Origin of the sequence: Pseudomonas sp. G2-4 (assembly GCF_030064125.1) — a bacterium.
In the GTDB taxonomy this organism is placed as follows: Bacteria; Pseudomonadota; Gammaproteobacteria; order Pseudomonadales; family Pseudomonadaceae; genus Aquipseudomonas.
On record NZ_CP125957.1, the window covers coordinates 4,806,832 to 4,922,174 of the forward strand.

General features: G+C 59.5%; 91 protein-coding genes, 4 tRNA genes and 1 riboswitch (2 of these 96 only partly in view). Of the genes, 43 read left to right on the top strand and 52 right to left on the bottom strand.

Annotated elements, in window-relative coordinates:
- The 3 genes from QNH97_RS20965 to QNH97_RS20975 form a co-directional block, all read left to right on the top strand.
- On the top strand, window positions 1–490 hold the 3' portion of the coding sequence (locus QNH97_RS20965; protein ID WP_283553726.1) for a LysE family translocator. It extends 140 nt beyond the left edge of the window; the window shows 490 of its 630 coding nt (coding positions 141–630); its start codon lies off the left edge, out of view; the stop codon is at window positions 488–490.
- Between the two features lie 119 nt (window positions 491–609).
- Window positions 610–4,326, top strand: a complete 3,717-nt coding sequence (locus QNH97_RS20970) for a calcium-binding protein (protein ID WP_283553727.1) — start codon at window positions 610–612, stop codon at window positions 4,324–4,326.
- 364 nt (window positions 4,327–4,690) lie between these two features.
- Window positions 4,691–5,947, top strand: a complete 1,257-nt coding sequence (locus tag QNH97_RS20975; RefSeq protein ID WP_283553728.1) for a hypothetical protein — start codon at window positions 4,691–4,693, stop codon at window positions 5,945–5,947.
- Between the two features lie 95 nt (window positions 5,948–6,042).
- Here the strand turns inward: QNH97_RS20975 and uraH are convergent, their stop codons facing one another.
- Complete coding sequence (gene uraH / locus QNH97_RS20980; protein WP_283557523.1) at window positions 6,043–6,396, bottom strand: hydroxyisourate hydrolase; 354 nt, start codon at window positions 6,394–6,396, stop codon at window positions 6,043–6,045.
- Window positions 6,397–6,780: 384 nt separating this feature from the next.
- On the opposite strand from uraH, the gene puuE reads away from it, so the two are divergent.
- The 6 genes from puuE to QNH97_RS21010 all read left to right on the top strand — a co-directional run bounded on the left by puuE (window position 6,781) and on the right by QNH97_RS21010 (window position 12,409).
- Window positions 6,781–7,722: an allantoinase PuuE gene (puuE, locus tag QNH97_RS20985; RefSeq protein WP_283553729.1), complete on the top strand. Its 942-nt coding sequence runs from the start codon at window positions 6,781–6,783 to the stop codon at window positions 7,720–7,722.
- Window positions 7,719–8,234, top strand: a complete 516-nt coding sequence (gene uraD / locus QNH97_RS20990) for a 2-oxo-4-hydroxy-4-carboxy-5-ureidoimidazoline decarboxylase (protein WP_283553730.1) — start codon at window positions 7,719–7,721, stop codon at window positions 8,232–8,234. Before puuE ends, uraD begins: the two co-directional genes overlap by 4 nt.
- A gap of 55 nt (window positions 8,235–8,289) precedes the next feature.
- Window positions 8,290–9,285: an allantoicase gene (gene alc, locus QNH97_RS20995; RefSeq protein ID WP_283553731.1), complete on the top strand. Its 996-nt coding sequence runs from the start codon at window positions 8,290–8,292 to the stop codon at window positions 9,283–9,285.
- 120 nt (window positions 9,286–9,405) lie between these two features.
- The gene (locus QNH97_RS21000) at window positions 9,406–9,909 is read left to right on the top strand and encodes an ureidoglycolate lyase (RefSeq protein ID WP_283553732.1); all 504 of its coding nucleotides are present in this window, start codon (window positions 9,406–9,408) and stop codon (window positions 9,907–9,909) included.
- A 52-nt stretch (window positions 9,910–9,961) separates the two neighbouring features.
- On the top strand, window positions 9,962–11,263 hold the full coding sequence (locus QNH97_RS21005; protein WP_283553733.1) for a urate hydroxylase PuuD: 1,302 nt from the start codon (window positions 9,962–9,964) through the stop codon (window positions 11,261–11,263).
- A gap of 360 nt (window positions 11,264–11,623) precedes the next feature.
- On the top strand, window positions 11,624–12,409 hold the full coding sequence (locus QNH97_RS21010; protein WP_283553734.1) for an outer membrane protein OmpK: 786 nt from the start codon (window positions 11,624–11,626) through the stop codon (window positions 12,407–12,409).
- Between the two features lie 52 nt (window positions 12,410–12,461).
- Here QNH97_RS21010 and QNH97_RS21015 read toward each other — a convergent pair whose 3' ends face one another.
- Both QNH97_RS21015 and QNH97_RS21020 read right to left on the bottom strand, forming a co-directional pair.
- Entirely contained in the window at window positions 12,462–13,622 is a 1,161-nt protein-coding gene (locus tag QNH97_RS21015) for a patatin-like phospholipase family protein (RefSeq protein WP_283553735.1), read from the bottom strand.
- Window positions 13,623–13,669: 47 nt separating this feature from the next.
- Window positions 13,670–14,602 carry a lipid A biosynthesis lauroyl acyltransferase gene (locus QNH97_RS21020; protein WP_283553736.1) on the bottom strand — a complete coding sequence of 311 codons (933 nt, stop codon included), beginning with the start codon at window positions 14,600–14,602 and terminating at the stop codon, window positions 13,670–13,672.
- A 118-nt stretch (window positions 14,603–14,720) separates the two neighbouring features.
- Between QNH97_RS21020 and minC the strand changes: the two genes are divergently transcribed.
- The 6 genes from minC to QNH97_RS21050 all read left to right on the top strand — a co-directional run bounded on the left by minC (window position 14,721) and on the right by QNH97_RS21050 (window position 19,430).
- The gene (minC, locus tag QNH97_RS21025; RefSeq protein ID WP_283553737.1) at window positions 14,721–15,458 is read left to right on the top strand and encodes a septum site-determining protein MinC; all 738 of its coding nucleotides are present in this window, start codon (window positions 14,721–14,723) and stop codon (window positions 15,456–15,458) included.
- A gap of 201 nt (window positions 15,459–15,659) precedes the next feature.
- Window positions 15,660–16,472 (top strand): septum site-determining protein MinD, encoded by an 813-nt coding sequence (gene minD / locus QNH97_RS21030; RefSeq protein WP_003179114.1) that lies wholly within the window; start codon window positions 15,660–15,662, stop codon window positions 16,470–16,472.
- Window positions 16,472–16,726 (top strand): cell division topological specificity factor MinE, encoded by a 255-nt coding sequence (minE, locus tag QNH97_RS21035; protein WP_003179111.1) that lies wholly within the window; start codon window positions 16,472–16,474, stop codon window positions 16,724–16,726. Before minD ends, minE begins: the two co-directional genes overlap by 1 nt.
- A 105-nt stretch (window positions 16,727–16,831) precedes the next feature.
- A complete protein-coding gene (locus tag QNH97_RS21040) occupies window positions 16,832–17,467 on the top strand; it encodes an RluA family pseudouridine synthase (RefSeq protein ID WP_003179109.1) in 636 nt (211 codons plus the stop codon).
- 243 nt (window positions 17,468–17,710) lie between these two features.
- Window positions 17,711–19,000, top strand: a complete 1,290-nt coding sequence (locus QNH97_RS21045; protein ID WP_283553738.1) for a M18 family aminopeptidase — start codon at window positions 17,711–17,713, stop codon at window positions 18,998–19,000.
- A gap of 253 nt (window positions 19,001–19,253) precedes the next feature.
- The gene (locus tag QNH97_RS21050) at window positions 19,254–19,430 is read left to right on the top strand and encodes a hypothetical protein (protein ID WP_283553739.1); all 177 of its coding nucleotides are present in this window, start codon (window positions 19,254–19,256) and stop codon (window positions 19,428–19,430) included.
- 13 nt (window positions 19,431–19,443) lie between these two features.
- On the opposite strand, the gene QNH97_RS21055 is transcribed toward QNH97_RS21050, so the two are convergent.
- Complete coding sequence (locus QNH97_RS21055) at window positions 19,444–20,175, bottom strand: UTRA domain-containing protein (RefSeq protein WP_283553740.1); 732 nt, start codon at window positions 20,173–20,175, stop codon at window positions 19,444–19,446.
- Between the two features lie 349 nt (window positions 20,176–20,524).
- On the opposite strand from QNH97_RS21055, the gene QNH97_RS21060 reads away from it, so the two are divergent.
- The 6 genes from QNH97_RS21060 (at window position 20,525) to QNH97_RS21085 (ending at window position 25,914) form a co-directional block, all read left to right on the top strand.
- Window positions 20,525–21,592 (top strand): ABC transporter substrate-binding protein, encoded by a 1,068-nt coding sequence (locus QNH97_RS21060; protein ID WP_283553741.1) that lies wholly within the window; start codon window positions 20,525–20,527, stop codon window positions 21,590–21,592.
- A 212-nt stretch (window positions 21,593–21,804) separates the two neighbouring features.
- Entirely contained in the window at window positions 21,805–22,611 is an 807-nt protein-coding gene (locus tag QNH97_RS21065) for an alkaline phosphatase family protein (protein WP_283553742.1), read from the top strand.
- Window positions 22,612–22,616: 5 nt separating this feature from the next.
- The gene (locus tag QNH97_RS21070; protein ID WP_162178169.1) at window positions 22,617–23,453 is read left to right on the top strand and encodes an ABC transporter permease; all 837 of its coding nucleotides are present in this window, start codon (window positions 22,617–22,619) and stop codon (window positions 23,451–23,453) included.
- Window positions 23,440–24,240: an ABC transporter permease gene (locus tag QNH97_RS21075; protein WP_283553743.1), complete on the top strand. Its 801-nt coding sequence runs from the start codon at window positions 23,440–23,442 to the stop codon at window positions 24,238–24,240. The genes QNH97_RS21070 and QNH97_RS21075 overlap by 14 nt, the downstream gene beginning before the upstream one ends.
- On the top strand, window positions 24,237–25,226 hold the full coding sequence (locus tag QNH97_RS21080) for an ABC transporter ATP-binding protein (protein WP_283553744.1): 990 nt from the start codon (window positions 24,237–24,239) through the stop codon (window positions 25,224–25,226). Before QNH97_RS21075 ends, QNH97_RS21080 begins: the two co-directional genes overlap by 4 nt.
- A 34-nt stretch (window positions 25,227–25,260) precedes the next feature.
- A complete protein-coding gene (locus QNH97_RS21085) occupies window positions 25,261–25,914 on the top strand; it encodes an HAD family hydrolase (protein WP_283553745.1) in 654 nt (217 codons plus the stop codon).
- Window positions 25,915–26,162: 248 nt separating this feature from the next.
- Here the strand turns inward: QNH97_RS21085 and QNH97_RS21090 are convergent, their stop codons facing one another.
- Window positions 26,163–27,125: a zinc-binding dehydrogenase gene (locus QNH97_RS21090; RefSeq protein WP_283553746.1), complete on the bottom strand. Its 963-nt coding sequence runs from the start codon at window positions 27,123–27,125 to the stop codon at window positions 26,163–26,165.
- Between the two features lie 140 nt (window positions 27,126–27,265).
- Here QNH97_RS21090 and QNH97_RS21095 point away from each other — a divergent pair, with 140 nt between their 5' ends.
- On the top strand, window positions 27,266–29,344 hold the full coding sequence (locus tag QNH97_RS21095) for a carboxy terminal-processing peptidase (RefSeq protein ID WP_283557524.1): 2,079 nt from the start codon (window positions 27,266–27,268) through the stop codon (window positions 29,342–29,344).
- A gap of 130 nt (window positions 29,345–29,474) precedes the next feature.
- Entirely contained in the window at window positions 29,475–31,262 is a 1,788-nt protein-coding gene (locus tag QNH97_RS21100) for a bifunctional diguanylate cyclase/phosphodiesterase (protein ID WP_283553747.1), read from the top strand.
- Window positions 31,263–31,495: 233 nt separating this feature from the next.
- Here the strand turns inward: QNH97_RS21100 and QNH97_RS21105 are convergent, their stop codons facing one another.
- From QNH97_RS21105 to bamJ, 7 genes are all read right to left on the bottom strand, one after another.
- A complete protein-coding gene (locus QNH97_RS21105; RefSeq protein WP_283553748.1) occupies window positions 31,496–31,858 on the bottom strand; it encodes a hypothetical protein in 363 nt (120 codons plus the stop codon).
- A complete protein-coding gene (locus tag QNH97_RS21110) occupies window positions 31,855–36,645 on the bottom strand; it encodes an RHS repeat-associated core domain-containing protein (protein WP_283553749.1) in 4,791 nt (1,596 codons plus the stop codon). The genes QNH97_RS21105 and QNH97_RS21110 overlap by 4 nt, the downstream gene beginning before the upstream one ends.
- Before the next feature lie 223 nt (window positions 36,646–36,868).
- On the bottom strand, window positions 36,869–37,270 hold the full coding sequence (locus QNH97_RS21115) for an SEL1-like repeat protein (RefSeq protein ID WP_283553750.1): 402 nt from the start codon (window positions 37,268–37,270) through the stop codon (window positions 36,869–36,871).
- Window positions 37,271–37,642, bottom strand: a complete 372-nt coding sequence (locus tag QNH97_RS21120) for a hypothetical protein (protein WP_003179080.1) — start codon at window positions 37,640–37,642, stop codon at window positions 37,271–37,273.
- Complete coding sequence (locus QNH97_RS21125) at window positions 37,639–37,980, bottom strand: helix-turn-helix domain-containing protein (protein ID WP_283553751.1); 342 nt, start codon at window positions 37,978–37,980, stop codon at window positions 37,639–37,641. The genes QNH97_RS21120 and QNH97_RS21125 overlap by 4 nt, the downstream gene beginning before the upstream one ends.
- 114 nt (window positions 37,981–38,094) lie before the next feature.
- Window positions 38,095–38,550, bottom strand: coding sequence for a YkvA family protein (locus tag QNH97_RS21130; protein WP_283553752.1), 456 nt, complete (start codon window positions 38,548–38,550; stop codon window positions 38,095–38,097).
- Window positions 38,551–38,843: 293 nt separating this feature from the next.
- The gene (gene bamJ / locus QNH97_RS21135) at window positions 38,844–39,557 is read right to left on the bottom strand and encodes a BamJ family beta-barrel-assembly machinery protein (protein ID WP_283553753.1); all 714 of its coding nucleotides are present in this window, start codon (window positions 39,555–39,557) and stop codon (window positions 38,844–38,846) included.
- Window positions 39,558–39,826: 269 nt separating this feature from the next.
- Between bamJ and QNH97_RS21140 the strand changes: the two genes are divergently transcribed.
- Entirely contained in the window at window positions 39,827–41,632 is a 1,806-nt protein-coding gene (locus tag QNH97_RS21140) for a di-heme-cytochrome C peroxidase (RefSeq protein WP_283553754.1), read from the top strand.
- 31 nt (window positions 41,633–41,663) lie between these two features.
- A complete protein-coding gene (locus QNH97_RS21145; RefSeq protein ID WP_283553755.1) occupies window positions 41,664–42,800 on the top strand; it encodes a catalase family protein in 1,137 nt (378 codons plus the stop codon).
- 93 nt (window positions 42,801–42,893) lie between these two features.
- Here the strand turns inward: QNH97_RS21145 and QNH97_RS21150 are convergent.
- The 4 genes from QNH97_RS21150 to QNH97_RS21165 all read right to left on the bottom strand — a co-directional run bounded on the left by QNH97_RS21150 (window position 42,894) and on the right by QNH97_RS21165 (window position 43,410).
- Window positions 42,894–42,970: transfer RNA gene (locus QNH97_RS21150), tRNA-Asp, on the bottom strand.
- A gap of 17 nt (window positions 42,971–42,987) precedes the next feature.
- A tRNA-Val gene (locus QNH97_RS21155) sits at window positions 42,988–43,063 on the bottom strand.
- Between the two features lie 175 nt (window positions 43,064–43,238).
- Window positions 43,239–43,315: transfer RNA gene (locus QNH97_RS21160), tRNA-Asp, on the bottom strand.
- A 19-nt stretch (window positions 43,316–43,334) separates the two neighbouring features.
- Window positions 43,335–43,410, bottom strand: a tRNA-Val gene (locus QNH97_RS21165).
- Between the two features lie 160 nt (window positions 43,411–43,570).
- On the opposite strand from QNH97_RS21165, the gene rdgC reads away from it, so the two are divergent.
- The 3 genes from rdgC (at window position 43,571) to sugE (ending at window position 46,050) form a co-directional block, all read left to right on the top strand.
- Entirely contained in the window at window positions 43,571–44,491 is a 921-nt protein-coding gene (gene rdgC, locus QNH97_RS21170; protein ID WP_265029358.1) for a recombination-associated protein RdgC, read from the top strand.
- Between the two features lie 145 nt (window positions 44,492–44,636).
- Entirely contained in the window at window positions 44,637–45,605 is a 969-nt protein-coding gene (locus QNH97_RS21175; protein WP_283553756.1) for a bile acid:sodium symporter family protein, read from the top strand.
- A 130-nt stretch (window positions 45,606–45,735) separates the two neighbouring features.
- Window positions 45,736–46,050, top strand: a complete 315-nt coding sequence (gene sugE, locus QNH97_RS21180; RefSeq protein WP_003204587.1) for a quaternary ammonium compound efflux SMR transporter SugE — start codon at window positions 45,736–45,738, stop codon at window positions 46,048–46,050.
- Between the two features lie 105 nt (window positions 46,051–46,155).
- On the opposite strand, the gene QNH97_RS21185 is transcribed toward sugE, so the two are convergent.
- The 4 genes from QNH97_RS21185 to QNH97_RS21200 all read right to left on the bottom strand — a co-directional run bounded on the left by QNH97_RS21185 (window position 46,156) and on the right by QNH97_RS21200 (window position 50,944).
- Window positions 46,156–48,030 carry an MFS transporter gene (locus QNH97_RS21185; protein WP_283553757.1) on the bottom strand — a complete coding sequence of 625 codons (1,875 nt, stop codon included), beginning with the start codon at window positions 48,028–48,030 and terminating at the stop codon, window positions 46,156–46,158.
- Window positions 48,031–48,110: 80 nt separating this feature from the next.
- Window positions 48,111–49,259 carry a TDT family transporter gene (locus tag QNH97_RS21190; protein ID WP_283553758.1) on the bottom strand — a complete coding sequence of 383 codons (1,149 nt, stop codon included), beginning with the start codon at window positions 49,257–49,259 and terminating at the stop codon, window positions 48,111–48,113.
- A 103-nt stretch (window positions 49,260–49,362) separates the two neighbouring features.
- Complete coding sequence (locus tag QNH97_RS21195) at window positions 49,363–49,674, bottom strand: cupin domain-containing protein (protein ID WP_283553759.1); 312 nt, start codon at window positions 49,672–49,674, stop codon at window positions 49,363–49,365.
- 76 nt (window positions 49,675–49,750) lie between these two features.
- Window positions 49,751–50,944 carry an MFS transporter gene (locus tag QNH97_RS21200; RefSeq protein WP_283553760.1) on the bottom strand — a complete coding sequence of 398 codons (1,194 nt, stop codon included), beginning with the start codon at window positions 50,942–50,944 and terminating at the stop codon, window positions 49,751–49,753.
- A gap of 117 nt (window positions 50,945–51,061) precedes the next feature.
- On the opposite strand from QNH97_RS21200, the gene QNH97_RS21205 reads away from it, so the two are divergent.
- Both QNH97_RS21205 and QNH97_RS21210 read left to right on the top strand, forming a co-directional pair.
- A complete protein-coding gene (locus QNH97_RS21205; protein WP_283553761.1) occupies window positions 51,062–51,601 on the top strand; it encodes a TetR/AcrR family transcriptional regulator in 540 nt (179 codons plus the stop codon).
- Window positions 51,602–51,851: 250 nt separating this feature from the next.
- Window positions 51,852–55,322 carry a hybrid sensor histidine kinase/response regulator gene (locus QNH97_RS21210; RefSeq protein WP_283553762.1) on the top strand — a complete coding sequence of 1,157 codons (3,471 nt, stop codon included), beginning with the start codon at window positions 51,852–51,854 and terminating at the stop codon, window positions 55,320–55,322.
- A 152-nt stretch (window positions 55,323–55,474) separates the two neighbouring features.
- Here the strand turns inward: QNH97_RS21210 and QNH97_RS21215 are convergent, their stop codons facing one another.
- Window positions 55,475–56,866: a DNA recombination protein RmuC gene (locus QNH97_RS21215; protein ID WP_283557525.1), complete on the bottom strand. Its 1,392-nt coding sequence runs from the start codon at window positions 56,864–56,866 to the stop codon at window positions 55,475–55,477.
- 175 nt (window positions 56,867–57,041) lie between these two features.
- Window positions 57,042–57,365 carry an SEL1-like repeat protein gene (locus QNH97_RS21220; protein WP_283553763.1) on the bottom strand — a complete coding sequence of 108 codons (324 nt, stop codon included), beginning with the start codon at window positions 57,363–57,365 and terminating at the stop codon, window positions 57,042–57,044.
- 1,054 nt (window positions 57,366–58,419) lie between these two features.
- Between QNH97_RS21220 and QNH97_RS21225 the strand changes: the two genes are divergently transcribed.
- The 3 genes from QNH97_RS21225 to QNH97_RS21235 all read left to right on the top strand — a co-directional run bounded on the left by QNH97_RS21225 (window position 58,420) and on the right by QNH97_RS21235 (window position 60,821).
- The gene (locus QNH97_RS21225) at window positions 58,420–58,644 is read left to right on the top strand and encodes a hypothetical protein (RefSeq protein ID WP_007898912.1); all 225 of its coding nucleotides are present in this window, start codon (window positions 58,420–58,422) and stop codon (window positions 58,642–58,644) included.
- A gap of 274 nt (window positions 58,645–58,918) precedes the next feature.
- On the top strand, window positions 58,919–59,401 hold the full coding sequence (locus QNH97_RS21230; protein ID WP_283553764.1) for a hypothetical protein: 483 nt from the start codon (window positions 58,919–58,921) through the stop codon (window positions 59,399–59,401).
- Between the two features lie 145 nt (window positions 59,402–59,546).
- On the top strand, window positions 59,547–60,821 hold the full coding sequence (locus QNH97_RS21235) for an OmpP1/FadL family transporter (protein WP_283553765.1): 1,275 nt from the start codon (window positions 59,547–59,549) through the stop codon (window positions 60,819–60,821).
- Between the two features lie 89 nt (window positions 60,822–60,910).
- On the opposite strand, the gene QNH97_RS21240 is transcribed toward QNH97_RS21235, so the two are convergent.
- From QNH97_RS21240 to QNH97_RS21250, 3 genes are all read right to left on the bottom strand, one after another.
- Entirely contained in the window at window positions 60,911–61,462 is a 552-nt protein-coding gene (locus QNH97_RS21240) for a glutathione peroxidase (RefSeq protein WP_283553766.1), read from the bottom strand.
- A gap of 183 nt (window positions 61,463–61,645) precedes the next feature.
- Complete coding sequence (locus QNH97_RS21245) at window positions 61,646–62,845, bottom strand: MFS transporter (RefSeq protein WP_502944551.1); 1,200 nt, start codon at window positions 62,843–62,845, stop codon at window positions 61,646–61,648.
- A 61-nt stretch (window positions 62,846–62,906) separates the two neighbouring features.
- Window positions 62,907–63,311 (bottom strand): MarR family winged helix-turn-helix transcriptional regulator, encoded by a 405-nt coding sequence (locus QNH97_RS21250; RefSeq protein WP_283553768.1) that lies wholly within the window; start codon window positions 63,309–63,311, stop codon window positions 62,907–62,909.
- Between the two features lie 450 nt (window positions 63,312–63,761).
- Between QNH97_RS21250 and QNH97_RS21255 the strand changes: the two genes are divergently transcribed.
- Window positions 63,762–64,037: a response regulator transcription factor gene (locus QNH97_RS21255; RefSeq protein WP_283553769.1), complete on the top strand. Its 276-nt coding sequence runs from the start codon at window positions 63,762–63,764 to the stop codon at window positions 64,035–64,037.
- Between the two features lie 177 nt (window positions 64,038–64,214).
- Here the strand turns inward: QNH97_RS21255 and QNH97_RS21260 are convergent, their stop codons facing one another.
- The 5 genes from QNH97_RS21260 to QNH97_RS21280 form a co-directional block, all read right to left on the bottom strand.
- Entirely contained in the window at window positions 64,215–67,871 is a 3,657-nt protein-coding gene (locus QNH97_RS21260) for an RHS repeat domain-containing protein (RefSeq protein WP_283553770.1), read from the bottom strand.
- 66 nt (window positions 67,872–67,937) lie between these two features.
- Window positions 67,938–70,832, bottom strand: coding sequence for a hypothetical protein (locus QNH97_RS21265; RefSeq protein WP_283553771.1), 2,895 nt, complete (start codon window positions 70,830–70,832; stop codon window positions 67,938–67,940).
- On the bottom strand, window positions 70,819–73,248 hold the full coding sequence (locus tag QNH97_RS21270; protein WP_283553772.1) for a hypothetical protein: 2,430 nt from the start codon (window positions 73,246–73,248) through the stop codon (window positions 70,819–70,821). The genes QNH97_RS21265 and QNH97_RS21270 overlap by 14 nt, the downstream gene beginning before the upstream one ends.
- 97 nt (window positions 73,249–73,345) lie before the next feature.
- Window positions 73,346–74,806 (bottom strand): hypothetical protein, encoded by a 1,461-nt coding sequence (locus tag QNH97_RS21275; protein ID WP_283553773.1) that lies wholly within the window; start codon window positions 74,804–74,806, stop codon window positions 73,346–73,348.
- Window positions 74,807–74,928: 122 nt separating this feature from the next.
- Complete coding sequence (locus QNH97_RS21280; RefSeq protein WP_283553774.1) at window positions 74,929–77,370, bottom strand: hypothetical protein; 2,442 nt, start codon at window positions 77,368–77,370, stop codon at window positions 74,929–74,931.
- 234 nt (window positions 77,371–77,604) lie between these two features.
- On the opposite strand from QNH97_RS21280, the gene QNH97_RS21285 reads away from it, so the two are divergent.
- The 3 genes from QNH97_RS21285 (at window position 77,605) to QNH97_RS21295 (ending at window position 84,391) form a co-directional block, all read left to right on the top strand.
- On the top strand, window positions 77,605–78,231 hold the full coding sequence (locus tag QNH97_RS21285) for a hypothetical protein (RefSeq protein ID WP_283553775.1): 627 nt from the start codon (window positions 77,605–77,607) through the stop codon (window positions 78,229–78,231).
- Between the two features lie 61 nt (window positions 78,232–78,292).
- Window positions 78,293–79,285, top strand: coding sequence for a hypothetical protein (locus tag QNH97_RS21290; protein ID WP_283553776.1), 993 nt, complete (start codon window positions 78,293–78,295; stop codon window positions 79,283–79,285).
- Window positions 79,286–79,345: 60 nt separating this feature from the next.
- Window positions 79,346–84,391 carry an RHS repeat domain-containing protein gene (locus QNH97_RS21295; RefSeq protein WP_283553777.1) on the top strand — a complete coding sequence of 1,682 codons (5,046 nt, stop codon included), beginning with the start codon at window positions 79,346–79,348 and terminating at the stop codon, window positions 84,389–84,391.
- A 137-nt stretch (window positions 84,392–84,528) separates the two neighbouring features.
- Here QNH97_RS21295 and QNH97_RS21300 read toward each other — a convergent pair whose 3' ends face one another.
- The 13 genes from QNH97_RS21300 to cobO form a co-directional block, all read right to left on the bottom strand.
- A complete protein-coding gene (locus QNH97_RS21300; RefSeq protein WP_283553778.1) occupies window positions 84,529–86,019 on the bottom strand; it encodes a hypothetical protein in 1,491 nt (496 codons plus the stop codon).
- A gap of 170 nt (window positions 86,020–86,189) precedes the next feature.
- Window positions 86,190–88,394, bottom strand: coding sequence for an autotransporter outer membrane beta-barrel domain-containing protein (locus QNH97_RS21305; protein WP_283553779.1), 2,205 nt, complete (start codon window positions 88,392–88,394; stop codon window positions 86,190–86,192).
- Between the two features lie 199 nt (window positions 88,395–88,593).
- The gene (locus QNH97_RS21310; protein ID WP_283553780.1) at window positions 88,594–90,558 is read right to left on the bottom strand and encodes a hypothetical protein; all 1,965 of its coding nucleotides are present in this window, start codon (window positions 90,556–90,558) and stop codon (window positions 88,594–88,596) included.
- A gap of 200 nt (window positions 90,559–90,758) precedes the next feature.
- Complete coding sequence (locus QNH97_RS21315; protein WP_283553781.1) at window positions 90,759–91,490, bottom strand: adenosylcobinamide-GDP ribazoletransferase; 732 nt, start codon at window positions 91,488–91,490, stop codon at window positions 90,759–90,761.
- 2 nt (window positions 91,491–91,492) lie between these two features.
- Entirely contained in the window at window positions 91,493–92,068 is a 576-nt protein-coding gene (gene cobC / locus QNH97_RS21320) for an alpha-ribazole phosphatase family protein (protein WP_283553782.1), read from the bottom strand.
- Complete coding sequence (gene cobT / locus QNH97_RS21325) at window positions 92,065–93,120, bottom strand: nicotinate-nucleotide--dimethylbenzimidazole phosphoribosyltransferase (protein WP_283553783.1); 1,056 nt, start codon at window positions 93,118–93,120, stop codon at window positions 92,065–92,067. The genes cobC and cobT overlap by 4 nt, the downstream gene beginning before the upstream one ends.
- Window positions 93,117–93,638, bottom strand: a complete 522-nt coding sequence (gene cobU / locus QNH97_RS21330) for a bifunctional adenosylcobinamide kinase/adenosylcobinamide-phosphate guanylyltransferase (RefSeq protein ID WP_283553784.1) — start codon at window positions 93,636–93,638, stop codon at window positions 93,117–93,119. The genes cobT and cobU overlap by 4 nt, the downstream gene beginning before the upstream one ends.
- Window positions 93,639–93,788: 150 nt before the next feature.
- Window positions 93,789–95,240: a cobyric acid synthase gene (locus QNH97_RS21335; protein ID WP_283553785.1), complete on the bottom strand. Its 1,452-nt coding sequence runs from the start codon at window positions 95,238–95,240 to the stop codon at window positions 93,789–93,791.
- A complete protein-coding gene (cobD, locus tag QNH97_RS21340) occupies window positions 95,237–96,229 on the bottom strand; it encodes a threonine-phosphate decarboxylase CobD (RefSeq protein WP_283553786.1) in 993 nt (330 codons plus the stop codon). The genes QNH97_RS21335 and cobD overlap by 4 nt, the downstream gene beginning before the upstream one ends.
- Window positions 96,222–97,130 (bottom strand): adenosylcobinamide-phosphate synthase CbiB, encoded by a 909-nt coding sequence (cbiB, locus tag QNH97_RS21345; RefSeq protein WP_283553787.1) that lies wholly within the window; start codon window positions 97,128–97,130, stop codon window positions 96,222–96,224. Before cbiB ends, cobD begins: the two co-directional genes overlap by 8 nt.
- A complete protein-coding gene (gene bluB, locus QNH97_RS21350) occupies window positions 97,127–97,777 on the bottom strand; it encodes a 5,6-dimethylbenzimidazole synthase (RefSeq protein WP_283553788.1) in 651 nt (216 codons plus the stop codon). Before bluB ends, cbiB begins: the two co-directional genes overlap by 4 nt.
- A complete protein-coding gene (locus QNH97_RS21355) occupies window positions 97,774–99,168 on the bottom strand; it encodes a cobyrinic acid a,c-diamide synthase CobB (protein ID WP_283553789.1) in 1,395 nt (464 codons plus the stop codon). Before QNH97_RS21355 ends, bluB begins: the two co-directional genes overlap by 4 nt.
- Entirely contained in the window at window positions 99,165–99,776 is a 612-nt protein-coding gene (gene cobO, locus QNH97_RS21360) for a cob(I)yrinic acid a,c-diamide adenosyltransferase (RefSeq protein ID WP_283553790.1), read from the bottom strand. The genes QNH97_RS21355 and cobO overlap by 4 nt, the downstream gene beginning before the upstream one ends.
- A gap of 81 nt (window positions 99,777–99,857) precedes the next feature.
- Window positions 99,858–100,067, bottom strand: a riboswitch (cobalamin riboswitch).
- Window positions 100,068–100,224: 157 nt separating this feature from the next.
- On the opposite strand from cobO, the gene QNH97_RS21365 reads away from it, so the two are divergent.
- Together QNH97_RS21365 and QNH97_RS21370 are read left to right on the top strand one after the other, a co-directional pair.
- Window positions 100,225–100,809, top strand: a complete 585-nt coding sequence (locus QNH97_RS21365; protein WP_283553791.1) for a hypothetical protein — start codon at window positions 100,225–100,227, stop codon at window positions 100,807–100,809.
- Window positions 100,810–101,006: 197 nt separating this feature from the next.
- Complete coding sequence (locus QNH97_RS21370) at window positions 101,007–102,317, top strand: PQQ-dependent sugar dehydrogenase (protein ID WP_283553792.1); 1,311 nt, start codon at window positions 101,007–101,009, stop codon at window positions 102,315–102,317.
- A gap of 183 nt (window positions 102,318–102,500) precedes the next feature.
- Here QNH97_RS21370 and QNH97_RS21375 read toward each other — a convergent pair whose 3' ends face one another.
- From QNH97_RS21375 to QNH97_RS21395, 5 genes are all read right to left on the bottom strand, one after another.
- Window positions 102,501–103,034, bottom strand: coding sequence for a C40 family peptidase (locus QNH97_RS21375; protein WP_283553793.1), 534 nt, complete (start codon window positions 103,032–103,034; stop codon window positions 102,501–102,503).
- 165 nt (window positions 103,035–103,199) lie between these two features.
- Window positions 103,200–103,826 (bottom strand): C40 family peptidase, encoded by a 627-nt coding sequence (locus QNH97_RS21380; RefSeq protein ID WP_283553794.1) that lies wholly within the window; start codon window positions 103,824–103,826, stop codon window positions 103,200–103,202.
- 214 nt (window positions 103,827–104,040) lie between these two features.
- Window positions 104,041–104,745, bottom strand: a complete 705-nt coding sequence (gene hda, locus QNH97_RS21385; RefSeq protein WP_003178999.1) for a DnaA regulatory inactivator Hda — start codon at window positions 104,743–104,745, stop codon at window positions 104,041–104,043.
- Between the two features lie 169 nt (window positions 104,746–104,914).
- A complete protein-coding gene (locus tag QNH97_RS21390) occupies window positions 104,915–105,988 on the bottom strand; it encodes an AI-2E family transporter (protein ID WP_283553795.1) in 1,074 nt (357 codons plus the stop codon).
- A 33-nt stretch (window positions 105,989–106,021) separates the two neighbouring features.
- A complete protein-coding gene (locus QNH97_RS21395) occupies window positions 106,022–107,080 on the bottom strand; it encodes a DUF2066 domain-containing protein (protein WP_283553796.1) in 1,059 nt (352 codons plus the stop codon).
- A gap of 364 nt (window positions 107,081–107,444) precedes the next feature.
- On the opposite strand from QNH97_RS21395, the gene purM reads away from it, so the two are divergent.
- The 4 genes from purM to QNH97_RS21415 all read left to right on the top strand — a co-directional run bounded on the left by purM (window position 107,445) and on the right by QNH97_RS21415 (window position 110,466).
- The gene (gene purM, locus QNH97_RS21400) at window positions 107,445–108,503 is read left to right on the top strand and encodes a phosphoribosylformylglycinamidine cyclo-ligase (protein ID WP_092170007.1); all 1,059 of its coding nucleotides are present in this window, start codon (window positions 107,445–107,447) and stop codon (window positions 108,501–108,503) included.
- Entirely contained in the window at window positions 108,503–109,153 is a 651-nt protein-coding gene (gene purN / locus QNH97_RS21405) for a phosphoribosylglycinamide formyltransferase (RefSeq protein WP_123346222.1), read from the top strand. Before purM ends, purN begins: the two co-directional genes overlap by 1 nt.
- 8 nt (window positions 109,154–109,161) lie before the next feature.
- Window positions 109,162–109,875 (top strand): DUF3108 domain-containing protein, encoded by a 714-nt coding sequence (locus tag QNH97_RS21410; protein ID WP_283553797.1) that lies wholly within the window; start codon window positions 109,162–109,164, stop codon window positions 109,873–109,875.
- A gap of 396 nt (window positions 109,876–110,271) precedes the next feature.
- Complete coding sequence (locus tag QNH97_RS21415) at window positions 110,272–110,466, top strand: hypothetical protein (RefSeq protein WP_025215049.1); 195 nt, start codon at window positions 110,272–110,274, stop codon at window positions 110,464–110,466.
- A gap of 144 nt (window positions 110,467–110,610) precedes the next feature.
- On the opposite strand, the gene QNH97_RS21420 is transcribed toward QNH97_RS21415, so the two are convergent.
- The 4 genes from QNH97_RS21420 to rlmD all read right to left on the bottom strand — a co-directional run.
- Window positions 110,611–111,150 (bottom strand): DUF2058 domain-containing protein, encoded by a 540-nt coding sequence (locus tag QNH97_RS21420; RefSeq protein WP_215007852.1) that lies wholly within the window; start codon window positions 111,148–111,150, stop codon window positions 110,611–110,613.
- Between the two features lie 26 nt (window positions 111,151–111,176).
- Complete coding sequence (mazG, locus tag QNH97_RS21425) at window positions 111,177–112,010, bottom strand: nucleoside triphosphate pyrophosphohydrolase (protein WP_283557526.1); 834 nt, start codon at window positions 112,008–112,010, stop codon at window positions 111,177–111,179.
- 135 nt (window positions 112,011–112,145) lie between these two features.
- Entirely contained in the window at window positions 112,146–114,392 is a 2,247-nt protein-coding gene (relA, locus tag QNH97_RS21430) for a GTP diphosphokinase (RefSeq protein ID WP_283553798.1), read from the bottom strand.
- A 101-nt stretch (window positions 114,393–114,493) separates the two neighbouring features.
- Window positions 114,494–115,343: the 3' portion of a 23S rRNA (uracil(1939)-C(5))-methyltransferase RlmD gene (gene rlmD / locus QNH97_RS21435; protein WP_283553799.1), read on the bottom strand. Its footprint extends 521 nt past the window's final position; only the last 850 of its 1,371 coding nucleotides appear in the window; its start codon lies off the right edge, out of view; the stop codon is at window positions 114,494–114,496.

The window sequence follows — 115,343 nt, forward strand, 5'->3', positions numbered from 1 at the left end:
GATCGCCTCGATCTGCCTGTTGAGCGCTTCGGCGTTGGGGCTCGGTGCGTTGTTGATGGCATCGGAACAGCTGTTCAGCGCCCTGAAAATTGTCGGTGCGCTGTACCTGTTCTACCTGGCCTGGCAGAGCTGGCAGCAATCGCGCCAACCGGCCCAAGGCGCCGAGGTACCCCAGGCCGCCGCGATCCCACGTTTTCGCGCGTTGTTCGGCCGAGCTTTCGTGCTGGGCGCCAGCAACCCGAAGGACATCCTGTTCTTTGCCGCTTTCCTGCCGCAGTTCCTGAGCGCCGAGCAGCCGTTCCTGCCGCAACTGTTGATCATGATCGCCACCTGGACCGTTCTCGACCTGCTGTGCAAGCTGGCCTATGGCTTCGGCGCCCATGGCGCTGCGCGGTATTTGCGTACGGGGAAAGGCCAAAGCTGGTTCAACCGTATCAGTGCAGGATTGTTTGGCGGCGCGGGCGCAGCCTCTTTACTGTCCAGTCACTGAGCCTTCGTTATTGACGTCAGGGTTTGCAAAACACGGCAACAACCAATCGATATACACCCTTCAGGAAAACACCTTAGATAGAGGGCCATCCACATCATCGTTGAACAAGGACGTTCACAATGGCCAAGATTTTTTATCCCGACCCTGTTTCTGACGACCAGGCCGTGGTCATTACGGACCTGGGCTTTCGTAGCACTGAACACACGGTCGAAACACTCGACTTCCGGGCAGCCAATGAAACGCTGCTCAGCGCGGAACACAAACAGAGGCAGGCCCAACTCGAAGTCGTCGATAAACTTTATGGACCGCTTCCCATTGGCGCCGTGAAGGTGACCCGTTCAGCCCTGGATGCGTTGGGCGCCACGACCGATGGACTACCGCTGACAGGGGACAATACCTTTTTCCGCATCCCCAATCGGTTCTTTTTGAACTCGTTACAGTTCTGCGCCGCTGACATCGAAACACGTATAACGCTCAGCCCCGACGTGGACGACTATCGGTTACTCACATTACTTTTCGAAATAGCGAGTCAACGTCCGCCCACGGCGCGCCCATTGTTGAGGGGAAGTCCTGATACACAGGCTGAACCAACCGGTTATCGAAGCTCGCTTGAAAAGCTTTTAAACGCCGCCCAGAGACTCAACCTCCATGCGGTCTCGCAAACCATGAGTTGGGTGAGCCAAGCGAAGAGTACCCTCCTCATCCCAACGGGCCTTGGCCTCCAGGCCTTCGGCATCTACAGCGGTCTGCGAGGCCTGCAGGACGCCATCCAGAACAGGGACGCTTACCAGACGGTCTTCAACGGGGCCGGCGTGGCGGCCGAGATGGCCTCGATCGGTGTCGAGGCAGCGGTGACCCGACAAGCCACTCAGATGATCAAGGCCGGGCAGAGCGCCCTAGGGGATTTCGCCAAAACAGGCTTCGCCATAAGGCTCGCCCGTGGAAGCGGCCTGATTGCCAGCGTACTGACACTGCCTTTCGACATCATCGCCGCTGTCGACTCTTTCAAGGCCGCCGCCCGCGCCACCGGCAAAGAAGCCACCGATCACTACGTCAGCGCCTCTTTGAGCGTCACCAGCGCGGCCATGAGCTTGACCCTCGGTATAGCGGCACTGGCAGGTTTCAGTTCGGCCGGTCCTGTGGGCCTTGCCGCGGGGCTTATCCTGGTGGTTGGATCACAAATCTGGGGCGCGATTCGTCAAGTCGATGAAATCGACGACTATATAGAGCTCACCGTACACGAGCGCCTGCGCACCGGTTGGCTCGCGTTCTGGGCAATCAGCCCGGATAAAGACATCCAGGATCGCTACACCCTCGCCAAAGCGACCGCCGAACATACCAAACTGCTGCGGGCCAATGCCTTGTACTTGCTCAAAGGCCCATTGAAAGACAGCACTGAGGCGATCGTAAACGGTGCATTCACCGTAGAACTCGAACCGGTGACTTACACCACTTGGAATTGGTGGACGGGAGAAAAATACCAGGCCACGACAGTACGTCCCAGGATCAAGGACAGCGACGACTGGATCGATGCGAGGAGTGGCGTTACAGCTCAGACGCCCGGCGCAGTGATTGAAACGTCGGCGGAAGATAAAGGCATCCATTGGTATGTCGGCGGAGGCAACGACACTGTACTAGGCACTGAAAACCAGCCAAATGTCTTCCATTACGGGGCGGGCGTTAAAAAACTGACCGGTGGCGTGAAAGATGACGTTTTCATCTTCGAGGGCTCGGCAGAGCCTCTCAGTGGAGGACAAGCAACAAATACCCTGGTGGGTGGCTTGGGCAATGACACGCTCATTTTATCGGGCCGTACCCGCAATAGTCAGGAACCGCGCCTGGGTTATCAGGTGGACTTGGAAGCCGGACAAGTATCCATCATCACTCAAGCCAGCCATGACACAGAGGGCGGACACTATCGCCACGCGGTCCTTGAAGGCATTGAAAATGTAGAAATCCCTGAGGGCGGTACCAACGTCATCAAGGGTACCGCCGGCTCGAACATCATCAAATCCCGTGGCAATGATTCAATCGAGGCAGGCGCCGGAAATGACCGGATTTTTATTCTGACTGGAAACAACCGCAACGCCGACGGAGGACCTGGCGATGATGCCTATGCCATCGCCCATAAACCCGGCGGTGTATCCATCAGCGAAGACGGCGTAGACAGCAGCGTCATCGCACTGGACTGGAGAGCGGACCTGATTGAAAGCTGGCAAATTGAAGAAAGCCACTTGGTTATTACTTCATGTTTTGATGCAAGCGACGGGGAGTTTCGCAAAGTCACCATCAGGAACGTCTATGACAACACGGATAACCCAAGGACCTTGCAAAACAACAGGCTGACGTTCATCACCCGGGATGGCTACCATTTGGTACCCGACTTGCCTGACACGATCGAGCACAGCGGCCCGCTGGATATTGAAACAATGGTGGTGCAGCAAGGAATACCGCGAAACCCGGCCATCCTGAAGGATCGAAGCGAACAGCAAGTCGCCCATGACAAAGACACGAGTTATTATGTTTCCCGTATTAATGAACTCACCACACTCAAGGTCAAACAAAAAAGCAAGTTCTCCACCACGCTCCATCTGGACTATCTCCACTGCGAACTGACACGTATCGAGGCCCATTACAGCGTCCACGTCACTCAGGAAGATGAAAGGGACACCCTGAAATATGGCGAATGTGGCCTGACGTTACACTTCGGCGCTCGCCGGGTCGTCTTGAAGAACCTGGCAAGTTCCGATGAACGCTATAGCGCGCAAAACAAGAAGACAGGACGGCGTGCATTTTCCGCCTTGGGTTCACACCATACTTTTATCTTGATCATGAATGATGGCTCGTCCTATCGGCTGGTCCAACCCTCGTCCGACTATGGCCTGTTGCTGGATGAAACATTCATCGGTAAAGATCCGGTGCAGTGGAAAACAGATGCATCACTGTCACTCATGCCGACGAAAAAGAATTATCCCTTTCTACAACCCTCGGACAAACCTCCCCACTCCATGGGCAGTTGGGCAACCTGCGCCATGCTGACATCACCCACGGAACAGACGGGCATCGAAGTCCTGATTGGCGAAGGCGCCACCTACCTGGTTCACCTGAGCCCGGACATGACGATACGCCTGTCCACGCCGGGCGCACTGGCCGGCGCCAATCCCCGGTTACCCCACGCCTCTACATGGGAGCTCGACGCCAGGCACCTCGGTCAAGTTGAGATAAAACTGTCCTCCAACCTGCTGCAGATCGGCGCAGCGATCATTCATCTTCCCGTCTATGGAGCTGAAGACCTTGTCGACCAGGTGCGAGTCATCACTGCACAAGGCGTCGTTTATGCTGTCGACAGCCTGTTTGAGCGAGTTTATGTAGAAGCGCTTGATGGCCGGTATTTTGCCCCTCTCACCGATCCCAGCGCAGGATGGCCCAGCGCGCTGTCGAGCCTGACATCCGCCGAACTGAAGGTGCTTCACATTGCCGTCAAAGATGGGTCTCCTGGTACCTTGAGCTACAACCTCAAAACCCGCAAATGGACCCTTGATACAGATAAGTCCCGAGTCATAGAGGTGGCGAATCTGAGAAAAACAAACCTGTGTGAACACGCGCTCAAGATCTATCAGGATCTGGCCCGCGAAGGCCTCAACCAGAATCCACCCATGAGTGATGACGCCCTTCGTTTGTTGCGCGAAAAGTGCACAGAACTGATGGAGAGCTTCACATTCGGACACTCGGTGATGTTTGCCCGAGCGCTCGCACTGAGCGCGGCCTTCGGCATAAGGCTTTCTCAACTGAGTTGGCTCCTATCATTGGGTGAAGCCTCTCCCAAACATACATAGCCTTCACGAATCTTTTTCGAAGGTTTTTTCAGACGCCATATATATGTAGTGCATCTGCCTGTTGGTTTTCCACGAACATTCTTAAGCCCGAGGCCTGCCAGCTATACGACAGGCCATTCGCTTCATGGCCACATGAAGCATCAATACTTAAGAACAGGCATTTTCAATGAGTCCAAGACGAAACACCCGGCCCAATATTCCAAAGTCGTCCCCTGATACGCCTCACTCCAGTCGCGAGACGCCACTGGAAACAACGCTCGGAAATCCCATGAGAGGAGAAGGGACCGATCAGGCAGCCGTCTCACCCACCGGACACCCAATTGAAGCCCCTGATTTTCAGCGCCCGACCATTCAGATATCCGAAATGGCATCACAGACCTCCATCAGTGACGCGCCCCTCTCGGTAGCGCTGGACAATTATTACCTTTCGCCCGAGCTGGTGCCGATGTTGTCGGAGCCAGACGCAATCTCTGGAATCCGAACGTTCAGGACACGCACCTACGTCGAGCTTTCAGAGGGTGGGACCGTGCTGCTTGGACGCGATTCCGAGCAGAACTACAGAGCCCGATCAGGCATCGAACTCGTCGCCTCCGGGCCCCGCCTGGAGCAAGTGGAAGGCAGCCACCTATGGCGTCGGACTGCGCACCGAGAGGTATTCAATAAAAACTGGGGGATTGACCCAAGATTCACAGTGTCCGAATTCATCACCCTGGACAATGTTCACTACAAGGTGGTGACACGCAGCGACGCGCGAGAACACCCGATCGCCTACATTCAGCCACCCACGCATCCCACCTATGACTTTGACCTGTTGGAAGCCACCCTCAGGCATACGCCTGACGAGCAGCCCCGAGGCGCAATGCCAATCCCACCGGACAACCATTGGGAAATTGACGCCCGGCTTCCCTTTGAAAAACCACTGACGGCTTACGTCAGGGATTGTTTTCCAGAAGTCACGACAACCACCCTGGAAAACATCGCAAGAAAGCAATTTGAACTCGCCAATAACGCGCCGTTCGCCGACGCTGCGGGTTTCACCGCCCTGCGGCAAATTTTCCACAGCTGGAAAAACGCGACGCCCACGCCGCATCCGCACTGGTCCGATCCGCTCTTGATGCTTACGATTCTTCCGACCGCTTCCTCGTCCAGAGGGGCTGCCCGCTCGATAGCCCTGCCCATCCCATCCTCAACGGGGACGTTGGAGCGGCTGGATTTTGATCCCTTGCGGTTCCAGCGACAGTGGCTTTCTTTCCAGACGACATACACACCCGTGGAGTTCAAACGCTTTATGGCCGCCCTTCTGACCCGCAATGGCTACACGGTCATGGAGCCAAGCTCTTACAACAGTTTTCCAGCGTTGGTATTCCAACGAGCAGAGCATGACCATGTATTTTTCATGGGCCTGCATCGCACCAGGATCCCAAAGATTTCCTTGCCAACGTACCTGGATCCCAATACAGCCGGCGTCCTCTTGGAGAACCAGATCGGCGAAGCCGCGGCGAAAGTCGTCAGGGACGCCCACGTTGCCAACAAAATCATCTGGCTCAAAGGCGGTACTGAAATCCGCCCAGGCGTTGCAGACACGATCTTTATCATCCGGGATGACAATTCCAGGCTGTAAATACACCGCCCAAAAAAAGCCCGCAGTGTGAGCGGGCGAAAAACCAAAGAAGCGCCATGCGCAGTCGCTTCCAGGACGAGGCAGTTGCTTGGAGATCAACTGCCTCGATAGGTCGAATAGGCGTAAGGCGAAATCAGCAGGGGCACGTGGTAGTGATCCTCCTCGGCCGACAAGCCGAAACGCAGTACAACTACATCCAGGAACGCCGGTTCGGATAACTGGACGCCACGGGCGCGGTAGTAATCGCCAGCGTGGAATTGAATCTGGTAGACCCCGGTACGGTAGTCATCCCCTTGCAACAGCGGCGCATCGCAACGGCCGTCGCTATTGGTCAACGCACTGGCGACCAGCTGCAACTGTGAACCTTCAACGCGGTACAACTCGACCTTGATCGAGCTGCCCGGGCAGCCGTGTGCGGCATCCAACACGTGAGTAGTCAAACGTCCCATTGATTGCATGCGCCTCCTGATTGGTTGAAAGAAAGGCCGCACCGTTTCGGGGCGCGAAACGCTACGGCAATGTGCGAATTAAGACACTTTAAAATAAAATTGTACACAATAAAAATTACGCCTTGCCCCTGCCCTCCTTCAGGCCGACGCTACGGCTAAATCTCCGGCCATTTCAATGGATACAATGACTTTGTCGCGACTAACTGACCAGATGGGCAGGTTTATTGCAGCATAGACCAGCCTGAGTCCAGCGTGAAAAATGCGAAAAATCAGGCTTACAAAGCGCGCACAAAGTTGTATACAATCAATCCATCGTCGTGACGCCAGCCTATGTTCCATCGCCAGGGCGCCACCTACATGGTTCGAACAAGAAGGAAGACTGCAGTGAGCGCTGACTACCCACGCGACCTGATCGGTTACGGCAGTAACCCTCCCCATCCCCAGTGGCCGGGCAACGCCCGTATCGCCCTGTCCTTCGTGCTCAATTACGAGGAAGGCGGCGAGCGCAACATCCTGCATGGCGACAAAGAGTCCGAAGCGTTTCTCTCGGAGATGGTCGCGGCGCAATCGCTGCAGGGCGAACGCAACATGAGCATGGAATCGCTGTACGAGTATGGCAGCCGTGCCGGTGTCTGGCGGGTCCTGAAGTTGTTCAAGGAATTCGATATCCCGCTGACCATTTTCGCCGTGGCCATGGCCGCCCAGCGGCATCCGGACGTGATCCGCGCCATGGTCGCCGCCGGCCATGAAATCTGCAGCCACGGCTATCGCTGGATCGACTACCAGTACATGGATGAGGCCCAGGAGCGCGAGCACATGCTCGAAGCGATCCGCATCCTGACCGAGATCACCGGCGAACGTCCGCTGGGTTGGTACACCGGCCGCACCGGCCCCAACACCCGTCGGCTGGTGATGGAAGAAGGTGGGTTCCTCTATGACAGCGACACCTACGACGACGACCTGCCCTACTGGGAACCGAACACGCCCAACGGCAAGCCGCACCTGGTGATCCCGTATACCCTCGACACCAACGACATGCGCTTCACCCAGGTGCAGGGTTTCAACAAGGGCGATGACTTCTTCCAATACCTCAAGGACGCCTTCGACGTGCTGTATGCCGAAGGTGCCGAGGCGCCGAAGATGCTCTCCATCGGCCTGCACTGCCGGCTGATCGGCCGCCCGGCCCGCCTCGCTTCCCTCAAGCGTTTCCTCGAATACGCCAAGGGCCATGAACAGGTCTGGTTCAGCCGCCGTGTTGACATCGCCCGCCATTGGCAGCAGACCCACCCTTGCCCGCAAGCTTCGAAACCGGGAGCTTCGAAATGACAGCGTTCCAGACCCTCAAGCCCTCCACCTTGAGCCGCGAAGCGTTCGTCAACGCCTTCGCCGATATCTACGAACACTCGCCATGGGTCGCCGAAAAGGCTTTCGACCTGGGCCAGGATCCGTCGATCGACCTGATCGAAAACCTGCACCAGCGCATGAGCGACATCCTGTTGAGCGCCGATCACGCCAGCCAGCTGGCCCTGATCAACGCTCACCCGGACCTGGCCGGCAAAGCCGCCGTCCAGGGCCAACTGACCGAAGCCAGCACGAACGAACAGGCCGGCGCCGGTATTCACCAATGCACGGCCGAAGAGTTTCAACGCTTCACCGAGCTGAACGACGCCTACAAGGCCAAGTTCAAGTTTCCCTTCATCATGGCGGTAAAAGGCAGCAACCGGCATCAGATCCTTGCGGCGTTCGAAACGCGCATTCATCACTCGGTAGACACCGAATTCAAATGCGCGCTGGCAGAGATCAACAAGATCGCGTTGTTCCGACTACTGACCCTTTAGCGAGCAGCCTCCTGCAAGCATCCCCAGCCAACTTATTTAAAGGCAGACAAGAAGAATGAAAGCTTACGCCGTACCTTTCGAGAAGTTCGTCAACCTGGCCGACGCCCGCCTGGGCACCCGGATCATCTCGGTCACCGATGACTGGTTCGCCGACGCCAATCGTCTGTTCCAGCCGACCCCGGCCGTGTGGAAGGAGGGTGTGTTCGATGACAACGGCAAGTGGATGGACGGCTGGGAATCGCGTCGCAAGCGCTTCGAAGGCTACGACAGCGCAGTGATCCGCCTGGGCGTGGCGGGTTCGATCAAAGGCGTGGACATCGACACCTCATTCTTTACCGGCAACTACCCGCCATCGGCCTCTTTGGAAGCCTGCTTCCTGAGCGAAGGCGAGCCGGACGAAAACACCCAGTGGACGGAAGTGCTGTCGGCCGTCGAGTTGCAAGGCAACAGCCACCATTACCATGAAATCAGCAACGACCAGGCCTTCAGCCACTTGCGCTTCAACATCTACCCCGATGGCGGCGTGGCCCGGTTGCGGGTCTACGGCATTCCGTACCGCGACTGGTCGGCCGTGGGCGACAACGAACAGATCGACCTGGCTGCGGCCCTCAATGGTGGCCGTGCCCTGGCCTGCTCCGACGAACACTTCGGCCGCATGAGCAACATCCTCAACCCGGGCCGTGGCGTCAACATGGGCGACGGCTGGGAAACCGCCCGTCGGCGCACCCCGGGCAATGACTGGGTGATCGTCGCCCTGGGCCATGCCGGTACCGTTGAGCAAGTCGTCGTCGACACCCTGCACTTCAAGGGCAACTACCCGGACAGCTGCTCGATCCAGGGCGCCTTCGTCAAGGGCGGCACCGACAGCCAGATCGAAACCCAATCGCTGTTCTGGCGCGAACTGCTGCCGAGCCAGAAACTGGAGATGCACGCCGAACACACCTTCGCCGAGCAGATCAAGGCCCTGGGGCCGATCACCCACATCCGCCTGAATGTGTTCCCGGATGGTGGCGTGAGTCGTCTGCGGGTGTTGGGCAAGGTATCGAAATAAGGGTGAACCCAAATCGCGAGCAAGCTCGCTCCCACATTTGAAATGCATTCCCCTGTGGGAGCGAGCTTGCTCGCGATGGCGGCACAACAAACAACATAGAATTCAAGGTAAGAAGACAGCATGCGCACACTCAAGATCGAACCGTTGACCAAAGAAGCCTTCGCCCCGTTCGGTGACGTAATCGAAACCGACGGCAGCGATCACTTCATGATCAACAACGGTTCGACCATGCGCTTCCATCGCCTGGCGACGGTGGAAACCGCCACGCCGGACGATCAGGCGATCATCAGCATCTTCCGCGCCGACGCGCTGGACATGCCGTTGACCGTGCGCATGCTGGAGCGCCATCCGCTGGGCAGTCAGGCGTTCATTCCGCTGCTCGGCAACCCCTTTCTGATCGTGGTCGCGCCACTTGGCGATGCACCTGTATCAGGCTTGGTCCGCGCCTTCGTCACCAACGGCAGGCAGGGCATCAATTACCATCGCGGCGTCTGGCACCACCCGGTGCTGACGATCGAAAAGCGGGATGACTTCCTGGTGGTTGATCGCAGTGGCACAGGCAATAACTGCGATGAGCATTTTTTCCAAGAGGATGAATTACTGATCCTCGCCCCCCACCAATAAGAGAAGCGTCCGATCACGCGAAAACAAGCGTGACGGGCGAGAGGTAAAGACTGTGGAAGCACATATGCTGGAATGGCTGAACCTCAGCGTGCGCTGGGTTCATATGATCACTGGCGTGGCTTGGATCGGCGCGTCGTTCTACTTCGTCTGGCTGGAAAACAACCTCAATCGCGTCAATCCAAAAAGTGGTCTGGCTGGTGACTTGTGGGCCATCCACGGTGGTGGCATCTACCACCTGGAAAAATACAAACTCGCGCCACCGTCCATGCCGGACAACCTGCACTGGTTCAAGTGGGAAGCGTATTTCACCTGGATGTCGGGTGTCGCGCTGCTGTGCGTGGTGTTCTATTGGAACCCGACCCTATACCTGCTGGCCCCCGGCAGCAGCCTCAGCGGCCCCGAAGGCGTGGCACTGGGTATCGGCTCGTTGTTCGTCGGCTGGTTCGTCTATTCCTTTCTCTGCGACTCAGCCCTGGGCAAGCGCCCTGCCCTGCTCGGCTTGATCCTGTTCGTGCTGTTGATCGCCGCGGCCTACGGGTTCAGCAAGGTGTTCAGTGGCCGCGGTGCCTACCTGCACGTGGGTGCCGTCATCGGCACGATCATGGTCGGCAACGTGTTCCGCATCATCATGCCAGCCCAACGTGCGCTGGTGGCGGCCATCGCCGAGAACCGCACGCCCGATCCGGCGTTGCCGGCCAAGGGTCTGCTGCGCTCGCGTCACAACAACTACTTCACCTTGCCGGTGCTGTTCATCATGATCAGCAACCACTTCCCGAGCACCTACGGCAGCCAATACAACTGGTTGATCCTGGCCGGTATCGCCGTGGCGGCGGTGTTGGTGCGGCATTACTTCAATACGCGCCATGACAGCAACCGGTTTGCCTGGACACTGCCAGTCGGTGCTTTGGCGATGATCTGCCTGGCTTATGTCACGGGGCCCAAGCCCATGCCCACCACACCGGAAGTAGCCAAGGTACCTGGCGTGATCGAGTACCAACCGTTGCCGGAAACGGCAGTGGGCGGTGGCGCAAAACCGGCAACAGCCCCGGCCGCACCGGCATCGACACCCACTCAGGCCGCCAACGCCCAGGGCCCATCGTTCGAGAAGGTCCACAGCGTGATCCAGGAGCGCTGCTCGGTCTGCCATTCGGCCAAACCCACCAGCCCGTTGTTCAGCGCCGCGCCGGGCGGGGTGATGTTCGATACGCCGCAGCAGATCCAGCAACAGGCCGCGCGCATCCAGGCCCAGGCCGTGACCACCCAGATCATGCCCTTGGGTAACATCACCCAGATGACCCAACAGGAACGCGACCTGATCGGTGCGTGGATCAACCAGGGCGCGCGGACCAACTGAGCCGCGCCCCAAATTCGCCGCGAATGCGCCGTTGCAGGGCACTTGATCCCACCAGGGCAAGCCCGTACCCTGCGCGGCCGTTCGCACCCGGGCAGCGTTAAAAAACCATCAAATCCTGACCGAAACGCCAGCTTATCCCGGCATCACGGGGGATATCGGGCGCCCCTGGAAAACACCTTTTTCGACTGTTTCAAATAGCTGGACGAGCTTTTTTCGGGCTTGGCTCAGCTCTTGCTATCAGCATCTGCCACGAGCAAAAAGCTGACCGAACGGATGTTTTTCTCCGTAGAAAAAAGCGCCACACCAAGAGCGCTGATCTGAAAAAAATGGCGGTACCACTTACCTTTGGGAGCAAACCGAATGAAACATACATGCACCAGCCTGATACTCGCAGGAACCTTGCTGGCCGCAGGCCAGGCGATGGCCGATGACCTGTTTCAATGGCAGAACAACAGCCTGACCTATCTGTATGGCAAGGACTTCCAGGTCAACCCGCGCATCCAGCAGACCGTGACCTTCGAACACGCCGACGCCTGGAAATACGGGGACAATTTCTTCTTCCTCGATCGGATCTTCTACAACGGCAAGGACGACAGCAACGCCGGCCCGAACACCTACTACGGTGAGTTCAGCCCGCGCCTGTCGTTCGGCAAGATTTTCGACCAGAAGCTGGAACTGGGGCCGATCAAGGATGTGCTGCTGGCCATGACCTATGAGTTCGGCGAAGGCGACAACGAGTCCTACCTGATCGGCCCGGGCTTCGACCTGGCGATCCCCGGCTTCGATTACTTCCAACTGAATTTCTACAACCGCCAGACCGAAGGCCCACGCGCCGGCGACAATGTCTGGCAGATCACCCCGGCCTGGGCCTACACCATCCCAATGGGCTCATCCGACCTCCTGATCGACGGTTTCATCGACTGGGTGGTGGACAACGACAGCAACTCCAAGGGTACCTACCACGCCAACCTGCACATCAACCCACAGATCAAATATGACTTGGGCAAAGCTTTGAAGCTGGGCACCAAGCAACTCTATGTGGGGGTGGAATATGACTACTGGAAGAACAAATACGGGATTGAAGACAGCGCAGGGTTCAAGACCAACCAGAGCACCACCAGCTTTTTGCTGAAGTATCACTTCTGATCTGATTGAATTTCAGGTTTAGAGCCCGCTCCCACAGGGGCTCGGGTTGGACTCAACCCTGAGCCAACCCCAAGAACCGACTCAACTCCTCGCGCTGCGCCAACGCATCCTGACGCCCCAGTTCGATCAGCTCGCTGCAATATCCCGCCTCGAAAAGCAAGTAACTGAGCACCCCCGCGCCGCTGGTCTTGGTGGCGCCCGGCCCACGCAGGAACAACCGCAGCGCGCGGGGCAGTTCCTGGCGATGGCGAGCGGCAATTTCATCAATGGGTTGGCTCGGCGAAATCACCAGCACTTCCACCGGCGCCGCGCCCAGGGCATGGGCCGGCACATCATCGGGCAACAGGCGACTGAACCCGTTCAAGCGCTGAAGCAACTCAATGTCGCTTTCCAGGCTGTCAATGAACGTGCTGTTGAGCATATGGCCGCCAATCTGCGCCAGGGTCGGTTGCAGTCCGGTGTAGCTACGTTCCAAAGGATCCTGTCCCCCCGCACCACGCGGGTTGCCGCTGACGCCGATGACCAGCACCCGGTTGGCCCCCAGGTGCAAGGCTGGGCTGATGGGCGCCGATTGACGCACGGCGCCGTCACCGAAGTATTGCGGGCCGATCTTGACCGGTGCAAACAACAAGGGGATCGCCGAGCTGGCCAGCAAATGCTCCACCGACAACAGCGTCGGCACACCAATACGCCGATGTCGCAGCCAGGCATCGATGGTGCCGCGTCCCTGGTAGAAGGTCACGGCCTGGCCGGACTCATAACCGAACGCCGTCACCGCCACTGCCCGCAGCTGCTGCTCGACGATGGCCTGCTCGATACCCGATCCGTGGAATTGTGCCTGGAGCAGTTCACGCAACGGCGAACTGTCAATCAGTGCCACCGGCAATTTGGCGCCTAGGCCCAGCAGGCTGTGGGTAATGAAGCGCGTCGCCTGCGCTATCACACCGCGCCAGTCGCTGCGCATCACCTGATGGCTGCGCACCGTTTGCCAAAAGGCGGTCAGGCGCTCGATGGCGGTCTTGAAGTCCATCGCCCCGCTCGCCAGGCTGACCGCGTTGATCGCCCCGGCCGAAGTGCCGACGATCACCGGGAACGGATTGTGCCCCCCGTCAGGCAGCAATTCGGCAATCGCTGCCAGTACCCCCACTTGATACGCCGCCCGAGCCCCGCCGCCGGAAAGAATCAAACCTGTAACCGGTTCAGCTGGGGTCATCGCAACACTCCGTGCTCAAGATGAAGTTCAAAAAGCGGACTACCGATTCACCCGCGCTTGTCGTACAGCTTCGGCTCACCCGGCGGACGGCTCTTGAAGCGCCGATGGGCCCAGAGGTATTGCTCGGGACAATTGCTCACCGATTGCTCCACCCACTGATTGATGCGAATGCAATCGGCTTCCTCGGTCTCGCCCGGAAAATCTTCCAGGGGCGCCTGGATCACCAGGCGATAGCCGCTGCCATCGGCCAGGCGCTCCTGGACGAATGGCACTACCCGCGCCTTGCCCAGACGAGCGAACTTGCTGGTAGCGGTGACCGTCGCCGCCTGGATTCCGAACAATGGCACAAAGACGCTTTGCTTGGCGCCGTAATCCTGATCCGGTGCATACCAGATCGCCCGACCGGCGCGCAGCAACTTGAGCATGCCTCGCACGTCGTCACGCTCCACCGCCAGGGAATCGAGGTTGTGCCGCTCACGGCCCCGGCGCTGGATGAAGTCGAACAGCGGGTTCTTGTGTTCGCGGTACATGCCATCGATGGTGTGCTGCTGGCCGAGCAGTGCCGCGCCGATTTCCAGCGTGGTGAAATGCAACGCCATCAGGATCACGCCCTTGCCTTCGCGCTGGGCCTGCTTGAGATGTTCCAGTCCTTCGACATGGGCCAGCTTCGCCAGGCGCGAACGCGACCACCACCAGCTCATGGCCATTTCGAAAAAGGCGATGCCGGTGGAGGCAAAGTTTTCCTTGAGCAAACGCTTGCGCTCGGCCGCGGTTTTTTCCGGAAAACACAGCTCCAGGTTGCGCCGGGCGATGCGCCGTCGGTCGCCTGCCACCCGATACATCAGCGCACCCAGTGCACGCCCGACCCGCAGCAGCAATGGGTAAGGCAACTGGACGATCAGCCACAACAGCCCCAGGCCGCACCACAGCAGCCAGAAACGCGGATGAAAAAAAGCAGCTCGAAAACGCGGGCGATCCATTAAAGCTTCCACAAAGACATGGGCCGCGCATTCTACATTGTTCGACCCGGGTTGCGGCTGGCGGACGTTCTCGTTATAAGTCTCGGCACTTTTAGTGACAAGCCGTTGTACGCCGACCATGAGCCAAACCGAACCGCTAGACCAAGATCCCGTGTTCCAGCTGAAGGGCAGCATGCTCGCCATTACGGTGCTGGAACTGGCCCGCAACGACCTGGAGAGCCTTGACCGGCAGTTGGCGGCCAAAGTCGCCCAGGCCCCGAATTTCTTCAGCAATGCCCCACTGGTGCTGGCCCTGGACAAGCTGCCGGCCAGCGAAGGCGCGGTGGATCTGCCCGGCCTGATGCGCGTTTGCCGCCAGCACGGCCTGCGCACCCTGGCGATCCGCGCCAGCCGCATCGAAGACATCGCCGCCGCCATCGCCGTGGACATTCCGGTGCTGCCGCCGTCCGGGGCCCGGGAGCGTCTGCTGGAGCTCAACCCGGTCGAAGCGAAGAAAGCCCCGGAAAAACCACCGGAGCCCACCATCAAGCCCACCCGCGTCATCACCTCGCCCGTACGCGGCGGGCAGCAGATTTATGCCCAGGGTGGCGATTTGGTCATCGTGTCCTCGGTCAGCCCGGGCGCGGAACTTCTGGCCGATGGCAACATCCATGTATACGGCCCGATGCGCGGCCGCGCGCTGGCCGGCGTCAAGGGGGATACGAAAGCCAGGATCTTCTGTCAGCAATTGAGCGCTGAACTGGTCTCCATCGCCGGGCAGTACAAGGTTTCCGAGGATTTGCGCCGCGACCCGCTGTGGGGGGCCGGCGTCCAGGTCAGCCTGTCGGGCGACGTGTTGAACATCATTCGGCTTTAACGGATACTGCCGCATTTTCCAAGCATCTCTAAAACGTAGCGAAAACGGCTTAAACGACGCAGGAAAAAGGATCAGGCAGTGTTTACCGGAGGTAGACCCCGCCCAGCATCCGATTCCAGCCAAGCCTGTCCAATTGCAGCCGTTTTCCAGAGATGTTTTTCAGGGGCTGACAAAGTCCTTTTTCCTTAGGGGTGAAACACCTTGGCCAAGATTCTCGTGGTTACATCCGGCAAGGGTGGTGTGGGTAAGACCACCACCAGCGCCGCTATCGGTACCGGCCTCGCTCTGCGCGGCCACAAAACAGTCATCGTCGACTTCGACGTCGGCTTGCGTAACCTCGACCTGATCATGGGTTGCGAGCGTCGCGTGGTCTATGACTTCGTCAACGTGGTCAACGGTGAAGCGAACCTGCAGCAAGCCCTGATCAAGGACAAGCGCCTTGAGAACCTCTACGTGCTGGCCGCCAGCCAGACCCGCGACAAAGACGCGCTGACCCAGGAAGGCGTGGAAAAAGTCCTGATGCAGCTCAAGGAAGACTTCGAGTTCGTGGTCTGCGACTCCCCGGCCGGTATCGAAAAAGGTGCCCACCTGGCCATGTACTTCGCCGATGAAGCGATTGTCGTGACCAACCCGGAAGTCTCCTCGGTACGTGACTCCGACCGTATGCTGGGCCTGCTGGCCAGCAAATCCCGCCGTGCCGAGAAGGGCGAAGAGCCGATCAAGGAACACCTGCTGCTGACCCGCTACAACCCACAACGGGTCAGCGACGGTGAAATGCTCGGCGTCGAAGACGTCAAGGAAATCCTCGCGGTCACCCTGCTGGGTGTGATTCCAGAATCCCAAGCGGTACTCAAGGCTTCCAACTCCGGCGTGCCGGTGATTCTCGACGACCAGAGCGATGCCGGCCAGGCGTACAGCGATGCGGTCGATCGCCTGCTGGGCAAAACCGTGGAGCATCGTTTCCTCGATGTAACGAAGAAAGGTTTCTTCGAGCGCCTGTTTGGAGGTAGGTAATGAACCTTTTTGACTTCTTTCGTGCCAACAAGAAGCCCAGTACCGCCTCGGTCGCGAAAGAGCGTCTACAGATCATCGTGGCGCACGAACGCGGCCAACGCAGTACCCCTGACTACCTGCCAGCCTTGCAGAAGGAACTGGTGGAAGTGATCCGCAAGTACGTCAACATCGGTAGCGATGACGTGCATGTGGCACTGGAAAGCCAGGGCAGTTGCTCGATTCTGGAACTCAATATCACCCTGCCGGATCGCTGATAGATCCTGCGGGAGCCACGGCGGCTCGGGTGCTTCTCCCTCCTCCCATGAGGACCAGGGGAAAGTGCCCGAGTCGCCGTTGGCGTTTGTTACGAGACTGTTTCAATGCCCCTCTCCAACATCCGCATCATCCATCAGGACGCTGCCGTCCTGGTGGTCGACAAACCGACCCTGCTGCTGTCCGTGCCCGGGCGGGCCGACGACAACAAAGACTGCCTGATCACCCGCCTGCAGGAAAACGGCTATCCGGAAGCACGAATCGTGCACCGACTGGACTGGGAAACCTCCGGCATCATCCTGCTGGCCCGTGACCCGGACACGCATCGCGAACTGTCTCGGCAGTTTCATGACCGAGAAACCGAAAAAGCCTACACCGCGTTGTGCTGGGGCCAGCCGACGCTGGACAGCGGCAGCATCGACTTGCCGCTGCGCTACGACCCGCCGACCAAACCCCGGCACGTGGTGGACCATGAACACGGCAAACATGCCCTGACCTTCTGGCGAGTGCTGGAACGTTGCGGCGATTGGTGCCGGGTTGAATTGACACCGATCACCGGGCGCTCCCATCAATTGCGCGTGCACATGTTGTCCATCGGTCACCCGCTGCTGGGCGACGGGCTCTACGCCCATCCGCAAGCCCTCGCTGCCTGGCCACGCCTGTGCCTGCACGCCAGCATGCTCAGCTTCACCCATCCGCAAAGCGGCGAACGCCTGCGTTTCGAGTGCCCGGCACCGTTCTGAAAAACACCACAGCCCCCAGTGGCGAGGGAGCTTGCTCCCGCTGGGGCGCGAAGCGGCCCTAAAGACTGACACCTCGGAAAGTCTGCTTGATTGGGGTTGCTGCTGTTGGGGCTGCTGCGCAGCCCAGCGGGAGCAAGCTCCCTCGCCACAGGCCCACCCCGAGTCACTCACATATCCACGCCTCACCCTCCCCATCGACCACCAATACGGTAAACTCCCGCCCATTGCTGTCTGGAGCTATTTATGCGCGCAGAGTTGAACCAGGGCCTGATCGATTTCCTCAAGGCCTCCCCCACCCCCTTCCATGCCACCGCCAGCCTTGCCCAGCGCCTGGAAGCGGCGGGTTATCAGCGTCTTGACGAACGCGAGACCTGGGCCACCGAGGCCAACGGCCGGTATTACGTCACGCGCAACGACTCCTCGATCATCGCCTTCAAGCTGGGCCGCAACGCACCGCTGCACGATGGCATCCGTCTGGTCGGCGCCCACACCGACAGCCCCTGCCTGCGGGTCAAGCCCCAGCCGGAACTGCAACGCCACGGATTCTGGCAACTGGGCGTGGAAGTCTACGGCGGCGCATTGCTGGCGCCGTGGTTCGACCGCGACCTGTCCCTCGCCGGGCGCGTGACCTTCCGCCGCGATGGCAAGGTCGAAAGCCAGTTGATCGACTTCAAGGCGCCGATCGCCACGATTCCGAACCTGGCCATCCACCTCAATCGCGAGGCCAACCAGGGCTGGGCCATCAACCCGCAGAATGAACTGCCGCCGATCCTTGCCCAGTTCGCCGGTGACGAACGCGTCGACTTCCGTGCCGTACTCACCGATCAACTGGCCCGCGAACACGGCCTGAACGCTGACGTGGTGCTCGACTACGAGTTGAGCTTCTACGACACCCAAAGCGCCGCGATCATTGGTTTGCATGGCGACTTCATTGCCGGCGCGCGCCTGGACAACCTGCTGTCGTGCTACGCCGGCCTGCAAGCCTTGCTGAATGCCGACACTGAAGAAACCTGCGTGCTGGTGTGCAACGATCACGAGGAAGTCGGTTCTTGCTCAGCCTGCGGCGCCGACGGCCCGATGCTGGAGCAGACCTTGCGGCGTCTGCTGCCGGAAGGTGAAGAGTTCGTACGGACCATTCAGAAATCCCTGCTGGTCTCTGCCGATAACGCCCACGGCGTGCACCCCAACTATGCCGACAAACACGACGCCAACCACGGCCCTAAACTCAACGCCGGGCCAGTGATCAAGGTCAACAGCAACCAGCGCTACGCCACCAACAGCGAAACCGCCGGGTTCTTCCGCCACCTGTGCATGGCCGAAGAAGTGCCGGTGCAAAGCTTCGTGGTCCGCAGCGACATGGGCTGCGGCTCGACCATCGGCCCGATCACCGCCAGCCAGCTGGGCGTGCGCACCGTGGACATCGGCCTGCCGACCTTCGCCATGCACTCGATCCGTGAGTTGTGTGGCAGCCATGACCTGGCGCATTTGGTGAAGGTGTTGAGTGCGTTTTATGCCTGTCGTGAGTTGCCGTAACCGCCGTTAACCCTTTGGACCGGGGACGTGGTGGATACATGTGGCGAGGGAGCTTGCTCCCGCTGGGCTGCGTAGCAGCCCCAAAATCTGCAATTGAATGCTTATTTTTGCCAGTGCTGCGCACTGGAGCGGGAACAAGCTCCCTCACCACAAGAGTGTTCGCCTCAGGATTGGGGGTGATGTGACCCACATCATCACAACCCGGCAAAACCCCAACTAGACTGCCCTTATCCCCCCGACAAGGCTGTCTCACATGATTTCCATGTCTTCGTTCAACGCCATGCTGGTGCCCATCATCGCCGGCATGGTCCTGCTGGCCATCGGCTTCAACTTCCGTGACAAGAACGTCGGGGTCTTTGCCATGTGGATCGGTATGTTGCTGATCCTCGCCACGGTGTTGTTCAGGATCCTGGCCAAGCTCAACGACTGAGCCTGAGTTCACCTCAAGCAGCAGGCTGTTGCTCGGGCACGTCCACCCCGACATGGATCGCATCGTGTCGCCAGAACTCCAGGTCGCAGTCGATCAGCCGCTGGTGCTGGTCATAGTTGACCCGTGCAATCCGCAGCCCCGGGCTGCCCACCGAGACCTTCAGTGCCGCCGCCGCTTCCGGCTGGAGAGACGTGGGCACGATCTCGAATTTCACCCGGCCGTAGTGCAAGTCATAGTGGCGGGCGTACAGCTCGGTCATGGATTGGTTGAGGTCGAACTCGAGGATGTCCGGAAAGTACTGTGGGTTCAGGTAGTGCTCGACGTACAGCACCAGGCGCTCATCGATGCGCCGCGCGCGGCAGATCTGAATCACGCTGGACAGCGCCGGCAGTTGCAGCCAGGCACACACCGCTGCCGAGGCCGGTTGCAGGCGCGCCGAGATCACTTGGGTAGAAGGCACCCGCCCCTGGGCCGCGACCATCGCGTGGAAATGGCTGCGCTGCATCAGGTTATAGGCCAGGCGTGGTGGCGAGACAAACCAGCCCCGGCGTTCCTCGCGATAGATCTGCCCCTGGGCTTCGAGCTGCAACAAGGCTTCTCGCACGGTAATCCGGGTGGTGCCGAACAACTCACTGAGCTTGCGCTCAGCCGGCAACTTGCTGCCCGGCGCCAGCAGCCCGTGGTCGAGCTGCTCTTGCAGGACTTGTCCGATGGTTGTCACCGCTTTGGTTGTCTCGATGCGCATCAACGTTACCTATCTGGACTAGACCAGCACTGTTTCAGGGCGAAATCGATGGCGCCTCGATCCGCTTCTCATCCCTGCAAGCCTAGGCACTGCTCATGACTGGCAGATGACAGACCCGCCGAACGGTTGCTTGGCATGCCTGCAAATTAACGGCCAAGTCCTTTCAGATCAGCTGTTTAACCATGGTCTACGCTTAATTCGCAGCCAGCCAGCGCGCGCCTGACATTTCCCGGAGCAACCGACGCCGACATCAAAATGTCACAGGGCTCGCCTACATTGGCTCAGGTATTGCTGACCTAGACCAACACAACCGCAATCGCAGCGTTGAAAACGCCCATAGGAGCTTCGGATGAAACAGCTTTTCCTGGCATCACTGTTAGGCTCGACTATCGCCATGTGCACCGCCGCCATGGCCGCTGACACCGATCTGAAAACGTTGGAAGCCGCTGCGAAAGCGGAAGGCGCCGTGAACAGCGTCGGCATGCCCGATGACTGGGCAAACTGGAAAGGCACCTGGGACGACCTGGCCAAGCTCTACGGTTTGAAGCACATGGACACCGACATGAGCTCGGCCCAGGAAATCGCCAAGTTCGCCGCCGAGAAAGACAACGCCAGCGCCGACATCGGCGACGTCGGGGCGGCCTTCGGCCCGATCGCGGTCAAGCAAGGCGTGGTTCAACCCTACAAGCCAAGCACCTGGGACCAGGTGCCTGCCTGGGCCAAGGACAAGGACGGCAACTGGGCGTTGGCCTACACCGGCACCATCGCGTTCATCGTCAACAAGAAGCTGCTGCACGGCTCCGAAGTGCCCACCAAATGGGCTGACCTGAAAACCGGCAAGTACAAAGTCTCCATTGGTGACGTGAGCACTGCGGCCCAGGCTGCCAACGGCGTGCTGGCAGCCGCCCTGGCCAACGGTGGCGACGAGAAAAACCTGCAACCGGCCCTGTTGATGTTCGCCGAAATTGCCAAGCAAGGGCGCATCTCCATGGCCAACCCGACCATCGCCACGATGGAAAAAGGCGAAGTCGAGGTCGGCGTGGTCTGGGATTTCAACGGCCTGAGCTACAAGGCCAAGATGGCCAACCCGGATGACTACGTCGTGCTGATTCCGTCCGACGGCTCGGTGATCTCCGGCTACACCACCATCATCAACAAATACGCCAAGCACCCGAACGCCGCCAAACTGGCGCGTGAGTACATCTTCAGCGACGCCGGCCAGATCAACCTGGCCAAGGGCAACGCCCGTCCGATCCGCGCTGAACACCTGACACTGCCGGAAGAGATCAAGGCCAAGCTGCTGCCAAATGAGCAGTACAAAGGCGTGACCCCGATCAAAGACGCGGATGCGTGGGAAAAAACCTCCAAGGCACTGCCGCAGGCTTGGCAGGAAAACGTGATCATCAACATGCAGTGAGGCAGTAGCTCCCGCTCGGATATCCAATGAGCATCCTGCTGTGAGAACAGGCCCTGTGGGAGCGAGCTTGCTCGCGATGAGCGATGACACGGTCTTGCAACTGAACCGCGTCGCCTTCATCGCGAGCAAGCTCGCTCCCACAGAAGCTCGCTCCCACATGGGACCTGCGGTGAATCCGAGTTTTCTGGTGTCCATCCGGAGTCCCGCTAACCATGAAGCACAACGTCATCCTGGTGGTGCTCGACGGCCTCAATTACGAAGTCGCCCGGCATGCCATGGGACATTTGCAGGCCTATGTCGGCGCAGGACGCGCAGCCCTCTACAAACTGGAATGTGAACTGCCGGCCCTGTCCCGTCCGCTCTACGAATGCATCCTTACCGGCGTCGTGCCCATCGACAGCGGGATCGTGCACAACAACGTCTCACGCCTGTCGAACCAGCGCAGCATCTTCCACTACGCCACCCAGGCCGGCTTGAGTACCGCCGCCGCGGCCTATCATTGGGTCAGCGAGCTCTACAACGCATCACCATTCATCGCCGGCCGGGACCGTCATACCGACAATCTCAACCTGCCGATCCAGCACGGGCATTTCTACTGGAATGACCATTACCCCGACTCGCACCTGTTCGCCGACGCCGAACACCTGCGCCAGCGCTACCTGCCAAACTTCCTGCTGGTGCATCCGATGAACATCGACGATGCCGGCCACAAGCATGGCCTCGACACCCCGCAATACCGCAACAGCGCCCGCTCGGCCGACATCAACCTGGCGGTCTACCTGCAAGCCTGGCTCGACGCCGGTTATCAGGTCCTGGTGACGTCTGACCACGGTATGAACAACGACCGCTCCCATAACGGCCTGCTGGCCGAAGAACGGGAGGTGCCGCTGTTTGTCTTGGGTGACGGCTTCAGTCTCGATCCCACTGCCGCGCCCCGGCAGACTGAACTGTGCGGCACCGTCTGCCAGTTGCTTGGGGTTGACCACGACAAACCTTATTGCCAGGAGCTACTCAAGTGAACGCCATGACGCGCGGCAAATGGCTGGCAGCGTTGTGCCTGGTACCCTTCGCGATTTTCTTCATCGTGTTCCAGATCGCCCCGCTGCTCTGGGTGCTGATCAACAGCCTGGAATCGGAAGAGTTCGGCTGGGGCCTGGCCAACTTCAGCAAGATCTTCAGCTCGAAATTCTACCTGCAAGCGATCCAGCACAGCCTGGAGATCAGCTTCTGGTCCAGTGTGTTCGGCATCATCATCGCCGTGCTCGGCAGCTACTCCCTGCGCCGGGTGGATTCGCGGTTGCGCAACTTCGTCAACGCCTTCGCCAACATGACCAGCAACTTCGCCGGCGTGCCCCTGGCCTTCGCCTTCATCATCTTGCTGGGGTTCAACGGCAGCATCACGATCATGCTCAAACAGGCGGGGATCATCGAGGACTTCAACCTGTACTCGAAAACCGGGCTGATCATTCTGTACACCTACTTCCAGATTCCCCTCGGCGTACTGCTGCTCTATCCGGCCTTCGATGCCCTGCGTGAAGACTGGCGCGAATCCGCCGAGCTGCTGGGCGCCAATGGCTGGCAGTTCTGGCGACACATCGGCTTGCCGGTGCTGACCCCGGCACTGCTGGGCACGTTCGTGATCCTGCTGGCCAACGCCCTCGGCGCCTATGCCACGGTCTATGCGTTGACCACCGGCAACTTCAACGTCCTGCCGATTCGCATCGCCGCCATGGTCTCCGGGGACATTTCCCTCGACCCGAACATGGCCAGCGCCCTGGCCGTGGTGCTGGTGGCGTTGATGACCCTGGTGACCATCGTCCATCAGTTGCTGCTCAAGAGGAGCTACCATGTCTCGCGCTGAACCGGGCTCCGTCGGGCTCTATCATCGGGTGGTGGTGTACCTGCTGTTCGCCATCCTGCTGCTGCCCCTGGCCGGGACGCTGGTCTACTCCATCGCCAGCAGTTGGTCGGCCACCGTGCTGCCCAGCGGCTTCACCTTCAAATGGTATGTGCAGTTGTGGAGCGATCCGCGCTTTCTCAACGCCTTCGGTCAATCGTTGCTGGTCTGCGTCGGCGCCCTGGTGCTCTCGGTGGTGCTGATCCTGCCGCTGCTGTTCGTGGTGCATTACCACTTTCCGAAACTCGACGCGCTGATGAACATTCTCATCCTGCTGCCCTTTGCGGTGCCGCCAGTGGTGTCGTCGGTGGGGCTTTTGCAACTCTACGGTTCCGGGCCGCTGGCGATGGTGGGCACGCCGTGGATCCTGATCGGCTGCTACTTCACCGTCGCCCTGCCGTTCATGTACCGGGCGATCACCAACAACCTGCAAGCCATCAACCTGCGCGACCTGATGGACGCCGCTCAACTGCTCGGCGCCAGCACCTTCCAGGCCGCCGTGCTGGTGGTGCTGCCGAACCTGCGCAAGGGCTTGATGGTGGCGCTGCTGCTGTCCTTCTCGTTCCTGTTCGGCGAGTTCGTGTTTGCCAACATCCTCGTCGGCACTCGCTATGAAACCCTGCAGGTGTATCTGAACAACATGCGCAACAGCAGCGGCCACTTCACCAGTGCACTGGTGATTTCCTACTTCTTCTTCGTACTGGTCCTGACCTGGGCGGCCAACATCTTGAACAAGGACAAAAGCCAATGAGCTACGTCAGCGTCCAACACCTGCAAAAAAGCTACGCCGGCACCCCGGTGTTCAGCGACATCAACTGCGAGATCCGCAAGGGTGAATTCGTCACCCTTCTCGGCCCTTCCGGTTGCGGCAAGTCCACACTGTTGCGCTGCATTGCCGGCCTGACCGCGGTGGATGCCGGCCAGATCCTGCTGGACGGCCAGGATATCGTCCCGCTGAGTCCGCAGAAGCGTGGAATCGGCATGGTCTTCCAGAGCTACGCGTTGTTCCCCAACATGACCGTGGAGCAGAACGTCGCTTTCGGCCTGCGCATGCAAAAGATTCAGGCCGAGGACAGCCGCAAGCGCGTGCAGGAAATCTTGCGGCTGGTGGAGCTGCAGGATTTTGCCGCTCGCTATCCCCATCAACTCTCCGGCGGCCAATGCCAGCGCGTGGCCCTCGCCCGCTCCCTGGTGACTCGCCCGCGCCTGTTGCTGTTGGACGAGCCACTGTCGGCCCTGGATGCGCGGATTCGCAAGCACCTGCGTGAACAGATCCGTCAGATCCAGCGCGAACTGGGCCTGACCACGATCTTCGTCACACACGATCAGGAAGAAGCCCTGACCATGTCTGACCGGATTTTCCTGATGAACCAGGGAAAGATCGTACAAAGCGGCGATGCCGAAACCCTTTACACCGCACCGGTCGATGTCTTTGCCGCCGGTTTTATCGGCAACTACAACCTGCTGGACGCCGACAGCGCCAGCAAACTGCTGCAACGGCCAGTTAACGGCCGCATCGCCATTCGCCCGGAAGCCATCGAGCTGAGTCGCGGAGGCGAAGCCGATGCGCTGATCCGCAGCCACAGCCTGCTGGGCAACGTGATCCGTTACCGAGTGGAGGCCCGCGGGGTCGAATTGGTGGTGGATGTGCTCAATCGCTCGGCCGCCGACCTGCACCCCGATGGTACACGCCTGTCACTTTCCATCGATCCATCGGCGCTGTGTGAGGTAGCCTGATGGCTTTGTTGATTTTGAAGAGAGAAGCAAGCTGATGGCCCTGGCAATTTTTGATCTGGACGAAACCCTGATCCACGGCGACTGCGCCACCCTCTGGAGCGAGCAGATGGGCCGCCTGGGCTGGGTCGACCCGGAGTCGTTCATGCAGCGCAACAACGCGCTGATGGACGCCTACAGCCATGGCAAGCTGCGCATGGAGGAGTACATGGACTTCAGCCTGGAGCCAATGATCGGCCGCACACCAGAAGAAATCGAGCACCTGGTGGCGCCGTGGGTGGAAGACTTCATCGAGCCGATCATCTTCAGCGACGCCACCAAGACCATCGCCGAACACCGCAAGGCCGGCGACCGGATCCTGGTGATCTCGGCCTCGGGCACGCACCTGGTCAAGCCGATTGCCGAGCGCCTGGGCATCGATGAGATCCTGGCGATCGAGCTTGAAGTGACCCACGGGGTCTACAGCGGTAAGACCGTGGGCACCCTGACCTACCGCGAAGGCAAGATCGCGCGGTTGCTGGACTGGTTGGATGCCGAGGAAGAGAACCTGGAAGGTGCGAGCTTCTATTCCGATTCGCGCAATGACCTGCCGCTACTACAACGCGTGGACTTCCCCCACGTGGTCAACCCGGACCCAGTGCTGAAGGCCCATGCCGAATCGGCGGGGTGGCCGATTCATACCTGGAAGTGAGCGCTGATCGGTTTCTGGGCGAACATCCTGGCTCTGTTTGGACCGGGGACAGAGTGGCTCTTGTTTGGGCCGAGGACATGATTCTCTGTGGCGAGGGAGCTTGCTCCCGCTCGGCTGCGCAGCAGTCGTAAAACCGGCTGACGCGGTCTGCCTGCACAGCGGCTTCGTCCCGATTGGGGCGGCTACGCCGCCCAGCGGGAGCAAGCTCCCTCGCCACAGAAGCTGTATTCCGCTGGATTCTTGCGCGACTAGCTCAGGCTTTCATCGATCACCAGCACCAACTTCCCCGACACCTGGTTGGTCGCCAGCTCCGCAAATGCCGCTTCGGCGTCCTTGATCGCTAAGGTTTTCGCCAGCTGCGGGCTCAGGCGTTTGTCGGCAAACAGCGGCCATACCTCCTGCCCCAGCCCGCTGATCAGGTCGGCCTTGAACTGCTCGTCACGGCTGCGCAAAGTCGAGCCGAGCAACTGGATACGCTTGCCGAGCACCTGTGCCAGATCGAGCTCGGTCGAACGCCCGCCCATCAGGCCGATCAACACCCACCGCCCGTCAACTGACAAAAGTTTCACGTTGAGTTTGGCGTAGTTGGCGCCCACCGGATCGAGGATCACGTCGAAAGGGCCGAAGTCGTTCAGGCTTTCCAGGCCATCGGTGCGCACCACACCGCCCTGGGCGCCCAGGGCCTCGCAATAGGACAGCCGATCGGCCGAACCGACACTCACCCAGCACGGATTGCCAAACGCCTTGCACAGCTGGATGGCGGCCGAGCCGACGCCACTGGCGCCGGCGTGCAACAACACTTTTTCACCCGGCTTGAGGCCGGCCAGTTGAAACAAATTCAGCCACGCGGTGCTGTAGACCTCCGGCAGCGCGGCCGCTTCAGCCAATGACAACCCTTCTGGCACAGGCAGGACATGCCGACCGTCGACCACCACTTCTTCGGCCATCCCGCCGCCGGCCAGCAAGGCGCAAACCCGATCGCCAATCTGCCAGGACGAGCCCGGCCCGACCTCGCTGATCACCCCGGAACACTCCAGCCCCAGCACCTGGCTGGCGCCGGGCGGCGGCGGATAATGCCCGGCCTTTTGTAACAAATCGGCCCGATTCAGGCCGGCGGCCGCTACACGAATGCGAACTTGCCCCACATCACACGTCGGACTTGGCTCATCAGCCCATACCACTTGGCCTTCAACGCCTTGCAATGCTTTCACGGTGCCTCCATAGTGAGTCTCGACTGGGCCCGCTGCTGTTAACGCCGGGCTTTCTTGCATTATGCGCCCGGGCCACATGGAACCGGCGACTTCAAAGACGGCCTAATATGCGTTATCAATTGTCCCTGCGTCGAATCAGCATGAAGCACCTGTTCCCCAGCACCGCCCTCGCGCTAGTCATTGGCCTCGGCCTGTTACCGTTGTCGAACGATACGTTCGCAGCCAACAGCTGGGACAAGCTTCAGCCCGATCGCGACGAAGTGATTGCCAGCCTTAACGTCGTTGAGTTGCTCAAGCGCCATCACTACAGCAAGCCGCCGCTCGATGACGCGCGTTCGGTCATCATCTATGACAGCTACCTGAAGCTGCTTGATCCGTCGCGCAGTTATTTCCTGGCCAGCGACATCGCCGAATTCAACAAGTGGAAGACCCAGTTCGACGACTTTCTCAAGAGCGGCGACCTGAACGCCGGCTTTACCATCTACAAGCGCTACCTGGACCGTGTGAAAGCGCGTCTGGATTACGCCCTTGCCGAGCTGGACAAAGGCGTCGACAAAATCGATTTCAATGCCAAGGAAACCTTGCAGGTCGACCGCAAGGACGCCCCTTGGCTCAAAAGCACAGCCGAACTCGATGACCTGTGGCGCAAACGCGTCAAGGACGAAGTGCTGCGCATGAAAATCGCCGGCAAGGATTCCAAGCAGATCCAGGAAACCCTGACCAAGCGCTACAAGAACCAATTGGCTCGACTGGACCAGACCCGCGCCGAAGACGTCTTCCAGGCGTACATCAACACCTTCGCCATGTCCTACGACCCGCACACCAATTATCTGTCGCCGGATAACGCGGAAAACTTCGACATCAACATGAGCCTGTCCCTGGAAGGCATCGGCGCGGTGCTGCAGAGCGACAACGACCAGGTGAAGATCGTGCGCCTGGTACCTGCCGGCCCTGCCGACAAGACCAAACAGGTCAGCCCGGCGGACAAGATCATCGGCGTCGCCCAAGGCGACAAGGAAATGGTCGATGTGGTCGGTTGGCGCCTGGACGAAGTGGTCAAGCTGATCCGTGGCCCGAAAGGCTCGGTGGTGCGCCTGGAAGTCATCCCGGCCAGCAATGCGCCGAACGACCAGACCACCAAGGTCGTGTCCATCACCCGTGAAGCGGTGAAGCTGGAAGAGCAGGCGGCGAAAAAATCGGTCCTCAAGCTCAAGCAGGACGGCAAGGACTACAAGCTCGGCATCATCGAGATCCCGGCCTTCTACCTGGACTTCAAGGCGTTCCGCGCCGGGGACCCGGACTACAAGAGCACCACCCGCGACGTCAAGAAACTGCTGACCGAACTGCAGAAGGAAAAAGTCGACGGTGTCGTCATCGACTTGCGCAACAACGGCGGCGGTTCCCTGCAGGAAGCCACCGAGTTGACCAGCCTGTTCATCGACAAGGGCCCGACCGTGCTCGTGCGTAACGCCGATGGCCGTGTGGATGTGCTGGAAGACGAAAACCCGGGCGCGTTCTACAAGGGGCCGATGGCCTTGCTGGTCAATCGCCTGTCGGCTTCCGCCTCGGAGATTTTCGCCGGCGCCATGCAGGACTACCACCGGGCACTGATCATCGGCGGCCAGACCTTCGGCAAAGGCACCGTGCAGACCATCCAGCCGCTCAACCATGGCGAACTGAAGCTGACCCTGGCCAAGTTCTACCGGGTTTCCGGCCAGAGCACCCAGCACCAGGGCGTACTGCCTGACATCGATTACCCGTCGATCATCGACACCAAGGAAATCGGTGAAAGCGCCCTGCCCGAAGCCATGCCGTGGGACACCATCCGCCCGGCGATCAAACCCGCCGTGGACCCGTTCAAACCGTTCCTGGCTCAACTCAAGTCCGAGCATGATGTGCGCACAGCCCAGGACGCGGAGTTTGTCTTCATCCGCGACAAACTGGCCCTGGCGCAGAAGCTGATGCTGGAGAAAACCGTCACGCTCAACGAAGCCGACCGCCGCGCACAGCATGCCGACATTGAAGGCAAGCAACTGGTCATGGAGAACCTGCGTCGCAAGGCCAAGGGCGAAGAGCCGCTCAAAGAGCTGAAGAAAGAAGACGAAGACCTGATCACCGAGCCGGAAAAAACCAAGCCGGAAGACGATGCCTACCTGAGCGAGACCGGGCGGATCCTGCTGGATTACCTGAAACTCAACACGGCTGTCGCCAAACACTGAGATGATGGCCATTTAATGGTGATGCTCGCCGGAGTGTCATCAAACTGACATCAGTCTGTCGTGAAATACAGGACCGGGCGCCCCCTTGAAGGGATCGCGCCCCGTCCTTTTTTTATCGCCAGAGATTGCCATGACCACGACAGAACAGCTGAGTGCCTTGAGTTCGATCCTGGCTCAAAGCGGTTTGCACAGTCTGTTCCAGCCGATCATCTGCCTCTCTGAACGGCGCATCGTCGGCTACGAAGCCTTGACCCGTGGCCCGTCCAACAGCCCGCTGCACTCCCCCATCGCCCTGCTCTCCGTAGCCCGCCAGGCCGGACGCCTCAGTGAACTGGAACTGGCCTGCCGCCGCAGCGCCTGCCAACGCTTCAACGAGCAAAAACTGCCGGGCAAGCTGTTTCTCAACGTCTCGCCCGAGTCCCTGCTGGAATCGGCGCACCAGACCGGGCGCACACTGCAACTGCTGCAGGACTTCGGCATCCCGCCCAGCCAGGTGGTGATCGAACTGACAGAACAAACCCCGATCGATGACTTCCAGCTCCTGCAAACCGCTTTGCATCACTATCGGGCCATGGGTTTTTCCATTGCCCTGGATGACCTTGGCGCCGGTTATTCGAGCCTGCGGCTGTGGTCCGAATTGCGGCCCGATTATGTGAAGATCGACCGGCACTTCATCGACGGTATTCACCAGGACGCGCTCAAGCGCGAATTCGTCGGCTCGATCCTGAAAATCGCCCGGGCGTCCCGAGCCCAAGTCATCGCAGAAGGCATAGAGCTGCCGGAAGAGCTGGCGGTGCTGATCGAAATGGGCGTCGATCTGGTCCAGGGTTACCTGCTCGCCCGGCCCCAGGAGCAACCGTCCAAGGACGTCAGGGCGCTGATGCCCCGGCAGGACAGCGGCTCGGTGTCGCTGACCGAAGAGGTCAATGATCTCGGGGCGCTGCTCAACGAACAGCCGGCCGTGGCCCACGACACACCGACGGCCACCGTGCTGGAAGCTTTCCGGCGCCAGGCCAACCTCAACTCCCTGGCGGTGCTGGATGATCAGGAGCAACCCTGCGGCATCGTCCATCGCCATTCACTCTCGGACGCCCTGCTCAAGCCCTTTGCCACCGACCTGTTCGCCCGCAAACCCATCAGTCGGCTGATGAGCGATGATTTCCTCGCGGTGGAACTGAGCCAGTCGTTACAGCAAGTCAGCCGCCTGATCACCAGCCGCGCGCGGCAACGCATCGAAGAAGACTTCATCATCACCCTCAACGGCAACTACCTGGGCCTGGGCCGGGTGATCGACGTGCTCAAGCTGATCACCGAGTTGAAAATCCAACAGGCCCGCTACGCCAACCCGCTGACGCTGCTGCCAGGCAACGTACCGATCCAGCAATGCCTCACGCGCCTGCTGCAGCAACGGCAGGAGTCGGTGATCTGCTACGTGGACATCGACAGCTTCAAACCCTTCAACGACATCTACGGCTACGGCCGCGGCGACGAAGTCCTGCTGTGCCTGGCCCAATGCCTGAACGAACGCATCGACCCCAGCCGCGACTTCGTCGGCCACATCGGCGGCGACGACTTCCTCCTGGTCCTCGGCCCGGACGACTGGCGCAAGCGCCTGAACCAACTGCTGAGCGACTTCCAGAACCATTGCCGACGCTTCTATCGGCCTGAACATCTTGAGGCGGGGTGTTTTACCGCGCTGAATCGGCAAGGGGTTCGGCAGGAGTTTGCGTTGTTGTCATTGTCGATCGGGGTGGTGCACCTGCGCTCGGAGGCGTGTGGGGAATTGGATGCGAGCCAGTTGGCGGAACTGGCTTCGCAGGCTAAGCATCATGCGAAGGAGATTTTGGGCGGGAGCGTGTATTTGATTGATGGTTTGGTTGAGCGGGTGCCTGTGGTGGAGATAGGTTTGTTGATGTAAATGGATTACCCCACGGCCCGGACGCCTGGAGATAACCCCGTGGCGAGGGAGCTTGCTCCCGCTGGGCTGCGAAGCGGCCCCCTTCTAAACAGCACCTCGGTGTGTCTGGTTGATCGAGTAGGCTGTTTTGGGGCTGCTCCGCAGCCCAGCGGGAGCAAGCTCCCTCGCCACAAAAGCGGTTTGGTGGTGCAGTATGGACCCGTCAAATAGCATTAACCGAGTGGTTGGTAGTCCTATCTGTCCGGCTTTTGACTCTCGGCTTGATATCTCACCAAAGAAGCTAGCAGGACTCGCATAAATCGGCGTTGATCATTAACATCGCTATCAAAATACGTATCCAAATTCAAGAAAACTCCATCAAAGCTATCATCGTTTTCTAGGAAATAGCTGAGAGTATTAATTAACAAATTTTGCTCCTTTGGACTGTGAAATAAAAATTCCGGACGAATCAAGAAATCAAATAGTTGCCGCAGCTCTTCATCATCATTTACATTTTTTGAAGTTATTATCTCTTCACGTGCCACATCATGAGTATTTTCAATACTGAAAACGAATAACAACCCCCAGACATCATGCAAATCATATGTACTTTTCATATATCCGATCCTGTATAGGCTGTTTTAGGCATCCCATTTCTATCAAGAATGACTATCGCCTTAGTTTGTTTACCATACTCTAAACCTTCTCTCTTATAACCTTCACCAATTACACGCCCCATTTCAATTGGCTTTTTAGATGCCACAATGCCTGCTCGCCTGAAAATCAATTGGGCTCGATGAATAGCATTGAGTTGGTCGCGATGACTAAGAAAACGAGTTGCAGCGGACGAAATAGCAGGCTGGCCTGTATTTCTCCCTCTTTCATAAACGTCGATTTCCCCAGTGCCCGGGTTCCGGCCTGTTCTGACGCGTTCCAACTGAGAATCGGCCGTGGTCTGAGCGCCATGTTTCTGTAAGAAATGCGCGCCCTCAATTGATCGCTCCATTTCTTCTAAACGCCGGTAAGCATTCGCCTCCCCCAACTCATCAATCCGCGCCCGCCGCTGCTCCGCCGTCATCGGCAGCCGCGGCTCCCCCTCATCCACCCCAACCTTCGCCGCCGGATCCTGCTCCCCAACCGCCGGCCGACACCCACCCTTCCCCGGACAATCCACCAACCCCAACGGATCCACCCACCCCGTCGGATTCACCGTGTAGCGATACCCATTAAGCCCACCCGCCAGCTTGCTCGGGTCAGGCGTCAAATAGCGGCCGGTCCCGGGATTGTAGTAGCGGTGGCGGTTGTAGTGCAGGCCGCTTTCCGGGTCGAAGTATTGGCCTTGGAAGCGCAGCGGTTGTTCCAGCTGTTCGCCGCCGCCGTGGGCCAGTTCGGTGGTTTTGCCGTAGCCGTTGTAGCGTGCCGACCAGACGACTTGGCCGCCGTAGTTGGTCAGTTCCTGGGGCGTGCCCAGGTGGTCGAGGTGGTAGTAGAACGGGCAGGCGTTGAGGCCTTTGCCGTCGAGCATCGCCAGCGGGCGGAAGGTGCCCGGTTCGTAGAGGTAGCTGCGGTGGTGACGCGGGCTGCTTTCGGCGACGAGCTGGTCGCCTTGCCAGAAAAATTTCGTGGTCAGGCCATCCACCGTCTTGCTGATGCGTCGGCCGAAGGCGTCGTAGCGGTAGGACGCTTCGCGGCCGTCCGGCTGGATGACGCCGATCAGGCGGTGCAGGCTGTCGTAGCGGTATTCGCTGACGAGGCTGTGGCCCTTGCCACGGCGTTCGCGGATCAGGTTGCCGAAGGCGTCGTAGTCGTAGTGGCGGTCGCCCTCCATCAGCAGGCGGTTGCCCTTGAAGGTGGTCGGGCCGGGGCGGTCGAGCATCAACAGGTTGCCGGCCGGGTCGTGGGCGAAATGTTCCGGCGGCTCGCTGTGGGAATAGTCGATACGGACCATGCGATCCAGCGGGTCGTACTGGTAGTTGCGGCGGTTTCGGTTGTCGGAAAGGGCCTCAAGGTTGCCCTTGGCGCTGTAGGAATAATCGCGCCAGAACAGTTGCTGCTGGTGCTGCCACACCGTCTGGGCCTTGAGCCGGCCCTGTTCGTCGTAGTCGTATTGGCTGCGCAGCAGGCCTTGTTGGCGCTGTCGTTCGCGACCGCCGCGCATGTGGTGCTCGGTCAGCCGCGAGCCGTTCAGGTTTATCGCGGTGAGCGCGCCGCCCCGGGCGTGGTGGTAGTCGAGCTTGCTGTCGTCCGGCAGGCGCAGGTGATTGAGCCGGCCACAGGCGTCGTAGCCATAGCGCAGGGTGCCCCAGCCCTGGTGTTCGGTGATGAGCCGGTCCTGGGCGTCGTACTCGAAGGCCAGCGGATGGTCGCTGCCGTCATTGACGTGGACCAGCCGCCCCAGGCGGTCGTAGCGGTACTCGATCGCCTGGCCGTCGGGTAGGGTCTTGACCAGCAACCGCCCGGCCGCGTCGCGCTGGTAAGCGGTGACAAGCTGGCTGCCGTCGTCGCCGTATTCGGTTTTCTCCAACAGGTGGCCGTTGCGGTCGTAGGCGTAGGCGGTGCGTTGGCCGTCGAAGCCGATCTGCTGTCGGATCAAACCGTTGGGCGTGTAGTCCAGCTGATATTTTTCGCCGGATTCGTTTTCGATCTCGGTCAGCAACAGTCGCGCCGAGTCGTAGCGGTACTTCAGCTCGGTGCCATCGGGGTTGAGGCGGCGGCTGATCAGGTGCAGGTCGTCGGCGTATTCGTAGCGGGTGACGCGGCCCTGCTCGTCGCGCTCGCTGGTGACCTTGCCGTAGGCGTTGTAGCTCCAGGCGCGGGTGGCGCCGCTCGGCAAGGTGGTCTGGAGCAGGCGGCCGACGGCGTCCCATTGGTAGTGCGTGAGGGCGCCGTGTTCGTCCTGGCGGCTCAGCAGACGCCCCAAGGCGTCGTAGGAAAAATGCCGCTGACTGCCGTCGGGCAGGGTTTCTTCCGTCAGCTGGCCCAGGCGATTCCAAGTAAACCGATGTGCGCTGCCGTCCGGGTAATCAACCGCCAGCAGTTGCCCCTGGGGGTCGTAGGCATATTCCGTACGCTGGCCATCCGGATCGATGCGCTCGGTCACGTCACCCAGGGCGTTGCGCCGGTAGGTCCACACGGCTTTGCCGCGACAGCGGGCGTGTAGGAAACCGTTGCGGTATTCGTAGGACGTCGGCTCATCCAGGGGCGGAATCAGCGCCACCAGCCGGCCGGCTTCGTCGTAGCGGTATTCAGTGACGGCGCCCAGTGGGTCCTGCTCGGCGATCAGTCGGCCTTGTGCGTCATAGGCCTTGAGGTGCTCACCGCCATCGGGCTCGACCTTGCGCACCAGCCGCGCCCGGTCGTCATGGACATACACCTCCTGGCTGCCATCGAGGTGCTGGACCGTGACGCTGCCGTCCTCGTCCCAGCGGTAATGGCTGTCCATCTGTGCAAACGAGGCCCAATGCCTGACGCAGCGAGCCGCCCGCCCGGCCCCTTGCCACTCCCAGAAAAAACTCGCGCCACCGGCCAATTGCCGCTGGAGGATGACGTGCTGGTCGTCGTAGTCGTAGCGTTCGCTTTCCCCGACGGCGTTGGTCGCTTCGATCAGTCGGAAACGTCCGTCATAGCGGTAGGAAACCAGCGTCTGTTCGGTGCGCCAGGCGTCGTCCAGGGTCAGGGCCGGGTGGAAGCTCTGGTAGTCGATGGCCACGAGGTGGCGCTGCTCGTAACGCAAGCGCAGGGCACGCCCGGCGCCGTTGTCCAGGCGGCAGATGTCGCCGTGGATGTTGCGCTGCAGGGTCAGGCGGTTGTCGTAGCGGTCGCTGAGGGCGGTCAGATGACCGTCGCGAAAGTGTAGGAACGCTGCGTTTTCGCCGGGCTGGGCGATGATCAGTTCGTCCGGCTCGGGCCCCCGGTAAATGGCCGCGCGGGCCAGGCTGTTGTGGATCGCCGGGCGCTGCTCGTTGGGCAGGGGAAACGCGGTGCGGCGGTTTTCCTGGTCGATCCAGATGACCTGCTCGCCGTCGAGCTGCAAGCGGTGCGCGAGGGCATGGCTCCAACCGCGCCCGAGGCCCACGTCCAGCTCCACCGCGCTGGTGCGGTACAAGCGGGTGAAGACAAATGGCAGGCGGCCATCGAGGGTGCCGTCTTCCAGGGTGAGCAGTTCTTCGCCGGTGACCATCGACACCGGACAACCGCTGGTTTGGGTCTGGACGGCGGTGTCGGCGCTGTCGCCGTTGGGGTTCTTCGATTGGGCTGGGGCGTCGTCGTGGGGTTGGTGTTTTTTCAGCGTGGTGTTGCGCTGCGCGTCCCAGCGCAGTTGCATCCGGCCTTTCTTTATTCCCGCCGCGATACCCCGTGCCGCCACCGTCTTGTAGCGGTCCACGTAGGTCATGAAGCCGTTGACCACCGCGAAAATCCCACGGATAAAACGCTGCATGGCGTCCAACAGCTGCGCACCCACCTTAGCCAGGCGCATCGACAGGTAGGCAATCCCGGCACCCGCCCCGGTAAAGGTCAGGACTACACCGATCAACAGGTCGATCAACAGCTGCACCGTCACTCTCGATAAGGCTTCGGCCGTTTCACCAGCGATCTCACTGGGCGGCAACATCTCCAGCCAGAGGCTGGCGGTGCGCACCAGCAGGCACAACGCTGCTTCGTCGCTGGCCAGCAGTTGCAGCTTGGTCATCACCAACGGCGCGGACTCCGCCAGCTCGGCCAGTTCCTTCGCACTGCTGCCTAACCGCTCAACAAACTGACTGGGATCCTTGAGAATGTCCGAAAGCAGGCTGATGCTGTCCCACACACCCTCAAGCGCTGCCCAACTTCCGGCGAGCAGGCCATTGCCCACTGCAGATGCCGAAGTCGCCGACGATTGCTGTGACCACTGCGGCTTGAAACCCTGCCACTCGCCGCGCAACCAGTCTGTCAGCTCGCTGCTCAGGCCATCGTAGGAAGAAAACAGCTCGGAGAGCTGCGCGGAGGACACTTCGCCCTGGACGTGAACCCGATAGAACCGCCCCGGCTCCCCATTGAAAGTCCCCAGCCCCTGAGCATCCAGGGCGACCGGCGTCACCTCGCCGCTGTCCACCGCCACCACATCCACCACGATGTCGCCCAGCGGGATGTCGTACACCGATTCGAGCTTGCTCTCGATCGTCATCACCCCGCCTCGGGGACACTGGACAACGGTGGAGAGGAAGTCATCGTCGCCAGTGCTGACGGCGGTGCTGCTATCACCGAAGCGGATCAGCCGCTCCATGCCCATCAGCGAGGGCAGGTCGGCCGCATGACTAACCTCGTCGGCAGCCCGGCTGTACCAGCGATCGAGCTGCTCGCGGTAGACAGACAACGTGTCTTTTAAGCTGTCGAGTTCCTGCTCGATACGGCGCACCTGATCCATCAGGGCATGGCTCGATCAAGGACCCGCAGAAAAAAACGGTCGAACATGGGCAGACGTCTCGCAGCGCTCGGGAAGCGCGAGACTTTGCCGGGGATGGCAGGGGAAATAAGTCAGGGAAGGAGACGGTGCATGTAGGGCGATTCGCTAAATCCACCCAGCACAAAAAACACTCAACTGACCGGAGAGGAAAAGACCGTCTTTTCCACACGACCTGTGGATAACGTTACTGCTGAGGGTCCTCGAGGGTCTTGAGCTTGATCTCGGCCAACGGATGCCCGGCCTTCGCCGCCAAGGTCCACCAACGTGCCGCTTCAACCGGGTCCGGCGCCTTGCTGGCCGTACCGGCGAGGCTGATCACGCCGACCTGATAGGCCGCCTTGCCGTCACCGGCCAACGCCGCCAGCCGCAACAGGCGAATCCCTTCTTCCCGAGCCCCCAGCCCATGGCCGCGAAACGTCAGGATATGCCCGTAGAAACTTTGCGCACCGACGTCGCCCAGGTTCGCCATTCGGGAGAATTGCCCCTCGAGCCAGGCCCAGCCGCGCGGCTGGCGGACCAACCATGACCAGTGAAACAACCGCCGCGCCAGCCAGTAGCCGGCCCGTGCCTTGATGCGCCAGAGCACTCAGGCCTCCGCCGATTCGGGGTACTCGTATTCGAATACCCGGACCACTTCCGAGGCATGCCAGGAAGCGGCGGCCACGCCATCAGAAGGTCCGGAAAAACGGCCAAGGCGTTCAACGCATTCGAAGAAGCCGGTGCGCGGCAACCGACTGGCGCCCTGGCTGATGACCAACGAACTGCGCAACGGCTGTTCAGCCCGGGCGTCCAGCGCCGCCAAGTGCTCAAGGGCCGCGGTCAAGGTCTGCATGGCCGGGCTGGGCAGTTGCAAACGCTCCAGCAAGGCACGGTAAGTCAACAAATGGCGCTGGCGGCGCGCCTGGTCCAATTCACCCAACAACCCATCCCAATGCTGCCGACTGATGCGTACGCTCACGATTCATCCCTCCAACCCGGCACCGTCAATTCCCAGGCCAGACTGCGCCGAATCGCGGCATCGGGCTGACGCTCGCCGCTTTCGATCAAGGCCAGATAAGACGGACTGATACCTACCGTGCGGGCCAGCGCCTCAATGGCGATACCCTTCCCTTCGCGCAAACTGCGTAATTGATCCAGGCCAGGAAGAACCTGACCGGGTGCCGCCGCGTGACGGACTGTAGCCTCGCGCGACGGTGCTTGTTCGACGCCTGCTGCCTTCAACAACGACTGGTACTGATCCCACGGCAAAACCGCGTATTCGGGCTCACCGTCGCGTGTGATTATTTGGATATCCATGTCTACCCCGTAGGACAACAACACTTAGCGAGTCAGCTTTTTTCTTTAGAAGTGTAATCCTAATAGCAGCTAAGGTCGCGGGGCTATGAATCTCTACAGGGGAATGGCGCAAGATCAGGGTTTTTTCTGACCCTGGAGCTGGAGTTGTTCCGGGGTATCGGGAAGTCTCTCGACTCGGGCAAGCTGCTCGGGGGATTGCCGATAACGCCAGGCGCGGAAGGCGTCGAGCTCACCGTCGAGGGTTTTCATGATCCAGGCCAGGACGGCGATATCATCGAACATGCCAAACATCGGCAGAAAATCGGGAATCGCATCCAGGGGGCTGAGGAAATACATCAGCCCCGCCACGATTGAAAGCATCGACTTGGCACTGACCGCCCGGTATTCGCCACGCCAGTAAGCCAGGCACAGCGCCTGCAGCAAGCGCAGGTCTTCCTTGAGCTTGCCCAACCGGCCACCTTCACGGGCACCTTTGCTGGCGACGGCAAACAGCAACGTCGGCAATCGACCGCGGGCCAGCAAACGCCCTGCCAAGGGCAGAAATCGCGCAAAATTCCACGGCGCCTTCATTTTTTCTCCCACTGAAATGTTATCCACACAAATTGTGGATAACCTTGTGAACAGAGCTGCATTTCACCGCTGAAGCCCCCGTTTCATAAGGGCCGGGCTCAGATCGGGCGTTTTTTACTCACATAAAAAAACCCAATATTTCGTTGACTTGACCGGCTGACTGCGTCTAGCACAGCGCCTGTAATGCCTATGACTGTCACCTGCGTTGGGCGTTCGGTTTTTTTGGTATTGACCGAACCCCGGATGCAACAACGCCCCGCATAAGCGAGGCGTTGTTGTTATAGCAGATGCCGTTACTTGGCTGCGTCTGCTTTCGCTGGATCCTTGATCGCCAGCAGTTCCAGGTCGAACACCAGGACCGAGTTGGCTGGGATGGCCGGGCTCGGGCTCTGGGCGCCGTAGGCCAGGTCACTTGGGATGTACAGCTTGTACTTCTCGCCGACATGCATCAGTTGCAGGCCTTCGACCCAACCCGGGATGACGCCGCTGACTGGCAGATCGATCGGGCTGCCACGCTCGACAGAACTGTCGAACACTTTGCCATCAGTCAGCTTGCCAGTGTAGTGGACAGTCACGACGTCGGTCGGCTTAGGCTGTGGGCCATCGGCTTTCTTGACCACTTCGTACTGCAGGCCGGAAGCGGTGGTGGTCACACCGGTTTTCTTGCCGTTTTCTTCGAGGAATTTCTTGCCGGCAGCTGCCGACTCTTCGCTCATCTTGGCCATGCGCTCTTCGGCACGTTTTTGCAGTGCGGCAAAGGCCTCGACCAGCTCTTCGTCTTTCAGCTTCTGTTCTTTCTTGCCGACGGCATCTTCGATGCCCTGGGCGACTGCTTTGGAGTCCAGGTCATCCATACCTTCCTGAGCCAGGCTCTTGCCCATGTTCAGGCCAATACCGTAGGAAGCTTTCTGCGCCGGGGTTTTCAGCTCTACGCTGGTCTGCGAGTCGCAACCCGCGAGTACCAGGCCAACCAGGGCCACCGCCGCCGCCAACCGATGCTGTTTCATGCTATTTCCTTGTTCATGCGCCTAAAGGGCAATCGAATAAAGCCGCGAGCTTATCAGGCGGCCACGACCAATGGCTACCGGCATGTGAGCAGCAAAGCGATGATAAGTTCACGTCCGCAAACGCTTTTTAATCCTGGGTCGATGAAGCCTCTGTCATCCGTTACGCACAGAGACAAATTGCCGCTTACCACAGCCAGGGGGTAATGGCCACTTGCCGGCCAGGCAGCGCTGAGGCATAAGGACATATCAAAAAAAACAAGGACGTTACCGTGCGCCTCCTCTCTCGCATCCTCTTGCTGCTCCTCGCGTTGCTGATTGTCGCCGTGGCCGTGGTGCTTTATTACGTCGCCAATCCCCGCCTGCCGCTCTATACACCGGCCCAGCAGGTGCATTACCTGGATCAATGGAGCACCGCCGAGCGCCAGACGTATTACTTCACGCCCCAAGGCACCCAGGTCAAAGGCCTGCGCTACGACTGGTTCACGGCACTCGAATTACCGTTTTCGCAACAACGCTTTGCTTCGCCGGACTATCTGGCGCGGTTCGGCTTCCTGGTCGACCCGGCGCAAAAAGCCTCGCCGAACAATCCCGGTAACTTACCGGTGGGTTTCGCACGGCATCAGAATTCGGGCAGTAGCGATGAGTTTCTGGATATTACCTGCGCCGCCTGTCATACCGGCGAATTGCGCTTCAATGGCCAGGCCATCCGGATCGATGGCGGCTCGGCACAGCACGTCCTGCCTTCCAGTGTTCCCACGTTACGGGGTGGCAGTTTCGGACAAGCACTGGTCGCCAGTCTGGCTTCCACCTACTACAACCCGTGGAAATTCGAACGCTTTGCCCGCCAGGTCCTGGGCAAGGATTACGATGCCCGCCACGAAGAACTGCGCGAGCAATTCAAGACCTCCCTGTACACCTTCTTGCGGGTGGCCTGGAACGACACTCATCGCGGCCTCTACCCCACCGAAGAAGGCCCTGGCCGTACCGACGCTTTCGGCCGCATAGCCAACGCCAGCTTCGGCGATGCCATTTCGGCACAAAACTATCGGATCGCCAACGCACCGGTGGATTATCCGCAGCTGTGGGACATATGGATGTTCGACTGGGTGCAATGGAACGGCTCGGCCCAGCAGCCCATGGCGCGCAACGTTGGCGAAGCACTGGGGGTGGGCGCCACACTGAATTTCTTCGACGCCCAGGGCAAGCCGTTGCAAGGCGATGCGCGGTACCCTTCCAGCGTGCGCGTGCGCGACCTGAACAAGATCGAAGAGACCCTGCAGCTGCTCAAGCCCCCGGTATGGCCGGAGGCGCTGCTTGGCACGATCGATAAACCCTTGGCCAGCAAAGGCCGGGCGCTGTTCGCCGAAAACTGCGCCGGCTGCCATGTGCCCAAAATGATCCAGGGCCCCGACAGACCGGTTCAGCAGCTGCACATGCTGCCAGTGAAGACGATCGGCACCGACCCAGGCACCGCCAATAACATTGCCGACCATCGCTTCGACCTGACCAGCCTGCAGTGGGATCCGGCCGAGCTGGCGAAACTGGACGTGCAACTGCACCCTGCCCCGACGACGCCGTTGGACTTGAGCCAGCTGTCGGTAGCCAAAGGCCTGGCCTACGTGACCGCGTTTGTCGAAAACCGCGCTTACCGCGACGCCGGCGTTACCCCGGTCGAGCGCCCGGCCCTGGACGGCTTCGGCTTGCCCATCGGCGTGCGCGAACTGCGGGCCTACAAGGCCCGGCCACTGGAGGGCGTCTGGGCCACGCCACCGTTCCTGCACAATGGCTCGGTGCCAACGATCTACCAACTGCTATCGCCCCAGGCCGAGCGGGCGACCACCTTCTATAAAGGCAGTTTCGAATACGATCCGCAACACCTGGGTTATCGCACCGAAGCTTTCACCAATGGTTTCCTCTTCGATACCCGAATCACCGGCAACCACAACAGCGGCCACGAATTCCGCGCCGGTGAACGGGGCAACGGCGTGATTGGCCGCCTGCTGCAACCGCAGGAACGCTGGGCATTGCTGGAGTACCTCAAGGTGCTCGGCGGACCGCTGGAGTCGCAATTGTAATGATGACCCTCTCAGGCAAAAGGATTTTCCCATGCTGATCACGCTCTGGCTGCGCCTCGGCGCCTTTTTGGGTAAGACGCTCCTATGGCTGCTGGGTATCGGCCTGCTCGGCTGGGCGCTGGCCACGGCCTGGTTCGCCTGGCAACACAGCGGGGCGGTGTCGGACAAAGAACAGATACCGCCCGGCGAATCCGCCATGACCCAGGACATTATCCAGACCGCGATTCGCATCGTTGATCAGCACCGTGAAGGCACCCGCTACCTGCGGGACGCCCATGCCAAGGCGCACGGTTGTGTCATGGCCGAGGTCCAGGTGCCGAATGACCTGCCGCCCCTCTTGCGCCAAGGGGTATTCGCCGAGCCGGGGAAGGTCTGGCAGGCGACGATGCGCCTGTCCAACGGCAACGCCTATCCGCAGTTTGACAGCCTGCGCGATGCCCGCGGGATGGCGATCAAGCTGCTGAACGTGCCGGGCAAACAACTGTTGGGGGAGCGACAGTCACAAGGCGAACAGGATTTCGTGATGTTCAATCACCCGAACTTCTTCGTCAGCGATGTCGCCGAATATCGTCAGAATGTGGCCGCCCAGGCCGATGGAAAAAAGGCGCTGGCGTTCTTTCCGAGCGTGGACCCGCGCAGTTGGCAGATCCGCCATTTGTTCATCGCCCTGGCGACCCTCTCCCCGCCACCGGCCAGTCCGACCCAGACCACGTACTTTTCCGTATCGCCCTACAAGTTCGGTGAGGCCAACGCCAAGTTTCGCGTAGCCCCTGATCCGGACAGCTGCCCAGCCTATACCCTGCCAGCGCAAAACCAGGACTTGCCGAATTTCCTGCGCAGTGCCCTGAATCAGCAGTTATCCACAGACCGGGTGCCGGCGTGTTTTGTCCTGCAGATCCAGCGCCAGGATCCGAGCAAGTACATGCCCATCGAAGACACCAGCATTGAATGGCGAGAAAGTGATGCCCCGTTCGAGACGGTGGCAAAAATCAAGGTACCGGCCCAGGACTTCGATACACCCAAGCTGAACCTCGCCTGTGACAACCAGTCTTTCAACCCCTGGTTCGGTATTGAGGCCCATCGCCCCATCGGCGGTATCAACCGCTTGCGTAAAGCGGTGTATGAGGCGGTCAGCGACTACCGTCACAGCCGGAATGCCGAGCAATAGAGAACCGACCAACCGCCAGACAGCAAAAAGCCCGCTCGATTGAGCGGGCTTTTTGTAGGTGACCTGGCGTTCAGTGGGCCAGGAAACCGAAGATGGCGCAGCGGACGGGACTCGAACCCGCGACCCCCGGCGTGACAGGCCGGTATTCTAACCGACTGAACTACCGCTGCGCGAAACATTGAAAGCTTGGTGGGTGATGACGGGATCGAACCGCCGACATTCTGCTTGTAAGGCAGACGCTCTCCCAGCTGAGCTAATCACCCTTCACTTTCGATGCGGGGCGCATTCTCTCACAGTTTTTCGTAACGTGCTGATTTAAATAGAAAATTCAGCAAAAAACTTGAGAGAAGCACATCGCACTAACTGCAAACAGCAAAAAGCCCGCGTGAGCGGGCTTTCCGTGGTCATCTGGCGTTCAGCGTTCCAGATAACCGAATATGGCGCAGCGGACGGGACTCGAACCCGCGACCCCCGGCGTGACAGGCCGGTATTCTAACCGACTGAACTACCGCTGCGCGTAACACGTTGAACGAATGGTGGGTGATGACGGGATCGAACCGCCGACATTCTGCTTGTAAGGCAGACGCTCTCCCAGCTGAGCTAATCACCCTTCGCTTTCGGTGTGGCGCGCATTCTACGGAGCACTCCCTAAGCTGGCAAGCACTTTTTAAATTAATTTTTTCATGCCTTCCAAAGGCTTAGCGAAGGGTTGGCCTATGGCGCCGCGAAGAGAATAATGCCCCCCTTTGTATAAAGGAGAGACTCACCCCATGTGGTTCAAAAACCTGCTTATCTATCGCCTGACCCAAGATCTGCCTTTTGATGCCGAGGCGTTGGAAACTGCACTGGCCACCAAACTGGCGCGTCCATGTGCAAGCCAGGAGTTGACCACTTACGGTTTCGTCGCGCCGTTTGGCAAAGGCGAAGACGCGCCATTGGTGCATGTCAGCCAGGATTTCCTGCTGATCGCCGCTCGCAAGGAAGAACGCATCCTGCCTGGCAGCGTCGTGCGCGACGCCCTGAAGGAAAAGGTCGAAGAGATCGAAGCCGAGCAAATGCGCAAGGTCTATAAAAAGGAGCGGGACCAGCTCAAGGATGAAATCATCCAGGCGTTCCTGCCGCGTGCCTTCATTCGACGCTCGTCCACCTTCGCCGCCATTGCGCCGAAACAGGGCCTGATCCTGGTGAACTCCGCCAGCCCGAAACGCGCCGAAGACCTGCTGTCGACCCTGCGCGAAGTCATCGGCACGCTGCCGGTGCGCCCACTGACGGTCAAAATGGCCCCGACCGCCACCATGACCGACTGGGTCAAGACCCAGAAAGCCGCGGACGACTTCTTCGTGCTGGACGAATGCGAACTGCGCGACACCCACGAAGACGGCGGCATCGTGCGCTGCAAGCGCCAGGACCTGACCAGCGACGAAATCCAGCTGCACCTGAACACCGGCAAGGTGGTGACGCAACTGTCGCTGGCCTGGCAGGACAAGCTATCCTTCGTGCTCGACGACAAGATGGTGGTCAAGCGCCTGAAGTTCGAAGACCTGTTGCAGGACCAGGCGGAACAGGATGGCGGCGATGAGGCCCTCGGCCAGCTGGACGCCAGCTTCACCCTGATGATGCTGACGTTCGGCGAGTTCCTGCCGGCGCTGGTTGAAGCATTGGGTGGGGAAGAGATGCCGCAGGGGATCTAAACCCGACGGATAGCTACCTGTGGGAGCGAGCTTGCTCGCGATAGCGATTTGTCAGTCAACATTTCTGTGGCTGCCACACCGCTATCGCGAGCAAGCTCGCTCCCACATTGGTTTTTGTGGTGTTATTAAAAATAAGGATCAGGTCATGCGTGCATTGGCTGCATTGAGCCGCTTTGTCGGCAATACCTTCGCTTACTGGGTACTGATTTTCGCCGTCGTGGCATTCCTGCAACCGCAGTGGTTCGTCGGCCTGAAAGTCGCCATCGTGCCCTTGCTGGGGCTGGTGATGTTCGGCATGGGCCTGGCCCTCAAGCTGGAAGACTTTGCCGAAGTGGCCCGTCATCCGGGCCGGGTTGCCCTGGGGGTGATTGCCCAGTTCGTGATCATGCCCGGTACAGCGTGGCTGCTGTGCCAAGTGTTCAGCCTGCCGCCCGAGATCGCCGTCGGCGTGATTCTGGTGGGTTGCTGCCCGAGCGGCACATCATCCAATGTCATGACCTGGCTGGCTCGCGGTGACCTGGCCCTGGCCGTAGCTATTTCCGCCATCACGACCCTGCTTGCCCCTCTTCTGACCCCGGCGCTGATCTGGCTGCTGGCCTCGGCCTGGTTGCCGGTATCGTTCTCGGCGCTGTTCTGGTCGATCCTGCAAATCGTCCTGTTGCCGATCGCACTGGGTATCGTTGCCCAACGCCTGCTGGGTGCCCGGGTTCGGCATGCCGTAGAAGTCCTGCCGCTGATATCCGTGGTGAGCATCGTGATCATCGTCGCGGCGGTGGTGGCGGCCAGTCAGGCGAAGATCGCCGAATCCGGCCTGCTGATCATGGCCATTGTGATGCTGCACAACAGCTTCGGTTACCTGCTGGGGTACTTCACCGGACGTGTGTTCGGTCTGCCATTGGCCCAGCGCAAGACGCTGTCGCTGGAAGTGGGCATGCAGAACTCCGGCTTGGGCGCGGCGTTGGCCAGTGCGCATTTCTCGCCGTTGGCGGCGGTACCCAGCGCACTGTTCAGCGTCTGGCACAACATTTCCGGGGCTTTGCTCTCGACGTACTTCCGGCGCATGAGTGAAAAACAGGACCGCGAAACCCTTGCCGCCCGGCAAGCAGCCGACTGAAGCAGACTTGATCGAGTGGTCAATAATGGGCACTCTATCCATCCAGCGCGGGGACGACCCCGCCGCTTGATCCTAGCACTTGATCAAGTGTTAAGCCGGGGACGACCCCATCCATCGATGGAGGTGTTTGATGTCCTGGATCATTCTGTTTTTTGCCGGCCTGTTCGAAGTCGGCTGGGCGGTCGGTTTGAAATACACCGACGGTTTCAGCCGCCCTCTCCCCACCGCACTGACGATTGCCGCCATGGCGATCAGCCTCGGCCTGCTCGGCCTGGCGATGAAGGAACTACCGTTGGGCACAGCCTATGCGATCTGGACCGGGGTCGGCGCCGTGGGCACGGTGATTGCCGGGATCATTTTGTTTGGTGAGTCGATGGCGCTGGTGCGGTTGGCCAGTGTGGCGTTGATCGTTGCCGGGTTGATCGGGCTCAAGGTTAGCGCCTGATTGACCTGTGGGAGCGAGCTTGCTCGCGATAGCGGTCTGCCTGTGACATCAATGCCAGCAGACAGATTGCAATCGCGAGCAAGCTCGCTCCCACAGTTTTTTGTCCTAGCGGACGGTGCCGCGTAATTCCCCCACCAGCGCCTGCAACGTCGAAGGTGTTGCCCCCTCGACCGCGACCGCCGAACCCGCCACCAACGTCACCCGCGACCAAAACCGGCGGAACAGCCCCTTGCTCGGATCGCGACTGAAGAAGCTGCCCCACAGCCCCTGCAACGCCAGGGGAATGACCGGCACAGGGGTCTCCTGAAGGATGCGTGTCATCCCGCTCTTGAACTCGTTGATCTCACCGTCTGCGGTCAGTTTTCCTTCCGGGAAGATGCACACCAGCTCACCGTCCTTCAGATACTGCGCAATGCGCGTGAAGGCTTTTTCGTAGATGTGAATGTCTTCCTGACGCCCGGCAATCGGAATCGTCCCGGCGGTGCGGAAGATGAAGTTCAGCACGGGCAGGTTGTAGATCTTGTAGTACATCACGAAGCGAATCGGCCGACGCACCGCGCCACCAATGAGCAAGGCATCGACGAAGGACACGTGATTGCAGACCAACAGCGCGGCGCCTTCATCCGGGATCGTCTCCAGGTTGCGATGCTCGACGCGGTACATGGAATGGCTCAGCAGCCAGATCATGAAACGCATGCTGAATTCCGGGACGATCTTGAAGATGTAGGCGTTGACGCCGATGTTCAGCAGCGACACCACCAGGAACAGCTGCGGGATCGACAGTTTGGCCAGGCTCAGCAAGACGATGGAGACAATCGCCGAGACCACCATGAACAAGGCGTTGAGGATGTTGTTGGCGGCGATCACCCGCGCTCGCTCGTTTTCGACGGTGCGCGACTGGATCAATGCGTACAGCGGCACGATGTAGAAACCACCAAAGACGCCGAGACCAAGGATGTCGATCAACACCAGCCAGGCGTGGCCGAAGCCGAGCACTTCGAGCCAACCGTGGCCATCGACGCTGTCGGGGATCCCACCGGAATGCCACCACAACAGCAACCCGAACACCGTCAGCCCGAACGAACCAAACGGCACCAGGCCAATCTCGACTTTGCGCCCCGAGAGTTTTTCGCAGAGCATCGAACCCAGGGCGATCCCCACCGAGAATACGGTCAGGATCAAGGTCACCACGGTTTCATCGCCGTGCATCCATTCCTTGGCGTAGGCCGGGATTTGCGTCAGGTAAATCGCCCCGACGAACCAGAACCAGGAATTGCCGACAATCGAGCGCGACACTGCCGGGGTTTGCCCCAACCCCAGTTTCAGGGTGGCCCAGGATTGGCTGAAGATGTTCCAGTTCAGGCGCATCTGCGGCGAGGCCGCCGCCGCTCGTGGAATGCTGCGGCTGGCCAGGTAACCGAGCACGGCCACGCCGATGATCGCGGTCGAGACGACGGGGGCGTAGTGCGCCGAGGACATCATGATCCCGGCGCCGATGGTGCCGGCGAGGATCGCCAGAAACGTGCCCATCTCCACCAGGCCGTTGCCGCCCACCAGCTCCTCCTCACGCAACGCTTGCGGCAGGATCGAATACTTCACCGGGCCGAACAGCGCCGAATGGGTGCCCATGGCAAACAATGCCACCAGCATCAGCGACAAATGATCGAACACAAAGCCCACCGCGCCGACCGCCATGATGACGATTTCGCCAAGCTTGATCAGGCGAATCAACGCATCCTTGGCGAACTTCTCCCCGAACTGCCCCGCCAACGCCGAGAACAGAAAGAACGGCAAGATAAACAGCAGTGCGCAGAGGTTGACCCAGATCGAGCGGTCACCGTCGATGGTCAACTTGTAGAGAATGGCGAGAATCAGCGACTGCTTGAAAATGTTGTCGTTGAACGCGCCAAGGGCCTGCGTGATGAAGAACGGCAAGAAACGCCGCGTGCGAAGCAAGGTGAACTGCGAAGGGTGACTCATCTTCCATGTTCCTGAGTGGCGTGGACGCTTATTGGAATGACGCTTTTCGATCCAGGCCACACATTACCTGTCTTTAGCGATTATTTCGCCAGCCCCGCAATGCATGGCGACACAAACAACTCACCATGCCAGGCCCCCGCCAGCGTGCGCCGCCCGACGATTAGCCACATCACCGCCAGCATCGCCACCAGCACCCCACCGAACACGCTGAAAAATTCCAGCTTCAGCAGGTCCGCCAGCTTCAGCGTCGCCAACGCATACACGCCCAAGGGAAAGGTAAAGCCCCACCAACCGAGGTTGAACGGAATACCGGCGCGCAGATAGCGTGCGGTGATCAGCAGCGCCATCAGCATCCACCAGAACCCAAAGCCCCATAACGTGATACCGGCCACCAGGCCCAACCCGGCGGCGATTTCCCCCACGCCGGGCAGGTCATTGGCGGCGAAAATCAGCGGCGCATCACTGCCCAGCAGCAACATGCCCAGGGCGCCGGTGCCAATGGGGCCGAGGGCCAGCCAGCTCGAGGCGGCCATGTTTTCATGGGGCAATTTGTGCAGGGCCATACGCAATAACAGGATCGTCAGAATGCTGAAGGCTACCGGCAGGGAAAATGCCCAGAGCACGTAGCTGGTGACCAGCATCACCAGTTGCGCATGAACGTCCGTCAGATGCGGCGCCAACAACCCGCCGCTGGCGGCTGCGACTTCGGCGGCCACCACCGGCAGCAACCACACGGCGGTCATCTGGTCGATCCGATGTTCCTGCCGGGTGAACATCAGGAACGGGATCAGCAGGCCGCAGGCCAGCGACAGCGCCACATCGATCCACCACAAGGCTTCGGCCAACGGCACCACACCGCCGCCCCAGCGCGGCAGCCCGAATACCAGAAAGCCATTGATGATCGTCGCCAACCCCATCGGAATGGTGCCGAAAAACATCGAAACCGTTGAATGACCGAAGATCCGCCGCGCCTCGTCAAAGAACAACAGCCAACGGGCCGTGTACAAGCCGGCGAACACCACGAACAACAGGATGTTGAACAACCATAACCCTTCACCCAGCAGGCGCAGGCCCGGCATGTCCCCAGGCCATTGCGCCAGGGCCAACGCCAGCACACCGGTGCCCATGACGACGGCAAACCAGTTAGGCGTGAATTGGCGAATGGCTTCCAACGGCCTGGGCAAATGGCTCAATGGGCGAAAGCGGGTCTTGGCGGCACAGCATGTCATGGCGAACTCCTGTCCTCGGATGAGGTGGAGCCATGCTAGAGCCGGATCGAATATCTATATAACGGGTAATTTCTCTATATGTTATCGATTCGACAGATAATGATCAGACACTGCCCTCGGTCTCGACCACCAGGATTCTCGCTTCGCCCAACGGCTTGGCCACGTGCTCGGTGCCCACCGATGCGTAGAAAATATCCCCTGCATCCAGCAGAGCCTCTTTTTCGACGCCCTCTTCCCGGTAGCACATCAGCACTTGCCCATCGAGCACCACGAACACTTCCTGACCGTCATTGATGTGCCATTTGTACGGCTGATCGGTCCAGTGCAGGCGTGTGGTGATGCCGTTCATGTTGGCGATGTCCAGCGCCGCCCAGGCGCGGTCGCCAGTGAAGGATTTGCTGCGGATGATTTTCAAGAGAGCTCGACCAAAAAAATGCTGGGGCGCCAAGGCTAGCGCAAAACCATCAAAGCGGCGCCTGCATTCAACACTTTCAAGGTCGAAGCCCATCGCTAGCCAATTTCCCCGACTGGCGCAACAGACCCACTAAGGCGCTCGCCGACAATACGATCAGCACCGTGCCGTATCCATCGGTGGTCGGGATCAACCCGAACACCCGCGTCAGGTTCCCGGCCAGCAGCGACGGCAGGCTGAAGGCCAGGTAACTGAGGACATAGAACGCCGACATCAAACCGGCTCGCTCATGGGGCAAGGCCAACGGCATGATGCTGCGCAATGCGCCGAGAAAACCTGCGCCGAAACCGCTGCCGGTGACCAACGTGCCGACGAAAAACAACGGCAAGCTGCCGCCGTGCACCGCAATCAATACCAACGTCAGGCCGATCACCAATAAGGTGGCGGACAGACGCAGCATCTTGTCTGCCCCCTGGTTGCGCAGCGCGTAGATGGACAACGCGCCGGTGACCGTCAACACCGCCACCAGTGCGCCGCCAATCAGGTTGGACGTCGATCCCGTTGCGGCCCGCACCAGGGAAGGCGCCAGTGACAAATAAAAGCCGCCCACGGCCCAGGCCGCCAGGTTCAGGGGCAGGATCAACCACAAGGCGCCTCGCGCCTGGACCGGTACATGCAAGGTTGGACGCAGCGACTGCCAGGCGCCGGGTTGCGGGCTGACGCTCTCCGCCAGGCGCCAGATATAAAGCGCCTGGAGCAGGAACACCCCCAGCAGAATCCAATACGTCAGCTGCAAGGGCCGCGGCGCGTACTCCGCCAGCAGACCGCAACCCAGCGCTCCACAAGCCATGCCCAACAAGGGTGCGACGCTGGTGATCAGCGGACCTTGCCGACGGTCGAAATCCAACAACGCAGCGCCCAGCACGCTGGTGGCCATGCCCGTGGCGAAGCCTTGGATCAAGCGCGCGCCGATCAGCCAGGCGACACTGTCGGCATTGATGAACAGCAGCATCGCCAGCATATTGAGCAACAGCGCGACGAAGATCACCGGTTTGCGGCCCAGGTAATCCGACAGCGACCCCACGGTCAGCAAAGCCGCCAACAGACTGAAGGCGTACACCCCGAAAATCAGCGTCAGAATCGCCGGCGAAAATTGCAACTGTTCCTGATAGAGGTGATACAACGGCGTCGGCGCGCTGGACGCGGCGAGAAAACCGAGCAAGGTGATCGCCAGGAATATCAGGCTGGCACGGGTCGAAGCTGGATAAGACATGGGCACGCTCCACAAAGCTGATCACAAAAAATCAGCCACAAAAGCTAATTTATTGCTTTTGCGGAGTGTGCTACCGACGTGCGCTTAAAGCAAATTCTTTGTGTTAAGGTCCGATACATGGCTATTAAAGAAGGTTTACGCCCCGGCGGCAGAAGCGCCCGGGTCCAGGAATCGATCCATTCGGCGGTCCGCGCCCTGCTCCAAGAGCAGGACCGCGCCACCCTGACCGTGCCGCAAATCGCTGCGCGCGCAGGCGTCACGCCTTCCACGATCTATCGGCGTTGGGGCGATTTGCCGGCGTTGCTGGCCGACGTCGCCATCGCCCGCATGCGCCCCGACAGCGAACCGGCCAACACCGGCAGCCTGCGCGGCGACCTGCTGGCCTGGGCCGAACAGTACCTGGACGAAATGAGTTCCGAGCCCGGTCGCAACATGATGCGCGACATCCAGGCCTGCGCTACGCCGGGGCATTGCGTGGGCATCATCAGCGCCCAGTTGCAGATCATCCTGGATCGTTATCCCGAGGCGCCAAACCCGGGTATCGAACGGTTGATCAATGTCGTCGTGGCGCCGACGGTGTTTCGTATCCTCTTTGCCACCGCGCCGTTGGAGGTCGAGGAGTTGTATCGGTTGGTGGATATCGCGCTGGGTCAGTGAGGCCGCCATCGCGAGCAAGCTCGCTCCCACATTGGGTCCCAGTGGATACAAAACTTGAGTTCACTTCAGGTCGAGTGTGGAAGCGGGCTTGCTCGCGATGAGGCCCGCCTGAACACCTCTTCACCCAATGTTTACCGCAACCCGCGCCACCCCGCCGCGCTCCGACCTTGGTCGACACTGACGAACCCGAGCGGGCATGCGAGACTGTCCTGTCGGGCCCATGCCCCGGTGTCTTCGTTCGGGAGTTTCCATGTCGCTGTCCAGCGGGCTGATCGCCGTTGTTGCCCTGGCCTATATGGCCATCATGTTCGCCATCGCCTTCTACGGCGACCGGCGCAGCACGCCGCTGCCGCCGCGGGTGCGGGCCTGGGTCTACAGCCTGTCGCTGGCGGTGTACTGCACCAGTTGGACGTTCTTCGGTGCCGTGGGCCAGGCCGCCGAGCAACTCTGGTCATTCCTGCCGATCTACCTCGGGCCGATCCTGTTGCTGGTGCTGGCGCCGTGGGTCCTGCAGAAAATGGTGATGATCAGCAAGCAGGAGAACATCACCTCCATTGCCGACTTCATCGCCGCCCGCTACGGCAAGTCCCAGTCCCTGGCGGTGGTGGTCGCGCTGATCTGCCTGGTGGGCGTGCTGCCGTACATTGCCTTGCAACTCAAGGGCATCGTGCTCGGGGTGAACCTGCTGATTGGCGCCGGTGCCGACGCCATGGGCACTCGCGCCCAGGACACCGCGCTGATCGTCTCGCTGATCTTGGCGTTGTTCACCATCGTGTTCGGTACCCGCAACCTGGATGCCACCGAACACCACCGCGGCATGGTGCTGGCGATTGCCTTCGAATCCCTGGTCAAGCTGTTCGCCTTCCTCGCCGTTGGCGCGTTCGTGACGTACGGCCTTTACGACGGCTTCGACGACCTGTTCAGCCAGGCGATGCTCGCGCCGCGCCTGGAGCAATACTGGAAAGAAACCATCAACTGGCCGTCCATGGTGGTACAGACCGGGGTGGCGATGATGGCGATCATCTGTTTGCCGCGACAGTTCCACGTGACCGTGGTGGAGAACATCGAACCCCAGGACCTGCGCCTGGCCAAGTGGGTCTTCCCCGCCTACCTGGCCCTGGCCGCACTGTTCGTGGTGCCCATCGCCCTCGCCGGACAAATGCTGTTGCCCAGCTCCGTGCTGCCGGACTCGTTCGTCATCAGCCTGCCGCTGGCCCAGGCCCACCCGGCCCTGGCGGTGCTGGCGTTCATTGGTGGTGCCTCGGCGGCCACCGGCATGGTGATCGTGGCGAGCGTGGCGTTGTCCACCATGGTGTCCAACGACATGCTGCTGCCCTGGCTGTTGCGCCGCAACAACGCCGAGCGGCCTTTCGAAGTGTTCCGCCAGTGGATGCTGTCGGTGCGGCGGGTGAGCATCGTGGTGATCCTGCTGCTGGCCTATGTCAGCTACCGGTTGCTGGGATCGACGGCGAGCCTGGCGACCATCGGCCAGATCGCCTTCGCCGCCGTGACCCAACTGGCCCCGGCCATGCTCGGTGCGCTGTACTGGAAACAGGCCAACCGTCGCGGTGTGTTCGCCGGTCTCGCCACGGGCATTTTCCTGTGGTTCTACACCCTGGTGCTGCCCATCGCCGCCCACAGCCTGGGCTTGTCGCTCAGTAGCTTCCCGGGTCTGGCCTGGCTGCACGGCAACCCGTTGAACCTGCCGATCACCCCGCTGACCCAAGGGGTCGTGCTGTCCCTGGCCGGTAACTTCATTCTGTTTGCCTGGGTGTCCATGCTGTCGCGCACGCGCGTGTCGGAACACTGGCAGGCCGGACGCTTCATTGGCCAGGAAATCAGCGCCCGCCCCAGCGCCCGTTCGATGCTGGCGGTCCATATCGAAGACCTGCTGCAACTGGCCGCACGTTTCGTCGGAGAGGAACGGGCGCGCCAAAGCTTCATCCGCTTTGCCTACCGCCAGGGCAAAGGCTTCAACCCGACCCAGAATGCCGACAACGAATGGATCGCCCACACCGAACGCCTGCTGGCCGGTGTGCTGGGGGCCTCTTCGACACGGGCGGTGGTAAAAGCCGCGATTGAAGGCCGGGAAATGCAGCTGGAAGACGTCGTGCGGATCGCCGACGAAGCCTCGGAAGTGTTGCAGTTCAACCGCGCCCTGCTGCAAGGCGCCATCGAGAACATCACCCAAGGCATCAGCGTGGTCGACCAGTCCCTCAGGCTCGTGGCGTGGAACCGTCGTTACCTGGAGTTGTTCAAGTACCCGGACGGCTTGATCAGCGTCGGCCGGCCGATTGCCGACATCATCCGCTACAACGCCGAGCGCGGCCTCTGCGGCCCTGGCGAGGCGGAAGTGCACGTGGCCCGGCGCTTGCACTGGATGCGCCAGGGCCGCGCCCATACCTCTGAACGCCTGTTCCCTAACGGCCGGGTCATCGAGCTGATCGGCAACCCGATGCCCGGCGGCGGTTTCGTCATGAGCTTCACCGACATTACCGCGTTCCGTGAGGCCGAACATGCCTTGACCGAGGCCAACGAAGGGCTGGAGCAACGGGTGGCTGAGCGCACCCGGGAGTTGTCGCAACTGAACCTGGCGCTGACCGACGCCAAAAGCACCGCCGAAGCGGCCTATCAATCCAAGACGCGCTTCCTGACTGCCGTCAGCCATGATTTGATGCAGCCGCTCAACGCCGCGCGCCTGTTCTCCGCCGCACTGTCCCACCAACACGAGGGCTTGCCAGAGGAAGCCCGACAACTGGTGCATCATCTGGACAGCTCGCTGCGTTCGGCCGAAGACCTGATCACTGACTTGCTGGACATTTCCCGTCTGGAAAACGGCAAGATCAACCCCGACCGCAAACCGTTCGGCCTCAACGAACTGTTCGGTACCCTTGGCGCCGAATTCACCGCACTGGCCCAGGAAAAAGGCCTGAAATTCCGGGTGCGAAGCTCGCGACTGCGGGTCGACAGTGACATCAAGCTGCTGCGCCGCGTTTTGCAGAACTTCCTCACCAATGCCTTCCGCTATGCCAAGGGCCCGGTGCTGCTGGGGGTGCGGCGGCGCAACGGCGAGTTGTGCCTGGAAGTCTGGGATCGCGGGCCGGGCATCGCCGAAGATAAGCTGCAGGTCATCTTCGAAGAATTCAAACGCCTGGACAGCCACCAGACCCGCGCCGAAAAAGGCCTGGGCCTGGGCCTGGCGATCGCCGACGGGTTGTGCCGCGTGCTGGGGCATACCTTGCGCGTGCGTTCCTGGCCGGGGCGCGGCAGTGTGTTCAGCGTCAGCGTACCGCTGGCCAGCACGCAGGCCGTGGTGCCTGGTCCGGTGGCCGAAGCCAATGGTCATTTACCCAGCGGCGCGCAGGTGCTGTGTGTCGATAACGAAGACAGCATTCTGATCGGCATGAACAGCCTGTTGACGCGCTGGGGTTGCCAGGTATGGACCGCGCGCAACCGCGAGGAATGTGAACGCTGGCTCGCCCAGGGCGGGCGGCCGCAACTGGCCTTGGTGGACTTTCATCTGGACGACGGCGAGACCGGCACCGAGCTGATGGCGTGGTTGCGCACGCGCATGGGCGAACCGATCCCGGGCGTGGTGATCAGCGCCGACGGTCGACCTGAGATGGTGGCACAGGTGCATGCGGCGGGCCTGGACTATCTGGCTAAACCGGTGAAGCCGGCGGCGTTGCGGGCGTTGTTGAGTCGGCATTTGCCGTTGTAGGGAACACAGTCCCGGGAGATATAGGCGACCTCTGTGGCGAGGGAGCTTACTCCCGCTGGGCTGCGCAGCAGCCCCCTTTTTGTGAGTGCTGCGCACTCAAGCGGGAGCAAGCTCCCTCGCCACAGGGTTTTGTATCAAGCCTAAGGGGTTCATCAGTCCTGGGTTTTTGCGGTTTCTTCAGGCAATTCAGGCAGCCCATCCGCATCCACATCGGTCATCGCGCGTTCGAGCAAATCAGCGGGCAAACTCTTGCTCGCCCGGGCACCGAGCAGTTTGAGCTGTTCGCTGCGGCTGATCAGGTTGCCGCGCCCTTCTGTCAGTTTGTTGCGGGCTGCGCTGTAGGCTTTGTCCAGTTGCTGCAGGCGACCGCCGATCTCGTCCAGGTCCTGGATGAACAGCACGAACTTGTCATACAGCCACCCCGCCCGCTCGGCGATTTCCCGGGCGTTCTGGCTCTGGCGTTCCTGCTTCCACAAGCTGTCGATCACGCGCAATGTCGCCAGCAACGTGGTCGGGCTGACGATGACGATGTTGCGGTCGAACGCTTCCTGGAATAGGTTTGGCTCGGCTTGGAGAGCAGCGGAAAACGCCGCTTCGATGGGTACGAACAACAACACGAAATCCAGGCTGTGCAGACCGTCCAGTCGCTTGTAATCCTTGCCGGCCAGGCCTTTGACGTGGGCTCGCAACGACGCCACGTGCTGCTTGAGGGCGTGTTGGCCAATCGCATCGTCCTCGGCGGCCACGTACTGCTGGTAGGCCGTGAGGCTGACCTTGGAATCGACCACCACTTGCTTGTCGCCGGGCAGGTAAATCAACACGTCAGGCTGGAAACGCTCGCCGTCCGGACCCTTGAGACTGACCTGGGTCTGATATTCGCGGCCCTTCTCCAGGCCTGCATGCTCAAGCACCCGCTCCAGAATCAACTCGCCCCAGTTACCTTGGGTCTTCTGGCCTTTGAGGGCACGGGTAAGGTTGGTGGCTTCATCGCTCAGGCGCAGGTTCAGTTGCTGCAGCCGTTCCAGCTCCTTGCCCAGGGAAAACCGTTCCCGCGCCTCGGCCTGATAGCTTTCTTCGACGCGTTTTTCAAAGGACTGGATGCGTTCCTTCAGCGGATCGAGCAACTGGCCCAGGCGCTGCTGGCTGGTCTCGGCGAAACGTTGCTCACGTTCGTCGAAGATTTTTCCTGCCAGCTCGGCGAACTGTGCCCGCAGCTCATCCCGCGAACCTTGCAGGTCATCCAAGCGTTGCTGATGGCTTTCCTGCTGCTCGCGCAATTCGGCATGCAACGAAGCCGCCTGGGCATCGAGCCGCCGCAGCTCCGCTTCTTTGCCGGCACGCTCCAGATTCCAGGCATGGGCCGCATCCCGGGCATTGTCGCGCTCGATCTGCAACAACTCGACTTCGCGACAGGCGGCGGCAAGCTCGGCTTGCTTGGCGGCATTGGCCTGGCTCAGGTCGCTGATTTCGTCGCGACAGGCATCGAGCTGGGCGTTGAGGCCATCGTGGGCCATGTGGGCGGTGGCCAGGCGTTCTTCCAGCAGGGCCTGTTCAGTCTGCGCGGCGCTGGCCTGGCGCTGCAGGTGCCAAGCCAACGCAAGCAACGGCAGCGCCGCGCCCGCCAGGCCAAACAACAGGCTGGTCAAATCCATAGCCATGACAATTCCTGCCGATCAAATAAAGCCCGAAGGTTAACCAAGCGGCCGGGGGTTGCCCAGCTCAGTCTTCGATTTCACCCAGTGCCAGGCGGGCACGATGATCCCCGGCCCGGGCGGCTTGGCGTAGCAACTCGTGACCAATGCGCCGGTCCCGCGCGTTCCCGCATTCACGGCACATCAACTGCCCGAGACGACTCTGCGCAGCCACCACGCCTTCACGGGCGGGTTGCTTGAGCAGACGACCGGCCAGATGTTTGACACTGGGGCTTTCTCCCAGGCGTGGGCTGTCGAGCAGCCATTCGGCCACACGCATCGACATGCGCTTGGGTGGGGTAACACCAGAGGGTGTGGAGGTAACAGGATTTGATACTGAGCGAAACTTCATAAAGCACTGTGGGACAGATCAGAAGGCGCGCCACTCTACTCCTTTTTTCGCACGGGTAAAGTCGAAAAAAACCAGCACGCCCGTTCTAGAGCAAGCGCTTGGGACAATCCACAGAAGCTGTGGATAACTCAGTGGACAACCCATCCTGAACTCGCCGCAACCCCTGTGGAACGGGGCCTGCGCTCAAACTGACGATTTTTTCACCAGTAAAAAAAAGCGATGTTTTTCATTGACTTAAATTTTGGATACAGGCACCCACCTCGAATTGTTTGCACATGACAGTTCGGTGACAAGCTTCGTCGCGAGTGTGCACAAGTAACACCTGAACGGGTTATAAGGCTGCGCTTTTTTGGTCTATTTGGCAGCAGAAGCTGGGGATAACCCTCGTGCCCTGCCCGGCGCAACAGTGGCTTGGGTGCACCACCGTCCTTGGGATCTTGTGCTATGTCGCTAGTCCCCGGATCGGGTTGAGTCAAATGGATACCTTGCCACAGGTCAGTGTCGACCCTGTCTCCGTACATGTGTCCACCCTGTCCCCGGGTACAAACAGTCAGGGCTTGGCTTTGCTCTTATCGCCCATTTGAATATTTTTTAACCAACACCCTTCCCTTCAGTCATTCGTTCCGTTAGTATCCGCAGCGTTAGTACCAAGCTGAAAGTCAATTCCGGGTCGAACACATCTCCGCGGTCAGCCTTCCCTCAAGAGAAGCCTCACCGATAAAAAGAGACCGACCCCCTCGATGGTTTCCAGGTAACCCTTGCCCCAACACAGCCTTTGACCCAATGCAAAGGGTGTTGCCAAGCTCATTACTCTGAACGAACCAGCCTGCAAATTGATCAGGATCTTCACCCCGGGCCCAGAACCTTTGCCCTTGATGTGTTGCCTGCCCTCCTAAGTACCTACCTGCCAGCCCAAGCGCGCACTTTTTATAGCGCTCAAACTGGCTGCTTTGTTCCAGTCGGGTTCTTCGTTCGACCAATGGTGGTCGATGTTACTGGAACGTTTTAACGTTGCACGGTTCTTAACCGTGTCATTTGTAGGAACACCCATAACATGTCTACTCAAATCCATACCCAGGACGCTATCCGCACCCTGACCAACGCTTTTGCCCCAATGAACTGCCTGATCATGGCCGCTCGCAAAGGCTGCTTCAGCTTCACCCTGGTCAACGAACACGGCATCGCTCGTCACAGCGAACGCCTGTACCCCGATCAATACTCCAGCGCCGAACCGCTGCAGGCCGTGATCGAGCGTACCCGTCAGGCACTGGTTGCCTGACACGCCGGAAAGGCTGAAACCCAAAAGCCCCGCCGAAAAAGCGGGGCTTTTTGTTGCCTGGAATTTCTCAACCAAGCGCAACGGCTTAAGCACTGGGAGATATAACAGTTATAACCGTTCGCTGAAGATGTTTTAAAAACAGTCCTTTACAGCGGGAATATGACACTACACTTCAAGTCAAGTGGCTTAAGCCGCTTCCGGCGGGCCTGAACCGATCCACAGCTGCCAAGCCCACACCCTTCAGGTCCCGCCCTTTTCACGCTTCGAGGGTTTTATGGGTATCGCTGCCAGCGAACTGTGTCGATATGTGATCCGCCCGACGCTCCTTTATCTGGGGCGTCACAGCGCTACGGCGGAATCCCTGCTGCTGGGCATTGCCGCCAGCCAGTCGGCCCTGGGTTCGGCCCTGCATGATCGTCGCGGCCATGGCCTCTATCGCATTCCCGAACCCCGCCACCAGGCGCTTTGGGACCATTACCTGGCGCTGGACCCGGAACGTGCCAGCCTGGTGCGGGGCCTGGCCAGCCAGCACGCCTTTCTCAGCGGCCCGCACCTGGAGCTGACCGTCAACCTGCGCTACGCCACGGCCATTGCCTGGATGCTGGTAGAGGAACAAAACACCCCGCTTCCCGAAGCCGACGATCTCCTGGGCATGGCCCGGATCTGGCGCCAGACCTTTCATCCCCAAGGCCGCCTGCGCGATTTCACTTGCGCGTGGCAAAACTGTGTTTCACCGTTGAATCAGGTCGCTTGCTGACAGGAAATTTAGAAACTTCCTACAACGTTCGCGAATTTGGTCGGATTGTCCTACAAAACCACTCTAAATCAAGCGAAACGGGCTATAGCGCTTGAACGAAAATGTTGGTAATTTTCGCCCCGGTGATCATCAGGAGTTTCTAACAATGAAAAAAATCATGCTCAAAACCACCCTTGGCCTTGCCGTGACCTTGGCATCCACGCAACTTTTCGCCAGTGGCTTTGCCTTGAACGAACAAAGCATCAGTGGCATGGGCACTGGTTTCGCGGGTCGTTCTTCCTCTGCCGACGACGCAAGCACTGTATTTGGCAACCCTGCCGGCATGTCGCGCCTCAAGCGCCAGCAAGTCACCGGTGGTTTCGCCGCCATTGACGCCTCCACTGACATCAACGATGCCAGCGGCACCCAATCCGGTACCAACAAGGGCGACATGGTGCCGCTCACCGGCGTGCCGATGGGCTATTACGTCAAGCCTATCGATGATCAATGGGCTTTCGGCCTGGGTGTCTATGCACCGTTCGGCCTGATCACCGACTACGAAAACAACTTCCAGGGCCGTAACTTCGGCAGCAAGAGCGAAGTGAAGGTCGTGACCTTCCAGCCAACCATCAGCTATGCCTTCAATGACAAGGTGTCGATTGGTTTTGGCCCGACTATCAACCGGATTTCTGGCGCCCTGGAATCGTCGCTGAGCGTACCGGGCCTGCCCGAGGCCGGCGTAGAGATCAAGGGTGACGACATTGGCTACGGCTATAACATCGGCGTGCTGGTCCAGGCAACCGACACCACTCGTGTAGGCCTGACCTACCATTCCAAGGTCAAGTACAAGCTTGACGGTCACACCGAAGTGAATCCGGGTGCTGGCACACCTGCTCCCGTGCTGAGTAGCGCACGCTATGACGCTTCGCTGGACATCACCACCCCTGAGTCGGTGGACTTTTCCGTCACCCAGCAAATCAATGATGCCTGGACCGTCTACGCCGGCAGCACCTGGACTCGCTGGAGTCGCCTGAAAGAAATCACTGTGGAAAACGAAGGCACCAGCACTGGCGGCGGCTTTGTGAACCCTGCTCTCGGCACTATCACCGAAGAACAAAACTGGCATGACACTTGGGCCTACGCCATCGGTACCTCCTACCAGTTGAACAAACAGTGGGTACTGCGTACCGGCCTGACCTTCGACCAGTCGCCGACCAACAACCTGGACCGCTCGCCACGCATTCCGACCGGCGATCGGACCATCTTCAGCCTGGGTGCCGGCTGGAGCCCAACCGAAGACCTGACCATTGACGTGGCTTACTCTTACCTCAAGGAAGAAAAAGTCAACGTCGGCGGCAGCAATGCATTCGGCCAGTCCTACAACGCTGAATACGAAAACAGCGCCAACGGTTTCGGTGTCGGTGCTACCTACCGCTTCTGATGATTCACGGCGAAGCTGAACGCCTCGCCCGCTGTAACGAAAAAAGCCCCGCACTCTGCAAAGAGCCGGGGCTTTTTCGTGGCTGACGGTCAGGGTTTCGAAGCGATGGCCGTCTCTACGGCCTTGATGAACTCAGGATCATCGGGCTTGATCCGACTGGAAAAACTGCCAACGACCTTGCCCTGGCGGTCCACAACGTATTTGTAGAAATTCCATTTCGGCGCACCAGATTGTTCGGCCAAATGCTTGAACAACGGAATGGCATCAGCCCCACGTACCGGTTGCGGTTCAGTCATGGTGAAAGTCACGCCGTAGTTGACGTAGCAGACCTTGGCCGTTTCCGCGCCGTCCTTGGACTCCTGCTTGAAATCGTTGGACGGCACGCCCAGTACTTGCAGATCTTGATCCTTATAGCGCTGGTTAAGCGCTTCGAGGCCTTTGAATTGCGGGGCGAAGCCACAAAAGCTGGCGGTGTTGACCACCACCAGTGGCTTGCCGGCGAAGCGTTGGCACAGGTCGATGGTCTCTTTGGCCCGCAGCTTGGGCAACGAACCCTCCAGCAACGGTGGGCAATCGGCCGCCCATACGTGCCCGGTCACAGCCAGCAACAGAGCGGGAACAGCAAGCCAGCGTATCGACATTTCGCAATCTCCTTGAAAGCACCTCAGACCACGACGTTACTCCGCAGCGCCTGACTCCGTCCACCGCTCAGCAGTTACCCATACCCAATTGCATCAAGGCCAACCCGCCCTGATGCCAGCCCCACCAGGCGAACGCCAGCAGCAGGCCAGCGCCGGCCGCGACCAACCACGGACCGACGCGACTCATGCCGCACCGGCCTGAGCTTGCAGGCGCGCCACCGGACGCTCCCGCACCGGCCAATTCAAGGCCGCAGCCAACAAGCTGAGCAGGATCGACACCTGCCAGATCAAGTCGTAGCTGCCGGTGCGGTCGTACACCACCCCGCCCAGCCAACCACCGAGGAACGAACCCAACTGATGGAACAGGAACACGATCCCACCGAGCATCGAGAGATTTCGCACACCGAACAAGGTCGCGACGGTGCCATTGGTCAAGGGCACGGTGGACAACCACAAGAAGCCCATCGCCATCCCGAACGCATAGGCCGTGGTGGTGGTCACCGGCAGCCACAGGAACAAGCCGATCACCACCGCTCGCACCAGATACAACCCCGTCAGCAGCCGAGGCTTGGACATGCGTCCGCCCAGCCAACCGGCGGTGTAGGTGCCAAAGATATTGAAGAGCCCGACCAGGGCCAGCACGGTGGTCCCGACGCTGGCCGGCAGGTGTTGGTCCACCAGGTAGGCCGGCAAATGCACGCCGATGAACACCACCTGGAAACCGCAGACAAAAAAACCAATCGCCAGCAGCCAGAACCCCGAATGGCTGCACGCCTCGCGCAACGCCTCGGACAAGGTCTGCTCGTGGCCCAGCAGCGGCGCCGGCACGTCCTTGAGCATGCTCACCAACGGCACGATCAACGCCACCAGCAAGCCCAGCGCCAGCAAGGCCGCCGACCAACCGAGCCAGCCGATCAGCCCCAGCGTGCCGGGCAACATGGCGAACTGGCCGAAGGAGCCGGCGGCACTGGCGATGCCCATGCCCATGCTGCGTTTTTCCGCCGGCACGGCTCGCCCGACCACGCCGAGGATCACCGAGAACGACGTGCCAGACAGGCCAATGCCAATCAACAGACCCGCACTCAACGACAGCGACCATGGCGAGTCGGCCATGCCCATGAACACCAGGCCAATGGCGTAGAGAACACCGCCGACCAGCACCACTTTCGCCGCACCGAAGCGGTCGGCCAACGCGCCGGTAAACGGCTGCGCCAGGCCCCAGATCAGGTTCTGCAAGGCAATGGCGAAGGCGAACACCTCGCGGCCCCAGCCGAACTCGGCACTCATGGGCGCCAGGAACAGGCCGAAGCCATGCCGCACGCCCAGGGATAACGCCAGGATCAGCGCGCTGCCCACCAGGACCCAACCACAGGTACGCCACATCGATGTCATTGTTATTCTCCGCTCGCGGGTATATACCCGCTTGTCATCGAACGAACCGGCTTCACGCCAGTTCATCCAGCAAGGCCAGCAATGCCGAGCGCTTCTCGGCCCCCAGCTTTTCGATCAATCGTTGTTGCGCCGCCTCCCAGGCCGGCAACGCCGCCGCCAACCGGGCATGCCCGGCGTCGGTCAGGACGACGATGCGGTTGCGCAGGTCTTCACCCTCGGCCAGCGCCACCAGCCCCTCGCCTTCCAGCACCCGCAGGTTACGCCCCAGGGTGCTGCGGTCCAGGCCCATGGCTTCGGCCAGGGAAGAGATACTCGGCTGGTCCAGGCGCGCCAGGTTGCTCAGCAAAGAATACTGGGCAACGTTGATCCCGAAGCCGTCGAGGGCGCCGTCGTAATACCTGCTGACGCCACGCGCGGCGCGACGCAGGTTGATGCACAAGCATTGGGAAGGAAGCATGGTGCGTGTATATACCCGTGATTGAGGGAATGCAAATTTTAAATGGGGAAACACAGAACCCTGTGGCGAGGGGATTTATCCCCGTTGGGCTGCGCAGCAGCCCCAAGAAGGGCTGGATGCAGTCAACCTGACACACCGAGGTGGCTGGTCTGAGGGCTGCTGCGCAGCCCAGCGGGGATAAATCCCCTCGCCACAATGAACCCACCAAATCCTGAATAAACATGATAAATATCAATAAGTTAGACAAATAATCCCTCACAACCACTCATCACTCAACGTCCAACACCTGTCATCTCTGACAGGTTTCAGACGGTTTGAATCGAGCTATAACGAACCCGTGCCTCCAGCCCTGTCCAGGGCCTGAAGAAGGGCCGTGCGAACCATGCCATCCAGCCGTAGGTAGATTGCGCCGCCCCCACGCCATCAATGATGATGAATGGGAGATTCCTCATGCACCACACTGTCGCTGTTTCCAGAAGCTCATCGCCCTACCAGGCCCGCCTTCAACCCCTGGAGAGCAAACAACCTCCAACCGTCCGACTGACAAACAGGGAAAGAGAGTTCCTGCAGTGGAGCGAGGCCGGCAAATCTTCCTGGGAGATTGCCGTGATCGTTGATTGCAGCGAGGCCAACGTCAATTATCATTTCAACAATATCCGTCGGAAATTCGGTGTCAGTTCGCGCCATTTGGCGGGGAAAATTGCGCGGGAGCGGGGGTTGATTTGAGCGCTTCGATGGCGTCTCGGCGGTCGAGACGCCATCCAACTCATTCGAAAACGGGGTACACATAAATAAGCTACGCGAGCTTTTTTAAAATCAGCACCCTATAACCATAACCAACGCTCCCCCCCTCCAATTGTCTCCGCTATCGACGTGATGCCTACTGCTTGGGCTGGGTCATAGCTATACAGCCGACGGGCCACTGACTGTAACCACTCTCCCTAACGCGTCATAATCCAACAGGCGCCCCCATTCATCGCGGGTCATGTTGCCATCGGCGTCGTAATGAAGTGGAATCTCTTGGGGATAATCATCATGGCTGTTGGTCACCCTGCTGAGTTGCGCCGGATCTCTGGTCTCGAAAAAGTAATTGGCGTCGTTGCGATCACCCGGAAAATACGTAAGCACCCGGGTCAGGTTATCCAATTTATCGAACCTGAACGTCTGCTGCTCGATCGCCTTGCCATAGGGATCAATCGGTGGCTGGGTACCCGTGCAGAGGTACTTGGTTAAACGGCCTCGCAGATCATATTCGTAATTTTCATCACGCAAGATCTCGGTACCTTCACTCAAACAACGATGCTCCAGCGCATCCACCGCGTTGTACTCTTGCAGCAGTTCCTGATGCCAGCCTCCACTGTCAAACTTGCGCAGAACCTCACGGCCAAACGCGTCGTACTCCAGGGTAATGCGCAACTGCAATCCTTGCACCTCGTCCTGGGTTTCAATGACCTGAATCTGCCCCAGATCATCGTAAGTGAATTGCGAAAAGGTCGTGCCAAGCCGAGTCGACTTCAAACGGCCTGCTTTGTCTAAATCATAATCGTAGCGCTGGGTCTGACCTAATACATCGGTGTAGCGCAATAGCCGGCCACGAAAGCTGTAGACATAGCTCATCTGGTATTGCTGGCTGCTTTCACGGCGTGTTTCGCTTTTCAACTCCCCGTTGCTGAAATACTCTCGCGTCAGCTCTAGCCCACTTTCCTCGCAATTCAACAAGCGAGCGTTCTGCTTGTCATAAATATAATTGGAATCACTGCCCGGCAAACGCCGGCGCTTTGGCTCCTCACCCAATTGCGGCACATATTCGTAGAGAATCTCCTGCCCGGAAGCGGTAGTTATCGAGGCTGGCTGGGCCTGGCCAGGTTCGTACAACAAGTGACGAATACGGCCGCCGGTATCTGACAGGATCATACGGTCAAGACCATCGAAACACTGCTCACCTAAAACCACGTCATCTACGCAGATCTTCGTGGGCAGGTCCGCACTACTATGCTCAGCATAGGCACGCACGACTTGCGCCTTATCGGGCAAAACAGTCACTGTCATCCGGTCGTAGGCATCGTAGTCATACTCGGTGACGGCATTTCGCGCATCGGTCTCTCGTACTGTGCGACCTAGACCGTCATAATCATAGCGATGCACGCTGGTCACGTGCTCTGACAGATCAAGGCGCTCGACACGATCTGGTTTTTCGAATTTGCCCAACCAAGTCTTTTCCACCCCGGTGCGCAAGGGCTCATCTCCAGGACCTTGACGCCAGGCACATACAATCGGAACAACCCTGTCACCAATCGGATCGGTTACTTCGAACGCCTTGATCCCGTCCGGGCCTGTCACACAGAACTGCTGCCCCCAATCATCAAACTCATAGACGCTGACCAGCGGTAACGTTTGGGTTTCCAGCCAATCGAATTCGGTTTCTTCGATCAGGTTCTCAAGGGCATCATGCTGAGCCGCATAGATCTGTCGCCATGGCCTACGCACAGGGTCCGCATCAACATCCTGACGATCCTCGCGAATCACCCTGTTCAGGCCATCGAAAAAGCTTCGGGTCTGCACCCCCTTGACGTCGGTGAGCAACTGCATTGCCTGTTGACCATCCAGTGAGGTCAGGACGTAGGTGTAAAAACGCGTGGCTTCGAACTCGGTTTGCGGCGCTACGGTTTCACTGGTCACTCGCTGGAGCGCATCATAAGTCGTGGCAATCTCAACATCGTTGTCATCGCGACTGAGCAGTACCTGACCATGAATCAAAGAATGTTGTGAGGTGACGATTTTTTGCACGTTCCGGGCTTTACCATTTCGGTCCGGCCCACCATGATCGAAGCCTGTCAGGATTTCCAGGGTCTGCAACACTTCAGTACCTTGCGCTCCAATGACCTTCCTGTAAGAAAACTCCGTGGTTGTAGTGCAGCTATTTCTCAGCTCGGATTGTCGGAGGGCTCGGCCATGGAAAAAGGCCTCCTTGGGCGCGTCAAAATAATCAAAAAGGCTTTTATGCTGCTCTGTTTCCACAGCGCCCCGAACCTCCAATAGCACTTCACTAGACGTGAGCAAGTCGCCTTCATCCAGGGTGTTCTCCAGCGGCGGCAATTCCACATAGCGATACCGGGTGCGCAGGACCGGCGCCTGGCCTTCATGACCCTCAGCCGGGTACACCGTCTGGCTGCGCAGGTTACGCACAAAGTCCTGCGGATCCTTGGGGCAGTGCACATCACCGTCGTCATCCACGTAACCACCGACCGGGTAGTATTCGTACACGGTGCGCACGCCGTTAGGCTCGGATTCCTCCAGCAGGTTGCCGAAGTTGTCGTAGTCGGTGGTCAGGGTTTCGCTGCGGGCCTGGGTAACATCGCTGATGAGTTCCCAGCGCTTTTCCACGGTCTTGGGCAGCTGGAAATACGCCGGCTGTTGCTCGAAGGTCCCTTCGACGGTGTGATAAGTGTTGATCAGCCGCTGCACGCAATCGCCTTGGGTGGTGCATTCCTCGGTGAGCAGGTGAAAGCTGTTGAAGGTGCGCTGCACCGTGCGCATAGTCCCGCCGCCGACTTTATGTTTGGCGGTAGAGCCGTAGGTGTAACTGCGATCGGTTTTGTACAGTTGGTCCAGGCCGTTGCTTTCCCAATTGATGTTGGAGCCGTTGCCGATGAAGTTTTCCAGGGTGTACTCGTAGGTCACTTCCATCGGCGGTTGCTCACAGCCGGGGAAGAGTTGATGGCGAGTGACCCGTGGCAGGTTCACCCGCCCGGTATTGCCCGGGTAAGGATGACCGTCGTCGAGATATTCGATGGCTTCGCGCCCGCCGGCCGGGGTCTTGACCTCGGTGATGCAGCTCAGGCCGCGCACCTGCTGATAGTCGAAACGCCAGCTGGCCTTTTCCACGGTGGGCAGGATGATCTCGACCACCTCACGCCTGGGGTTCAGCTTGAGTTCGAAACGCGCCAGCGGCTTGCCGTCCGCGCCGGCCTCCGGGTGCAGGAGAAACTCGACCCAGGAGTCATCACTGGAGCGGTTGATCTGCAGCAGCGCGCCCAAGTCGTCGCTGACCGATTCCAGGCGCTGACCGTTGCCAAAGCCTGTGTAGGACAAATCGACCTTGTGCCCGGAGGCGGCATGGATCTGCACGGGCAGGGCGACCTCTCCATCGCCGCTGCCACCGACCTTCAGGGTTTCGATCAAGCCGGCCTTGTGCACGACGCGGTAGATGTCGTTGCCGTCGTTGAAGAAGTGGAAACTGTCGAGTTTCTTTTCCTTGATCTCAGGCTTGGTGCCGCTGCCGGTGACCTTGAAGGTTTCGCCGGTGAACAGGGCGAGGATGCGGTCGCCGGGAGTGAACTGGGACAGGTTGAGGTTCCAGCCGACGCCAAAACCTGAGTCCAGTTTGTTGAGTGGGTTGAACACCAGTTTCAGCGGTACGGCGGGGCCGCAAAGGTCGTTGGTCTTGAGTTCCGGCAGATCGATGGCGATGGTGTACTGACCGGTGCGCGGGTCGACGCTGGCGGACAGGAAACTCATGAAGTTGAAAGCATTGGAGTGAACAACTGTCGAAGTGGTCATGGTGGTTTCGCTTCCCGAACAGGTTGCAGAAACAAGCAGGCGACTCTTCCATGTGTCGCCTTCAGCTTATTGGAAGTTGATCAGCAGCCTGTTACGGCTGTCTACGCGGCTCGGAACGTCAAAACTCACATCGAACCGGTGCGTATTCCCCTCTTCGTCCCGCATCAAACACCGTACGGCCCCATCCAGTCGCTCGCGATAATGCATGAGCGGATCCTCCGCCATGCTGTCATGCCAGTAGGGCATATCCGGGACCCGATGCAAGCTGACAAGAAGCTCGCCCCGCCCGGGACGATATTGCTCTACAAAATCAGTAGAGGGCTGTTTGTAGTTCAGGGTATGACACATGGCTCTGAAGTAAGCATCGAACACTAACCCAGTGGGCGGGTTGTCCTCTCGTCCAAAAGGTTGAGGATAAAAACCATAGCCGGTGAAACTGGCGAAGGTTTCATCCAACTGCTCCGATTCATATTGCAAGGTCGACGCATTATCCAGAATCTTCAGCGTTGCCATTCCTACGGGCTCTATGCCCTGGCGTCGATAACCAAATTTCCAATAGTCGATTGAATCCAACACATAAGAGAATGGATCATCGGAGGTTTCCTCACCCGCACCTGTATGCGCGCGCACCCGGACGAAGTCATAGTAGGTATTGGGTCCGCTCGTGACCGGCCTTGGAGGTACGACGCCGCGCAATTGAATCGTATTGTCGTCCCAAATCTCCTTGGTAGAGGGCCATTCCCGGTTATCATCGCCTTTGAACCAGGCATAAAACTCCATGGTCCCCTCCAATGTCGACTGTACATACAGGTACCGATAGCGTGTCCGGTCATTTCGGAGTTCCAAAGGGAAGTCAGGGTCGATGCTCTTGACGGCGCCCGAGGAGTTCAACCTGAAGCGGTTGCGCTGGACATTCACCGCCCAATCCCATTCGTTATCCTCGATCCCCTCCTGGTCCGCCTCAATAAAAGGGACTTCCGCACCGCCCAGATAAACAAGCTTCAAAGTCGACAACTCGACATCGCTCAAGGGAATATCGTCCCCAGAAGCAGTTTGCTGGGTTTCAATCTTGATTCGAATTGGAATTTGCTGCATGCCATTGATGTAGCACTGCCTCGTGCCCAAGGCTTCGATTGCGAATGCTTTCAGCTCTGTCCATCGCGGCGTTTCCCGCTGGCGCTCGACCAACTGCACGATGGCATAGCCCCAGGCGTCATCACTGGTTTCACCGAGCACGACACTCACCGGCGTCGTGCTCGATACAGGCGGTGTGAATACCCCATCCGAGGAAATAGTGCCTTCGCCATAAACCTCCCAATCCGCACGGCTCGGGTCGGCCAGATTCGCAATATTGAATTGGATCGAACTTGATGCGGTCACGGTGGGCACATGATACGGCAGGATCCGCAGACTCTGCGGCGCCCCGATGATGATGACCGCTGCCCGAGCAAATTCCCCCGTGCCAGTGTCTTTCACCTCAATGGTTTGAATCCATACCGGTTGGCCTGGCTCATTGCGAGGGGTGAAAACAGCGTTGTAACTGTCGATTTGCGTCAAATCCCCCTTCTCATCGCCTACCGGCGACCACTCCAATCGATGGGTTCCCAAGCTGGAGGCCTTCAGGTGGAGAGGGCCCATCCCCTCTCCCCAGGTGTAAATTCGCGGAGAGATCACAATGCTTTGGTAGGACTCCACCACCAGCCCGGAATAGCTGCGCTCACCTTGGCCATCGGTGTAATGGGCCGTCACCACCGACACTTGTTGGCTGTGTCCCATCAATGCTGGAGCCAGCGGTGTATAAGTGTTTCCCACCATGGAGCCGACCAGCAATGGGCTATCAAGGCTACTGGCGCTCCAGCGGGTCGGCGTTGGAGCACCACCTGCACCACTGAAGACGTTGAAACGGGTCGGCACGCCGCCCTTCACCGCGACGCGGGCAGGCTCGATAATCCGCGCATCCGACGTCAGCGAAATAGTGCCAAATACCACCAAGTCATGGGGGGTGTGGGGTGGCTCGCTGTTAGTAAAGACATAGCTATTGGGAAACAGCAGGTGCTTGAGCAAATCCAGCGCTCCCTCATCGACAAACGGGATGAGCCGTTTCTCCACCACCACGACACCTGAGTACTTGGGCTGCCCATTCTCCAGATCGTTGGGGATTAAATAAGTAAAACTGCGATCGTCCAGAGGCAGATCCCCTTCCTCGGGGTTGGAGGTGAGTTGTATAAACATCACCAAGGCGCCATCCCCGTAGTTCGCCGACCGGCTATCCGCCCCCCCTGGGGCGGCCTGTGTGCGTAGGTAGAATGAACGAGGCGCCAGCGGGCTGTAATCATTGTAATCAATGATGCCCAGCACGAAGGTCTTGCGATAAGCCGGATGCTCCTCCAGATAAACTTTAATCGCATCACCGATACGGTGCTGGGAATACCAACCGGAACCCAGGTTACATGTAACGTCGAAGCCCTCGGATAAATCGAGCAAGACCCGACCGCGGTCATCAACTGTTCCCTGCGCCATCGTCAGGTCGACGGTCATTTGCACCTGATAGCCCATGTCTTCGCGGAAGTGGAAACTTTCGCGGACGATAGGCGGTTTCGCCGGTACCAGGCTCGTTGAGGTATAGGCACCACTGATAATGTTCATCGTCAGGGTCACCCGGGAGTCTGCCAAGGTCGCAGACTCGAAAGACAGGCGCGGTTCACCCAGTACCAGACGCTCCAGCTCGATCTCTTCGAATTCATCCGCGTCGGTAAAGAAACGGCGGTTGAAAGGCACCAGAAAACTTAAGTCGTTCATGTGGGAAAGATACTGTTTTTGCAGTATCTGATTGATATGGGCACGGTCGAAGGCCGCGATTGCCCCCCATTTCCGAGTCACGTTGCCTCGCGCAAGTATCTCAAGCAACTCGGCTTTGGAATGCCCTACCCTTGGACTGTCTGCGGAGTTATTCAGAGACATGGTGATTTCCTCGCCGTTTTGCAGGTGGGGTATATGACTGCACATCAACAATGGGATTGGGCACGATCAGGAAATCATATTTCCATACTTCATCGTCCTCTCTTACGGCCAGAAGCACCGCGAACTTGGCGCTGGGGGCGGCCGGTAATTCATACACCCCAGTGTTTGACAATGTGCCGTCACCGTAGAGTTTCGTGAACTCGATTTCGTCAGTGGGGACCTCTTTTTCATTCGAATTCTTGTCTATGTAAAACAGCTTCACCGTCAGCGTTCGCTCATCAGCACCGGTCACCGTTTTGATGAAATAGTTGGAGCTATCATGTACCACGACCGCGATTGACTTCTGTACCGGCCCTTCGCCTGATTTGCGCAGCACGTCGATCTCTTCGATGCTAATGGGTGAGTCTGCGGAACCTTGGAATAGAGGCGGAATGAAGCGCTTTTGGTGCTCAAGCCCCTCTATTGGATTAGGCTCGTCCCGGATGTCGGCCGTCGACCCGTCCGCCAGTCGATAGATAAGTTCGGAGCCATCCAAAGCAGCGGCTGACATTTTGTGGCCCGATACCTGCTCCCCCTGGGATCTTGCCGTCGCCACGAACACCAACGGATCGACGCCTATGTCGCGCTTGACAATACTCACCAACGCTCTGCTGCTATTGCCGTTTCCTGCCCGTGCCGTGACCAGCACACGCTTCTGGTAACCGGTGATGTCAGCGTCGGGGGGAGCTGTGTAAAAACCTGTACCGCTAACGATCGTGCCGGGATTGCCGGTTTCCCCTGGCAAATTAGCAACACTCCAGGTCAATCCGGTCGCGGCGGGCTCGGTGCCGAATAAAATCTCACCTTCAGGCCCAATGACCGGTTCGACCGGATCAATGACAAAATTGGTCAGACTCGGGGCAACCCTGCCCAACAACGCCATGTCTCCGGTGAAGTAGCCAGAACTCGGTTGCACCGCATTCTGCGTGCGGAATAACAGGCCATTGAGTCGAAAGAGATTGATCTCCGGGACGGTAGAGGTGAAACGATCGAAACTCTCGTCCAACTGCACCCTGAGTAACGACTCGATGCGTTCGAGAATCGGGCCGATGTACGGTTCGACCGTCGGCTTACCGATGAACCCGTCGGGCGACACCTTGCATATTTTCAGATTCTCCGGGGCGGCCTCCGGCTTCAAAGACAGTTGGCCATCCGCCGCTGTGGAGAACTTGAAAGTTTGCTGCCAACGCCACTTCGCAGTCATCGAGCCGGGGACTGTTACATTCGCATTAGTTACCACACTGACTGGCGTCGCTTGTTTCCCTTCCCAGCGCAATGTCAGTATGTTCTTGTCTATTCTGGCGAAGAACTCGCACACCACCGTAGTCCCTTCTTTTTTAGAGAATGGCAATGTGAAGCCGGATGGCAAGGCAAGGCTTTTGATATTGGGCACGCCGGTTTGGACACCCACCTCCGCCCTGAGCGACCCGCTCGCCGGGGTCAATGATTGGATATGCTCGCCTGCCACACCCTCTGAAACCACGTCGATGGGGGCTTGGTTAATCCGTTGGAACCCATCGGCAACAATGTGCTTGAGCAAGAAATGGTTACCCAACAGGAGCGTCGCCGACAACGGCTCATCCCCGCCTCCCAAGGGAATCAAGTAATGCATCCCGGTATTCGAGGGCGGAATAGAATACTCCTGCTCCTCGTCTCTCCCCTTCATCAGGATAAATACCAAGACCTCACCCTCGCCAAAGTTGAGCGAATTCAGAACATTGCCGCCCGGCGCTGGATGGGTTCGAATGAAAAATTCCTCGGGCTGGAGCAGATCCGAGGGCTCACGTATCAAGGTATTCAATTCGAATACTTTTTGATCCTCGTCCCAGGCATCGAATTCTTTTTTAAATTTCAGACCGGCTTCAACATTCTGCTCCATGCTGTCGCCGACAGTGACATACAATTGGGTACCTTTTGAGAGATCCAGCGTAACGCGGCCGAGTGTATCCACCGTGCCTGGTTTACCTACCAATTGAATACTCATGCGCAGCAAAGGACCATTCACCGCATCCGCCAGCCGCAACCGTGTAATCTTTCTAACCCTTTCCCCCACTCCTTTACTCACGGAGAGTTCTGTTCCGCCAACAATATGCATGGTCAGGGTCGCTTCAGAAGCCGCTATCTCTGCTGTTTCGAACGACAATCGCGGCGCGTCGAGAATATAGTCATAGATATAACTCCAAATAGTATCCGAACCGTACTCGGTATCGAAACTGATAGGGTCAAAATAGGAGTCACCGGTAAACCGCTGGATATACTCTTGCATCAATAGCATGTTGGTCTTGCTTTGATCATAAGCCAGAATCGCATCAAACCCGTAAGTTCTTGGTTTCGTCTCCAGCCAGGTAACGAACTGCTCTACCGTTTCGCGTGCCATGATAGTTGCCTCATCCAGTAATGGGCCAATGAACAGTGTTCAAACAAGCCGACCCGTACGTGGCCCGGCTGCTTCTTTCGGCATCGAGATCTGCGCCTTATTCAATCAACATAAGATTGTCCAGCGTTGGGAAATTGAAGAAACTTTTCCCTCCATCGAAACTCACGGTGGCCGTCAGCCTGAAGCTGGACCTCATCTTCAACTGCCGTAAAAAAGACTTCGGTAACTTTTGATCGATAATGCCGTTCGAGGCTTCTGTGGCCGTGACAGGCACGGCTGGAGTACGCACATCGATATAGATCGAAGTGGTAGAAACATCGACCCCCCAAACACGGATAGTTAACAGTTGTCCCTGTGCAATAAAAACCCATTTCCCTAGCGTAAGATTCGCACCCTTTTCATCTGAGACAGATTTCAATGAAAGAGTATTACCCACCAGGTCGGTGCATTGAACTTTTGGATATTCATCCCGTGATAGAGGCTTGATACGCAGTTGCAATCGATCAGAATCCTGATAGGGCTCACCAGAAGGGGTAAACCGGTAAAACACGGGAAAGCGCTTGGTTTCTTCGTTATCGTTTGCTTCCATATTCGCGGCAATAGCATTGATCGGCACCTGGAAGCGCCGGGGATTGGCAGGGTCATAGGGCTCTGGGGCGATATGCTCACCTCCCGCTGGATCCCCCTGCCAGTGCACCGCAACCCGGTCCCCCACCCCAATCACCAGCGATTGTGGCAGAGTGACGAACGCACCGTTTTGTGTCGTGGCGGTGGCGGTCAGATAGGCCTCGTTGTCACCGGGCATCCCTTCGGAGGTAGCGCCTTCGACCGATGGCGCCTTCAAATCCAACGCTCCACGTACCTTCAGCTCCAGCACTTGTGAAGTCTGCGCCGCCCCTTCCCGCGCGAACTGATAAAACACCTGAACTTCCTGCCCAATACTGTCCAGCAATGCCTGGGCAGGCAGCCGAAACAGCAGGACCTGACTCTGGATATTCGAAGAGTCGAGCAACAGGGACTGGTAAACACGTTTACCCAGGTCGGAAGTCCACCAATACAGCAATACGTAATCGCTGATATGGGCATCCGTATAAGGGGTTACTCGCAAGGTGATACCGTCAGGGAACTGCGAAGGATCGAGTGTATCACCCAATAATTGTTCGATATGAATGGCCGGTTGCAATGGCGTGGTCGGTGCAACAATACGCACTGTCTGTACAGCAGATGGCCCAAAGATATCAGTACCGAAATATTTCACGGTGTAGCTGATTAGGGCGTGACCGCCCTCGATAAAGTCAATTTGGTTCCGAGGAATATTAAAGACCAGCGGTCGTTCTATATCATTGACCGTCAAGGTTTTCGGTGTTTCCCACACCTCATCCAAATCGCCCCTGTCGTCATATCCTTCAAACTTGAATGTGACTACGTCGTCTTCGTGCATCGCCCGATACGGTGCAATCAACGCTGTCACGGTTGGCCCGATCGTGCGCGGATTCAAGTGAAGATCATGGGACTCCTTGATGTGCGCGACGGGCAGCAGATTCTCCGAGGACACCATATCTATTAACTCCATTAAGCTGTAGCTATTTTTTACTCCTTATCCGAAACGATGCCTACTAGCAGAACTGATAGGTTCTGGCGATCCGCTCATAGCGTTACATTATCCATATCCGATATGCGCTACGGCCTAAGATTCTGCACATCCATAAGCGGCAACGGCACAATAAGACAGGCAAACTTCCACTCTTCATCATCCTCTCTTTCAGCCATCAGGATCGCAAACTTCGCCACTGGGCTTGCGGAGGGATCATAACGACCATCATGCGAAAGAAAACCTTCGCCATACAGTTTTGTGAACGTAGTTTCATGAAGGGGCACCTGAACTTCGTCACCGTCCTTGTTCCGGTAAAAGAACTTCAACAGCAGCGAATGGCTGACTATTTCCGTTCTAAAAAAATAATCAGAAGATTGATGCATCACGACCGCGATTGACTTTTGTAACGAGCCACCGGATTCCCGGGTCATCTCAATTTCTTCGAGCGTAACGGCGACACCGCCTTGACGAATAGGCGGAATAAAGCGCTTCTGATTGACAAGTCCCGGTGTCGGCTCAGGCTCATCTTCGATTTTGGCGGTCGACCCGTTAGCCAGCCTGTAAACAAGTTCAGCACCGTCCAAAGCAGCGCCTGACATTCTGTAGCCCGAGATCTGATCCCCCTCGGACCTTGCCGTTACCATGAACACCAGTGGATCGATGCTTATATCGCGTTTGACGATACTTACCAGTGCCCGATTGCTATTGCCGTTGCCCGCCCGGGCCGTAACCAGCACACGCTTCTGGTAGCCCGTGATATTGGCGTCGTTGGGAGCGACATAAACGCCAGTGCCGCTATCGATAGTACCGGTGTCGCCGGTTTCACCAGGCAAGTTCATGACACTCCAGACCAACCCGGTCGCGGCAGGCTCCGTCTCGAATGAAACCCTTCCCCGAGGTCCGACAACAGGTTCGATCGGGCTGATGACAAAATTAGTCAGGCTCGGCGCCACCTTGCCTAACAACGCCAGATCACCGGTGAAGTAGCCGGAACTCGGTCGCACTGCATTCTGCGTGCGAAATAACAGGCCATTGAGTCGAAAGAGATCAATCTCCGGGACCGTAGAGGTAAAACGCTCGAAGCTGTCGTCCAACACTGCTCTAAGTAACGACTCGATGCGCTCGATAATCGGTCCCAGGTGCGGTTCGACCTGGGGTTTACCGATGAAGGTGTCGGGCGATACCTTGCATATCTTCAAATTCTCCTGGGCGGTCTCCGGTTTCAACGACAATTGGCCATCCGCCGCTGTGGAAAACTTGAAGTTTTGCTGCCAACGCCACTTCACGGTCATTGAACCCGCGACCGGTTCATTATTATTGGTCACTACATTAACCGGTGTCGGTTGTTTTCCTTCCCAGCGCAACACCAGTAGGTCCTTGGTTATTCTGGCGAAGAACTCGCACACCACCGTAGTCCCTTCTTTTTTTGAGAATGGCAATGTGAAGCCGGATGGCAAGGCAAGGCTCTTGATATTGGGCACGCCGGTTTGGGTAGCCACCGATGCCCTGCGTGCCCCATCCGCCGGGCTCAACGACTGGATATGCTCTCCTGCCACCCCTTCTGAAACCACCTCGATGGGGGCTTCGTTAATCCGCTGGAACCCATCGGCAACAATGTGCTTGAGCAAGAAATGGTTACCCAACAGGAGCGTCGCCGACAACGGCTCGTCCCCGCCGCCCACGGGAATCAAATAATGCATCCCAGTGTTCGACGGTGGAATAGCGGCTTCTTCTTCCGGGCCGCCCCCTTTCATCAGGATAAATATCAACACCTCGCCTTCGCCAAAATTGGGCGCATTACGCTCATCCCCGCCCGGCGCTGGATGGGTTCGAAGGAAAAATTTCTCGGGTTGCAGCAAGTCAGAGGGTTCACGCGTCAAGGTATTCAATTCGAATACTTTCTGTTCGTCGCACCATGCGTCGAATTTTTCCTGGAATTTTCGACCCGCAATCAGATCCTGCTCCATGCTGTCGCCGACGGTGACGTACAAGTGGGTGCCTTTTGAAAGGTCCAGCGTCACACGGCCGAGTGTGTCTAACGTGCCTGGCTTACCCAGCAATTGAATGGCCATGCGCAGGAGAGGACCATTCAGCGCATCCGCCAACCCTATGCGGGTCACGGACTTGACACGCTCACCGGCTTCCTGATTAAGGGTAAGTTGCGTCCCGCCAATAATACGCATGGTCAGGGTCGCTTCAGATGACGTTATGCTGGATGTTTCGAACGACAAGCGTGGCGCATCGAGAAGGTAGTCGTATAAATAGTCCCACTGACTTGATGAATACTCGACAAGAAACGTAAGTGGCTTGAAGTACTGGTCACTGTCAAATCGTTGAAAGTATTCTTGAAGCAATAGTGTATTGGTTTTGCTTTGGTCATACGCCAGAATGGCGTCCCACCCCATGGTTCGAGGTTTCCCTTCCAGCCAGGATACGAAAGCGGCCACTGATTCTCGAGGCATGATCGGACCTTCATAGGGTGTTAATAACATCGAAACGGCCATGATCCGACCTGATAATTGGTTCAAGTCGCTCTCATGGAACCGCGTCAATCAGACAACTGTGTTATACCCCCGCGACACAACAATGAACACTAACAGAACTACTAGGTTTCGATGGTTTTGGACGGGGGCCGGACCACGTCGCCTCTCTTTTTCTACCCTGCTGCCTAACAGTTCTGCTAGGTAGGCAAACTGCACTTTTACGTTTACCGTCTCTTCAGCCCGCTCCCTCAACGCGATCCTCATTTGAGAGCAAACATCATGAATCGTTTATCAGTTGGGATAGGTTCAACATTCAACGACCGTCATTTCCCCATGACTGCGCTGGTTATAATGCTCTTGTTCAGCGCTCATGGGAGTGCTGCAGATACTAAAGCCTCAACCATTGTAACGCACGACAGCAGCTGGTCGAACTCAAGATCGGAGAGCAAGTCGTACGAAGAAGGCGTAGATGGACAAGGGTATATAAAATGCGCGGCCAACAAAGTCATGGTGGGACGTGAGCACGATGGCGATGAAAACGGCAGCACCCGGCATAAATGTGCGAGTCTTAAACAAAATGACACGCCGCTGACCGTCAATACAAAATTAGAATACACGGCGAAATATAATAACGAATCCAGTGAGTATAAGTTTGCCTGCCCCACTAACGAGGTTATGACCGGCCGTGGCCACTACCATGATGAAAATGGCCCGACTTGGTACTTCTGTGGGAAAGTCATTGATGCCTGGGGCGATCCCATGCAAGTGGGTAATCGCACCTGGACAGACGATATAAAGGAGTCCAACAGCAGTTACACCTGCCCTGCAAATACCGTCATGACGGGGCGTGGCCACCGAGGCGATGAAAACGGCTGGACCCAATATCAATGTGCAACACTTTACTAGTCAGCAATATCCACTCGACAGCCTGCTGCCGTGTCTTTCCATTTGACATCGGGTATATAAAATGATCCGCACTACTTTCCACGCCTACGGCTTCGCCCTATTGTTCGGCCTAACCCTGCTTCCTGTAGCGATGGCCACTTCAGAGCCTCCTGCCACTGGCGCTATCATCATTCTTCGCGATAAAGATGACGCTACCTGCTCGTTGGAAATTCCTGCTGAAGGTAGTGGCTTAACATATCGGTATGAGCTAGAGGCATTCGGCACGAAATGCAAGGGGTTCGTAGCACGGACTATTGAGTTTGTTGAGCTCCCATCGGCCCTTAAAATTTTTTTGAGCGATGATAACTGGTGTTCCGAAAGCAGCTCAGACCAAGATTTTTGGATAAAATTAAGAACCACAAAAAAATCAACGACAGTCGGCATAACGAAAATCACTACATTATTCGATTACAACCGGAACGTCATTATCGGCCCCGGCCTTCTGCTGGAAAACAAGTATCAAAAAGTAGACGGTGAGGTGCTCGACAAGCTGTCCTGTATCAAAATAGTAGCTTCAAGAGCATTCAATGTTCCGTTGCCGCCGGCGGCGACTGAGCGTGATCGTTCATGGTCCGGGTCTCATCCAGAAGACCACGTTAATCTCACTTGCCATTCCAACCAAATCATGACCGGCCGCAAACACATGGGTGACGAACAGGGTAACACCTACCATGAGTGTGCCACGGCCGTTCAGTCCGGGGCGAGTGTAGTCATACAAACCATTACAAAATCCACTGGTATAAAAGAGTCCGCCGGCATCTATTTCGTCTGTCCGAATAATAGAGTCATGATCGGCCGCGAACATATCGGTGACGAGAATGCGGACACCTATTACGGATGCGCACCGGCCACCCATGCTGGCAGAAACCTGACGGTCACGCCCCACGGTTGGAGCGATTCAATGAAAGAAGCCAATTCTGAGTTCCGCTGCCCTACTAACCAGTTTCTTATCGGCAGATGGCACCAAGGCGACGAAAACGGTAGTACCCGCTATCGCTGCGCCACCCTGCAATAAGCATCCGACAGCCTGCTCTCCGGCTGGCCGCCCCTCTTGACTCAACCTAGGTAAGCCGCCATGACAACGTCTAATGTGGCAAACTCCAATGCCTTCAACTTCATGAGTTTCCTGTCCGCCAGCGTCGACCCGCGCACCGGTCAGTACACCATCGCCATCGACCTGCCGGAACTCAAGACCAACGACCTTTGCGGCCCCGCCGTACCGCTGAAACTGGTGTTCAACCCCCTCAACAAGCTGGACTCGGGTTTTGGCGTCGGCTGGAACCTCAACCTGTCCCAGTTCACTCCCGGCGACCGCATCCTCGCCCTGTCCACCGGCGAAACCTTCAAGGTCACCGGCAGCGGCACCAAGCCTGAGATCAAGGAAAAGAAACTCGACAGTTTCCACTTCTTCAACGACGGCAACGACATCTACCGGGTCGTGCACAAGGCCGGCTTGATCGAAACCCTGAAGGTCGGTGGCAGCGGCGATGGAGAGGTCGCCCTGCCCGTGCAGATCCATGCCGCCTCCGGGCACAAGGTCGATTTGTCCTACACAGGCTTTGGCAACGGTCAGCGCCTGGAATCGATCAGCGACGACTTGGGCGCGCTGCTGCAGATCAACCGCTCCAGTGATGACTCCTGGGTCGAGTTTCTCCTGCACCCGGAGGCCGGCGCGGACGGCAAGCCGCTGGCGCGTTTCGAACTCAAGCTGAACCCCAGGCGTGAGGTGGTCGAGATCATCCTGCCCACCGTGGAAAAGGCCAGCTGGCGCTTCGACTATCAGCAGGTGCGCGGCCTGAGCTGCATCACGGAGGTCAAGACCCCGGTCGGCGGGCACGAAGCCATCGAGTACCTCGACCTTGGCCATCCTTACCCGGGCAATACCGGACGGGTGAACCTGCCACGGGTCACTCGTCATCAACTCTTCCCCGGCTGTGAGCAACCGTCGATGGAAGTGACCTACGAGTACACCCTGGAAAACTTCATCGGCAACGGCTCCAACATCAACTGGGAAAGCAACGGCCTGGACCAACTGTACAAGACCGATCGCAGTTACACCTACGGCTCTACCGCCAAACATAAAGTCGGCGGCGGGACTGTGCGCACGGTGCAGCGCACCTTCAACAGTTTTCACCTGCTCACCGAGGAATGCACCACCCAAGGCGATTGCGTGCAGCGGCTGATCAACACTTATCACACCGTCGAAGGGACCTTCGAGCAACAGCCGGCGTATTTCCAACTGCCCAAGACCGTGGAAAAGCGATGGGAACTCATCAGCGATGTTACCCAGGCCCGCAGCGAAACCCTGACCACCGACTACGACAACTTCGGCAACCTGCTGGAGGAATGCGAGCCTAACGGCGTGCGCACCGTGTACGAATACTACCCGGTCGGTGGATACGTGGACGACGACGGTGACGTGCACTGCCCCCATGACCCGCAGGACTTCGTGCGTAACCTGCGCAGCCAGACGGTGCACCCGGCCGAGGGTCATGAAGGCCAGGCACCGGTCCTGCGTACCCGGTATCGCTATGTGGAATTGCCGCCGCTGGAGAACACCCTGGATGAAGGCTTCCTGGCGGTATGCAACGAAGACCTCACGCAAGTACTGGGCAGCACCGAAATCACGCTGCAGAACACCCGGCGCCGCTATCTGGACATGCCGGACAAACCTTTCCTGCATGGTCGCCCGGATCGCCAGGAAGAAACCCTGTATGACAAGGACAGCAGGGGTAAAACCGCCTCCGTCAGTTGGCGCTATAGTCAGGTCGATGGAGAGCTGGGGGCCAAGACGCTGCACCAGACAGTAGAGACCCTGACCGGGTACAACGGCAGCCAGCAGGTCACCACTTCACAAGTCTCCCGCTTCAACGGCGAAACCGTGCAGCAGGAGAATATCGACGGCGTTAAAACCGCCTACCAGTACGACGTACTGGGCCGACTGCTGGAAGAACGCACGGCTGTGGATACACCGGTCGTAGCCTCCCAGCACTACGTCTATAACCTGACGTCTGCAGACGGGCAGCAAGCCGGACAAGAGCAGACGGATGCCAAAGGGGTCAAGACCCGGCTGCTGTTCGATGGCGCCAACCGGGTCATCGCAGAGCAGCAGCAGCGACGGGACAGTGAAAGCGGCAAACTCGTCTGGCGCCAGACCTACACCGCCCAGCATGATGCCCTGGGGCGCAAAGTCAGCGAGACCGTCTGCGACTGGCTGGCCGACGCGCCTTTGCCCTTGACCAGTCATTTTTCCTATGACGATTGGGGCGCGGTGTGCCGAGCCACCGGGCCCGACGGCGTGACCCAACTCAGCGAGCAGCGGTTCGAAGGCAACCGCCTGATCATCTGCACCTGGCAGGAACATGTCGAACGGCCCAATGTGCGGACCCAAAGAAGCGAGACCCATTACAACCTCTTTGAACAGCCCGACAAGGTGCGACGCCTGGACGCCCAAGACAATACGGTGGGCTGCCAGGACTATGCCTACGACGGCTACGGCAATTGCGTGCGCGAGGTCGAAACCCTAAGAGACCCACAGAGCGATACACCGCAAGATCTACAGCGCACCACTCGATACGCCTACGATGCCTGGGGCCGCATGCTACGAACTGTGCTGCCGAACGAAGACTGCATCGATCGCACCTTTGCCGACTACAGCATCAGTGAATTACCTACGCTTTTGCAGGTGACGCCCGGTAACGCCGCGCAACCGGTCGTAGTGCCGGGTACCCAGCAATTTGACGATCTCGAGCGGCTGACCGAACGCAAAGTGGGTCTACGCAGTGAGCTCTATCGTTACGAGGGCGGGCATATACAGCCTCACCAACGGATCACTCCCGGCAATCAGACACTGACCTACCGCTACAATCTGCCGCTGACCCAGCAGCCCTTGGCCATCACGATGGCCGAAGGCCCCGAATCCACCTATGAATATGACCCGCTGAGCGCCGCCATCACCCAGGCCATCAACGATCAGGGTCAACGCGACTATGAGTACACGCCAGAAGGCCACCTGGCCTCGGAGCGTTGGCACGACAGCCACGGCATCGATCAAAACACCCGTCATCACACCTCACTGCAAGGCAGGCCATTGCGCCGCGAAGACGATGGCGCAGTGCCAACGCAGTACCAGTACGACAGCGCGGGCAGGCTGATACAGGTCACCCAGGGTGAACTGGATGGCCTGAAAGCCGAGTTCACCTACAGCCTCGATGGCCTGCTTGAACGCAGTACCAGCACCGACCTGGCCAACGGTCATCGCCTAGTCACCGAGCTGGAGTACGACGAGCATGGCCGCGAAATCAAACGAACCCTGCGGGTAGACGGCGAAGCCGACAGAGTCTTGTCCATGGTCTGGCAAGACGACGATCAATTACGCAGCCGTCGCCTGGAAAAAGCCGGCCAGACATTACTGGAAGAACATTTCAAATACGACTCACGTAACCGCCTGACCCACCACACCTGCACAGGCGAAGCGTTGCCGACCGACCACTATGGCAATGCCATTATCGAACAGGTGTTCCGCTTCGACGCCCTGGACAACATTGAACGTTGCATCAGTCGTTTTGCCGATACCAGCATCGACGACGCACGTTTCACCTATGATGCGGATGACCCCTGCCAACTGCGAGAAGTCAGCCACAGCCACGCTGCGTATCCGCAACTGCAAACCTTTGGCTACGACGCCGAGGGTCATCAGCTCAACGATGGACAAGGTCGGCGGCTGCGCTACGACAAGTTGGGTCGCTTGCTGGAAGTGCGCAGCGCCGATGATGCGGCCTCGCTGATCAACTACCGCTACGACGGCCATGACCAACTGGTTGGGGTGCGCCACGGCAGTGAACCGGAGGCCCTGCGTTTCTATCAGGGCTACCACCTGAGCTACACCTTGCAAGACGACGTGCTGATCCAGTTTTTGTACGACGGTGATCGCCCGTTGGGCCAGCAAACCCCCGAAGCGACCGATCAAAGCATGCTGTTGCTGACCGATGCCGCCAATAGCGTGATCGGCGAGCAGCGCGTGGACGGGCTGCATGAAACCACCTATAGCGCCTATGGCGAGCGCCGCGAGGACAATGGCCTGAAGGGGTTGCTGGCCTTTGCCGGAGAAGTACGCGAGGCCGTCATTGGCTGGTATTTGCTGGGGCAAGGCTACCGCGCTTATGACCCGGGGCTGATGCGCTTCCATAGCCCGGACTCGTTGAGCCCCTTCGGCACCGGTGGCCTGAACCCCTACGGCTATTGCCGGGGGAACCCGATCACCTGGCGCGACCCCAGCGGGCACCGTGCCCAGCCGGTTACACCGTATCGAGACGAGGATCCGCCTTATCGGGATCCGATCGAAGAGCCCAAGAAAAGCGTAGGCGTTGCCCAATGGATCGGCCTGGGTGTGGCGGCGTTGTTCCTGGCTGCCACGGTGATAGCGATGCCCTGGAGCGCGCCAGCTACCATCGGCCTGACCACCTCCTTTGTGGTCGGTCTGGTCGGGATAGCTGTCCAGACAAGCGGTCTTGTGCTGCAAGCTTATGGCACGTTCACGTACGACGATTCCTTGACCGCTATCGGTGGTTCGATAGGCGGAGCCGGCGGATTGCTTGCGGGGTCCGGGATAATGGCGGTAAGGGCCGCGCTGGCAGCGGCCAAGGCAGCAGCGGCCGTTAAAGCAGGGGTTGGTGCTAGCGCTACGATGCTGGCGTCGTTAACGAACGGGCTACCTGGTCCTGCCGGTCCTATTGGTCCTGTTGGTCCTCCTGGCGCTGTTGGTCCTGCTGGTGCTGCTGGTCCTGCCGGTCCTGCCGGTCCTGCTGGTCCTGCTGGTCGAGGAAATCGGGTATATGTATTTGTATCCCGCAGGAAACGCCTAGGAAAATCTGGAGGAATAGGAAAACCAGGTAGACCTAACACGAGACAAAAACAAAAAGATAAAGAATTGGCGACCCGCCTGGGAGCGGAGAAGGACATCGGTGACCAGAATGCATTGATAGTGCCGGATGAAAGGTCCCCCGCGCCTCCTGCTCAGGGAGGGCGTTTTATAGCGACAGCTTCCGGAGGGTTGATAAGGATAAATCATTACAACCAACTGGCACCGGGCGCTCATCTAGCCACATTGACTTCCCGCTGAAACAGTAACGCCCCTCCCCCCTAACTCCCGCAGCTTACGCTGCGGGAGTTTTCCCCTCGGCCTATTTCTGCGTCTCCAACCGGTATCCACGATGAGCTACTATGCAAAGGTCAAAAAGCGCACTGAACCTCCCCGCCTCAGTCAACCAACCGCAAATTCAATATTGGAAAATTGGGCACTGCCAGCGGTGGCCAGGTAACCCCGCCATCGAAACTGACATAGACCTTTCCCGTTAAAGGCCCTGGGCGTCGCAGCGAACTCAGAAAGGTTCTTGATACCGTCACATCACCCCGCTGGCCAACCCCATAACTGACTTCCTGTTCAGTCACCTGGCGTCTTCGGACCGCGGAAAACTCAACCGCTCCCGACGCGCCGGTTCCTGTCATATTGATCATGATCCACTGGTCCGTCGTCATCAGTACCCACTTGGCAAGGGTCAACACTGCGCCTGTTTCCGGCACATTGCGCAGGCTCAAATCACCGCCGGAAAGCCCTTGGCATTGAACGATCGGGAATTCAGAACTGGAGACTGTCTGGATATTCAGCCTTCGCTTTACAGAAGGTAATTCATCGTCCTTGTGGTCGATGACACTGTAGGACAAGGGCAGGGTCTTGCCGATATACGCGGCAATCGAACTCATGGGAATCTGATAACGACGTGAACCTGCGGAGATCTCCCGGTCTGTCCGGTACTCACCCACGCTGCCGGGGTCACTCCACTGTACCCAGACCTTTTCCCCGGGGTAAATGACCGCTGTATCGGGAATTTCCACTACCGCCCCGGACAGAAAGTTCAAGGGCCCCAACGTCTGCTGCTCCCCAGTTCCCGAGGCGTTCTCGACGCGAGGCCAAGGCAATACACGCGGGATCGGAGTGGCGTCCACATCCAGTTCAACCGCCAGAGAGTACTGGCTCCAGTTACCCGCCCGGTCCTGTACGCGATAGGACACATAGCGCAGGCCATTCCCCCGGTCCTGTATAAACTGGCTCGGAACCGTAAGTACCACCGGGTCAGCGTAGTTATTATCGTCAAGCTCGATGATGCCACCACGATTCAAATCTCCAGGGCTGCTTCCCCAGTACCAGGTAATCCGATCCCAGGGCCTGGGCGTCGTGTAGCCGGGTAGATCGGCCTTGACCTCATCGCCGTTCAACTCAAGATAATGGGCAGTGAGCTTGTTGGGCGGAAGAACTTCGGAAGGAAAAACCAGCTTGTTATCCGCAGCCAATATCGGAGGGGTTTTATCGATGGTGACGTTCACTGGCACGCATTCACGCGGCGTCGGAGTATTCCAGGGAATCACCTCGTAATGTAAGGCGTGAACGCCCTCTTCCAACTTGAGGGATGGGACATTCAACCATAGGTCCGCTGCTTGAACAGGCCCTGGCAATACTTTTTCGTCAATCTTTTCGCCCTTCCAGAACAACTGAAGGGTATCGGCCTTATCTGACTCTGGCGCGGAATCGCTCCATAGCTCGAACTCTATCCGTAGTGGCACCAGCCAGGCGTCTTTGCGCAGAAGGTTCTCTTCGCCGCCCGGCACTGGATCGAGCACCCCGATAATATCGGGAGGGGCGAGGTCCGCCTTAGGTTCATCCACATGCTTTGCGTCTCTGGAACTCGACATGTCTGTTCCCTCACGTGTAAGCGAGCCGGTGTGAGTACCGTGAATGGCCTGGCCGGCGGGCGTTAGAATTTAAATGACCGTGTTCACCCAATCGATACTGTTACGAATCAAAGAACTTAAACGCCGAGGGGGAAGGCTCGTCAGATCCTTCCCCCTCGCAAACGCTCTGCTTACCAGTTGTAACGCACACCAAAATTGACGCCCCACGGCTGCTCGATCTTGTCGCCGTTGCTGTAGTCCAGATCCGCATGCATCGCAACCTTGTCGGTTAGCTTCATCGACACACCCGCGCCCAGTTCACCCCGGGAGCCCGACAAGTCGTTGTTGAACTTGTTATTGTTGACCTGCACTTCGTTATTCTTGGCGAACTCATGGGCATACGCGACACGAACATACGGCTGCACCACTTTGCCTTCGCCCAGATTGAAGTTGCGCCCGACAGTTGCACCGACCTTGCCGAGCAGCGAGTGAGTACGGTCGCCTTCGGCGGACAGGCCGTTATCCAGGTCATAATCCTTACCCTGGATGATCACGCCTGAGAGTTGGGTATAGGGTTCGACGAAAAAATCGTCGGCCAGGGTGATGTGTCGCCCGAACTCCAGGGACCCACCGACGCCATGGTTGTCATAACTGCCCTTGGTTTTCTTGCCGTCGCTCAGTTGTACCTTGGATTCATTCTGGAAGCGGTTGAACTTGAGCACGCCGTCAAAGTAGTAGCCGCTTTCGTCATCCAGCCAAGTGGTGTAGGCGCCCAGGTAGTAACTATTGACCGTACCGCTGGTGCCACGACTCAAATCCAGGTCAGACTTGCTGTAACCACCTAGCAAACCAACCAGCCACTGCCCGTCACCCATCGGCAATGGCGCATCGGCACCGAACGACAGCCCCTGCTGGGTTTGCTGATAGCCCACGCCAGAGCTGGCGCTGACATCGAATTTGTTGCCATAGGCACGAATCCAGCCACCGGCCTTGTCGGCGTCCCTGCGCACTTCCCCCATGCGGCTGCGCAACGTGCTGAGTTCGCCGTACCAGACCGTCGGCGCGGTGTTGAACAGCGCCAGTACCGACCGGGTGCCGGGGCTGATGACCCGCGAGGCAATATTCAGGTACCAGTCATTGTCGCCCTGTTTGATCAGGTCATAGGAATAGGTACCCAGGTCCACCGGACCGTTCAACATCGAAAATTGGGCGTCCCCGGCGGCGATGTGGATAACCGGTATGTTGCCCGCACCGGTCGGGTCGGCGCCGCTGCTACCCATCAGGACCTTGTGGTTGCCGGTGGCGGTACCGGTGACCTCAAGGGTGTCGACTTGGCCGGTGGCGAAGTCCGCATCCATGATGAACGTGCCGTTGCCCGACAGATTGCCGACCGACAATTTATAGAACTCGGTCGGGTTGCCAAACTTGATCGACCCGCCATCCATGGACAGATTCGCCACGGTGCCGTTATCCACCATGTTCCATTGGGCCTGGCTATTGATCGCCAGATTGGCAACATTTTCCAGGCGCCCTGTCAGGGTTGCCTGGTTTTGCAGGGTGACATTGGCCGAGGCCCCGGCGTCGGCGATGACGTCCCCCACCAACTGGCTGTTGTCGACGGTCATGTTGGCGGTCGATGAGCCTTTGACCTCGAGAATTTTTCCGTTGCCACCGATCAATGTGGAACCGTTGCCGACATGTATCTCGGCTGTGGTGGCAGGCAGGCCAAAATCATTGACGACGATCGCTGCACCGGTCAGGCCCTGGACGGTCGTGCCATCGAGCACCAGACGGCCAGGCGTCGATACCGTCTGATCCGTGGTCATCACGATGCCATTGAGGCCCCCTCGAATCGTACTGGCGGTGGCCGATACCCGTCCGTTAGCCAGTTGCAGGCCGAAACTGGTCGCGTTAGTGCCTGTCAGCACGGTCTGGTTCAGGTCCAATTGACTCAACCCGCCGACCACCGCCCCCACGTTACCACCGGAAATAGTGCTCCCCGTGACAGTTGCCGTGGACCCTTGCGGATTGGCCGCTGCGTTGCCCAACGACAGGCCAGTGCCGGTGCCGGTGATGTTGCTGCCTTGAATGGTTGCGTTGCTGTCGAGCAAGTCGATGGCGATGCCGCTCGCACCGGAGGTCACGACCGATCCGTTGAGCGTCAGGGACGATCCGCTCTCGGCCCGGATTTGATGGGTCGTCGCGCCATTGGCGGTCAGGCTGGCGTTGTTTCTGAGAAGGTAGTTTTCGGCGGCCACGGTGCCGTCGATCAACAGCGCGTCGTTGTCGATGGTTCTCGCCAGCAGGGAGGTGCTTGCCAGCAAAAGCGGCATGATGGTCACCCACTTCAGGGAGACCGACAATGGGTGCAACGCAAAGGAGTGGTTAGCTTTCATCAGACACCGCAATAATTAACTTTCAAAGAATAGGCTCGCCGTGACCGACGATCTGCGCTTGAACTTGCAAAGGCGGCGAATAATAGAGAGACAGCTCCCCAGGGTATGTAGGAATTATCCGAAAGAAAAAGGGAAAAATTACCCTAACTTTGGCAACAGGAGGGACATGCGCCCTCCTGGCACCACTCAAGGAAACCGCTCAAGGCCTGGGGATTACACAGTGTCCGCCATCTTCGAATACGGCAATCATGACCCTCACTAAGTCAGAGCTGACGTCCTCACCGCGTATATTGATCGAGTATTTAACTTTGCCCCAGCCATATTGGTCGCCGGTTTCATAGGTCGGTTTCAAATAGGTTTCATAAGGAATAAACCAATCGATACCATCCCTCTCCTCCTCTTCACTGACGATCAGATCATCAGGAAAATGAGTGTCAGGCAGCTCCAGTTCATCCTTATCGTAGGTTTGCCAGTCGGCCTTGACTTCCACATCTTTTTTCAAATACTCAGAGGCTGGAATATGCACTCGAATGCCCCATACCCCGGCTTTTTCAATCAGCGCATTACAATTCAAAGGATAGCCAGGGTCTTGATCCGGGAAGCTTGGTTCTTCTAGGTCAATGACTTCGACATTGACGTCGATCATTGTTCGGCGCGACTCCGGTTTATTATTGAAACCTGTGCGAGTCAGGATGTAGTACATCGGCAATTGGGACATTACCGGGGTCTGTTTTATTACGTCCCAAGTAATGATTATTTCAACCTCCTCGTTAGGGGTTTCATTGCCATTGACGACATACGCAGGTGTCACCGCCACACCGTTCCAGTAAAGCGTTAACGTGTCGCCCACTTCAGGATCATCGTATAACTCTATAAAAGCTTTCGCGGGCTCGCCGATATCGTCCTCGGTCAACTCGGTATCGCTGTCAGAAAAACTCAGAAACTTGATCAACTCCAGATTTGGGTTGATCGGTCCAGGATCCTCGGTTCCCGGGCCGGGGATTGCGAGGTCCACCTTGACATCGATTTTGCCCGGAGAGTCCGTCGGGTACCTGCCTCGAAGCACCTCATAGTCCACTTCCGTGTCCTGCACGTTAGCCCCGTCAAAATCATATTCAGCCTTTATGTGTAACCAGGGCACGGTGATTTTCAGCGGGAAAGGAAGGTGCGAGCCGACGGGTGTCTCACCAAGTTTCGTGGTGCCCCACCTAACGCGAATGAGGTCGTAGGCATCCCAGTTGATGTACTGGTCAATTTCAACTTTGGTTGGAAAATCAGCATCGACACGATCAATCAGATCATCGGCAGCCAGTGGGACCCTGGGGATACCCAAACCGGCCGGTAGATTTCCCAGGGCAACCATGACTTCGACGACCGGGAAAGACATATCGCTGCGGTTACCCGCCTTGTCGAACAAAAAGTACACGACGTAATGAATGTTCGAGCCCAGAGGCGTCACTATGGTTTTGGGCACCAATATCTTACGGTCCGGAGGAAGCCTTCCCAGGTACGCCAAGTCGGCAGGATCTGGGTCCGCTGGCGGCAGCTTATCCATCCAGGCAACAGCGACGGTAACAAAGTCTTTCTTGTCCTCAATGAAATCAGGAATTTCGCACCAGACACCACCATCGCGATCCAGGATGGCCGACGTGATCAGGGGTTCTAAAACGATAATAGGATCTGGTACACCGGGTCTGATGGGCCCTGTCCTATCGATGGTGATAGGCGCCGCGGGTGAATCCGTTTCTACGGGCGTGTTCCAATGCTTCACGCGGTACCTGATTTGAAACGTCCCCTCATAGTTTTCAAAAATGTTTAGCGGGATTGTCCGTTCCAGAGGAAATCGATCAGAGGGCAGCGTGTCGGTGCCAGGGACCTCTTCGTCATGAAATTGCAAGAAATCGTCTGAGCTGGCGGGTTTCCAATCCAGGTACAGTTTATTGGTGAAGGGATTACCTGAATCCGGACGATCAGGCCATTCATGGATCTCGATTTTCAATGGGGCGTGGATTTTGCTTTCGGGCATCAATCCGTCAGCGTCGCCGGGGATGGCATCCACGACGGTGGGCGGCCGCAGCGCCAACCCCTCGCTTTCTTTGAAGAGCTTTTTGCGATAGTCGATCCGTACCTGTACCGCCGTTGGACGTGCGCTTGAATCTGCCATGTTCGCCGCTCCAAAACCGTTTGGGTTAAGCCATGAAGAGGTTTCATGGCCCTTCAAAAACGCGTTTGGCAGTTCGACTCATGGCTCAAAGAGTGAAAAATAGCCCTGTCGCTCCGCCCGGCCCTAGAAGCCTTGAGCAAAATTAAGCGCCGATTTTTCGAAGCGCGATACTGTCAGAGTTGACAGGTCCCCACGGTGGATCAGACCAACACCATCCCCACCAACACCGCCACTTCAAGCAACTCCAACAACGCCCCCGCCGTATCCCCGGTACATCCCCCCAGCCTGCGCAGCATCATCTGGCGCAAGCCAACGAACACCACCGACGCGACCAGCAGCGCGAAAGCACCACCCCACCCTGCCACCAGCACGCAACCCAGCGCACACGCCAGCAACACCTGCCAACCGGCACGCCGAGGCAAGTGATCAGCAAGCGCCTGACCCAACCCACCGGCTCGCACGTAAGGCGTGGTCAGGAACAGCCCAAGCAACGCGCCGCGCCCCAACACCGGCACGATGATCAACATCAAGCCCTGCCCTTGCTCGATCAACGCCAACAGCGCGGCGAATTTGAGCAACAACACCAACACCAGGGTGATCACCGCAATCGGCCCACTGCGCGGATCCTTCATGATCAGCAGCGTGCGCTCGCGGTCGCCAAAACCACCGAGCCAGGCGTCGGCGCTGTCGGCCAGGCCATCGAGGTGCAGGCCGCCGCTGAGCAACACCCACGCCGTCAGCAACAGCGCGGCGTGCAGCAGCGGCGGCGCGCCCGTCAGCCATGCGTTGAGCAGCCACAGCAAGCCGCCGAACAACAGGCCCACCAAGGGATAGAACAGCAGCGAGCGACCCAGTTGCTCAGGCTCGGGCATGCCCGGCAGGCGAACCGGCAGGCTGCTGAGAAATTGCAGGGCGATCCAGAATGGCAACATGATCAAACCGCCTCTTCCAGCCGCGCACCGGACGACACGCACAGGGAAAACAACGCGCCATGGCCGACTTCGACATTGAGCAGTTGCTCCCGAGGCAGACCCCGGGCCTGGGCCAGCAACAAGCGCATCACGCCGCCATGGCTGACCAGCAAAACCCGCTGGCCGGCATAGGCGCTATGCAGGCGTTCGACCGCCGCCAAAACGCGCCCGGAAAACGCCAGCACCGGCTCGCCATCGGGTGGCGTAAAGCTGTAGGGATCGGCCCAAAACCGCCCCAATGCTTCAGCGTCAGTCTCCATCAACGCCGCCGCGCTGCGGCCTTCCCAGGCGCCGAAATGCAGCTCTTGCAGATCCTTGTCCAAGTGCACTGGAACGCCGAGTCGGGCGCCGAGTTGCTCAGCGAAACGGGCGCAACGTTGCAACGGCGAACTCACCAGCCGATCCCAGGGCCCGCCCTCTATGACAGCCGCGTGCATCTGTTCCCAGCCCTTGGCGGTCAAGGCGTCGTCGAGGCTGCCGCGCAATCCGCCGCCCAGCTCGGTTTCGCCGTGACGCAGCAGGTCCAGGCGCAAGGTCATGCCGGACGATCCGCCACGGCCGCTTCGGCAAACGTCGCCATCTGCCCGTGAAGGTCACAGGCCAGGCGCAACAGCGGCACCGCCAACGCAGCGCCGCTGCCCTCGCCCAGGCGCAGGCCGAGGTCCAGCAACGGTTCGGCGCCGAGGGTTTCCAGCACGTGGCGATGGCCCGGCTCGGCGCCGCGATGGCCGAACAGCAACCATGGCCGGCATCCGGGATTGAGGCGCACCGCCACCAGGGCGGCGACGCTGCAGATGAAGCCGTCCACCAGCACGGCGACGCCTTGCTGGGCACAGGCCAGGTAAGCGCCGGCCAACGCGGCGATTTCAAAACCGCCGAGGTTGAACAGGGTCTGCAACGGGTCGTCGCGTTGGGCACTGTGATGCGCCAGGGCCCGTTCGATCACTTGGGCCTTGTGGCTGACACCCGCCGCGTCCAGGCCGGTACCCGGGCCGACCAGATGCCCCACCGGGCAATCCAGCAAGGCGCAGGCCAGGGCGCTGGCCGCCGTGGTGTTGCCGATGCCCATCTCGCCGCCGATGAACAAGTTGGTCCCAGCGGCTACGGCACGGAGCACACTGTCGCGGCCGGCTTGCAGGGCTTGCTCGCCCTGGGCCACGGTCATCGCCGGGCCATGGACGAAATTCGCCGTGCCGGGGCCGACGCGCAGATGCCGCACGCCGGGCAACTCCAGCGCAGGCGTCACGGTGCCCAGGTCCACCACTTCCAGCGAAGCGCCCAGCTGCCGCGCCAGAACGCTGATGGCCGCGCCGCCGCTGACGAAGTTGAGCAGCATCTGCCCGGTCACTTCCTGGGGAAAGGCTGAGACGCCCTCCGCCACCACACCATGATCGCCGGCAAAAATCGCGATCCAGACTTGATCCAGGCTCGGCTTGACCTGACCTTGCAGCCCCGCCAGTTGCACCGCCACCGACTCCAGCCGCCCCAGGGAGCCGGCCGGTTTGGTCAGTTGTTGCTGACGGTCCGCGGCCTGTTCCAGGGCCTGGGTGTCGAGGGGCTTGCACGGGTCCAGCCACCAGCGGTGATTCATAACGCAGTACCTTTGAGAGTCAGGGGCAGGCCGGCAACGGTCAGCACGACGCGCTGACACCGTTCGGCCAAAGCTTGATGCAGCCAACCGGCTTCATCGACATAACGGCGAGTCAACTCGCCCAGGGGCACAACACCCATTCCGGTCTCGTTGCTGACAAAAATGATCTCCCCGGGCAGCGCGGCCAGGCAGTCCAGCAGTGCGTCGCGCTCTGTGTTCAATCGCTCTGGGGCGTCGAGCATCAGCAGGTTGGTCAGCCACAGGGTCAGGCAATCCACGAGTAGGCAGTGGCCGGGGGCGGCGTTTTCCCGCAGCACGCGGGCCAGGGCCAAGGGTTCTTCCAGCAGCGCCCATTCGGCCGGGCGACGGGCTCGGTGTTGGGCGACCCGTGCGTTCATTTCGCCGTCCAGGGGTTGGCTGGTGGCGATGTAGGTCACTGGCCAGCCTGTTTCGACCGCGAGTTTTTCCGCCAGGCGACTCTTGCCGGAGCGGGCGCCGCCGAGGATTAGTTGGAGCATGAGTCATTACCTTTATTTGGCGGTGTGGCGACCGGCCTCTTCGCGAGCAGGCTCGCTCCCACAGGGGATCGCTGGCGAGCATAAATTCTATATACACCCTGCCCCCCATGTGGGAGCGAGCCTGCTCGCGAAGAAGCCAGCCCAGCCACCCTAAATCCCACAGAGTTCACGCAACAACCCAGTGTCCAAATGCCGCTCCACCAGATCCGCCAGCCGCTCGATGTCCCGCTCGCGCAAGCCGTGGTAATCCACCGCCTGCACATCCTGCAACCCGGCCCAACGCAACAATGCACTGCTGGCCTGCGGGGACTCGAACAGCCCGTGCAGATAGGTGCCGAAAATCTGCCCATCGAGACTTTGCGCGCCGTCGCAACGGCCGTCTTCCAGGTACACCGCCGCGTGTTCCAGTGCCGGGCCGGTGGTCACCCCGGCGTGAATCTCATAACCGCTGACTTCAGCGTTTTCCAAGGCCAGTCGCCCGCGGACATTACGCAATTGTTTCTCATGTTCCAGCGTCGTTTCAAAGGCCAGCAGGCCCAGTCCGGCACTGGAGCCCGCCGCGCCTTCCAGCCCCAACGGGTCGTGGACCTGCTGGCCGAGCATCTGCAATCCGCCACAAATACCCAGCAACTTGCCGCCGTAACGCAGGTGCCGTTGGATGGCGCTTTCCCAGCCGTTGGCACGCAGGTAGGCCAGGTCGCTGCGCACGCTTTTCGAACCGGGCAGGATGATCAGGTCGGCCGGCGGGATGACCTGGCCGGGGCCGATGAATTGCAGGTCGACCTGCGGATGCAACCGCAACGGATCGAAATCGGTGTGGTTGCTGATGCGCGGCAACACCGGCACCAGCACCTTGAGCACCTGTTCAGCCTTGTCGGCCTGGCGCTGGTCGAGGCCGTCCTCGGCTTCCAGGTGCAGGTCCATCACGTAGGGCAACACGCCCACCACCGGTTTGCCGGTGCGCGTTTCCAACCAATCCAGGCCCGGTTGCAGCAAAGCGATGTCGCCGCGAAAACGATTGATGATGAAGCCCTTGACCCGCGCCTGCTCACTGGGCGACAGCAACTCCAGGGTGCCGACGAGATGGGCAAAGACCCCGCCGCGATTGATGTCCGCGATCAGCAGCACCGGGCAGTCCACCGCCTCGGCAAAGCCCATGTTGGCAATGTCGCCAGCACGCAGATTGATCTCTGCCGGTGACCCGGCGCCCTCCACCATCACCACGGGATACGCGGCGCTCAAGCGTTGGTGCGAGGCCAGCACCGCTTGCATCGCGATGGCTTTGTAGTCGTGATAGGCCACGGCGTTCATCGTGGTGACGGCGCGGCCATGGATGATCACTTGGGCGCCGGTATCACTGTTGGGTTTGAGCAGCACTGGGTTCATGTCGGTATGCGGTTCGAGCCCGGCGGCCTGGGCCTGCACCGCCTGGGCGCGGCCGATTTCGCCGCCGTCGGCCGTCACCGCGCTGTTGAGCGCCATGTTCTGCGGCTTGAACGGCACCACGCTGACACCCTGGCGTCGGACCCAGCGGCATAACGCCGTGACCAGGGTACTTTTGCCGGCATCGGACGTGGTGCCTTGCACCATCACAGTGGTCATCGAATGTCCTTGGTGTAGGCCTCGAGCGCCTGTTCGAGGCGCAAGAACTCGGCGTCATCGGCCGGCAGCCCGAAGCGCAGGCTGCTGTTGTTCACGAACAGCCGCAGGAGAATGCCGCGATGAGCCATGAAATCGTGAAGCCCCACGGCATGCTCGGTGACCAGCCATTGGAACAAGCCGCAGCCGCCCTGGGGTTTGAAACCATGGCGCTCCAGCATCAGCGCGAGGCGTTGGCTGGTGGCTTCGCAGCGTTGTCGCTGGCGGACATGGGCAGCGGTGTCCAACAGGCACGCCTGGCCCACCACCCGGGTCGGCCCGCTGACGGCCCATGGCCCGACCTGCTCAGCAAGCAACTTGAGCAAGTGGCGCTCGGCCAGGACAAACCCCAGGCGCACCCCAGCCAGGCCAAAGAACTTGCCGAACGAACGCAGCACGATCAGCCCGACCTGATGGGCGTGGGCCGCCAGGCTCAGGTGCGGCGTGATGTCCATGAACGCTTCATCCACCACCAGCCAGCCACCGCGCTGGGCCAGGCGCGCGTGCCAATCCAGCAAGCGCTCGGGATCCAGGCTCAGGCCCGTGGGGTTGTTCGGGTTGACCACCACCAGCACGTCGAGGCTGTCGAGGAAGAAATCCACTTCCGCTTCCAGCACTTCGCGCACGATGTAGCCGGCGCGGCGCCAGGCTTCGGCGTGCTCGGCGTAACACGGCGACAAGACGCCGACCTTGCCGACCCGGCGCAGGCGCGGCAACAGCTGGATGGCCATTTGCGAACCGGCCACCGGCAGCACATCCAACGCCCCGTAGTAATCGCAGGCGGCCTGTTCCAAGCCGTCATCGGTTTCCGGCAGGCGCGCCCAAGCCCGCGGTGGAATCGCCGGAACCTCGAACGGCCAGGGCGCCAGGCCGCTGGACAAATCGAGCCAGTCAACCTCAGCGATCCCGTATTGCCGGGCCGCGTTACGCAAGCGCCCACCGTGCTCAAGCATAAAACTCAGCTCCCAGGCAGAGAATCAGCAGCCATAACCATACGCCGCGCTGGACCAATTGCCAGCCGCGATCAATTGAATCGGCACTCGCCGGCACGCCTTCGCCCAGGGGCGGACGTTGGTGCAGTTCACCGTGATAAACCGCCGCCCCGCCCAACTCGACACCCAGCGCACCGGCACCGGCGGCCATGACCGGCCCGGCATTGGGGCTGTCCCAGGTCGGGCCCTGGGTGCGCCAGCACTTGAGCGCCAAGCGGGTTTTGCCAAGCACTGCATAGGTCAACGCCACCAGGCGCGCAGGAATATAGTTGAGCCCATCGTCAATTTTTGCCGCCGCCCAGCCGAAGCGCTCGAAGCGTTCGTTGCGATAGCCCCACATGGCGTCGAGGGTATTGCTCAGGCGGTACAACACCACCCCAGGCGCACCGGCCACGGCGAACCAGAACAATGCGGCGAACACCGCATCGCTGCCGTTCTCCAGCACCGACTCGGTGGCGGCGCGGGCCACGGCGGTTTCGTCCAGTTCGCGGGTTTCGCGACTGACCAGGTAGCCGACACGCTGGCGCGCGGTGTCCAGATCGCCACTGCGCAGCGCCTGGGCCACCGGCTCGACATGTTCCCCGAGGCTGCGCAGGCCGAGGGCGCAGTACAGCGCGAGGATCTCCACCAACCAACCCACCATGGGTGCCCAGGACAGGGCCGTGGCGAGCAAGGTCAACGGCACCACGGCGATAATCCACGCCGTCACGCCATGACTGCGCCAGCCGCGCCCACCAGAGTTGAAGCGTTGTTCGATCCGCTCGGCAAAACCGCCGAACGCCACCAGTGGATGCCAACGCCGGGGCTCGCCCAGCAGCGCATCCAGCGCCACTGCGGCGGCACTGAGCAAGGCCACGCTCATGGGCGCTCTCCCCAATGGTTTTCATAGAGCAATTCATTCAGCGAGCGCGGCTGCGCCCAACCTTCCAGGGCGAGCATCGGCGCCGGGTAAAACCCCTCGACCGGGCCCAGGCACAAGATTGCCAGCGGCTTGGCACCGGCGGGCAGGCCCAGCAAGTCGGCCAAAGCCTGGGGTTCGAACAACGACACCCAGCCCATCCCCAGCCCTTCAACACGGGCGGCCAGCCAGAGGTTCTGGATCGCGCAGGACAGCGAAGCCAGGTCCATTTCCGGCAAGGTCCGGCGACCGAAGATGTGTCGCTCGCGATCCTCCATCAACGCCGCCACCAGCACCTCGGCGCAGTCGTTGATGCCTTCGACCTTGAGCTTCATGAATTCGTCGCTGCGCTCGCCGAGGGCCTCGGCGGTGCGGATACGTTCTTCCTCCACCAACTGCTGGATACTCCCACGCAAGGCGCGGTCGCTGATGCGGATAAACCGCCAGGGCTGCATCAGGCCCACGCTGGGGGCCTGGTGCGCGGCTTCCAGCAGGCGGTGCAGCAAGGCCGGCTCGACCGTGCCGCCGCTGAAGTGGCGCATATCACGGCGCTCGGCGATGGCGCGGTAGACCGCGTCGCGTTCGGCCTGGGGGAAAGCGTTGTCGGTCATGGCCTTTTCGCGAGCAGGCTCGCTCCCACAGGGTTCAGGTGATCAAATGTGGGAGCGAGCCTGCTCGCGAAGGCGGCCTCAAGGTCAGGCGCAAAGAGCGCGGCAATCGCCCGCGGATTCGACGGAAAATAAAAGTGCACATAAGAAGCCGTCATCCGCCCCAACCGGAAGACCGCCTCGGCCCCACGCCCTCCATTAGGGCTATGCCCACGGGCAATCGGCACCAGTTCAGTGCTGGTCAGCGAATGATGATAGGTGTGCCCGCGCAGGGTGCCTTCCGGCAAATCCACCGATTGCAGGGCCAGGGCTGCCAGACGCTTTTGCATCTGCGCCTCACCCGCCAGCAAGCCCAATAGTTCGGCGCGGTTGCCTTCGACGTCAGTCAGGGAATCCAGCAGATACAGCATGCCGCCGCATTCGGCGAGCAACGGTTTACCGGCTGCATGGTGAGCCCGGATCGCCGCCAGCATCGGCGCGTTCCGGGCCAGCGCAACGTGGTGCAGCTCTGGATAACCGCCGGGCAGGTAGAGGCTGTCCGCCTCGGGCAGTTCGGTGTCATGGATCGGCGAAAAGAAGCTCAATTGCGCGCCCATGGCCCGCAGCAGATCGAGGCTCGCACCATAGGTGAAGGCAAACGCTTCGTCCCGGGCCACGGCGATGCGCACGCCGTCGAGCCATGGCTGCGCGGTGATCACCTCGGGCGCGGCGAATTCCACAGCGGGCGGCAGCGCCACTTCACAACTGCCGGCCAAGGCCTCGGCCGCCGCGTCGAGGCGCAGGTCGAGGTCGTTCAACTCGCTGGCCTGGACCAGCCCGAGATGACGACTGGGCAATTCGATGCCGGTTTCCCGGGACAACGCACCGTACCAGCGCAGGCCTTCGGTCAGGCTGCCTTCGAGCAATTGTGCGTGGCGCAAGGTGCCGACGCGGTTGGCCAAGACCCCGGCGAAAGGCAAGTCCGGCTGATAACGCGCCAGGCCCAAGGCCAGGGCGCCGAAGGTCTGGGCCATGGCCGTGCCGTCAATCACCGCCAGCACCGGCACGCCAAAATGCCGCGCCAGATCGGCGCTGGACGGCGTGCCGTCGAACAGCCCCATCACCCCTTCGATCAGGATCAGGTCCGCTTCGGCGGCGGCTTCCCACAACAACCGACGACTTTCCTGCTCGCCGACCATCCACATGTCCAATTGATAGACCAGCGCGCCGCTGGCTCGCTCGAGGATCATCGGGTCCAAAAAGTCCGGGCCGCATTTGAAGACGCGCACCTTGCGTCCCTGATTGCGATGCAAGCGGGCCAGGGCGGCGGTGACGGTGGTCTTGCCCTGTCCCGAGGCCGGGGCAGCGATCAGCACCGCCGGACAGTGGCGGCTTGTCAGGCAAGTGTCACTCACAGTTCGACGCCTTTCTGCGCCTTGATACCGGCCTGGAACGCGTGCTTGATCATGCCCATCTCGGTGACGGTATCGGCCAGTTCGATCATCTCCGGCTTGGCGCCGCGACCGGTCACCACCACGTGTTGCATCGGCGGGCGTGCTTGCAGATCGCTGAGAACCTGATCGAGGTCGAGGTAACCGTGCTTGAGGGCGATGTTGAGTTCATCGAGCACCACCAGGCCAACGGAGGGATCGCTGAGCAATTGGCGCGATACCGCCCAGGCCGCTTCGGCAGCAGCGATGTCGCGCTGGCGATCCTGGGTTTCCCAAGTGAAGCCTTCGCCCATGACGTGAAAGCGCACCTGTTCCGGGAAGCGGCGGAAAAACAACTCCTCACCGGTGCTGTTGCGGCCCTTGATGAATTGCACCACGCCGCATTGCATGCCATGCCCCATGGCCCGTGCCAACATACCGAACGCCGAGCTGCTCTTGCCCTTGCCGTTGCCGGTCAGCACTAGCAGCAAGCCACACTCGTTCGGCGAGTTGGCGATGCGCTCGTCGATCACGGCTTTCTTGCGCAGCATGCGCGCCAGGTGGCGTTCGTCGCGATCAGGGGTGTCGGTCATGGGGAGCTCTCCGTTGGGATTGGATAACGGCGGGCGGGGCACAAAAAAAGACGGCAGCAAGCCTGGCATCGCCCACCGTGATGCCGTTGGATGAATCAGGCCGGTCTCCGGGCTCATGAGCGGCGTGATGCCGGGCTGCGCGCCTTCCCATGTCCATGGACACAGTGGCCTGTAGGCAACCTTGACTCATTTACCGTTGCGGGGGCAGCGCCGGGTTCGTGTGCACTCACCGGCTTCCCTGTTTCACTCTGTCGGCCACGGCCACAGAGCACCTGAAACAAGCGGCGAAGGTTAGAGGGTTGGGGGTGGAGCGTCAATTAAAGCCGCCACGGGCCCAGCGCTGGTTATTGGCCGGATCAATGGAATGACGTCAATCTTGTGTCACGCCACGGGAAGTGATATCAAAGAGACATTACACCCCGATATCACAAGAACAAGAGGGCAAGGTATGCAAGGCATGATCATCAGCAATCCAAAACTGGAGTTCCTGCGCCCGGTACTGGAACGTTGGTTTGACTGTATCGACCGCTACAACGCCGTGCGTGGCGATAACGACACACCTTACTGGTTCGATGAAAAGGCCAACCTTGGCCTGCTGTCAGCGGCCGCCTGGATGGCCGAGATGGTCACGCTGCAGAACGCGCCGACCCGCAAGCAGAATGAAGAAGGCGAACGCAACGTCAGCGCCGATCTGTTTATCGCCAGCACCGAGGAGCGGGCCTTCATCCAGGCCACCCAACGCTGGCCCAAGGTCAACAACCTGAACCTGACCCAACCGCTGTCGGAAGCCACCAGCGATGCCAAGCGCATCAGCTACGCCAGCGACCTGAGGCTCGGCTGCCTGTTCGTCGCACCGCAAAAAGCCCAGCAGAGCACCACGCCCGAAGAGTTGCAGGACATGGTCGACGACCTGCAAAAGGAAAACACCTGCGCCGTGGCCTGGTATTTCCCTTACGCCTACCGCAAGTTGCGCAACGAGGCCGGCTTTTATCACCCGGGTATCGCCGTGCTGTTCAAACAGGCCCACGGCTGACTCATTCAAGAACTGTGGAAGCGAGCTTGCTCGCGATAGCGGTGCACCTGGCAACATCCATCTTGACTGTCACGCCGCCATCGCGAGCAAGCTCGCTCCCACAAGGTTTTGCCTGGCAGACTGGCCTACCCGCAGTTGAACCATCGCGCGTCTACGCTTCTCTATGAATAACTACATGCATTCATAGGGAAGCCAGCATGCTCAAGCCACCCCATCTTTTGATCGTCGCCTTGGCCGCCGGACTTGTCGCTTGTGGCGAGTCGTCCTCGCTGAAAGTGTCCGACGGCACCGGCCCCTCGCCGAAACTGCCCGAACCGAACAAGACCCTGATCCCCACCGTGAACATCGCCGAAGCCGTCGGCTGGCCCGAGGGCGCCAAGCCTACCCCGGCCCCGGGCCTGCAGGTGGGCGCCTTCGCCGAAGGATTGGACCATCCGCGCTGGCTCTACGTGTTGCCCAATGGTGATGTGCTGGTGGCCGAAACCAACGCCCCGCCCAAACCGGACGATTCCAAGGGTATCCGTGGCTGGGTGATGAAAAAGGTCATGGGCCGCGCGGGTGCCGGCGTGCCCAGCCCCAATCGCATCACGCTGTTGCGCGATGCCAATCATGACGGCGTTGCCGAAACCCGTACGGTGTTCCTGGAAAACCTCAACTCGCCGTTCGGCATGACCCTGGTGGGCAATGACCTGTACGTGGCCGACACCGACCGACTGATCCGCTTCCCGTACAACGAGGGCGATACGCAAATCAACGCGCAACCGACCAAGGTCGTCGACTTGCCGGGCGGCACGCTCAATCATCACTGGACCAAAAACGTGATCGCCAGCCGGGACGGCAGCAAGCTGTACGTCACCACCGGCTCGAACAGCAACGTTGCGGAAAACGGCATGGAGGCCGAAGAAGGCCGAGCAGCCATCTGGGAGGTGGACCGTGCCAGCGGTAGTCACCGTATATTCGCCTCGGGCCTGCGCAACCCCAACGGCCTGGCCTGGGAACCCAACAGCGGCGCCCTGTGGACGGCCGTGAACGAGCGGGATGAGATCGGCAGCGACCTGGTGCCGGACTACATTACTTCGGTCAAGGACGGCGCGTTCTATGGCTGGCCCTACAGCTACTACGGGCAGCACGTCGATGTTCGGGTCGAACCGCAGAACCCGGCCCTGGTGGCCAAGGCCATCGCCCCGGACTACGCCGTCGGCCCTCACACCGCTTCGCTGGGCCTGACGTTCGCCGATGGCAGCCGCTTGCCTGCGCCGTTTACCGAAGGGGCTTTCATCGGGCAGCACGGCTCCTGGAACCGCAAGCCCCACAGTGGTTATAAGGTGATTTTTGTGCCGTTCACTGGCGGCAAGCCAGTGGGACAACCGGTGGATGTGCTCACCGGCTTCCTGAACGCCGACGAAAAAGCCCTGGGCCGGCCGGTGGGCGTGGTGATCGATAAACAGGGTGGGTTGTTGGTGGCTGATGATGTGGGGAACAAGATTTGGCGGGTGTCGGGTAAATAACCCACCACCCAAGACTTGTAAAGGAACCCTGTTTGGTCCGGGGACATGGTGAACACCTGTGGCGAGGGAGCTTGCTCCCGCTGGGCTGCGAAGCGGCCCCAAGCTTCTGGCGGTTGCTGCGCAACCGAGCGGGAGCAAGCTCCCTCGCCACAAAAGCTTTCTAGCACTGCAAAAGTTGAAGGGTCAGGGATTACGCGCCAGATGCTCCGGCTGCAGCACCCGCTTGGCACCCAAATAGGCCTTCTGCCAATAAGCCTTGGACAGGCTGTCGAGCTTGACCGTGCCACCCGTGGCCGGCGCATGGACGAAGCGGCCCTCGCCCACGTAGATCCCGGCATGGCTGACCTGGGAGCCGCCGTTGGTGGCGAAGAAAATCAAGTCACCGCTCTGCAAGGCTTCCTTACCGACATCCGGGGCGCGCATGCCGATCATCTCGCGGGTGGAACGCGGCAGGGAAATGCCGGCGGCATCGCGGTAGACATAGCCAATCAGCCCGCTGCAATCGAAACCCGAATCCGGCGTATTACCGCCCCAGCGATACGGCGTGCCCACCAGACCCAGCGCCCGAAAGAGCACATCTTCGGCGGCAGGGGAAAAGGTCTGTGAAGGAGCAAAGACCACCGGAGCCCGCACGGGGGCCGGCGGCGGAGTGCGGCTGGCACAGGCGCTGAGCAGCGCGGCGAGGAATATCAGAGCGAGGCGGGCCGACGTCGACATATGCAGAACAATCCTGATCTGGATGCGGCTTTTCTGCCGTGGGCATGAAAACAAATCCGCCTGCGTAATACGCAGGCGGATTGCCATCAATCAATGATCAAGGATTCTAGCGGCTATGCAGCAAACTTCAAGTAAGACTTTAAGTTTGCCTTACAAACTGTGTGCTTACTTGCGAGCAGTGACCACCGTCGGTGCCATGGCGAGGGCGCGCTTGGCTTCGATGAAGGTCTTGTTCCAGTAGCTGTCGCCCAGGCTGTCGATGCGCACGCCACCGCTGCGGCGGCTGCTGGAATGGATGAACTGGTTGTCACCCAGGTAGATACCGGCGTGACTGACGCGACCACGACGACCGTTGGTGCTGAAGAACAGCAGGTCACCGGGTTCCAGTTCATTGCGCGCAACCAGCGGAGCCTTCACGTTGATCATTTCGCGCGTGGAACGCGGCAGGTTCATGCCGGCCTCCTCGCGGAACAGGTAACCGATGAAACCGCTGCAATCGAAACCGGCTTCAGAGGTACCGCCAAAACGGTAGCGGGTACCGATCAACGACATGCCACGTTCCAGGATACTGTCGGCCAGCACTGGAAGTTGATAAGGCTTGCTGCCGGCGAAAGCTGCCAGCTCTTTGTCGGAGGCCATTTCTTCCTGGAAGGCAACGGAGGAAGACTGGGCGGTAACGGAATTCTGGACCTGTGGTTGCTGCGCTTGCTGGGTCACTGGAGAGTGGGCAGCACAACCGAACAACAGGGTAACGAGTGCGAGAGGCACGAGGGGTGCGAAGCGATTTAGCATGGGCACGACCGTGGCTGAAGTAGTAAAGATGGCGAGACTATGCCTTCTATCAATCTCATTTGCAAATTCAATCGATGCAAATGTGACTTCTCGGTTTCTCGTTTACATCTAAGCGCTCAAGCCCGGTTTCAGCGGGTTACAGCCCTGCAGCCCAGTAAAACCGCGGGCTTCACCGCGTCGAGAAGAGGCTTTAAGCCATCATCTGGCGACAGTTTTACCAGCCCAAAGTTTCTTTCAAGAACGGGATAGTCAGCTTGCGCTGGGCCTGAAGCGAGGCTTGGTCGAGGCGTTCGAGCAATTCGAACAGCGCGCTCATGCTGCGGGTGCCACGGGTGAGGATGAAATGCCCGACTTCATCGGTCAGGTGCAGGCCGCGTCGGGAAGCGCGCAGCTGTAAGGCGCGGAGTTTGTCTTCGTCGGAAAGTGGCCGCATCTGGAAAATCAGCGCCAGGGTGAGACGGGACTTGAGGTCCGCCAGCTTCACCGGCAGTTCTCTCGGCGACGTCGAGGCGGCGATCAGCAAGCGCCGACCACTGTCGCGCAGCCGATTGAACAGGTGAAACAGCGCTTCTTCCCAATCGGCCTTGCCGGCCACCGCCTGGAGATCGTCCAGGCAGACCAGTTCGTACTGTTCAAGGTTGTCGAGGATTTCAACGCCGCGATCCAGCAGCTCAGCCAGCGGCAGATACACAGCCGGTTCGCCCAACTGCTCGAACCGCAGGCACGCCGCCTGCAACAGGTGCGTGCGCCCTACCCCGTCCTTGCCCCACAGATAAATCAGGCTTTCGGTCCAGCCAGCGTCGGCTTCGCAGAGCCGCTCGACATAGCCGAGTGCAGCGGCATTGGCGCCTGGGTAGTAATTGATAAAGGTGGCGTCATCACGCAGACGCACACCTAGGGGCAGCTGAATCGGTTTCATGCTGACTGAACAGTTCCAAAGGAACCGTTAGTGGCCTCTGTGTAAAGTTCGCAAAGTTTATACCCGTGACACGGACCGCACAATGCGCCGGACCACGAGCAAAATCAAAGGTTTGCAGAAGCAAGAGGACGGGGCGTCGGTTTCCCTGACGCCCCGCCCGCGATTTACCCTACAGGTCGGGGTCTTCGGCGCCGCTATAAATGTCCGAATCCTTGTACAGATCGTGCATATGGCGCACCAGCACCATGATCACCGCTGCCACCGGCAACGCCAGCAGGATCCCGGTGAAACCGAACAACTCGCCACCCGCCAGGATCGCGAAGATCACCGCCACGGGGTGCAGGCCAATCCGGTCCCCCACCAGCAGCGGCGTCAACACCATGCCCTCCAGCGCCTGGCCGACCATGAACACCGCCACGATGCCAATCATTGGATACAGGTCGCCGCCAAACTGGAACAACCCGGCGACCAACGCTGCGCCAATCCCGATCACAAACCCCATGTACGGCACGATGGCCGCCAGGCCGGCGATCAGGCCGATCAACAGCCCCAACTCCAGCCCCACCAGCATCAAGCCGGCCGCGTAGATGAAACCCAGCGCCACCATCACCAGCAACTGCCCGCGCACGAACGCACCCAGCACTTCGTGGCATTCGCCGGTCAGGGTCATGATGCGTTCTTCGCGGTGACGCGGCAGCAGGCTGCGGATCTTGGCCATCATCAAGTCCCAGTCCCGCAGCAGATAAAAAGCCACCACCGGAATCAGCACCAGGTTCGCCAACCAGCCGATCAACGCCAGGCCTGAGGCCGTGGCCTGGCTCAAGACCACGCCAACAATGTCGGTGGTCTGGCCCATATGCTCGCTGATGGCCGCCTTGACCTTGTCGAACTTCCAGAAACCGTCCGCCAGCCCCAGCTTCGATTGCACCCACGGCACCGCGCTGTGCTGCAACCAATCGAGCATCTGCGGCGCCAACTCGTAGAGGCGCACCAGTTGTTTGGCAAGCATCGGGATCAGCACCAGCAACAGGGCGCTCACAATCAGGGTAAACAGCGCAAACACCGCCACCACGCCCCAGGTTCGCGACAGGCCGAGTTTTTCCAGGCGATCCACCACCGGATCGAACAGATAAGCCAACAGCAGCGCAACCAGGAACGGCGTGAGGATCGGATGCAGCAAATAGATAAGCGCAATCAGCAGGGCGACCCCACCCAACCAGAACCAACGCCGCGTATCACCCATGAACCACTCCCTAGCTATATAAAGAAAGAAAACCTACCAGCGGAACCGCAGATTGGCCGCTGGCGCAGGCGTTGGCGCTGCCACCGGAACCGAGCCGTCGGCGGCTGGCTGAGGCGTAGGCTCTGGCGCGACAGGTTCACCGGCAGGTATTTCCTGTAATTTCGCCAGGGCCAGTTGCGCTTTCAACTGATCGGCGCTGCCGTTGACCCGATAGACGATCCGGTCGCCTTCAACCCGCTGCAACTGCCCGCCAAACGGTTCGAGCAAACGCCCAAGGGCCGCGTAGCGTTCAAGGTTCATGCCTTGCACTTCCAGCAATTGTTCGGTGGCCACGCCCGGCTTGGCGACGAAGCGCGGCGCCAGCCGTTGACTCACCGCCAACATCACCGCATCGGCCAAGGCGGCAGGATCGGCGCCCTGGGCGGTGCCCTGCTCGCGCTGGTCGCCCAACCACAGGCGCCAGGTTCCTTGCCACTGGCCGCCCTCTTCCTTGGCATGGACCGCCAGCAAGGCGTCCGCTGCGTATCGCTCCGAGGCATCACGCAAAGGCGCCGGGTCATTGCCTTCCAGGTTTGGCGCGGTGGCGACAATCTGCTCACTCAAATCCGCCAGCGGCAGGTGCAACGGCAAACCCCGGTGCTGGGCGGCACGCCGCAATGGAGCGGCGCTGGCCTGACCATCGCCCACCAGGCTGGAACCTTCAGCCGAATCGTTCAGCCACCACCCCAGGATCGATGGGCGATTGGCGCCCCACAGCGACAACCCCGCCGAACGCAAGGCCCGGTCGGAGCTCGCCGGGTCGAAGTCCACCTTGAGGCTTTCCGGAGGGCCGGCGTCGTAGCCATATTGAAGAATGATCTGTTGCGGATCCTTGCGGATCGCCGCCAGGCCGGGGTTCTGGGCGGCCTTGGCGTCGCCGGTCAGGCGCAGCACCAACGTGTCCAGCGCGCGCAGAGTCGCCTGGTTGCGCTCCTCCGGGGTCTGGTTGCTGACCGGCTCGAGCACTTGATACAGGCCATTGAGGGTTTCGGCATGGCTCGCCAGGCTGATCAGCGACAGGCAGCCCACAGACAAGAATTTGAACAAACGCATGGAAGATTCCCGGACATAACGGCTGGAACAGGCCGTGTGAAGAAGATTGAGCATGGCTGTGACCACAGCACCCGGCAAAACATTCACACGCCCGATGGAAGTTTCGCACTGTCATCACCATAACCGGTTACCGCTACACCTTATACAGACGCGCTACGCAGTACCAATATAAGAAATATCGGTTTTTTTCCGTGGATATGTCCCTGCCCGTCGGCGCGAGGATGGCCGCTGCCCCTCAAGCCTGATAAAATCGCGCGCCTTCGCAGACCGGCAATGGCTGGGCATCCGGAATAATTCGTACAACGGTTATTCAATGGCCCCGGCGTCGGTCGTTACCCAGAAATCCCCCCTAAAGGCCTGGATCATGAGCAAGCAACCCTCCCTGAGCTACAAGGACGCCGGTGTAGACATCGACGCCGGTGAAGCATTGGTCGAACGCATCAAGAGCGTCGCCAAGCGCACTGCGCGTCCGGAAGTCATGGGCGGCCTGGGCGGTTTCGGCGCCCTCTGCGAGATCCCGGCCGGCTACAAGCAACCGGTGCTGGTCTCGGGCACCGACGGCGTCGGCACCAAGCTGCGCCTGGCACTGAACCTGAACAAGCACGACAGCATCGGCATCGACCTGGTGGCCATGTGCGTGAACGACCTGGTGGTCTGCGGTGCCGAGCCGCTGTTCTTCCTCGACTACTACGCCACCGGCAAACTGAACGTCGACACCGCCGCCCAAGTCGTGACCGGCATCGGCGCCGGCTGTGAGTTGGCCGGCTGCTCTCTGGTCGGCGGCGAAACCGCTGAAATGCCCGGCATGTACGAAGGCGAAGACTACGACCTGGCCGGTTTCTGCGTCGGCGTGGTCGAGAAAGCCGAGATCATCGACGGTTCGAAGGTCGCTGCTGGCGATGCCTTGCTCGCCCTGCCGTCCTCCGGCCCGCACTCCAACGGCTACTCGCTGATCCGCAAGATCATCGAAGTCTCCGGTGCCGACATCGAAAACACCCAGCTCGACGGCAAGCCACTGGCCGACCTGCTGATGGCCCCGACCCGCATCTACGTCAAGCCGCTGCTCAAGCTGATCAAGGACACCGGCGCCGTCAAGGCCATGGCTCACATCACTGGCGGTGGCCTGCTGGACAACATCCCGCGCGTATTGCCAAAAGGCGCCCAGGCCGTGGTCGACGTGGCGAGCTGGACCCGCCCGGCGGTGTTCGACTGGCTGCAAGAGAAAGGCAACGTCGATGAAACCGAAATGCACCGCGTGCTGAACTGCGGCGTGGGCATGGTGATCTGTGTGGCCCAGGAGCACGTCGAGACCGCCCTGAACGTATTGCGTGAAGCCGGCGAACAGCCTTGGGTGATTGGCCAGATCGCCACCGCCGCCGAAGGCGCTGCCCAAGTCGAGCTGAAAAACCTTAAGGCGCACTGATGTCCGCAACCTGTGACGTGGTGGTGCTGCTGTCCGGCACCGGCAGCAACTTGCAGGCCCTGATCGACAGTACGCGGACCGGCGACAGCCCGGTCCGTATCCGCGCGGTGATTTCCAACCGCGCCGATGCCTACGGCCTGCAACGTGCCCGGGAGGCGGGTATCGACACCCGCGTCCTGGATCACAAGGCGTTCGATGGCCGCGAAGCCTTCGACGCCGCACTGATGGAACAGATCGACACCTTCAATCCGCAACTGGTGGTACTAGCCGGCTTCATGCGCATCCTCAGCGCCGGCTTCGTGCGTCATTACCAGGGCCGCCTGTTCAATATCCATCCTTCGCTGCTGCCCAAATACAAAGGGTTACACACTCACCAGCGGGCGCTGGAGGCCGGAGACACGGAGCACGGCTGCTCGGTGCACTTTGTCACCGAGGAACTCGATGGCGGACCACTGGTCGTACAGGCAGTAATACCGGTAGAGTTGCACGACACGCCGCACAGCCTGGCGCAACGGGTTCACGCCCGCGAGCACCAGATCTACCCGATGGCCGTGCGTTGGTTTGCCGAAGGACGGCTGACCCTCGACGATCGCGGAGCCTCACTGGACGGCCAGTTACTCGCCGCCAGCGGCCATTTGATTCGATACTAGGAGATTTTATGCGTCGCGCCCTGCTCTTCGCTTGCGCTCTGCTTGCCTTGCCCCTGGCACAGGCTGCGGAACTTCAACCGTTCTCCGCCAGCTACACCGCCGACTGGAAACAGTTGCCCATGAGCGGCACCGCCGAGCGCAGCCTGACCAAGGAAGCCAACGGCACCTGGAAGCTGAGCTTCAAGGCTTCGATGATGATCGCCAGCCTGACCGAAGAAAGCACCCTGACCCTGGACAAGGACACCTTGCTGCCACAGTCCTACCACTTCGAACGTGGCGGCCTGGGCAAGGCCAAGAAGGCCGACCTGGACTTCGACTGGAACACCAAGATGGTCACCGGCACCGATCGCGGTGACGCGGTCAAGCTGCCGCTCAACCGTGGCATGGTCGATAAATCCACCTATCAACTGGCCCTGCAGCACGACGTGGCGGCCGGCAAGAAAAGCATGAGCTATCAGGTCGTCGATGATGGCGAAATCGATACTTATGACTTCCGCGTGCTGGGTTCGGAAAAGGTCGACACCAAGGCCGGCCAGATCGAGGCAATCAAGGTCGAGCGCGTGCGCGATCCGACACAAAGCAAACGCATCACCGTGCTTTGGTTTGCCAAGGACTGGGATTATCTGCTGGTGCGCCTGCAACAGGTCGAGACCGACGGCAAGGAGTACAACATCATGCTCCAGGACGGTACGGTCAACGGCAAGGCTGTGAAAGGCAGCTGATCCACGCTTATACCAAGAAGCCCCGCACATGCGGGGCTTTTTAATGCCCGGATTTCAAGCCCACCATCTACCCCTGCGGGAATAAACCTGTGGGAGCGAGCCTGCTCGCGATGGCGTCGGATCAGCCAACTTCACCACTGACTGACACACCGCTATCGCGAGCAGGCTCGCTCCCACAGGATGGGGGTTCAACCAGACAATTGCCTTTACAACATGAAACCTTCTTCATGAAAGCCCCCTGCGACCGAATGCCGCGCACCGCCTGGCCTGCAGGATTGTTGCGATTTTCATGAAAACTTCTTAACGGGCCCAGGCATTTACTTAGCACGCTACCAAAATCTATAACAAAGACCTGCACACGCCTTGCTGCAGATAACAGAGATTGGAGCTTGCAAGATGACTGTGAAAGTAACTGAACGCGACGACGCCCACATGTCCCACGAAGGCATTGCCGCCGGTATCCGGATATGGGATGTGCATCAACAGGATTTGCTGGTGGGGATGTTCCACTCCGAGACGGATGCCCATAGTTACAAGGCTGAGCTGGAGCGCGAAGAAAGGTTGCGCTCGCGTGAGATGGCAGAATCGTAAGAATTGGCGATAGAAACCCTGTGGGAGCGAGCTTGCTCGCGATAGCGGTCTATCAGTGACAGAGATGTTGACTGATACGACGCTATCGCGAGCAAGCTCGCTCCCAGAGGTTTTGTGTTTCAGCGCAATGGAATCACGCCCGCCTTACCACATCAAATCATCCGGAATCTGATACGCCGCGTACGGATCATCAGCATCCACTTCTTCGGTCTGGGTGTTGAGCTGGACGATGCGCTTGGGATCGCGCTCCTGGATCTTCAGGGCCGCTTCACGCGGGATCACTTCGTAGCCGCCGGCATGGTGGACGATCGCCAGCGAGCCACTGCTCAGCTTGTTGCGCATCAGCGTATTGACCGAGATGCGCTTGACCTTCTTGTCATCGACGAAGTTGTAGTAATCCTCGGTGGTCAGCTTCGGCAGGCGCGAGACTTCGATCAATTGCTTGATCTGCGCGGCCCGGGCCTTCTGCTCGACCTTTTCCTGCTGCTGACGGTTGAGTTCCTGGTCGCGCTTGACCTTCTCGGCCATGGCCTCCTGGGCCGCGCGTTGCTGGGAGTCGTCCAGTTCGACCTGGCCTTTGTGGGCCAGGCGCTGCTGCTTCTGTTTCTCTTTGCCGACCTGTTTGGCCTGCTTTTGGTTGACCAGCCCTGCTTTGAGCAACTGGTCGCGAAGGGAAAGGCTCATGGTGCTTACTCACTTAGGCAACGGCCTCAGCCACAGCTGGGCAAATTCTTTTCCTGACGTTTGGCTTCGCCCCATAAGGCGTCCAACTCTTCGAGGGTGCAATCTTCCATGGGACGGTGGGTGTCGCGCAATGCCTGTTCGATAAATCGGAACCGCCGCTCGAATTTTCCGTTGGCGCCACGCAGGGCGGTTTCCGGGTCGACTTTCAGATGCCGGGCCAGGTTTACCACGCTGAACAGCAGGTCGCCGATCTCGTCGCTGATGGCAACCGGATCATTGTCGGCCATGGCTTCGAGGACTTCGTCCAGTTCCTCCCGGACCTTGTCGAGCACCGGTAACGGGCCTGGCCAATCGAAACCGACCTGCCCGGCACGCTTTTGCAACTTCGCCGAACGGGACAACGCCGGCAAGGCCGCGGGCACATCATCGAGCAACGACAACTGCTCCGGTGCCGAAGCCTTTTCAGCACGCTCCTCTGCCTTGATCTCTTCCCAGCGCTGCTTGACCTGTTCTTCGCTCAGGCGCGGGATGTCCATTGGCGCGTAAAGGTCGCCGGTAGGAAACACATGGGGATGACGGCGGATCAGCTTGCGGGTGATGCTGTCGACCACGCCGGCGAATTCGAAGCGGTTTTCTTCCCGGGCCAGCTGGCTGTAATACACCACCTGGAACAGCAGGTCGCCCAACTCGCCCTGCAAGTGATCGAAATCGCCGCGCTCGATGGCATCGGCCACTTCGTAGGCTTCTTCCAGGGTATGAGGGACGATGGTCGCATAGGTTTGCTTGATGTCCCACGGGCAGCCGTACTGCGGGTCCCGCAGGCGGTTCATGAGGTGGAGCAGGTCTTCGAGGCTGTACATCATTCATCCACCACAAAAAAAACCCTGTGGGAGCGAGCCTGCTCGCGAAAGCGGTACATCAGTCAAAACAATACTGGCTGACACACCGCCTTCGCGAGCAGGCTCGCTCCCACATTTTTGGACCGTGCCTGAGCTTTAGCCCGGCGTCCGGTTACGCCGGGTCTCGATGATATTCGGCAACTGGGAAATCCGCCCCAGCAGCCGCCCCAGCGCATCCAGCCCCGGAATTTCGATGGTCAGGGACATCAGCGCGGTGTTGTCTTCCTTGTTCGAGCGGGTATTGACCGCCAACACGTTGATCCGCTCGTTCAGCAACACCTGGGACACGTCACGCAGCAGGCCGGAGCGGTCGTAGGCGCGGATGACGATGTCCACCGGGTAGGTGAGCACCGGCACCGGGCCCCAACTGACCTGGATGATCCGCTCCGGTTCACGGCCGCCCAGTTGCAACACCGAGGCGCAGTCCTGGCGGTGAATGCTCACGCCACGGCCCTGGGTGATGTAGCCGACGATCGCATCCCCCGGCAACGGCTGGCAGCAGCCCGCCATCTGGGTCATCAGGTTGCCCACGCCTTGGATCTGGATATCGCCGCGCTTGCCCGGCTTGTAGCCGGTGGCCTTGCGCGGGATCAGTTCCAGTTGCTCGTTGCCGCGCTCCGGCTCCACCAATTGCTGGGCCAGGTTGACCAGTTGCGCCAGGCGCAGATCGCCGGCACCGAGGGCGGCGAACATGTCCTCGGCGGTTTTCATGTTGGCTTTTTCGGCCAGCTTGTCGAAGTCCACCTGCGGCAGGCCCAGGCGACTGAGCTCGCGTTCGAGCAGGGTCTTGCCGGCGGCGACGTTCTGGTCGCGGGCCTGCAACTTGAACCAGTGGACGATTTTCGCCCGCGCCCGCGAGGTGGTGATGTAGCCCAGGTTCGGGTTCAGCCAGTCGCGGCTCGGCGTACCGTGCTTGCTGGTGATGATCTCGACCTGCTCACCGGTCTGCAGGCTGTAGTTGAGCGGCACGATCCGCCCGTTGATCTTGGCGCCCCGGCAGTTGTGGCCGATCTCGGTGTGGACCCGGTAGGCGAAGTCCAGCGGCGTCGCGCCCTTGGGCAGGTCGATGGCGTGGCCGTCGGGGGTGAAGATGTAGACCCGGTCCGGCTCGATATCGACCCGCAGTTGTTCGGCCAGGCCGCCGATGTCACCCAGTTCCTCGTGCCATTCCAGCACTTGGCGCAACCAGGAGATTTTCTCTTCGTAGTGATTGGAGCCGGACTTGACGTCGGTGCCCTTGTATTTCCAGTGGGCACAGACCCCCAGCTCGGCTTCCTCGTGCATGGCGTGGGTGCGGATCTGCACCTCCAGCACCTTGCCCTCAGGGCCGATCACCGCCGTGTGCAACGAGCGATAGCCGTTCTCCTTGGGGTTGGCGATATAGTCGTCGAACTCCTTGGGAATGTGCCGCCACAAGGTGTGGACGATCCCCAGCGCGGTGTAGCAATCGCGCATTTCCGGAACCAGAACGCGAACGGCGCGAACGTCGTAGATCTGACTGAATTCCAGGCCCTTGCGCTGCATTTTGCGCCAGATCGAATAGATGTGCTTGGCCCGGCCACTGATGTCGGCTTCCACGCCGGTGGCCTGCAGTTCTTCCCGCAGTTGGGTCATCACGTCGGTGATGAAACGCTCGCGATCCAGGCGCCGCTCATGCAACAGCTTGGCGATCTGCTTGTACTGATCGGGCTCCAGGTAACGGAAGGAAAGGTCCTCCAGCTCCCACTTGATGTGACCGATGCCAAGCCGGTGGGCCAGGGGGGCATAGATGTCGAACACTTCCCGGGCGACGCGGTTGCGCTTTTCGTCATCGGCGCCTTTCACGGCGCGAATTGCACAGGTTCGTTCGGCCAGCTTGATCAGCGCGACGCGCACGTCGTCGACCATGGCCACGAGCATCTTGCGCAGGTTTTCCACCTGGCCCTGGGTACCCAGGACCATGGACTGGCGCGGGCTCAGGCTGGCGCTGATGGCGGCCATGCGAAGCACACCGTCGATCAGCTTGGCGACCACCGTGCCGAAGCGCTGGCTGACCACCGGCAGCTGGATCTGGCCTTCGCGCACGCCACGGTACAGCACCGCCGCCACCAGCGAATCCTGGTCGAGCTTGAGGTCGGCGAGGATTTCGGCGATCTCCAGGCCCGTCTGGAAACTCGAGGTGCCTTCGGACCACAGATTCTTCGCTGCGTTGTGTTGCTGTTCCGCCTCGCGAGCGAACTCGCAGGCGGCCTTCAAGGCCTCGCGATCCAGTGCCGTGTCGACACTGACCGCGTGATCGAGCCAAGCCTCGAGATTGATACTGCCGTCGGTGTTGATCGGCTGGTGTGCTCTCACCTGTACCATCTTTACTTACCTTCCCTACGACGCAGATTCAATGCGTCAACATCGCTGCCCTTCGGTGTCCGTGTTTGCGCCCAGGACTGTGGCGGGTTTGCACGAACGGGTCAGTCGGACAAGCCATCCTGGCTCGCTTCAAATAACGCCATGGCCTCGACATGTGCCGTTTGAGGAAACATATCGAGAATCCCGGCACGTTTTAACCGGTAGCCCTGCTTGATCAGTTCGACCGTGTCCCGGGCCAAAGTTGCCGGGTTGCACGATACATATATCAACCGCTTGGCGCCCAGGGACGCCAGCTTGCGCACCACCTCGAAAGCACCGTCACGGGGTGGGTCCAAGAGTACCGCAGAAAAGCCTTCGCCGATCCATTCGGCACCTGCCAGAGGCTGGGATAAATCGGTCTGAAAAAAGGCAGTGTTATTCAAATTGTTGCTGAGGGCATTGGCCGCCGCGCGGTCCACCATGGTTTGCACGCCTTCCACGGCCACGACCTGGCGTACCTGCTTGGCCAGCGGCAAGGCAAAGTTGCCCAACCCGCAGAACAGATCCAGCACCCGCTCCTCGGCTTGGGGCGCGAGCCATTGCAGCGCCTGGGCAATCATCGCCTCGTTGACCCCGGCGTTCACCTGGATGAAATCCCCCGGCCGGTAAGCCAGGTCCAGGTCCCAGGTTTCCAAGCGATAACCCAAGGCTTGCCCTGGATCGACCGGTTGCGGCTCGCCCTCCCCATGCAACCACAACTGCGCTTGGTGGAAAGCACAGAAGTCCTTGAGGATCGTCAGGTCGGCTTCCGACAGCGGCGCCATGTGCCGCAGCAATACCGCCAGGGACGAGCCGGCAAACAATTCCACATGCCCCAGGGCCTGGGGTTTGCTCAAGCGTCGAAGCATGTCCGGCAAGCGGCTCATGATCGGCTGCAAGGGCTGTACCAGCACCGGGCAATCGCCGATGGCC

What these genes read in the sequence shown, in the direction of transcription:
- QNH97_RS20970 (WP_283553727.1), top strand. Translation starts at nt 610, where the DNA reads ATGGCCAAGATTTTTTATCCCGACCCTGTTTCTGACGACCAGGCCGTG.
- QNH97_RS20975 (WP_283553728.1), top strand. Translation starts at nt 4,691, where the DNA reads ATGGCATCACAGACCTCCATCAGTGACGCGCCCCTCTCGGTAGCGCTG.
- uraH (WP_283557523.1), bottom strand. Translation starts at nt 6,396, where the DNA reads ATGGGACGTTTGACTACTCACGTGTTGGATGCCGCACACGGCTGCCCG.
- uraD (WP_283553730.1), top strand. Translation starts at nt 7,719, where the DNA reads ATGACAGCGTTCCAGACCCTCAAGCCCTCCACCTTGAGCCGCGAAGCG.
- alc (WP_283553731.1), top strand. Translation starts at nt 8,290, where the DNA reads ATGAAAGCTTACGCCGTACCTTTCGAGAAGTTCGTCAACCTGGCCGAC.
- QNH97_RS21000 (WP_283553732.1), top strand. Translation starts at nt 9,406, where the DNA reads ATGCGCACACTCAAGATCGAACCGTTGACCAAAGAAGCCTTCGCCCCG.
- QNH97_RS21010 (WP_283553734.1), top strand. Translation starts at nt 11,624, where the DNA reads ATGAAACATACATGCACCAGCCTGATACTCGCAGGAACCTTGCTGGCC.
- QNH97_RS21015 (WP_283553735.1), bottom strand. Translation starts at nt 13,622, where the DNA reads ATGACCCCAGCTGAACCGGTTACAGGTTTGATTCTTTCCGGCGGCGGG.
- QNH97_RS21020 (WP_283553736.1), bottom strand. Translation starts at nt 14,602, where the DNA reads ATGGATCGCCCGCGTTTTCGAGCTGCTTTTTTTCATCCGCGTTTCTGG.
- minC (WP_283553737.1), top strand. Translation starts at nt 14,721, where the DNA reads ATGAGCCAAACCGAACCGCTAGACCAAGATCCCGTGTTCCAGCTGAAG.
- minE (WP_003179111.1), top strand. Translation starts at nt 16,472, where the DNA reads ATGAACCTTTTTGACTTCTTTCGTGCCAACAAGAAGCCCAGTACCGCC.
- QNH97_RS21040 (WP_003179109.1), top strand. Translation starts at nt 16,832, where the DNA reads ATGCCCCTCTCCAACATCCGCATCATCCATCAGGACGCTGCCGTCCTG.
- QNH97_RS21045 (WP_283553738.1), top strand. Translation starts at nt 17,711, where the DNA reads ATGCGCGCAGAGTTGAACCAGGGCCTGATCGATTTCCTCAAGGCCTCC.
- QNH97_RS21050 (WP_283553739.1), top strand. Translation starts at nt 19,254, where the DNA reads ATGATTTCCATGTCTTCGTTCAACGCCATGCTGGTGCCCATCATCGCC.
- QNH97_RS21055 (WP_283553740.1), bottom strand. Translation starts at nt 20,175, where the DNA reads ATGCGCATCGAGACAACCAAAGCGGTGACAACCATCGGACAAGTCCTG.
- QNH97_RS21060 (WP_283553741.1), top strand. Translation starts at nt 20,525, where the DNA reads ATGAAACAGCTTTTCCTGGCATCACTGTTAGGCTCGACTATCGCCATG.
- QNH97_RS21065 (WP_283553742.1), top strand. Translation starts at nt 21,805, where the DNA reads ATGAAGCACAACGTCATCCTGGTGGTGCTCGACGGCCTCAATTACGAA.
- QNH97_RS21070 (WP_162178169.1), top strand. Translation starts at nt 22,617, where the DNA reads ATGACGCGCGGCAAATGGCTGGCAGCGTTGTGCCTGGTACCCTTCGCG.
- QNH97_RS21075 (WP_283553743.1), top strand. Translation starts at nt 23,440, where the DNA reads ATGTCTCGCGCTGAACCGGGCTCCGTCGGGCTCTATCATCGGGTGGTG.
- QNH97_RS21080 (WP_283553744.1), top strand. Translation starts at nt 24,237, where the DNA reads ATGAGCTACGTCAGCGTCCAACACCTGCAAAAAAGCTACGCCGGCACC.
- QNH97_RS21085 (WP_283553745.1), top strand. Translation starts at nt 25,261, where the DNA reads ATGGCCCTGGCAATTTTTGATCTGGACGAAACCCTGATCCACGGCGAC.
- QNH97_RS21095 (WP_283557524.1), top strand. Translation starts at nt 27,266, where the DNA reads ATGAAGCACCTGTTCCCCAGCACCGCCCTCGCGCTAGTCATTGGCCTC.
- QNH97_RS21100 (WP_283553747.1), top strand. Translation starts at nt 29,475, where the DNA reads ATGACCACGACAGAACAGCTGAGTGCCTTGAGTTCGATCCTGGCTCAA.
- QNH97_RS21105 (WP_283553748.1), bottom strand. Translation starts at nt 31,858, where the DNA reads ATGAAAAGTACATATGATTTGCATGATGTCTGGGGGTTGTTATTCGTT.
- QNH97_RS21110 (WP_283553749.1), bottom strand. Translation starts at nt 36,645, where the DNA reads ATGGATCAGGTGCGCCGTATCGAGCAGGAACTCGACAGCTTAAAAGAC.
- QNH97_RS21125 (WP_283553751.1), bottom strand. Translation starts at nt 37,980, where the DNA reads ATGGATATCCAAATAATCACACGCGACGGTGAGCCCGAATACGCGGTT.
- QNH97_RS21130 (WP_283553752.1), bottom strand. Translation starts at nt 38,550, where the DNA reads ATGAAGGCGCCGTGGAATTTTGCGCGATTTCTGCCCTTGGCAGGGCGT.
- bamJ (WP_283553753.1), bottom strand. Translation starts at nt 39,557, where the DNA reads ATGAAACAGCATCGGTTGGCGGCGGCGGTGGCCCTGGTTGGCCTGGTA.
- QNH97_RS21145 (WP_283553755.1), top strand. Translation starts at nt 41,664, where the DNA reads ATGCTGATCACGCTCTGGCTGCGCCTCGGCGCCTTTTTGGGTAAGACG.
- rdgC (WP_265029358.1), top strand. Translation starts at nt 43,571, where the DNA reads ATGTGGTTCAAAAACCTGCTTATCTATCGCCTGACCCAAGATCTGCCT.
- QNH97_RS21175 (WP_283553756.1), top strand. Translation starts at nt 44,637, where the DNA reads ATGCGTGCATTGGCTGCATTGAGCCGCTTTGTCGGCAATACCTTCGCT.
- sugE (WP_003204587.1), top strand. Translation starts at nt 45,736, where the DNA reads ATGTCCTGGATCATTCTGTTTTTTGCCGGCCTGTTCGAAGTCGGCTGG.
- QNH97_RS21185 (WP_283553757.1), bottom strand. Translation starts at nt 48,030, where the DNA reads ATGAGTCACCCTTCGCAGTTCACCTTGCTTCGCACGCGGCGTTTCTTG.
- QNH97_RS21190 (WP_283553758.1), bottom strand. Translation starts at nt 49,259, where the DNA reads ATGACATGCTGTGCCGCCAAGACCCGCTTTCGCCCATTGAGCCATTTG.
- QNH97_RS21200 (WP_283553760.1), bottom strand. Translation starts at nt 50,944, where the DNA reads ATGTCTTATCCAGCTTCGACCCGTGCCAGCCTGATATTCCTGGCGATC.
- QNH97_RS21205 (WP_283553761.1), top strand. Translation starts at nt 51,062, where the DNA reads ATGGCTATTAAAGAAGGTTTACGCCCCGGCGGCAGAAGCGCCCGGGTC.
- QNH97_RS21210 (WP_283553762.1), top strand. Translation starts at nt 51,852, where the DNA reads ATGTCGCTGTCCAGCGGGCTGATCGCCGTTGTTGCCCTGGCCTATATG.
- QNH97_RS21220 (WP_283553763.1), bottom strand. Translation starts at nt 57,365, where the DNA reads ATGAAGTTTCGCTCAGTATCAAATCCTGTTACCTCCACACCCTCTGGT.
- QNH97_RS21225 (WP_007898912.1), top strand. Translation starts at nt 58,420, where the DNA reads ATGTCTACTCAAATCCATACCCAGGACGCTATCCGCACCCTGACCAAC.
- QNH97_RS21230 (WP_283553764.1), top strand. Translation starts at nt 58,919, where the DNA reads ATGGGTATCGCTGCCAGCGAACTGTGTCGATATGTGATCCGCCCGACG.
- QNH97_RS21235 (WP_283553765.1), top strand. Translation starts at nt 59,547, where the DNA reads ATGAAAAAAATCATGCTCAAAACCACCCTTGGCCTTGCCGTGACCTTG.
- QNH97_RS21240 (WP_283553766.1), bottom strand. Translation starts at nt 61,462, where the DNA reads ATGTCGATACGCTGGCTTGCTGTTCCCGCTCTGTTGCTGGCTGTGACC.
- QNH97_RS21245 (WP_502944551.1), bottom strand. Translation starts at nt 62,845, where the DNA reads ATGTGGCGTACCTGTGGTTGGGTCCTGGTGGGCAGCGCGCTGATCCTG.
- QNH97_RS21250 (WP_283553768.1), bottom strand. Translation starts at nt 63,311, where the DNA reads ATGCTTCCTTCCCAATGCTTGTGCATCAACCTGCGTCGCGCCGCGCGT.
- QNH97_RS21255 (WP_283553769.1), top strand. Translation starts at nt 63,762, where the DNA reads ATGCACCACACTGTCGCTGTTTCCAGAAGCTCATCGCCCTACCAGGCC.
- QNH97_RS21260 (WP_283553770.1), bottom strand. Translation starts at nt 67,871, where the DNA reads ATGACCACTTCGACAGTTGTTCACTCCAATGCTTTCAACTTCATGAGT.
- QNH97_RS21265 (WP_283553771.1), bottom strand. Translation starts at nt 70,832, where the DNA reads ATGTCTCTGAATAACTCCGCAGACAGTCCAAGGGTAGGGCATTCCAAA.
- QNH97_RS21270 (WP_283553772.1), bottom strand. Translation starts at nt 73,248, where the DNA reads ATGGCACGCGAAACGGTAGAGCAGTTCGTTACCTGGCTGGAGACGAAA.
- QNH97_RS21275 (WP_283553773.1), bottom strand. Translation starts at nt 74,806, where the DNA reads ATGGTGTCCTCGGAGAATCTGCTGCCCGTCGCGCACATCAAGGAGTCC.
- QNH97_RS21285 (WP_283553775.1), top strand. Translation starts at nt 77,605, where the DNA reads ATGAATCGTTTATCAGTTGGGATAGGTTCAACATTCAACGACCGTCAT.
- QNH97_RS21290 (WP_283553776.1), top strand. Translation starts at nt 78,293, where the DNA reads ATGATCCGCACTACTTTCCACGCCTACGGCTTCGCCCTATTGTTCGGC.
- QNH97_RS21295 (WP_283553777.1), top strand. Translation starts at nt 79,346, where the DNA reads ATGACAACGTCTAATGTGGCAAACTCCAATGCCTTCAACTTCATGAGT.
- QNH97_RS21300 (WP_283553778.1), bottom strand. Translation starts at nt 86,019, where the DNA reads ATGTCGAGTTCCAGAGACGCAAAGCATGTGGATGAACCTAAGGCGGAC.
- QNH97_RS21305 (WP_283553779.1), bottom strand. Translation starts at nt 88,394, where the DNA reads ATGAAAGCTAACCACTCCTTTGCGTTGCACCCATTGTCGGTCTCCCTG.
- QNH97_RS21310 (WP_283553780.1), bottom strand. Translation starts at nt 90,558, where the DNA reads ATGGCAGATTCAAGCGCACGTCCAACGGCGGTACAGGTACGGATCGAC.
- QNH97_RS21315 (WP_283553781.1), bottom strand. Translation starts at nt 91,490, where the DNA reads ATGTTGCCATTCTGGATCGCCCTGCAATTTCTCAGCAGCCTGCCGGTT.
- cobC (WP_283553782.1), bottom strand. Translation starts at nt 92,068, where the DNA reads ATGACCTTGCGCCTGGACCTGCTGCGTCACGGCGAAACCGAGCTGGGC.
- cobT (WP_283553783.1), bottom strand. Translation starts at nt 93,120, where the DNA reads ATGAATCACCGCTGGTGGCTGGACCCGTGCAAGCCCCTCGACACCCAG.
- cobU (WP_283553784.1), bottom strand. Translation starts at nt 93,638, where the DNA reads ATGCTCCAACTAATCCTCGGCGGCGCCCGCTCCGGCAAGAGTCGCCTG.
- QNH97_RS21335 (WP_283553785.1), bottom strand. Translation starts at nt 95,240, where the DNA reads ATGACCACTGTGATGGTGCAAGGCACCACGTCCGATGCCGGCAAAAGT.
- cobD (WP_283553786.1), bottom strand. Translation starts at nt 96,229, where the DNA reads ATGCTTGAGCACGGTGGGCGCTTGCGTAACGCGGCCCGGCAATACGGG.
- cbiB (WP_283553787.1), bottom strand. Translation starts at nt 97,130, where the DNA reads ATGAGCGTGGCCTTGCTCAGTGCCGCCGCAGTGGCGCTGGATGCGCTG.
- bluB (WP_283553788.1), bottom strand. Translation starts at nt 97,777, where the DNA reads ATGACCGACAACGCTTTCCCCCAGGCCGAACGCGACGCGGTCTACCGC.
- cobO (WP_283553790.1), bottom strand. Translation starts at nt 99,776, where the DNA reads ATGACCGACACCCCTGATCGCGACGAACGCCACCTGGCGCGCATGCTG.
- QNH97_RS21365 (WP_283553791.1), top strand. Translation starts at nt 100,225, where the DNA reads ATGCAAGGCATGATCATCAGCAATCCAAAACTGGAGTTCCTGCGCCCG.
- QNH97_RS21370 (WP_283553792.1), top strand. Translation starts at nt 101,007, where the DNA reads ATGCTCAAGCCACCCCATCTTTTGATCGTCGCCTTGGCCGCCGGACTT.
- QNH97_RS21375 (WP_283553793.1), bottom strand. Translation starts at nt 103,034, where the DNA reads ATGTCGACGTCGGCCCGCCTCGCTCTGATATTCCTCGCCGCGCTGCTC.
- QNH97_RS21380 (WP_283553794.1), bottom strand. Translation starts at nt 103,826, where the DNA reads ATGCTAAATCGCTTCGCACCCCTCGTGCCTCTCGCACTCGTTACCCTG.
- hda (WP_003178999.1), bottom strand. Translation starts at nt 104,745, where the DNA reads ATGAAACCGATTCAGCTGCCCCTAGGTGTGCGTCTGCGTGATGACGCC.
- QNH97_RS21390 (WP_283553795.1), bottom strand. Translation starts at nt 105,988, where the DNA reads ATGGGTGATACGCGGCGTTGGTTCTGGTTGGGTGGGGTCGCCCTGCTG.
- QNH97_RS21395 (WP_283553796.1), bottom strand. Translation starts at nt 107,080, where the DNA reads ATGCGTTTGTTCAAATTCTTGTCTGTGGGCTGCCTGTCGCTGATCAGC.
- purM (WP_092170007.1), top strand. Translation starts at nt 107,445, where the DNA reads ATGAGCAAGCAACCCTCCCTGAGCTACAAGGACGCCGGTGTAGACATC.
- purN (WP_123346222.1), top strand. Translation starts at nt 108,503, where the DNA reads ATGTCCGCAACCTGTGACGTGGTGGTGCTGCTGTCCGGCACCGGCAGC.
- QNH97_RS21410 (WP_283553797.1), top strand. Translation starts at nt 109,162, where the DNA reads ATGCGTCGCGCCCTGCTCTTCGCTTGCGCTCTGCTTGCCTTGCCCCTG.
- QNH97_RS21415 (WP_025215049.1), top strand. Translation starts at nt 110,272, where the DNA reads ATGACTGTGAAAGTAACTGAACGCGACGACGCCCACATGTCCCACGAA.
- QNH97_RS21420 (WP_215007852.1), bottom strand. Translation starts at nt 111,150, where the DNA reads ATGAGCCTTTCCCTTCGCGACCAGTTGCTCAAAGCAGGGCTGGTCAAC.
- mazG (WP_283557526.1), bottom strand. Translation starts at nt 112,010, where the DNA reads ATGTACAGCCTCGAAGACCTGCTCCACCTCATGAACCGCCTGCGGGAC.
- relA (WP_283553798.1), bottom strand. Translation starts at nt 114,392, where the DNA reads ATGGTACAGGTGAGAGCACACCAGCCGATCAACACCGACGGCAGTATC.